Source organism: Pseudozobellia thermophila, assembly GCF_900141855.1.
Lineage (GTDB): Bacteria > Bacteroidota > Bacteroidia > Flavobacteriales > Flavobacteriaceae > Pseudozobellia > Pseudozobellia thermophila.
Map to the genome: position 1 here is coordinate 57672 of NZ_FQYU01000009.1, position 90483 is coordinate 148154.

Consider the following 90483-nt stretch of genomic DNA (forward strand, 5'->3'; position numbering starts at 1 on the left):
GGTTTCCTCGGCTACTTCCTTAATGGCCTTGATCGCATCGCCAGTGGTGTAACCCGCAGCGGGGAGACCGTTGATGGCCGCCGAATTGTACAGGTTATAGCGCGTAAGCTCGTTGGGTCCCAAGCGTTTCTCCATGGACATAAAGGCCGAATACGGTACCATTTCACCTTCCTCGTTCTTAACGAACAGCTTATCGAGGTCCGTTGGCAAGGCCCGATATTCGGGAGCGGCCTGGGTATACACCTTAAAAAAGCGTCCGAATTTGATAAAGCCCTGTTCGTAGGTACTACCGATCAAAATGTTGAGGTTCTCCATCGCCTTGCCGATACTGACCCCTTTCTGCATGGCTATCTTGTTATTGATCTTTAGCCTGTACTGTGGATAATTGGCCGAATAGAACGTGAAGAGGCCGGTCAGTTCCTTTCGTTCGCCCAAGGCCTTCATAAAATCGTTGTTTATCTTCTCGAAAGCATGGTAGTCGGTACTGTTCGTCTTGTCCAACAAACGCATGGCAAAACCACCGGAAGACCCAAAGCCCGGAACCGCTGGTGGTTCAAAATATTCGATTACGGCCCCCAGGTCTTTGGTTTCCTCTTCCAGTTCCTCCATGATCTCGTGTACCGAATGATGCCGTTCCGACCAGGGTTTCAGGTTAATTAGGCAGGTACCGGCATTTGAGCCCCGCCCTTCGGTCATGATCTCATATCCCGCCAAGGACGAAACCGACTCCACCCCGTCCATCTCCTCACAAATCCGCTGCAGTTTGCGGGCCACTTCATCGGTTCGCTCCAAGGTCGCTCCCGGGGGCGTTTGGATAACGGCATAGATCATTCCCTGGTCTTCATTGGGTATAAATCCGGCCGGGAGGGATTCGTTGGTCAAGAAGATCCCGACACAAAAGGCGATCAAGGTTCCAAAAGTCACTATTCGCCGCGCCGCTATTTTGTTCAGCACCCCAACGTAATGCCCCGTCAAACGCTCGAACCCCTTGTTGAACCAATCGATAAATCGGTCTATGGGCGTCTTTCGCTTGGGTTTTCCGTGATTGTTTTTGAGCATCATGGCACAAAGCACGGGGGTAAGTGTAAGGGCGACCACCGCCGAAATTACGATCGAACCGGCCATGGTAATGGAAAACTGGCGGTAGAAAACGCCAACGGGCCCCGACATAAAGGAAATAGGTATGAATACCGATACCATGACCAGGGTGATGGCCACGATGGCTCCCCCGATCTCGCCCAATACCTCCGATGAGGCCTTGTACGGGGTCAAGTTTTCCTCTTCCATCTTAACGTGCACCGCCTCGACCACCACTATGGCATTATCAACCACAATACCAATGGCCAAGACCAAGGCAAAGAGGGTTATCAAATTGATCGACAGGCCGAACAGCTGCATGATAAAGAACGACCCGATCAAGGAAACCGGTACGGCAATTATCGGGATCAGGGTAGAGCGCCAATCGCCCAAGAACAGGAAGACCACTATGGCCACGAGTATAAACGCATCCCTGAGCGTATGCAGTACCTGTTCGATGGATGCATCCAAAAAATTGGAAACATCGTAACTCACCTTGTAGTCCATTCCCGGCGGCAAATCGACCTTGAGCTCCTTAAGCTTCGACTTAACGGCATCGATAACATCCTTACCGTTGCTACCGACCGTCTGCTTTAGAACGATGGATGCGGAAGGATGCCCGTCCAAATTGGAATAAATATCGAAGAATTCGCTACCCAACTCCACATCGGCCACATCCTGCAGTTTAAGCAGCTCACCCTCATCATTGGCCCTAATGACAATGTCTTTGTACTGTTCAGGCTCGTTATACCTGCCTTCGTAGGTAAGTACGTACTCCAAGGCCTGGGCCTTCTTGCCCGAGCTGCGCCCGAGCCTACCGGGCCGGGCTATGATACTCTGGTCTTCCATTGCCTCGAGTACCTCTTCGGCAGAAACATTGTAGGCCCGCATACGGTCGGGCTTCAACCAGACCCGCATGGCAAATTTTCGGCTTCCCAAAATCTTGGCACTGGCAATACCGTTGATACGCTGTATTTCAGGGACAATTTTGGTATAGGCATAGTTGTACAGGAACAATTCGTCGTCTTCCGGTCTATCGCTATACAGGTTGACGTACATGAGCATACTGGGCTGGATCGGGGTGATCACGACCCCCTCGCGCTGTACCAGTTCCGGTAGCAAGGGCATCACCTGGTCTACCCGGGTCTTTACCCTGACCACGGCCTGGTTCGGGTCGGTGCCCGGTTCAAAGATCACGCGGATGGTTCCCTCCCCCGCACTTGTGGCATCCGAAGCCACATAGCGCATGCCCTGGACACCGTTGATGGCGGTCTCCAATGGAATCAATGTTGAATTTACCAACACGTCCGAACTGGCCCCGGGGTAGGCTATAAAAATATTTACGGTCGTAGGCGCTATTTCCGGAAACTGGGAAACGGGCAGTTGTTTGATGGCCAATAAGCCTGTAAACACGATAATGACCGATATTACAATAGCCAATACGGGTCGATGTATAAATTTCTTAAACATAGTCTAGGTATTTGGTTATTGTTAATCTGCGTATAGGTTCAGCTCTGAAAACACCTTGGTCGGCGCTACGAATTCGGTCGCTACCTCTTGGCCGTCCTTGACCATTCGAATACCTTCTAGAATGATCTTGTCGCCTTCGTCAAGGCCTTTGCCGACCATGAACAATTGGGGCATCTCGCCCGTGACCGTGATTTCCTTTTGGTGCACTACGTTGTCGGAGCCTACGACAAAGACATATTTCTTGTCCAAGACCTCGAACGTGGCTTTTTGGGGTATGAGCAAGGCGTCCTTAAAGGGCACCTTCATCAGGATACTGCCCGTTTCGCCGTGGCGCAGAATGCCATCGGGATTGGGGAAGGTTGCCCTAAAGGCGATATTACCGGTCTCATTGTTGAATTCGGCCTCGATAATCTCGATCACCCCGGACTGGTCAAATACCTTGTTATTGGCCAACAGCAGGTTCACCTCCTTGTTGTCCCCCTTATCGGAACTGGTGATATAATCGAGATACTCGGCCTCGGGCACGTTGAAATACACCCACATCTTGCTGTTGTCGGACAAGGTGGTCAGAAGTTCCCCCTCGTCCAAAAGGCTTCCCTCCCTGGCGTGCAGGTGGTTCATGATTCCATCGAACGGGGCCCTAATGTCGGTAAAGCCCAAATGGGTCTTGGCCAGTGATACCTCGGCCATGGCCTTTTCAAGGTTGGCCTTGGCCAAGGCCAGTTCGTTCTGCGAAACGACGTTCCCATCGGCCAGTAATTTGGTATTCCGCAACTCTATATCGGCTATTTTGGCCTCGGCCTCGGCCTTCTCCAAATCGGCGCGGTATACATTGGGCATAATGGCGAACATGCGCTGCCCCTTTTTAAGGGACTGACCCTCATCGACGTATATTTCCTTTAAATACCCCTTTTCCAAGGCCCGGATCTCTATATGCCTTATCGAGTGTATCTGGGCGACGTAATCCTTCGTTACGGAAGTGTCCTTTATTATCGGACTGGTGACTAAAAATTTGCTTGTTTCCTTCTCTTTACCGGTTTTGGGTTCACAGCCCGTAAGTGCCAACAGCACATACAAGCCTATGAACATAGAAAATGTCCTCATGGGCTAAATGGTTTAAAATGTTTGGTGTGTAAAAATTATTTATAGCTAGGTCAAGCCAATCGCGAGCCGATTGCCTTGCATAATGAAATTCCTAGAAACTACGTGTGGTACGAATCGACCTGGACGGGGAAACAGGCCGCAAAAAACAAGAATCAGATCCGAAACACCTCGAACCTGATGTACCGCCTAAAGGGCGGATAAAAGGAAAAAATATCTTGGTGGGAAAAGTGCTTTAATTTGCCATGCAGCATGGCCGACAAACGGGCATAAAAAAAGACGGCCAAAAAGCCGCCCGAAGAATATTTCTGTAAAGGGGAATCGTCTGAAACTTCGCCGCTTTCCTCCTTTTTTTGAGGATTGTTGATTTCAGCTATGATATTGTGAAAGATTCGGTCGCATATACCTTCGGAAATCTCTGCATTATGCCCCCTACTCAGATGACCGTGTTCTTGAAATCGGTCTAAGGTAAAAGCGGTGGGCCCGTTTGCTTGGTCAGCGCCAAATGTATTCGGATGCCCTAGGCCTCCCAAATTGAATAAGACGACGAAAAGTAGAACCAGGTATTTTCCGAAGATAGTCCTCATTTGGAGGCCGAAATTATAATATGTTCCCATAGTCCGCAAATGGCATACTGTTAAAAACAGTTAAATAAATGAAGGGAAAACATTCCGGCTGTTCACTTTTTGTGTTCGTCCTACCCCCAATAGCTAAGCCCCTTATTCATAACTTGGATAAACGGTGTCGCGCCTTGCTCCTACGGCCTTCCCGTTGCGACCGCCCAACCCAAAGCCTGCGGTTCCATCCTTTCGCGGCTTTGTTCCCCGTCGAGGTCTTGGGCGCATTCAACAAAAATGCGCGCCCTATCGATCCAGGACAGCCCGAATTTCCATTTACAGTCAAGCTATTCTTCGATTGAGCAAAAACCGATGGTGGCCGGTCCTTACATTTGTCGACATAGATGAAAAGTAGTTTGGTTTGGATGTAAGATGGTCCCGGTTCAACGCCGGGGCCATTTTATCCCTGATCGTATCAAATTCACCAAAAACCAAGGACCATGAACATTTTCGAAGCACTTAGACAAGATCACGATATCCAACGCAAGTTGCTCGATAAACTCGTTGATACGTCGGGCGACACGGCGCAAAGGGATTCCATTTTCAAAGAACTGAAAAAGGAGCTTGAATCCCATGCCGATGCCGAAGAGCGCTATTTCTACAAACCCCTTATAGACAGCGACAAAACACAGGAAAAAGCAAGGCACAGCATAGCCGAGCATCACGAAATCGATGAGCTCATCGAACGCTTGGAAGAAACGGAGTATTCGTCTTCGGCGTGGTTAAAGATCGCCAAGGAATTACAAGAGAAGGTAGAACACCATTTGGACGAGGAAGAGCACGAGGTTTTCCAGATAGCGGGAAAGGTGCTTTCCGAAACAAACAAGGAAAGTTTGGCCAAAGCCTATGAAAGGCACATGGAAAAAGAACGATAGTTCTTACCACGGTGCGATGCCCTAGCCTAGGGCAAAGCAATACATCCTCTGAATATCGGACCAACCCATCAATTTCTTAGTGCCGCTTTTGAACCCGGCACAGACACAGGACCGCACGCGGTACAGGTCCTCAAAAAAAACGTACCGTTAACTTTAAATAAATAGAAACATGAATACGTATACTGAAAAAATCGGAAGTAAACTCAATGACCTTTTGGAAAAGACATACGATGCCGAAAAAGGGTTTAAAAAAGCAGCGGAAAACGTTGAAAGCATAACCCTGAAGGGGTATTTTCAAAGAAAGGCCCAAGAACGCTATGATTTCGGACATGAACTGAAGGCCGAGATCAAACAGTTCGGTCAAGAAATAGACAAGGGCGACAGTTTTACCAGCAAGGTGCACAGGTCGTGGATGGACCTCAAGAATTTCTTCGCCGCCGATTCGGAAGAAGCCATGCTCGAAGAGGCCATTAAGGGAGAAAAGGCCGCTATCAGCGAATATGAAGAGGTCATGCAAGACACGAGCCTACCGAACAGCACCAAAGTTCTACTCGCCCGCCAAAAGCATAAAATCGAAAACGGGCTCGACACCATCGAAAAATTGGAAGATCTCTCGTAAAACAAACGATACCCAAGGTTACGGGCACCGAAATTCCGGTGCCTTTTTCTTTGCGCAATAGCCAGGCTCCCCCTTCTACTTCCCTTCATATCAAGGGTTTGCCCCCAATCGGTTCCTTGCGGCCGAAAAATCACAAGCCCCCTTTAGATGGGTCAATTTTGAATTTGATACGGTCAAGCCGGGGAGGATGCTTTTCGCATCTTTACATCATAGCAATAGCTTGGTCCGCCTCTGGCAAGACCAGGTTTTTATTAACCCAAAAACAGAAAAATTATGTTACGTTGGACAGTTATCTTTGTCATTTTGGCCATTGTGGCCGCAATTTTTGGTTTCGGTGGTATAGCCGCAGGCGCCGCCAGTATAGCCAAAATCTTGTTCTTTATATTTCTTGTATTGTTCGTTATCTCCCTATTTATGGGAAGAAAAAGAATATGAGATGTATCAGGAAACACAAGCAACATCCTTTAATCCCTAACCCTAAAATTGAACAGTATGAAAAAATCAGCCTTTTACCTATTAACCCTATGTGCCCTACTATTTTCCCTAAGCGCTTTTAACAGTTGTAGGGAAGAAAAATCGACCGGTGAAAAAATCGAGGACACCATGGATGAAGTCGGTGACGATATCGAAGAGGGCGCCGAAGACGTTAAGGACGAAGTCGAAGACGCAGTTGACGACAACTAAGATCAAGTCCTTTTTATTACAAGAAGTACGCAAACGGATTTTTTCTAAGAGGAAATCCGTTTTTTCAACCCCTATAAATTAGAAATCATGGAAAATTACGCAAAACACGAAAAAGACCTTATACACCAGTACGAGGCCGAGGGCTTCACCCATCAATTCCGGTACGGTTCGGGAAGCCTTATCGACACGGAGACCAAGAAAAAATACGCGCCCACTGACCTGCGTATCGTCGAAGAACACCGCTATGAAGGTATGAGCAACCCCTCCGACCTTTCCATACTTTACGTACTGCGGACAAACGACGGTATCAAAGGTCTTTTTTTAATGGCCTATGGACCCCATGCGGATACGGATACCGCCGATTTTTTTAAGGAAGTGCCCCAGGTCGACGCGCAATAATGCCAACCTACAGCAAAGGTCCATTGTCATTGGCTTTAAAGGATTCCCCTTGCCCTTCGTTTCTACTTTTCCGATCATTGGTCCATCGCCGTGCCTCGGTCTTCCCAAGACGAGGTATACCTACCTTTCTTTTTATCCGTCCCTTAGATCGGGCAGGGCCATGTCTATTTTCCAAGGCCCATAACCGCCATAATTGTGCCCCCATCGTTATTTGAACAAGTAATCTTTCTATATTTGGGCACAGGGCTCCTACCCGTACCATATGCCATGAAATTTCGTCTCGACTACATTCCCAAGCAAGTATGCCAAAAGGTAGTATCCGAACGGCTTAAGGAAATGCGTATCGCATTTTCATTTAATGCCTTGGGCCATCTCGTGGTCGAAACAGAGGTTTCCCCGGCATTGCTTACGGAAATAAACAAGGCTTTGGCCCCCTATGGCATTAGCCTATCGGAAACAGGCAAGAACGATATAGTCAACGATATAAAAAAGGCGGTCGAAGAGCTCGTTTACTCGGGAGACATGCGCAAGTTTACCACATCGGTTTACCTATCCAAAAAGTTAGGCTATTCCTATTCGTATCTGTCGAACCTATTTTCAGAAGAAACTTATACCTCGATCGAGAATTTCATTATATTGCGTAAAATCGAATATGCCAAACGGCTAATTATCGCTGGGGACATGAGCCTCACCGAGATTGCCTTTAAATTGGATTACAGCAGTGTGGCCCATTTGTCCGGTCAGTTTAAGAAGGTTACCGGATTAACGCCTACCGCCTTTTTGCGCATACTGGAAAAAAGAAACCTCAAAACCAAAAACCTATGAGTACTAAACCCATGAAGGTAGTGCTTGTTGACGACGATGAAGACGATCGAATGTTTTTTTCCGATGCGTTGCAGGAAATCGAACTCGATACCGACTTACAGGAGTTTAACAACGGACAGGAACTGTTGAATTTTTTAAACCGTCCGGAAGCGGAATTGCCCCAATTGATCTTTCTCGATCTGAACATGCCCGTCATGGACGGATTCGAATGCCTAAAAAACATTAGAAGCAATCCGGAACTTGAAAACTTGGTGGTCGCCATTTACTCGACCTCGTCATCGGAAAGGGATATCGAAGAAACCTTTGTGAACGGTGCCAATATCTATATCAACAAGCCCAACAAATTCGAGGAGCTCAAAAAAACCATTGCCCAGGTGGTAAAACGAAATTGGCAGTACGAAGAAAATGAAATGGACAAAGCCAACTTTTTGTTCCGAATTTAACCCCAGCACATGGCTAATTTAGGCAATGTCGGTAAGACCAAGACGGGTATCCTGCCCTACGTTTTGCTTTTATTGGTTGCCGTTATCGTACTATTCTATATTTCCTATGCCTCCTTTCAGCAGAACTCGGCCCTGCGAAAATCGACCGAACTGGTATCCCGTACCCAAAACACGATCAGTGAAATAAACTTATTGTTTGCCAACTACACCAGTACGCAGGCGGCGGGCGTGCAGTATCTGATCACCGGTGACAGCACCTACCTGGCCCCCATAAAAGACTATATATCCGAAAGCAACCTCAACCTGAACAAGCTCAAATTGCTGATGGGCGACAACAAAGAGCAGTTGTCGCGCCTTAAAAAGGTGCCCTTGTTCAGCGAACAGCTTTTTGAACAACTTCAATCGATCGAAGAGGAAACCGCCAGGAACATACTTCAATCAAAGGCGCTCAGCGAAAAAATACACCGGATCGAAAGGGTAAGGGATAGTTTGGAGGCCATACAAAAGGCCATGATCGGAGCGGAGCGGGCCATGCTCAAGACCAGAAGAAGCCAATACGAATCGCACGTTGTACTTACCCCCACCCATATCCTGTACTCCGCCCTCTTCGCCCTGGGGATCCTTATGTTCGCCTTCACCAAAATAAATAGCGACCGCAAACAAATGGATACCACCGGCGGTTTTCTTCGCAACATCCTCGACAACACCGATAACATTATCAATTTCTACGAGCCCATTAGGGATAAGGCACAAAGGATCGTAGACTTCAAAATCGGATATACCAATGCCAAAGATCGGCAAGACCTAAAGGTGGCCCACAAGGAAGCCATAGGCAAGAAATTCTCCGACGTTTTTCCGTTTTTGGCCAAAAAGGAACATGTTGACCTGTTGAGGACCGCCATTGAAGAAAAGCGGACCCTTACCTTGGAAACGGACTACTTCGTAGAGGGTGAAAGAATATGGTTGCATACCACGGCCTCACCCTTAAACAATGGCGTGGCGACCACGGTACGCAATACCACAACCGAAAGAATCGCCGAGCGCAAGCTCTTGGACCTCAACACCCAGCTCGAGGCCCAAAACAAGGAACTCGCCCAGACATCGGGCTTTTTGACCAATCTTGTCTCTTCCTTTCAATACATCATCAGCTATTTTGAGGCGGTAAGAAACGACCAGGGCCAGATCATCGATTTTAAGATTGCCTATACCAATGAGAAAATTATTGAATTGATGGGGCGCCCCTCTACCGAACTTCAAGGAAAACTAATTTCGGAAGTATATCCCTTCTTACTGAAAAACGGCGATTGGGACGTGTACAATAAAGTTATCGAGACCGGGGAACCCATCGAGGTAGAACGGGAATACCATTTGCCCAAAGGCCATTTTATTTTCTGCAACGAAATTGTAAAGTTGGATGATGGCGTTACCATCCTATCGCAAGACATTACACTTCGAAAAGAGGCCGAAAAGGAGTTACAGCGCTCCAAGGATGCCTTGAAGGTACAGAACACCATCCTTAACAATGCCGAAAGAATTGCGGGGATCGGTAGTTTCAATTTAGACATCGACAGTGGTGAAATGGAGTACTCCGATAATGCCTACCGCCTGTTCGGCTACAAACCGGGCGAATTCGAACCCTCGTTCGACAGGTTCCTCTCCTTTTTAAAACCAAGCGAGGCCAAACGCTTAAAAGACATGGACGTTGAAGCCCTGAAACAAAAAAAACAGGTAAAGAGCAAATACAAAATTAAGACCAAGGAGGGCAAGATGCGATATATGGCCTCCATGGTCCATTTTATTGAAAAAGACGGACGCTCGTACATGGTCGGGGTCATTCGCGACATAACCGACAAGACCAAGAACGAGCAAAACCTGAAATTGAAGAACCGGGCCTTAAAAAGAACCAATGCCGAACTGGAATCGTTTAACCGTGTGGCCAGCCACGACCTGCAAGAACCCCTGAGAAAAATCCAAATGTTCATCAGCCGGCTCTCCGAGTTCGACCGGAACAACCTTTCCGATAAAGGACAAAGATACTTGGCCAAAATCGAGGATTCGGCGAACCGCATGCAGCTCTTGATCCGCAACCTACTCTCTTATTCGCGAATATCCGAAGAATTGAGCGCACCCATCAAGGTCAACCTGAACCATGTTTTTCAAAAGGTGCTGGACGATTATTCGGAACGTATTCAAGAGACCGGGGCCGAAATCACCGTACCGGACCTACCTGCCGTACACGGTACCGACTTTCAGCTGGAGCAGTTGTTCAGCAACTTGATATCCAATTCGCTTAAGTACAAAAAGCCAGACGTTGCACCCCAAATACAGGTGACGTACGAAATTGTGGAAGCTAAAAAAATCGACCCCGACCTCAATCTGCCCAAATCGAGGTACCTGCGTTTGAGCGTCAAGGACAATGGTATCGGGTTTGAACAGCAACAAAGCCAAAAAATATTCAAACTCTTTGAACGACTTCACGAAAAACACGCCTATACCGGTACGGGCCTAGGCCTGGCCATCTGTAAAAAAATCGTCGAAAACCACCGGGGCCATATTAGCGCCCAAAGCCACCCGGGCCAAGGTACCACTTTCGAAATATTGCTCCCCTTTAGCTAGGCCGGCCTACTCCCCATCCCACAATTATATAACAGAACCAAAAAATTCTGTAAAGGTCCGGACGGTAGAATATCCCATATTTGTCAACAACCCAAATGGGCATTGCCTTTACCCCGTTGTTAAGGGAACCGGCCGAAAAAACAAGGTTTATCCCTTTTGCACAAGAACAGCGTTTCAATGCCCCTTTGGTTCCCTATACATTCAACCACAAAATAATTGCACATGAGAACACTTACACTACATTCGCTTTCCTTGGAAAAAAATCTAAACACGATCAACCTCTACTTGGGCGGTTCGATTACCGTATCGGGCAACGAACGCGTGCTGCAATTCGATAACGATCACGGTACCGGAACCATTAAGGGCATTACCCTCGAAGGTGGTCTCTCATACCTTCAGTACGATGTGTGCTTTGCGGAAGATTTTCGCATGGCCAACGACCCCAGTCCGCTAAAACCCCTATACTTTATGTACTGCTTGAAAGGTCACCTGTACCAAAGGTTTCAAGACTATAGGGACAAATTGTTCCTAGACGAGTTTCAGACGGCCATAATGGGCGCTACCCAACACACCAACGAACTCATTTTTCCGAGCAATCAAAAGGTAAAACTATGTATTATCAGGGCGGTAGACAGTACTTCGGATATTGAGGGCACACTACCCAAAAGCTTAAAAGAAAGTATGTTCCAACTCTTCTCCCACGGAAAGGAACAAGACACGCCGATCCGATATTTCGGCACCTACAACCTGCGCATCGGCGAGCAATTGGCACAGATAGAAAAAATCAGGCAGGAAGGGCTGGTAAAGAAACTTCTGATAGAAGGCATCTTGAACTTGACCCTGGCCATGGAGATCGAACATATCAAATCTGACCTTGAAAACGAAAAGACTCCCACGGGTTCCCTTACCCAATACGAGCTCAAATGCATCAAGGAAGTCTCCAGAAAAATCGAACAATACCCGGAAATCCAATATTCGATCAAATCGATTTGCACCGAATGCGGACTTTCGGCCAGCAAGCTTCAAGAAGGCTTTAAGCTGTTGCACGGCAAAACGGTTTCCGATTTTATACGCAACGAAAGATTGAACACGGCAGAGCGCCTGATCTCGACCACCGACATGAACATTTCGGAAATTGTGTATACCGTTGGACTATCGAGCAGAAGTTACTTTTCAAAAATTTTTAAAAGAAGGTACAACTGCAGCCCCAAGACCTATCAAGACAGTAAAAAGGCATTGGTCGCCAGCGCCTAGCGGTACCCCCTGCCCGAAAACGAACAGGCCGAGTTAAATCGGCCTTTTTTTTTAGGGGGTCTTTTCTATTTCCGGCCGCCGGGGCTACTCCCTTTCCGAACTGCCATCCGAAAACAGTTCGATAGGGTAAGGTACAACCTCTCCGGTCGTCTTTAAAATGGGCATCTGTGCATCCACGTCCTTTAAATAATCGGAAAGGTTACGTGCCAATTCCTTGGCTTTTATGGTATCGGTTTCCACCAGGTTCTTGGTCTCACCGATATCTTCCTTAAGGTTAAAGAGTTCCATATGTTGATCTAAGTGGTAATAGATCAATTTATAATCGCCCTTGCGTATGGCACTTGTTGCACCAATACCCGGCCCCGAGGGTCCCCATTCATTGGGGTAATGCCATACCAAGGTGCGCATACCATCGTATTCCTTCTCCCCTTTCAGTACGGGAACAAAGCTTTGTCCGTCTATTTTTTGCACCGTATCGAGACTGTCGATTCCGGCCATTTCCAAAATAGTAGGGTAAAAATCCTCGATGATTACCTGATAATCGGATACGCTGGCCGGCTCTACCTTACCGGGCCATTTGACCAGCATGGGTTCCCGAATACCGCCTTCGCGTACGGAACCCTTGCCACTGGATAGGGGGAGGTTATGGGTATGGGGCTCCCCGCCACGGGCGTGGGCACTGAGCCCGCCATTGTCGGACATAAAAAGGATCACCGTATTCCCCGCAATATCCTTCCTTTCCAAGTACTTCATTATATCGCCCAGGCTTTTATCCATGCCCTCGATCATTGAGGCATACTTGGCCTCGGTACTGTCGAGGCCCTTTTCCAAATATTTTTGCACGAAACGCGCATCGCCCATAATGGGCGTGTGTACGGCATAGTGGGCCATGTACAGAAAAAAGGGCTGTTGGGTGGCAACGACCGAATCCAAGGCCTTAAGGGCCTCTTGGGTAAGGGCCTCGGTAAGAAAGACCTCTTTGCCGTGGTAGTCTTCCAACCCGGGTACCGCCCATATTTCCCTATCGGGTTTGCCGTTCCCGAAGTTTTCGGTCCCCAGATAACTTCCCGGAGCCCCGGCCGCATGGCCGGCAATATTGACATCGAACCCCAGGTTCAAGGGATCCTCGCCCGGCGTACCTATGGCCCCAAAATGGGCCTTTCCCGCATGAACGGTATAGTAGCCCATATCGTTCAAGGCCTGGGGCAAGGGCATGGCCTGTACACTTTTCGGGTCCCCTGCCACCGGACTCACCCCATTAACGTTCCACTCCGGAAATTGAAGGGAGTCGTGGTTCTTTTCCATGGGCTGTATCGAGTCTTTTCGAAGTGTCCAATTCGTCACGCGGTGCCGGGCGGCGTTCATACCCGTAATCAAACTCACGCGTGTCGGCGAACATACCGGAGTGGCATAGGCCTGTGTAAATTTCATGCCTTGGGCGGCCAGCTTCTCCATATTCGGGGTATGATAGCGCTCGTTAAGGGCCGTCCGTTCGGAGTAAAAGGGCACCGAGGTGTCTTGCCATCCCATATCATCGACCAAAAACAATACAATATTGGGCGGAAGCTCTTCGACTTCTTCCGATTCGCAGGAGAAAAGCACCAAGGCCAACAACATAAGATACAGGGTTATACACTTGTTCATACCGATGATTATAGCTTAATTAGTGAGTATTGTGTTGGCAAGATGCCAACTTTGCCCCTTAACGTCGAAAGGGAATTTTGCCGCTGTGACCGGACTTACCCCCTACCGCCCCACCGTAAAAAGGGACGGGCATTGGCAAAAAACCCCGGCACGAACGGTAAATGTCTAAAAATACACAAACACCCGTATTTCTCCGATATACATCAACTATTTTTGTAGCGAAAAAACTTTAACCTAACTTTAAACACCGAGTTCAAAAAGCCGCTATTGTACTGTATTGTCGACATAGAAACTACCGGAAACGGCATCAAGGGAAACAAGATTACGGAAATTTCCATTTTCAAGTACGACGGTCATAAGATCGTGGACGAGTTTACCACCTTGGTCGACCCCGGATGTGAAATACCCTACTTTATCACTCGATTAACGGGTATCGATAACGATATGGTTCGAAATGCCCCGACTATCGGCGAGATTGCCCCCGATATTATGCGCATAACCGAAGGGAGTATCTTCGTGGCCCACAGTGTCAATTTCGATTATAACATCATAAAGAACGAGCTTAAGGGAGTCGGGCTGGAGTTTGTAAGGAAAAAGCTGTGCACCGTCCGCCTATCGCGCAAGCTATTGCCCGGTTACCATTCCTATAGCTTGGGCAAACTTTGCTCGGCCCTGAACATTCCGCTTACCGACAGGCACAGGGCACGGGGCGACGCCCATGCCACTACCCTGTTGTTTGAAAAACTATTGCGTACCGAGGGGGCCGAACAGGTATTCAAGGTTTTCTTGAACGCGCGTTCACAAGAAGCTACCTTGCCGGCCGCGTTGCCCCGCGATGCCTTTGAGCGCTTACCCGAAAAGCCCGGGGTTTATTATTTCAAGGACGCCAAAGGGAAGATCATTTATGTGGGCAAGGCCATAAATATCAAAAAAAGGGTGCTTGGCCATTTCTATGACAAATCGGGCAAGGAGGTTCGTTTGTGCGCCGAAACGGCCGATATCGATTTTGAACTTTCGGGCAGCGAGCTCTTGGCCCTTTTGATCGAGTCATCGGCCATCAAACAATACTATCCCATATACAACCGAGCCCAAAAAAGAAAAATACAGGCCTATGGCATCTTTTGCTATGAAGACCGAAAGGGCATAAGGCATTTGGCCTACAATAAGCTTAAGATGGCCCCAAATGCCTTTACCGTTCTCTATAGCCCGACTACTTGTAGGCTGTTCTTGGAGGAAATCTGCAAAAAGTTCCGCTTGTGCCCCAAATACTGCCATCTTCAAGAAAACGTAGCCACCTGTTCGCACTACAGGATCGATGGTTGCGACGGAATTTGCGATGGTTCGGAAAACATCGAATTATACAATGGGAAGGTTTTGGACGCCATTGCACATATGAAAGCGCAAAGGGAAAATTTTATCATCAAGGAAAAAGGAAGAACCTATGGCGAAGAGGCCTTTGTCGTTGTTCGCAACAGTTTGTATATCGGCTATGGGTTTATCGAAAAGGATGCCAGCATACGTAGCCACGAAGACCTCGATGCTTTTTTGGTGCCCCAGGAAAGCACCCTTGAGGCCGAAAGCATTATCAAGTCGTATATGGTAAAAAATTCCCGAAATATGGTGAACTCGGAAGCCGAGCCTTACCACTTCCCTTCTTAGGCCGGCATTTTGGGCAGAAGGCATCCTTCCTTTTACTTTTTCATCTTTTTGTACATCCGGATGACAAGGAACATCCACACCACAAAAATGATGCCTACAAAAATAGAGTATAAAATGATGAAGTCCACTTCGCCTACTATTAGAACATACATTAAACCAAACGTTTCGAACGCCCACAATACGGCCCCGTAGTTTTCGCCAAGAATAAGGGGGGCGTAGAAGCCATAGTATAAAAACCCCTCAACATTCTATTGCCGATTAACGTACTACTTGCAAAGCAAGCGTACCGCGTATTACTTTTCCTACTAAATATAAGTAAAAATAATCTTAAAAAAACCAATTCCATTAAGTTTTCGTTAACATTGATAAAATTGGCAATAAATCGGCTTTTTTACTGGTTTATTCACAAAAAAACGGCCTGTAAAACCATTTACAGACCGTTTAAGCCTTTTAAAACTAATCAGTTACGGCACAAGAAGCTCAATTTCACCTTTGTCCCTAGCCCTTAAAAAACCCTCGTTTACAAGGTGGTCGGGCAAACATAATCGGTTACCTCGACGCCCGAGGCCTTCAGGGCCTCAAAGCCTCCGCCGATATCGAACAAGTTATGAATGCCCCTACTTTTTAGGATGGAAGCCGCAATTACGGATCGATACCCCCCGGCACAATGAACGTAAAAATCCTTGTCTTCGGGAAATTCATCCATGTGGTCGTTAAGGAAATCCAACGGGGTGTTATTGGCGTCCAATACATGTTCCGATCGGTACTCGTTTTCTTTACGCACGTCGAAAACGGGGATTTTTTCGTGTTCCATTCTCTTTTTTACTTCCTCGGCAGAAAGTGAGGTGATCGTATCAAAATCCTTTCCGGCCTTCTTCCACGCTTCAAATCCCCCTTTCAAATAGCCGATGGTACCATCGAAACCTACACGGGAAAGGCGGGTTACGGCCTCTTCCTCCTTACCTTCGGGGCATACCAACAGAAGGGGTTGTTGGGTATCGGCGATAAGGGCGCCCACCCATGGGGCGAAATCGCCGTTAAGGCCGATAAAGATAGACCGTGGCACGTGGCCCGCCACAAAATCATTTTGATGCCTTACGTCCAAGACAATGGCCCCTGTCTCATTGGCCGCTTCCTCGAAGTCCTCGGGATCCAAAGCCGTGGTTCCCCGGCTCAGTACATCGCCAATATCCTCGTATCCCTCTTTGTTCATTTTTACGTTAAGGGGAAAATATTTGGGAGGGGGCATCAGGCCTTCGGTAACCTCGGCGACGAACTCTTCCTTGGTCATATCGGCACGCAAGGCGTAGTTTACTTTTTTCTGATTGCCGAGGGTATCCACCGTTTCCTTCATCATATTCTTACCACAGGCCGACCCGGCCCCGTGCGCCGGATATACAATGACATCGTCGGCCAAGGGCATTATTTTCGTGCGTAGGCTGTCGTATAGTGTGCCCGCAAGCTCCTCTTGGGTCATGTCGGCTGCCTTTTGTGCCAGATCGGGGCGGCCCACATCGCCCAAGAACAAGGTGTCGCCCGAGAAAATCGCATAGTCTTTGCCCTCGGCATCACGTAAAAGGTAGGTGGTACTTTCCATGGTATGTCCCGGGGTATGCAATACCTTGATCGATACGTCGCCAAGTTGAAAAACCTGGCCGTCTTCGGCAATAATCGCATCGAATGCCGGATTGGCATTGGGCCCGTAAACGATGGGAGCCCCCGTTTTCTTTGACAGTGTTACATGGCCGCTTACAAAATCGGCATGGAAATGGGTCTCAAAAATATATTTGATCTTGGCATTGTCCTCCGCTGCCCTTTTCAAATACGGTTGTACTTCGCGCAAGGGATCGATTATGGCCACTTCCCCTTGGCTTTCGACATAATAGGCACCCTGTGCCAAACATCCGGTATATATCTGTTCTATTTTCATGAGTTTTCCTTTTACTGTTTTTTGCCAAGATCGATCCTATCGACCCTAGATCTTCCTACAAAAGTACTTTTTCATATTGAAACCCTCTGTAACAATGGTTACGGCCTTCGCAGGTTCTGATAAGCCACCCTTTCGCCTATGGGCGAAGGTGTTGCCGTATGATCGAAATAATCAACGGCCTCCTTGGTGCTTACGAACAGGTGCTCTTTCGAAAGTACATCGATAATGCGGCTGCTAAAGATCACATCGCGGGCCGGGCCTATGGCGCCGGCGATATAAAACTGCAAATTCCGATCCTGAAGGTCTTCAATTACCCTGACCAACATCTGGGCGGCGCTCGAATCGATGTAATGGATGGCTTCGGCATTTAAAATGATAGCGCTCAGCCCCTCTCCCTTGGAATCGATACAGTCATAGAGCATCTTCTTAAAGTAATTCTTGTTGCCGAAGTACAATTGGGAGTCGAACCTGACGATAAGCAGGTCGTCACGAACCTCAATGGCGTCGCCGAACCTATCGACGTTCCTGTAGTAATCGGAGCCCTTGATCTTGCCCAAAACGGCGAAATGGGGTTTCGAACTTTTATAGACCATTAAAAGTAGCGACAACAGCACCCCTACAAGTATGCCCTCGGTAATGCCCACAAAAAGGGTTATTCCAAAGGTAATCAACAATATGGCCAGCTCATCCTTGCGGTAGGCCCATAAGGCCTTCGGATAAGCGATATCGATCAGCCCCACTACCGAGACCATTATAATACTGGCCAATACGGCATTGGGGAGGTAATAGAACAAGGGGGTCAAAAAGAGAAGCGTCAATACGACCATGACCACGCTGAACAATAGGGCTATCGTAGTTTTGGCGCCTGCCTCCCCGTTAATGGCCGAGCGCGAAAAACTTCCGGTTACCGTATGGGATTGGAACAAGGAACCCAGTAAATTCGATGCGCCGATCGCTATCAGTTCCTGATTGGGATCTATGGTTTCCTCCCCGCTCTTTTCCTCCAGTGATTTTCCTATGGAAATGGCCTCGAGATAACCGATCAAGGCCAGGGTTACGGCAATGGGGGCCATTTCAACGATTTTTTCCAAGGATATTTCAGGCGCCCGAAAATGTGGTAACCCGGTAGGTATTTCACCGACCACCTTGATGCCGTAGGCCTGCAAGTCGAACAGGTAAACGGCCATAATCCCCAAAACGACCACCGCAAGCACCCCGGGAATTTTAGGGATCCATTTTCTCGTGACCAGTATTAGGGCTATCCCGACCAGGCCTATGGCCAGATCCACCCAATTGGTTTCCGACAAGCTGACCGAGGCGTTGTACAACAATTCGTGAAAACGGTTGCTCCCCGCTATAGGGGTACCCAACAGATGTTTCAACTGACTCAGAATAATGATCAGTGCCGCCGCCGAGGTAAATCCGCTGATTACCGGTCTTGAAAGAAAGTTGACCAAGAACCCCATACGGAAAACGCCCAATACCAATTGAATGCTACCCACCATAAAGGCCAATAGCAAGGCCATGGCCACGTAGGCTTCCTCTTCGGCGGCAAGGTATGCCCCAAGACCGGCCGCCACCAAAAGCGAATCCATGGCAACCGGTCCAATGGCCAACTGCCTCGAAGTGCCCAAAAAGGAATAAACCACTATGGGGACCAATGAAGCATAAAGGCCGTATACCGGGGGCAAGCCCGCTATCATGGCATAGGCCATCCCCTGTGGGACCAAGATGATACCCACCGTCAGGCCTGCCATTACATCTTTTGTAAACCAGCGCTTGTTATAGGTGGGCAACCATTGCAAAAACGGGAAAAAGTTTCGCATTTGACAAAGGTACGCTATTTCCAAAACCCTTGTGTGACCAAGGTTACACCCCCGGAAGATTCCGACTGCAACGGTCTATACACTACAAATCGACCACCTTGATATGGCTTCGGTGCATTTCGACCTTGCCTTCCTTCTCCAATTTTTTCAACAGCCTGGAGATTACCACCCTAGAGGTGTTCAGGTCGTAGGCAATCTCTTGGTGGGTGGTAACGATACAATCGTCGTGGTTCACTTTCGCCTTGTCTTGCAGGTGTTTGAGCAGCCGTTCCTCCATGCGCATAAAGGCAAGGGTATCAACGGTTTCGAGCAGCTCGGTCATTCGGGTATGGTAACTGTCGAGAATAAACTGGCGCCAAGATCGGTATTTGCCCATCCACACTTCCATTTGGCCCACAGGCACCATCAACAGTTCCGTGTCCCTTTCGGCCACTGCCCTGATCTCACTTTTCTGATGCCCCATGCAGCATGAAAAGGTCATCGCACAGGTATCGCCCTTTTCCAAAAAGTACAACAACAGCTCGTCGCCCTGGTCGTCTTCTCTCAGAATTTTGATGGCTCCTTCCAACAATAGGGGCATATATGAAATCGGGTCGCCGATATTCATTATAACGCTTCCTTGGGACGCCTTTTTTTGAATCCCGACCTGGGCGATTTCATCCAATAGGGGTCCCTCGAAAATATAGCCGTAGTGTTGTTGTAGTTTATCCCTCATACCAGCGCTGTTATACCTTGTTTATATGCACTTTGAACGTCTTTTCCGAATCTTTTAAAAACTGAAAGCCTTCGTGAAGCCGGTGCTGGTCCACCGCATAGGGATAAAAGGTGATCGGTTCGATACAGACCATGTTCCTCACCTCCGTCCACAGCATAAAATTACCGAAGCCCTCGGTTCGGATCCGAAGTTGTTCCCGATCTTTTAAGACGATTTCCTCGCAATCGGGTACATGAAGGGCCCTACTCCCCACGTCAAGTACTTCTTGTAAAGTAAGACTCTTGTCCTTGACGATGATTTCCGGAGTATCGGTATACAGTTTAAAGGCCGGATGGTAGCCCAGCATAAAGGGCGTATCGCGTTCCCCCTTAACGGTAAAGGCAATGCTTAGCCCCTCCCCACTTAGGTCGAACCTCTTCTCAAAACCGAAATCATAGGTCCAGAACAGATATTTTTTGTTTGATTTTTCGGGATACTTGGAATTCAGTACAGGCGTCCGGGCCTTGTACTCCTTCCTAAAAAGAGCCGTATTCCCGTTCTGTTCGACCAACTCATAGTCCATTTCGCGAAGCAGGCCGTGTTGGTCCTGAACGGCAATATCGCGCGGGGTCTGTACCTGAAACCTGGCTTCGGCGGTCGGCCCTATAATGGGAAACATTTCGGTATCGGCATTTCGCCATCCGGGCTCCCCCTTCTGGTGTATGAACTCAAGGCCATCGACCTGGTACCCTACCAGTTCGCCCGCATCGACCTTAACTTCCTGATTTTCGAATTTTAGTGTTACCATGGTCAAAAAATTATATAAATCCTTGCGCTTTCATCCATTCGTCGTTGAACATTTTGGCTACGTACCGACTACCGTGGTCGTGAAAAAGTACGACAACCACATCGTCTTCGTCAAAATGTTCCTTCAGCTGTAAGACCCCCTTGATGGCGGCACCGGCCGAGTTGCCCAAGAACATGGCCTCTTCCTTGGCCAATCTTTGGGTATACACCGCTGCATCCTTGTCGGTCACTTTGGTAAAGCCGTCGATAACGTCAAAGTCGACATTTTTGGGCAGAATATCCTCGCCAATGCCCTCGGTGATATAGGGGTATATCTCGTTCTGGTCAAAAATTCCGGTTTCGTGGTACTTCTTGAAGACGGAACCGTAGGTATCTACGCCCCAAACCTTGATGTCCGGATTCTTCGATTTTAGATAGGAGCCTACCCCCGAAATGGTTCCACCGGTACCCACCCCCACTACAAAATGGGTCACCTTGCCCTCGGTCTGTTCCCATATTTCGGGACCCGTACTTAAAAAATGGGCCTTCGTGTTCGATGGGTTGTCGTATTGGTTGACGTACCAGGCACCCGGTATTTCTTCGGCCAGTCTTTTAGCGGTCGAATAATAACTTCTGGGGTCTTCGGGAGCGACATCCGTGGGGCATACATGTACCTCACTGCCCATGGCCTTTAGTATATCTACCTTTTCCTTCGATTGCTTGTCGTTCATCACGCAGATCAACCGGTAGCCCTTGATGGTGGCGGCCAGGGCCAGGCCCATACCGGTATTGCCCGAAGTGCCCTCGACAATGGTGCCGCCCGGTTTGAGTATCCCGGCCTCCTCGGCATCCTCGATCATCTGTAGGGCCATACGGTCCTTTACCGAGTTACCGGGGTTGAAGGTTTCGTACTTCGCCAAAACCAAGCAAGGCAGGTCCGCCGTAAGCTTGTTGATCTTGACCAAGGGCGTATTTCCTATGGTCTCAAGTATGTTTTTCGCGTATTTCATTCCAATCGTTCTACTCTGTTTTACATCCTTTTCCAGATCAAAACCAAATGTCCCCTACTCAAATTGAATGGCCTTGACCGGGGTGATCTTGGTAATAATATACGAGGGGACCAACAGCATTAAGAGGCAAAGCACCAGCACCCCTACGTTAAGCAGCAATACAGTGGGCACATCAATGTACACCGGAATATAATCAATATAATATTCCTGTGGATTGGGGAACTTCAGTATCCTGAACCTTTGTTGGAGCAGAATGGCCCCCAAACCGATCAAATTGCCCCAAAAAAGACCGATTCCGATAAGATAGGCCGCATTGTACAAAAACACCTTTCTTATACTCCAGTTCGCCGATCCCAAGGCCTTCAAAACCCCTATCATTTGGGTACGCTCCAAAATTAGCACCAGCAAGGCGGTAATCATATTGAAGCCGCTTACGATAATTACAATACCTATGATCAGAAGAATATTGAAATCGAAAAGATTGATCCATTCGAATATCTTGTAATACTTGTCAACTATGGTTTGGGTATCGAGGGTAGAAAGGGTTTTCCCGTAGATTTCCTTGCTTTTTTCCTGGATGTCGTCAAAGCTGTCCAAGAAAACCTCAAAATTACCGACTTGGTCCTCGTCCCACTTGTTCATGCGCTGTATGTGGCGAATATCGACAAAGAGGTAGACCCCGTCGAATTCCTCAAAACCGCTATCGTACAGACCGGTTATGGTAAAGCGCCTTTGGTTGGGCATTTTTGACACATCGTCGTCCTTGAGAAAAAAGGCGTAGAAGCTGTCCCCCGTTTTCAGGTTCAGCCGGTTGGCCATAAGGCGCGACATCAATACCTGCTCATTGAGTTCGCCACTGTAGTCGGGCAAGGTACCGTCGACGATATACTCTTCAAAAACGTCCCAATTATAGTCTTTGCCCACCCCCTTGGCCAAAATTCCCTCAAAGGTCTCCTCGGTACGGATAATGCCCCCTTTACTGGCTACGGCCTGAACGTGCGAGATGCCGTCTACCCCCTTAAACTCGGGATAGAAATCCTGGTTCAGGGAAACCGGTACCACCGAAACGTCGGAGGCATTGTTATCGTAGTTCGATATTTGGATGTGCCCGTTAAAGGCAGCTACTTTCTCACGTATTTTGTATTTAAGGCCAACACCCGTCCCTACGGCAATAAGCATCATAACAAGCCCCAATGCAATAGCCGTGATCGCTATTTTTATTATCGGGGCGGAAATACTAATTTTATGCGCTGCACCTTTGATGAGCCGCTTGGCCAAAAAATATTCAAAATTCAATCTATGGCGTTTTTATCCTCTTTCAAAAGTACATTTTTCATTTGGTTTTTGCTGTTTTCAACGTGTACAAACCACGGGAAGGACCAGAAAACAAATGCCGAAACCGGTGTAAGGGCGCAGGACTCCGCCATGGTACGGCCGGTAATCGTCGGGGCCGACCGAACCGAACTTTACCTGAACCGGCTGAAAAACAAAAAAGTGGGGGTAGTCGCCAACCAGACCAGCGTAATTTTCAAAAAGCCCCAAACCGATGGTCCGGAGAACTTAGGCCATGTTGCCCATGTGCATTTGGTAGACTCCCTCCTTGCACACCAAGTGAACATAAAGGCTGTTTTTGCGCCCGAACACGGTTTTCGGGGGGCGGCCGATGCCGGCGAAAAGGTCAAGGACGGGGTAGACCCCGAAACGGGCATCCCCTTGATCTCCCTTTACGGCAAAAACCGGAAGCCATCCGCCGAGCAGTTAAAGGACCTTGATATCGTCGTATTCGACATACAGGATGTGGGCGTGCGCTTCTACACCTATATCGCCACCCTTCAATTGGTAATGGAGGCCTGTGCCGAAAACGGAAAGCCCCTTATCGTGCTCGACCGCCCCAACCCCAATGCGCATTATGTAGATGGCCCAACCATGGAGAAAGCCCATACCGGTTTTCTGGGCATGACCGAAATACCCTTGGTCTACGGAATGACCATAGGCGAATACGCCATGATGCTCAATGGCGAAGGCTGGCTGGAGGGTGGAAAAAAGGCCGACCTCGAGGTAATAAAGCTGAAAAACTGGAGCTACGACACCCCGTATTCGCTCCCCATAAGGCCCTCCCCCAACCTGCCCAACGACAAGGCCATCAACCTCTACCCAAGCCTGGGACTCTTCGAAGGCACCAACATCAATGCCGGCCGAGGCACCGAATACCAATTCCAACGGTACGGGGCTTCCTTTTTAGACAGCACAAAATATAGCTTCAGCTATATACCCCAGCCCAATTTTGGCGCCAAAAACCCCAAAGAGAAGGGCAAGAAATGCTTTGGAAAAGACCTGTCGCAAATTCCCGACCAAAATGAAGTATCGCTACGTTGGCTGATTGACGCCTATACCAATGCGTCGGACAAGGGCCGGGTTTTTAATACGAGCGGGTTCACCAAGCACGCCGGGACCGAAAAACTGCAACAACAGATCGAGGCGGGTATCACGGAGGAAGAGATCAAGGCCGGTTGGAAGCCCCAATTGGAACGCTTTAAAAAGATCAGGCAAAAATACTTGATGTACTAAACGATCTTAAGATTGAGTATGGCCTTTCGCACGTTGAACCAAAACAGGTTTACGGTAGCCGAAAGTTTATCTGAAAAATCGGAAAGCATCAACAGGTTTCTCTCAAAGTTCTGTAGATCGGAGGTGTCGATACCCTGCATCGTTGGGTCGAAATAGGCCATGTTCCAATCTGAAAAACTTCGCTTGTCATCGACCTCCTCGCAGACCAAACGCACGTTCGAATGCCTAGTGTCTTGTGCTATACGTTTAAAAACCTTGGTTACATGACTCCGGTCGCCCTCTAGGATCTGCACGAAACAACCGTTGTGGTAGACCAAACAACCTGTTATGTCCATGGCCTTGTTTCGGGTTCGCGCGGCGGACAGAATCTGTTCTACCCCCAATTGATCAAAGGGGGCACTGGCATTCGACTCATAGGTAAGCTTATAGATCATTGAACGTAATTTTGGCCAAGGTACGAAACTATAGCACGGCAAGCCCATAGCCGCCATGGACAAAAATCAGTCTACCGAGAGTGACTCGACTTTTTCGTACCCTGTAGGTTTTCTATACTTGTGAAAAGGTTGCCTGAGCAAGCCCTTGATACTTGCGTTCTCGACCTCATCGGGAAAGGTATCGACACCATAGACGATCTGCTGCCGATCCAACTTCATGTAGGTTCCAAAAAGACGGTCCCATACCGAAAAGATATTTCCGTAGTTCGAGTCGGTATAAGGTAATTTATAATGGTGGTGCACCTTGTGCATATCAGGTGAAACGATTACCCAACTGAGGAGGTCGTCCACTTTTTTGGGCAATTTGATGTTCGCGTGTCCGAATTGCGTAGCGACCAAGGAAAGGGACTGGTACAGCATCACGATACCAATGGGCGTACCGATGACAAATACCCCCGTCAAGGTAAATACAAAACGGATCATACTTTCCAAGGGGTGGTGCCTATTGGCGGTGGTGGTATCGACGTTGTGGTCGGTATGGTGCACCAAGTGGACCATCCAAAGTGGTTTGACCTTATGTTCTACCCAATGTGCAAAATAAGCCCCGACCAAATCCAACAACATTACCCCCAGAACGACATAGGCCCAAAGGGGCATTTCGGGCAACCAATTGATAATACCGAAATCGTGGGCAACGGTCCAATCGGCCGTACCCAGCAACAAAAAGGCGAGGGCGAAATTCACGATGACGGTGGTAAGCGTAAAGAAAAAATTGGGCAAGGCATGCCTCCATTTTCCGTACTTGAAACGAAACAACGGTATAGCTCCTTCGAGCACCCAAAAAAAAGTGATGCCCCCAACTAAAATGAGGGACCGATGCAAGGAAGGTATACGCTCAAAATAAGCAATAAGAGTGTCCATAAAACTGGGTTGAGGCTACGACAAATGCCCGTGGTTCTAAACCAGGCCTTTAGAAATATACAAAATTTGGCAGAATTGCACCTGTTTTTTTTCCGTATCCCCGCTTCAGATTTTTAAGCCGAACAAGTCGCTAGACCCGATACCGTCCAACCTCGTCGGGCAAGGAAGCCGGCAGGCTCTATTTTTTCTTGACCGGCACCCAGACCTCTTCTTCCGAATCGGGGTCGTTGTTCCTGTATTTTTCGCCCAGAAGCTCAAAATGCGGCCTATCGTCCAATTCGTAGGCCGAACTGGGCAGCCATTCCTGAAAAATGAACTCCATGGTTCGGGGAAACCGGTCAGCTCTCCCCTTATGCACAAAGACGGCGTACAATCCGCCGCAAAGGGTCATGGTTTCGAAATCCGCTTCACGGTCCGTAAAATCGGAAACCTCAACGGCGGCCCATTTCGTAAATTCGGTTGTGGGACCGAATTGCGGCATATCGGCATCGGCATAGACCTGTACGGAATACAGATCGGTCCCCACTTTTTTCCCGACCTTTTTCTTGTTCGCCATAAAACCGTTCCACAATTCAAAGGTTCGATCATTGGCCAAGGTCATCCTTAACGAGCGGCCCACCAACTTCTTCGGGGGCAATTCTACCATTCTTGGGCCGAGGGCCATTTGTCCATCTTCCATGGGCGTCATTTAAGCTTTATACGTTCTTTCATCGCCTCTACGATATGGAAGGCAGCGGGACAAATAGCGACATTTTTAAGGGTAAGGTTGCCTATCTGTTGGAATTTTTTCCTATCGGTGTGCGGAAACTCCCGGCAGGCCTTGGGCCGAACATTGTAGATCGAGCAATAATTATCGGCTCCTAAAAAGGCACAGGGTACTTCTTGCAGTACATAATCGTTGTCTTCATCTATCCTCAGATAAGCCGCTATGAACGCCCGGGGCTTCAGGCGCAAATGCTTGGCGATCCGTTCAATATCGGCGTTGGTGAACAGGGGTCCCGTCGTTTTGCAGCAGTTGGCGCACTCCAGGCAATCGGTACGTTCGAACTCTTGGTCGTGCAGGTCTTGCATGACGTAATCGAGGTTTTTCGGCGGGCGTCTTCTGAGTTTCGCAAAGAACTTCTTGTTTTCGGCGTGTTTTTCACCTGCCTTCTGTGGAAGTTGTTCCAATATTTTATCCATCCTCCTAAAAATCTCGTCAAAACTAAGCAAGAAATGTCTAAATAGTCCATTTTTGTAGAACAAACGCATCCACCATGAAAGATATCTTTGGTATGGCCCTGCAAGATTACCAAGGGGGCCGGTATTCGGAAGACATCACCACTTCGTCATCCTTGGACGAAGAAGACTGTATTCCCCTGCCCTACCTGTTCCGGAGCTATGGGGATATGCCGAAACTGGAACAAAGGGCGCTCGAACTTTGTCGGGGGGAAGTCCTCGATATCGGTGCGGGCGCGGGCAGCCATAGCCTCTACCTACAAGGGAAAGGCCTAAAGGTTACCGCCTTGGACACCTCGGCCGGTGCCATAGCAACCTGTTCGAAAAGAGGGGTCGAAGAAACCGTACACAGTGCCCTACTTGATTATAGGGGGCGTACCTTCGATACCTTGCTCATGCTTATGAACGGTATCGGCATTGTGGGCCGCTTAAGCCATATGCACGATTACCTTCTTCATTTTAAGACCTTGCTCAAGCCCGGGGGTCAAATTTTACTGGACTCCAGTGATATTATCTATATGTTCGAAGAAGACGACGACGGAGGGGTTTGGGTACCCAACACCGGGGCTTATTATGGGGAGGTCGAGTTTACCATGGCCTACAAGGGACAAAAAAGTGATTCTTTTTTTTGGCTATATGTAGATTATCGTACCTTGTCGAATGCCGCTATGGCTGTAGGACTACAGTGTGAGCTGGTACAGGAAGGGAAGCATTACGATTATTTGGCACGGTTATGGTGCGCCTAATCCAAATTCTTACTTTCTTTTTACATTATATAAACTAAAAGGCATTTCAATGAAAAAGACAACTAAAGCCTTGCTCGTGCTTTTTTTGGCCTGGTTTTGGGGCTGTTCGAGCGATTCGACCGACACCGATGCGTCCAATGCATCGGGAACCGTGGACAAAACGGCCAACTTGCAAGGGACCGGCGATTCGGCCAGGGACCTGTTGTCGAACGAGAACTTTACCAAACTCAAAATAGAAATTGCCTATGTCGACGGGTATGCGCCCACTGAAGAAGCCATAGACGGTTTTGTAAACTACCTCAAGGAGCGCACCTTTAAGGAAGAAATCGAAATTGTCTACAATACCTTGCCGTCACCCGACGAAGAGAGCCTCACCCTGGATGAAATTGCAGATTTGGAAAGCAAGAACAGAACGGTATACAACGAAGGGAGCACGCTGGCCATTTACATCTATTTTGCCGATGCACCGGCCGATGGCGATGATTTGGAGGAGGGTCTTGTAACCTTGGGGGCGGTCTACCGAAATACCTCGATGATCATTCATGAGGCCACTGTTCGCAAACTGGCCGCCCAAAGTTTCTTTATTTCCGATGCCGATGTCGAAAACACTACATTGAACCATGAATTCGGACACCTCTTCGGGCTCGTGAACCTAGGAACGCCCTCGATCCACAACCACGAAGACACCGAGGCCAACGACGGGGACGACCCGGCGGGCAATAACCACTGTTCGGTCGCGGGCTGTCTGATGCGGGCCGAACTACAGTTTGGCGGAGGCCTGAACAAAGGGCAGTCGCTATTCTCAAAGAATTCAAACGGACTGATAGCCCCTTGTCGGTTAAGCGGGGCCAGCGTAATCAAAATGTTGGAAAACCGGACCGCCAAAGGGGTATTGCCCACCCCGCCCGACCTTGATGCCGAGTGCTTGCTGGATTTGGCATCGAACGGGGGGCGCTAAGGCCACGGTGTCCGTTTAAGGAATGTTCAGGTATTTATGGGTCTGTAAGGAAACCTTCCATTTGGGGTGCTGCATCACATAGTCGACGATTAGGGGCGTAACCTTATCGCGAACGCTCCATTCGGGCTGTAAGTACAGTATACAGTCATCGTTGACCTTTGCCGCTTCCTGCTCTGCAAAAATCAAATCGTGCCTGTTGTAGACAATGACCTTCAACTCATGCGCACGGTCATAGACTTCCTTATGGGGCAGCTTGTTTTTTTTCGGGGATAGGCAGATCCAATCCCAGGTCCCGGTCAAGGGGTAGGCCCCGGAGGTTTCGATATGGATCTGAAGGTTTTTGGCCTTTAAGGCATCGGTCAGGGGCTTCATGTTCCAAGTCAGGGGCTCACCGCCGGTCACCACGATCGTATTCGAATACTTCGCCGCATTTTCGACAATGGCCTCCACAGGTGTCGGCGGATGGGTTGCGGCGTTCCAACTTTCCTTTACATCGCACCAGTGACACCCGACATCGCAACCTCCCACCCGAATAAAATAAGCGGCCGTACCCTTGTGAAAGCCCTCTCCCTGAATGGTATAAAACTCTTCCATTAAGGGCAAAAGCCTGCCCTTATCGACCTCTCTTAAAACTTCATCTTCCAACATTCGGCAAAGATAGGTGTTGCAAGTTCCAAAACCCAAAAAACCGAAACCCAAATTGTCCCCACAAACCACGGGGCAACGCCATCAAAAGGTAAATTGTAGCCTCCATCCCTTCAAAACAGGCAAAATTGCCTTATTTTTACCAAAAATTTGACCATATGGCCAGCAAAGAGGAATTTTTCGAGCATATAGAAAAAGGGTATACCACCAAAGGCGACTACTTGGTAATGGGCGCCGCCATGTTCGAAGGCAAGGCCGTGACCAATGCCCATGTAAAAGTTCCGCTGAAGACCATGAACCGTCACGGACTGATCGCCGGGGCAACGGGAACCGGTAAGACCAAAACCCTTCAGGTTCTGGCCGAAAATCTTTCCGACAAGGGGGTACCGGTACTCTTAATGGACCTCAAGGGCGATTTGAGCGGTATAGCACAACCCAGTCCGGGCCATCCGAAAATCGATGAGCGCCACGCCCAAATAGGCCTACCCTTTGAACCCAAGTCGTTTCCCGTAGAGATACTCTCCCTCTCGGAACAGGACGGGGTAAAATTAAGGGCCACGGTATCGGAATTCGGACCCGTTCTTCTTTCAAGGATACTGGACCTTAGCGTAACCCAAGAGGGCATTGTCGCCGTGGTTTTCAAATATTGCGACGACAACAAGCTTCCACTGCTCGACCTCAAGGATTTCAAGAAGGTACTGCAATATGCCACGGGAGAGGGCAAGGCGGAGTTTACCAAACATTACGGCCGTATATCGACAAGTTCTACGGGCACCATATTGAGAAAGATCATCGAGCTCGAACAACAGGGAGCCGAACGTTTCTTCGGGGAAAAATCGTTCGAGGTCGAAGACCTTACCCGCATCGACGAAAACGGCAGGGGCTACATCAACATTATCCGGTTGACCGACATCCAAGATCGGCCCAAACTGTTTTCGACCTTTATGTTGAGCCTGTTGGCCGAAATATACAGTACCTTCCCGGAGCAGGGCGACAGCGATAGGCCCGAGCTCGTCCTTTTTATCGACGAGGCCCATCTTATTTTCAACGAAGCCTCAAAAGCCTTGTTGGACCAAATCGAAAGCATTGTCAAACTGATCCGCTCGAAGGGTATAGGCCTCTATTTTGTGACACAGAACCCGACCGATGTACCCGATGCGGTACTTTCCCAATTGGGACTGAAGGTACAGCACGCCCTGCGCGCCTTTACCGCCAAAGACCGAAAGGCCATAAAACTGACCGCCGAAAACTACCCCGATTCGGAATTCTACGACACCAAGGAGGTACTGACCTCGTTGGGTATCGGCGAGGCCCTTATCTCCGCCCTTGATGAAAAAGGACGCCCCACACCATTGGCGGCAACCTTGCTCAGGGCCCCGATGAGCCGTATGGACGTACTGACGGAATCCGAACTCAAAACCTTGGTCACAAGATCGGACTTGGTCAAAAAATATAGCGAAGAAATCGATAGGGAGAGCGCCTATGAGATCCTAAACGAAAAAATAGAAAAGGCCGAGGCCGAGGCCGCCAAGGAAAAGGCCAGACCAAAAACCACTGCACGCAAAAGAACCAGTACAAGACAAAACCCGGTCATCAAGGTTTTGACCAGCGCCACCTTTATTCGCGGGGTACTGGGTGTTTTAAAAAAGGTAATTCGATAGCTTATATTTTATTACAAAATTTTATAGCCTAACACATGAGATTTACACTACTATTCAGCTGTTTATTGCTGTGCCTTGCCAGCTGCAAACAAGAAAAGGACACCACCTTTCTCATTACGAAGGACGCCGTGGGCAAATTGGAACGCATAAGCCTGGCCCGCGACATAGAGGTCATCTACGCCAACGATTCGATCGTCAAGGATTCCTCCATCGTCAACAGTGCCAACAACAGTAAAAAGTTCAAGATTTTCGAGCCGGGCGGAAAACACTTGCTGACACTTACCCCCAGTTCGGACAGCATCCCCACCATAGAGAACATCAGGATCGAAGACGAGCGTTTTGTTACCGAAAAAGGGGTCGGCCTTGCCAGTACCTTTAAGGATATAAAGGACAATTACACGATCAGAAAGATAATCACCTCCATGAACAACGTGGTTATCCTCCTGAAAGACAGCGACGTTTATTTTACCATAAGCAAAGAAGAACTACCGTCAAGCCTTAGATACGCCTCAAGCGTTAACATCGAAGCGGTTCAGATACCCGACGACGCCAAGATCAAATACATGATGGTGGCATGGGAATAAAAATGGCAAAAAACATTGTCGGCACATCATCCCGGCATCCTTTTCCATCGGTACCATTTCCCATGTGCCAAGCTTAAAAAAACTCGTTTTTTCACTTTAGCCCCGAAACACAAACCGTGAATAAAATCACCCCAAAACTATATGGGAAGTACTTTAACCTATTGGCCCTTTTCTCCAAAAAAAAGGCGGCACAAAAGGCGTTTGAAGTATTTAGCACTGTACGAAAAGGTCGTGTTTTACCACAGCAACAAGAATACCTGAACCGGGCCAAGGATCAGGTTCTCGAAATCGCAGGACACCGGCTGCAGACCTACCGATGGCCCGGGACCAAGGAAACGGTCTTACTGGTGCACGGCTGGGAAAGCAACAGCTTTCGATGGAGAAATTTAATCGGCTTTCTACAAGAGGCCAATTATGATATCGTCGCCTTCGATGCCCCCGGCCACGGATATTCTTCGGGTAAAAATTTACACCTGCCCCTTTATGGCCAATGCATTCGGAAGGTAATCGAAACGTACGACCCCAAGTATTTGGTAGGCCACTCCCTAGGGGGGATGGCCATACTCTATACCGAATACAATTGGCCCAACAAAAACGTAGAGAAGATAGTGACCATAGGTTCCCCTTCGGAGTTTCATGAAATACTCGACCATTACCAAGAACTGCTCGGGTTCAACGACCGGGTCTTAAAAGCCTTTGAAGCATACGGCCTTGAGCGCTTTGGTTTCGATATTCGCCATTTTTCATCGTCGAAGTTTGTGGCCGACAATCATAAAAAAGGGCTGTTGTTTCACGACGAATTGGATGTACTTGCGCCGTTTCACGCTTCGGAAAAAGTGCACGCCCGTTGGAAAGGAAGTCGATTTGTTCGTACCAAGGGACTGGGCCACTCCATGCATCAACCCGAGATCAACGAACAAATAGTCGCCTTTTTGGAAGAATAAGGCCCGATGTCCCTTTTACAGGCGTCAGGTAACGATCAAGGCCTCCGGTAGATGAGCCCAAAATGATGCCTGCCCCGGTACAACACGGAGGTCCTTTCCCTTGTTCCTGTTTTTTTATTTGCCATTTTTAACTTCCTTTGCCAAGTATGAAATATCGCTTAGCGCTTTATCTTATGTTATGGCTTTGGATCGGCATGGACGCCCAAATCCTAAAAAAGCCCCTTCCCGACAAACTGGTAGTATTGACCTTCGATGATGCTCCGGCCAGCCAGTATTCGATTGTTGCGCCCCTGTTGCGCCAATACGGTTTCGGGGCCACCTTCTTTGTCTGTGAATTTCCCCCCAACTATAGCGATAGTACCCTATACATGACCTGGCGACAGATAAAACAGCTAGACCAAATGGGCTTCGAAATTGCCAACCACACCCGAACCCACCCCAATGTGACCAAATTGAACAAGACCGGGTTTGAAAAAGAATTGTCCTATATTGAAAACACCTGTGATTCTTTGGGCATTACGACACCGAGAAATTTTGCCTATCCGGGTTATGGACTTAATTCGGGGGTATTGGTTTTTTTGGAGGACAAAGGCTATGTTTTTGCCCGTGCGGGCGGAAGCAGGCCCTACGATCCCCAGGTCGACCACCCCTTCCTCATCCCCAGTTGGGCAAGTGATGCAACGAATGAAAAGGAAATTTTAAAAGCCCTTGGGCAGGCCAAAGACGGAAAAATTACGGTCTTGACCTTTCATGGGGTCCCCGATATCGAGCATCCTTGGGTAACCACGCCCCCTGAACTGTTCGAGAACTATCTAAAATACCTCGACCAAAATGGGTATACGGTAATCGCCCTCCGCGATCTGGAGCGGTACATAGATGTAAGGGAGGCCAAGAAAAGAATCGCCCCCGACCTGAACCGACCGCTTAAAAACTAAGTCAACAACGCTATCGAACTAAAACAACAGACCATGCAGAACGTAAGTCCCTTTCATATTGCCATACCCGTTCACAACCTTGACGAATGCCGAAACTTTTATCGCGAAATACTGAATTGTGAAGAGGGCCGCAGCAGTGACCATTGGGTAGATTTTAACCTTTTCGGCCATCAGTTGGTAATTCATTACAAACCCAAAACGGAAACGGACAGCTTGCACTACAACCCCGTTGATGGCCATGACGTACCCGTGCCCCATTACGGGGTGGTCTTGCCTTGGGATATTTTTTGGAGCTTTGCCGAGGAACTTAAGAACAAAAAGGTCCGATTTAAAATCGAACCCTATATCCGTTTTAAGGGCCTGGCCGGCGAACAGGCTACCATGTTCTTTTTAGATCCTGCCGGAAACGCCCTCGAATTCAAGGCCTTTAAAGACCTCTCCCAGCTTTTCGCCAAATAGGCTCATTGCGACCACGAGGTCGGGGTTCTGTCCCACCGATGTTTTTTCAGCTCCCTTAGCAAATCGGCCGGCAGCCCTTTACCGTCGCTGGTGGCGGTATTGGCCAGTACGTTTCGCTGCTTTCGCATACCGGGTATGGTCGTACTTACGGTTTTGTTTTCCAAAATAAAGCGCAGGGCCATTTCGGCCATGGTCATCCCCTCCGGAATCAGGGGCCGCAATGCATCGGCATGCTCAACACTTGCGTTCAGGTTCTCGGGCACAAAATAAGTAGCACGCCAGTCCCCTTCGGGAAAAACGGTTTCCTTGGTAAGGTTGCCGGTCAAGGTTCCCTCGTCGAAGGGCACCCGGGCTATCACGGCAATGTCCCTTTCTTCGCAAAGCGGAAAAAGCCGGTCTTCGGGATTTTGGTCAAAGATATTATAGATGACCTGTACCGCATCGATAAGTCCCGTTTCAAGTGCCTTGATACCGTTTTCAGGTTCCCAGCGATTGACGCTGATACCCATTGCCCTTATCTTTCCGTCCTTTTTCAAGTCTTCTACCGCCCTTTGCCATTCTTCGCGGTGCGACCAAGAATCGTCCCAGGTATGAAACTGCATTAGGTCGATACGTTCCATTCCCAGATTGACCAAGGTCTTCTCGGTGTATTCGACAATGTGGCTGGTCGGATAGGAATCCTCAAAACCATATTCCGGTTTTGCCGGCCATTGAAAGTTCTTGGGCGGTATCTTACTGGCGGTATACAGTTTTTCCCTGGGATGCCGGCGCACGAGTTCGCCCAAGAGCTCTTCGCTATGGCCTTCGCCATAGCCCCAGGCCGTATCAAAAAAATTAACCCCGTTCTCAACGGCCAGGTCCAAGGATTTTGCCGATTGTATATCGTCCGATTCCGTCCATCCGGCCATACCCCACATGCCATAGCCGATCTCACTTACTTGCCAATCGGTTCTTCCGAATCTTCTGTACTTCATTTAAAATAAGGTTTTTGTTAATGGTCGTGTGCCGAGGGCCACATCCCTTCCTGAATCGCCAAAAGGCCGCACAAGGGCATAAAAATAGGCCCGGACTACGTTTCCCAGCTAGGTAATTTACGACTTTTGTACGGGAACACTGCCCATCGGCAACATCCTTTTTATCCCTACAAGAAGCAACCACCGGTTAGTTTGGTTATGGCAAACGCGTTTCGGGCCCAATTTTAATTTTCCCCGATCAAAAATCGCGGTAATCGCCGCCTAGGTACTGATTGGCTTCCTCTTCGGCAAACTTGGCCGCCTCGGCATCCCAATGTAAGGTCCTGTTCGGAAAACGACCGGCAATGACGCCCAAGAGAATGGTCTCGGTCAAACGTGCCGAATAAGAGAAGGGCGCGGTGGTCTTGCCCTTGCCCAAACAGGCATCTACAAATTGATGGTAATGTTTAGGGCCCTCCGATTGATAGTTGCGAACGGGTTGGCCCAAATTATTCGCCTTGGAAACCTCTTCAATTTCCTTTGATATATCTACATATTTACCCTTTACTATTTTCTTGGGCAACTGCATAAAATGGGGCAATAGCAAACGGCCTTTTTTGCCGATGAACATAGCGCCTTGATCCGGAAGTTCACCTTCTCCGGCCGCCTTGGCATCAAGGGACATTTTCTCTTCCATGGTAGCCTCCTTTGCCTGTTTTTTACTCAAAGAGGCCTTACTGCCCGGCAAGATAAGGTCTTCGTGCTCAGGTGGCATTCCAGGTCCGTCGTACCAGACCCATTTTAATGTTTTTGTGGTATATTCCGTACCGGGAAATTCGTAGGTAACCGTGTTGTTTTCAGGATACCCGAATCCGTTAGGTTCCCTGCATTCGTTCTTAATGGTCAACGGAACGTCCAAATTAAGGGCGTTGTAGGGAGTATCGAAGATATGTACGCCCATATCGCCCAAGGTACCGCAGCCATAATCCAAGAGCTTCCGCCAATTACCGGGATGGTAATATCCCTCTTTGTAGGGGCGCTCCTTAGAGGTGCCCAACCACAGGTTCCAGTCCAAATGTGCGGGTACGGGGTCTTCCCCTGCGGGCTCTTCCCCGTTATAGCCCCACGATTTGGGCGACCAGGCCCTTACGGTATGCACCTTGCCAATTATACCCGATTGTATCAAAAGGGTGGCCAAACGGTAATCGTAGAACGAATGTACCTGTATCCCCATTTGCGTGACCAAGTTCTTTTCTTCGGCCATCTTCATCATTTTTCGCGACTCATCGACGTAGTGGGTCAGGGGCTTTTGGCAATATACGGGCTTGTTCATTTCCATGGCCATCAGGGATGCCGGCGCATGGGTATGGTCGGGGGTCGATACGACGACGGCGTCGATTTCATCCCCCATTTCATTGAGCATAACCCGGTAATCGAAAAAGACCCTGGCCCCTGGGTGCAGTTTATGGGCCTTCGCCAAGTTGATCGAATCGACATCGCAAAGTGCCACCACATCGACCGATGGGTGCGATGAAATGGCCTTTAGGTCTTCACCCCCCATGTTACCCACACCAATATGTGCCGTTCGAAGTCGTTTTCCTTGTTGAAAGGCCCATGTAGCATTGGGCAATAGTGCAAACGATGATAGGGCTGCCGCACTTTTTAAAAATTCCCTTTTGTTCATTTTTGAGTAGTTTGGATTTATAGTTTCTTAATTTTCACATTTCTTAGCCATAACGGACTGTCGTGGTCTTGAAAGCCGATATAACCGCTTTTAAAGGTACCGTATTTGGGCGAATTTTTCCATTTCCCCTCGCTCTTGCGCTTTTCCCAGTCTTCGCTCCACGGTACAAAGGACAACAGCTTTTTGCCATTGAGCCAGTGCTCGACCTTTTCCGGGGTAAAAATGACCCTCGAAGTATTCCACTCCCCGGCCGGTTTCACTATTTTTTGCGACTCGTCGGGCACGTGCATGGCATAATCGGCACCCGTCTTCTGCCAATCCTCCAATTTGGCCTTGTTTATTTCTTCCCATTTAAGGTCGTCGAGCATCTGGTATTCGGGAGAGACTTCAGGCATGCCCCAGTCCCCTTCCTTGATATGGTAGAGCATTCCGCTATTGCCTCCTTCGGGTATTTTCCATTCCCAGTACAATTCGAAATTATCGAACTCCTCGGCGGCATAGATAATATCGTGCCCCCCTTTACGGTTCGCCTCCGTCCTTATTTCCGTATCAAAGGTCAATACACCATCCTTTACGACCCATTGCGGCGGAAGGTCTTCCCCGTTGTAGGCCCGCCACCCCTCCGTGGTCGAACCGTCGAACAGGTAGATCCATTCATCGGTATCGGCGGTAACGATCTCTTCTTTGGGACTCTCTTGTTGTGCGTTGTCCTTTTTCTCCGACTTACAGGAAAAAAGAAGGGCAAAAAGGCAAAAAATGGCAACTGTTTTTTTCATTGGGTTTGTTTATTTGGGTTCTAAGGATATTACAATTTACAAAACCTACTGCGATAACTTGACCGGGCATTGGGGGCATGGCCTTTCGCATTTGATCAAACCACGGACACTGGAAAGCGCCCCGTCATTGGTTTTCGGCCTTCCTTACCCATGAAATTCATCGGCCTGTTTCCGATTATACCCCTAAACCGGTAAAACAACCCGGCAAGCCGTGTTTTGGAATTGTGAAAGTTACTCCCACTTTGCGACAGAACCAACACTTTTCTTGGCAATTAGTAGGCTTATTTTTGCCCAAGGACAAAAAAATGGCCCAAATAGGTGATTTTAATCCTAGAAACGGGCTTGAAACACCTACTGTATTTATCCCAAATTTAACGATTACTGGGGATTATCGGCCTTGATGGACGCCAAGGAAAGGAACAATAAAAAGGCCAGTCCCAAATACCCCATTAAGCGATAGGAGCCAAAGGTCGAAAAGCACAAACTGAAGACCGAGGGGGCCAAGGCGCTGGCCAATATCAAAAAAGACATGACCTTGCCCGTAATGGCCCCCAGATGCGTACGGCCGTAGAAACGGGGCCATACGATGGCGTTGAGTACGGCAAAGAAGCCCCCTAGAATACCGAATCCGGCGATCAAAAAGGGAATGCCTATGGCCGTTGACAAGAACAAAAAGCCTACCGAGGCCAGAATACCCCCAAAAATCATCAAATAGAGATAAAGCTTTAATTTGAGGTAATCGCTCAGAAAGTTAAATACGGTAGAGACCGTAACGGCAACGACCGAGGCGGGCAAAAATATGGATATGGCCTCTTCTTTCGGAAAACCTTCACTGGCAAAGACCGAAACCACATGAAAGGTAAGCCCCGTAATAAAGAAACTATTAAAGGCGAGCATGAGCGCATACATCCAAAACGCGCGCGTTGCCTGTGCCTCCTTTGCCGTGTATTGCCTGGCGACGGGAACGGGTTTCCCCTCATCCTTCGGCCCGGGCACCTTGCCGTCAGGGACAAGTCCGTGTTCCTCGGGCTTGTTCTTATAAAACAAGAGGATGATCAGGCTAAATACCAAAAGACCGACCGCCAAGAACTGCCATGCCATTTGCCAGCTATAACCCTCGATCAGGGCATTGACCCACAAAGGCGAGGAAGAAAAGCCAAAGGAAATGGCCACACTACTGATGGCATTTACCTTGCCCCGGTTCTTATCGAACCATATCATGATCATGTTTCTGGAGGCCATGGTCAGAACCCCTTGCCCCGAAAACCTCAGTACAAAGAACAGAAGCGTCATCAAGGTGAAGGGAACCATCCAAGTACGTACATCCAGCAGCCCCTTTACGGCCTCGCTCATCCGCACCGACCACGAACAAAGCATCAGGGCAAAGGCCAAGGTAAGTGCGGCAAAAAAGGCGACCTGTCTCGCCCCGTACCGATCGAACCAGATTCCGGCCCTACCAATAACCAAAGAGCTACAGATCGTACCGATCATATAGGCATTACTGAATTGGTTTCGCGATAGCCCCAAGGCATCTTTTACGGGATCGGTAAATACCGAAACGCCGATGGTCTGCCCCGGAATACTGCAATAAATACCCACGGTACCGATTACCAAGATCATATAGCCGTAAAAAACCGGACTTTTGGCGGGATCGATGAAAGAAAATCGTTTGGTCGCTGACATTTGTGCAAAGAAAGCGCAAAAGTAAAGTTTTTGTGGGAGGTACCTGGTCTTTGGGCACCTTATGAACAAAAAAAGATACGGAATCCGTTTTTTGAACGTTACTAAAAGACCTATATCCTTTAATCCATTACAATGAAAAAGTTCATTCTTGCCTTTGCTATCCTGTGTACCATAGCGGCTATGGGAAGTTGCAGCACCGACGACAGCAACGACATCGACCTGATCAAGCCCGGGGATACGGTAATTGTCGGAAAGGTCGGATACAGTCCGGACCTAAGGACGAATCAAGCCCTTTGACCGAAGTAACTGCTTCGGGCCGCCAAATTTGAACTGGGCCGACCATCGGGCCGCCCCCTAAGGGATTGGCCCGTGTTATGCTTTCAAACGGGGAATTTTATGGTAAACGTAGTACCTTCGTTCACTGCGCTCTCTACACTGATGCTACCCCCTAGACTCGTTACGTGGTTGTGTACCAAATAAAGCCCTACGCCCTTGCTATCCTTATTCGGATTGGTTTTTTGCTTGAGCGTAAAAATCTGGTGTCCTACTTCATCCATATCGAACCCTATGCCGTTATCGCTATACGTCAATACGATTTCGTCCGTACCCTTGGTGGTTTTAATGGTTATGATCGGCGGAATCCCCGGTTTGGCATACTTGATCGAATTGGTAAAGAGGTTGAGGAATATACTTTCCAGATAAGCGGTATTGTAGTTTACGAAGGCCGCCTCTTCAAAGTCCAGATAAAATGTGGCCCTCGACTTTTTGATCAGCGACCTTACCGATAGGCTGACCCGATCGAATATTTCGGCAAAATAGACCTTCTCCAACTTCTTGTCGGGAACCTCCTTTTGCTTTAGCAGATCCACAAAGGCGTTTAGGGAATTCTTTAAAGTCTGTGCCGAGATTTTGATATAGTTGATGACCTGTAGCGTGTCTTCGTCATTGATCTTGGTCGGGTCGATGAGTTCCGTCATCGATATCAGGTTGTTGACCGGCGACCTCAAATCGTGGGAAGTGAGATAGCTTAGTTTTTTGAGTTCCTCATTGACCTTTGCCAGCTGGCTCAGATGGGAAACCCGCTCGTTTTCCAATCCCTTGTAATAGCTTATATCCCTGGCAATGGCGTAGACCAGTTGTTCTTCGGGCACCGGAATAGAGGTCCAATGCAACCAAACTATTTCACCCGATTTGCTCACGTACCTATTTTCAAAATTGACCAAAGGTACATCTTTGGTCAACTGGTCTCTCATACTAGCCGTGCGCTCCTTATCGTCCTCGTAGATAAACTCATAAATCTTTTTGGATTTCAACTCTTCTTCGGAATAGCCCAATAGCTCCACAAAGGCCGGATTGATTTTCTTGAAGTAACCGTTAAAGTCTGCGATACACAGACAATCCATTGACAAATTGAAAAAAGGATCCAAGGTTATACCCATATATTCTAATATGTATAGCTACGTTAAACCTAATCATTACAATATGGGGGGATCATGTGTTTTTCAAGTCAATACAAACACCTAATAATGATATTGTTACGAAATAACGTAAAATTGCATGTATTTATTCTCGAAACATAATAAAAAAATCGCAATAATACATTAGAATGATGGTCAAAGGCCCCATATTCGCAGAAACGGAAAGAGGAAATACATAGAGGGATACCCCCCTAACGAAACCGGGGGTATGCTGGATCATGGAACAATCCCACCACTATTCCGAAGTACGGATTTATTTTCGAGCCCTGTGCCTTTCCCGCGCCAACAGGGTGTTTTTCAACAGCATGGCTATGGTCATGGGCCCCACCCCACCGGGGACCGGTGTAATATAGGAAGCTTTTTTACTCACGTTTTCGAAATCGACATCTCCGGTAATGTAGTACCCTTTTTCCTTTGACCCATCTTTAACCCGGGTAATGCCCACGTCTATGATTACGGCCCCTTCCTTGACCATGTCGGCCTTCAAAAAACCAGGCACCCCAAGTGCGGAAACGACGATATCGGCCTGAAGGGTAAGGTCTTTGATGTTCTTGGTGCGGCTATGGGTCAAGGTAACCGTACAATTGGCCGTTTTGCCCTTTTGGCTCATCAATATGCTAATGGGCCTGCCAACAATATGGCTTCTCCCGATCACGACCACATGTTTGCCCTCGGTCTCGACCTCGTATCTTTTTAAAAGCTCCATAATTCCAAAGGGAGTTGCAGAGATAAACGCCTCCATATCAAGGGCCATCTTGCCAAAGTTAACGGGGTGAAACCCATCTACATCCTTATCGGGGTCGACGGCCATCAATACTTTTTGCTCATCGATATGTCGGGGCAGGGGAAGTTGTACAATGTATCCGTCGATCTCTTGATCCGCATTGAGCTCACGCACCTTTTCCAACAAGGTTTCCTCGCTTGTCTCCTCGGGAAGCTGGATCAAGGTAGACTCGAAGCCCACTTTTTTACAAGAACGCACCTTACTGCCCACATAGGTCAAACTGGCACCATCGTTGCCAACGAGTACCGCTGCCAAGTGGGGCACCTTTTCTCCGCGTTCCTTCATTTGTGCCACTTCGGCCGCAATTTCATCCTTTATATCGTTGGATACTTTTTTACCGTCTAGAATTTTCATGGTAATCGATTGGTCGTTGTAATTTTGTTAGGTCGTTCCTTAGGTTTTATCGGGCTTCAAGGTCGCGTGCTATCCGCGTCCCAGGGCACCGCCCATCATTTGCATCATTTTTTTGCCTCCGCCCCCTTGCATCATTTTCATCATCTTGCTCATTTGGTCGAACTGTTTTAAGAGCTGGTTCACCTCTTGCACCTGACGCCCGCTTCCCTTGGCGATACGTTTCTTTCTGCTGTGGTTCAATTTTGACGGATTCGCCCTTTCATCGGGGGTCATTGAATAGATGATGGCCTCGATATGCTTAAAGGCGTCGTCGTCTATATCAATTCCCTTAAGCGCCTTTCCCATACCGGGTATCATGCCCATCAGGTCTTTCATATTGCCCATTTTCTTGATCTGTTGGATCTGGGAGAGAAAGTCGTCGAAGCCAAACTTGTTCTTGGCGATCTTCTTTTGGATTTTCCGGGCCTCTTCTTCGTCGAATTGCTCTTGGGCCCGTTCGACAAGCGATACCACATCGCCCATACCCAAAATTCGGTCGGCCATACGCGAAGGGTGAAAAACATCTATGGCTTCCATCTTTTCTCCCGTACCGATAAACTTTATGGGTTTATTTACTACGGACTTAATGGATATGGCCGCACCACCGCGGGTATCACCATCGAGCTTGGTCAGTATAACCCCGTCAAAATTCAGGACATCGTTAAAGGCCTTGGCCGTGTTTACCGCATCTTGACCCGTCATCGCATCGACCACGAACAGGGTTTCCTGGGGCTGAATGGCCGCATGGATGTTCGATATTTCCTTCATCATCATTTCGTCGACGGCCAAACGGCCGGCGGTATCTATGATCACCACATTGAAGCCTTCGGCCTTGGCCTTGGCGATACCGGCTTGGGCTATGGCGACGGGATCGTTGTTCCCCCTATCGGAATATACCTCTACCCCGATCTGTTCGCCCACCACGTGAAGCTGATCGATCGCAGCAGGTCGGTACACGTCACAGGCCACCAATAAAGGCTTCTTTGTCTTTTTGGTCTTTAGGTAATTGGCCAACTTGCCGGAAAAGGTAGTTTTACCCGAACCTTGAAGGCCCGACATCAAAATGACCGATGGCGCACCCGAAAGGTTGATTCCCTCACTTTCGCCCCCCATTAATTGGGTCAACTCGTCCTTTACGATCTTTACCATCAACTGCCCGGGCTGTAGGGTGGTCAACACATCTTGTCCCAAGGCCTTTTCCTTTACCCTATTGGTAAATTCCTTGGCTATCTTGAAGTTGACGTCGGCATCCAAAAGGGCCCGGCGGACTTCCTTGGTGGTCTCGGCAACATTTATTTCAGTAATCTGGCCATGCCCACGCAGGGTATGTAGGGCCTTATCGAGTTTTTCACTTAAATTATCGAACATCGCTCAAGTACTTTTTGAAGGAAGGCAAATTTAATAATAACTAGGGGAAAGACAGGGGTATTCGCCGAAAAAGTTGTCTTTCGTGGCCGGTTGGATAATTATCGGACATCCCCGATTACAAAAGTCCATGAACTTTAGGAACACCCCCCTTATACCGGGGCCCGCCAGGTCAAAAAACAAAAAGCACCCATGCTTGACCATGGGCGCTTTTCTCTCTGTGGGGTAGAAAAATCGGTTAAAGATCCGATAGGTTTTATTTTTCACACTTTATTTTGAACACAATGGTCTCTTCCCTTCTGTCGAGCTCGAACTTGTCGTCGCCACATGCCATTACCTTCCAATCCCCGACATAATTGGCCAAGGTTTCGCTCAATTTCGACAACGTGACCACATTGCCCGAAATTGACCAACTGCCTTCGTCGACCAAGGTTGCATCCGAATTGTATACGTGAAGGGACATTTCTGCGGAAAAATCGAGGTACAGTTCCTCGAAAAAAGAACCGTCTTCGTTCAGTATTTCCCATTTGCACTCCTTTAGGGATTCGATGATATGCTCCTCTGAGCATAAATTGGGCTCGTAATCGCAGGCCATCTCCAAGAGCATACGGTCGCCTTCTTCGTCGGTGAACAATGCGATTTTGCCCTCGCCTAGCCCATATACCCACCAAGACCCGTTAAAATCGGGAGCCTCGGCAAACTCCACCTTGAGGATGACCCGGTAATCGGAAACCCCGGTGCCCCATGTTCCTTCGGTGGCGTACCCATATTCGTCGCCCGCGATGACTTTTCCGCCTTCCTCAAAGGTCAGGAAATAGTAAGGATATTGTTCGGTGTTGTCTTGCTCCGATTTCTTCAATGGCCTGATCGACCATGGGCATTTGCCCAATAGCTTGTCCAACCCATCCTGTGTAAAATCGTCATCGTTATAATCGGCATCATCGTCTTCGTCACAGGTCGTCTTTGCCTCTTCTATAGCCTCGACAAGCTCGCTATTGTTATTGGCCGTAACCTTCTCGCCATTGCCATACCCGAAGGATACCGGAAATTCAAAGCTTATCAGGTCGCTTTCGCCAAGGCCTGCCAAAAACCTTCTGAACTGCATATCGCCGTCCAGTTTCAGGGTATTGAGCAATTGAAAGTCCGGATTGTACGTAAAAACCGTAAGCGGATAGATGACATCGATGCATTCGATGTCGTCGTCATTACCGCCCTCGATGCAAGACTGCGTTATCTCATAAAGCTCGTCCTCGTCGTTAACCGTCAGCTCGCTATAATCCGACAAGGTTACCGTAATGGGATAGACAATCGCCATATTACAGATTTCTTGTGCCAATTCGAGCGCATCCAACTTGGCTTCGACCAACTCGAGGTCTCCCATGGAATCGACCTTGATTTCCAGCCCATTGACCACAACCGTATAAGGGAATTGGATACCCACACAACTGGCACCATCGACAATATTGTCGTACGAACCGTCGTTGTCGACCACCCTTTTTAGCAGCTCCAATTCATCGCCATGTGCGACAAGGGTCTTCTCGCTATCGACATCTTCCTCGAAAGGCTCCTCTTCCTGGCAAGAGACCAAAGCCATCGCAGCACCCAGTAGGAAAGTGCAAAACGAGAGTTTAAAACAGTTTTTCATGCGATTTGGAATTTTGCGTCGTTTCGAAATTAAAACAACGGCCAATTAAAATACCCTACTTGTCCCATTTCGGATTTTTAAAATATCTTTGAACAAAACCGAGCCCATTTGAAAACCGAAGACACAGACAATGTTTGCGAAGAGCAGGTCTTTAGCACCATCTTCAACGCTAATTCCAAAACGGTTTTTAATTATATATATTATAAATTCGGCAATGAGGAAAAAGCTTACGACGCCGTTCAGGAGGCTTTTGTAAAATTATGGGAGAACTGCGGCAAGGTTTCTCCGGCCAAGGCCAAGTCTTTTGTCTATACCGTAGCGAATAATCTGTACCTCAATGTGATAAAAGCCGAAAAAGTACGTTTAAAATATGCCGACCACCGTTTAAAGGCCACCAACGAATCTCCCGAATTTTTGATGGAGGAAAGTGAATTTAAGCAAAAACTGGACCGGGCGCTCAACGGTTTGCCCGAAAACCAACGGACCACATTTTTGCTGAACAGGATCGACGGAAAGAAATATGCCGAGATCGCCGAAATGGAAGGGGTAAGTATCAAGGCCATCGAAAAACGGATGCACTTGGCCCTCAAATCGCTACGCGAACAAATAGACGGTATTTAGTACGGGTAGGGTTTTTACATACATGATTGTTATAGAGCATATAAGCTGAAGGAATGCAAGAGAATTATTTGGCAAAATGGTTGAACGACGAACTTACGGAGTCGGAGCTCTCAGAATTCAAAAAAACTGACGAGTATGCCTCCTATGTTCGGATCTTAAGGGCTTCCGATCAATTGGAAGCTCCGGGTTTCGATGCCGAAAAAGCGCTTATGGCCCTAAAAAACCGTCGTACCTTAAACGAGACCAAGGTGGTTCGCCTGCATCCGTTCAAGAAATTTTTAAGCGTAGCCGCCGCGGTTGCCGTGGTCATGTTGGGCGCCTATTTCTATTCAAACACCCTTGACGAAAATATAGTTACGGGATTTGCCGAGAACAAAGAGATCGTATTGCCCGACAGTTCGGAGGTTATTCTCAATGCCGGATCGCAACTTACCTTCAACGAACACAGCTGGGAAGACAACAGAAATGTCAGGTTGGATGGCGAGGCCTTTTTTAAGGTCGCCAAGGGTGAGCGATTTACCGTGGCCACCGACGCGGGGACCATTACCGTTTTGGGAACCCAATTTAACATCACCCAACGGCAAGGTATTTTTCAGGTCGTCTGCTTTGAAGGCTTGGTCGGCGTCACCTACCAAGGCAAGGAGACCCAACTGCCCGCCGGAAACATTTTTAAGGTTATCGACGGAAAGATAATACCCACCGGGGCACCGACCGGTTCCGAGCCTTCTTGGTTGCACAAAGAGAGTTCCTTCAAAAGTGTGCCCCTTAAGTACGTTCTGGCCGAATTCGAAAGACAACACAACCTTGAGGTCGAGACCCAAAACATCAACGGCGACCAACTGTTCACGGGTACATTTAGCAATACCGATAAGGAACTGGCGTTGAAAAGCATTTGTACGCCTTCGCAAATAAAGTTTAAATTTGAGGGCACCAAAGTGCTCTTCTATGGCGAATAAAATCTACCGTTTTTTTATTGTTTGCCTAGGCCTCGCTTTCTTGACCCTACCTTCCAAAACAAAGGCCCAAGAAGTTTCCGATTACATTCTGTTGACCGAGCTGCTCGGCGACCTCGAACAGGAACACGATATCAAGTTCTCTTATGTGGACCAAAACATCGAACGGTTAAAAATAAAAAAACCGGCTTCGAAGGCCTTGGAATCCATTCTCGCTGAAATAGAGGCACAGACCCAACTGCGCTTCGAAAAGCTAAGCGCACGCTACTATGCCCTTACCCTAAACGAGGCCTTGGATATTTGCGCGACGGTCTTGGACAATTTTAGGCAAAACACGGTAAGTGGCGCCACGGTTGAAGTCTTGAGTAGCGACATAGCCATAGTTACCGATGGCAACGGCCATTTTGCATTACAGGACATCCCCAAGGATGCGGTGTTGCGCATCGCCCATATGGGCTTTAAAAACCTCATCGTCAAGGCCTCCGACCTAACCGGACAATCCCCCTGTAAAACCTTGCTGTTGGCCCAATTCTACCATCAACTGGAAGAAGTCGTGGTCTACGATTACCTGACCAAGGGACTTGTAAAGCAACCCGATGGAAGCATCGAAATGAGCAATGGGGAAATGGGTATCCTTCCGGGTTTGACCGAGCCCGATGTACTCCAGGGAATACAGGCCCTGCCAGGTATAAAAAGCATCGACGAAACCGTATCGGACATCAACATTAGAGGAGGCAGCAACGACCAGAACCTCATTCTTTGGGACGGTATAAAAATGTACCAATCCGGGCATTTTTTCGGACTCATTTCTGCCTTTAACCCCTATTTGACGGAAAAGGTTTCCCTGATCAAAAACGGCACCAGCAGCCAATACGGCGATGGGGTGAGCGGTATTATCGACATGCATACCAAAAACGAAGTGGCCGATCGGTATTACGGCGGCGCCGGTTTTAACCTCATCGGTGGCGATGCCTTTGGCCACATCCCCATAAAGGACAACCTTGCGGTGCAGTTTTCGGCGAGGCGATCCCTTACCGACCTGGTCGACACCCCTACCTACAAAAAATTCTTTACCCGGGCATTCGACGAAAACGAAATGGCACAGGATGGCAATTTCTACTTTTACGATTTTACCGGAAAGGTACTTTACGACATCAACGAAGTACAAAAAATACGCTTGAGCTTTATCAATATCAACAATCTCTTGGATTATTCAGAGCATGGAATGGATGGCGGAACCCCGACCCAGAGTGCACTTGACCAAACCAACCTTTCGTTCGGCACAAGCCTGATAAGCGAATGGGGCGAAAAATTCTCGACCCAAGTCAACGCCTATTACACCCGGTACGACCTCAAGGCCGAAAATAGGGGCTCCAACGCCCAACAAGTTCTCTTCCAGAACAACAGGGTCGAAGAGACCTCGGCCAAACTGAACACCATCTACCGGCCCAATACGAAGCTGAGCTGGCTGAACGGATATCAGTTTAGCGAGACGGGCATTGCGAACGGAACCAATGTCACCCAACCCCCTTTTCAAAGTAACGTACGCGATATAGTACGCAGCCATGCCCTATTTACGGAATTTACCTATACCGCCGACAAACAAAGATTATTCTTGCAAGGAGGCCTGCGGTTCAATATCTTAACGAACCCCGGGTCTTATGAAGAGTTCATTGTCGAACCCCGACTCAGCCTCAACTATAGGTTGACCTCCCAGTTGAAATTAGTGGCCTTAGGAGAATTTAAAAGCCAGGCCACCAATCAAATTTTGGATTTGGAACAAAATTTTTTGGGCATAGAAAAAAGGAGGTGGATCGTTTCAGATGGCGAAACCCTGCCCATCACCAAAAGTAAGCAGGGTTCCCTGGGACTAAACTACGACACCCGGCACCTCTACATCGGGGCCGAGGCATTTTACAAGGAAGTAAACGGCATAAGCACGCTTACCCAAGGCTTTCAGAACCAAGACCAGTTCAATGGGGAGATCGGCAGCTACGAGGTTAAGGGCATTGAATTTCTCATTAACCGCAAAACGGATCATTATAGTATTTGGGCCAGCTATACCTTTAATGTCAACAATTACCATTTTCCCGACCTCATGCCACCCAAATTTCCCAACAACCTGGATATCAAGCACGCTGTCACCTTGGCCGGAACGTATACCTTGGACCATTTCAAAGTGGGGGTCGGACTTAATTACCACACCGGAAGGCCTTTTACCGAGCCAACCGACGACGCTCCCATCGACACTACCTTTTTTCCCTACCGCATCAATTACAAGGAGGCCAACAGTAGTCGGCTTCCCGAATATTTACGCGCCGACTTTTCGGCCACCTACAACTTCGATCTAAGCGAAACCCTTAAGGCCTCGGCCGGCATATCGGTACTGAACCTTACCAACCGAAAGAACACCCTGAACACCTACTATCAACTTAACGAACAAAACGAAATGGAGTCGGTTACCACAACCTCCTTGGGCCTAACACCGAATGTCAGCTTTAGGATCAGGTTCTAAGACAAACACGGTGTAAACCACCCCGCCCTTCGGTCGGAAACGTTTTTTGCACCGGCCCAAGAAAGTGTATTTTTTAGTTTCCGGAATGGCAAGCAAGACCAAAGAAGTCCGGTAGCTCCCGGCCATCCTGCCCTTGGCACATGCCCCACATCAGCTGGTATCGGCCTGTTGACCAAAGCATTCCCATATACAAAACAGTTAGGCCACCATGGCCTGCTTGCCTTTCGCTACCATTCACCTTATCTTATGCCTAAAAGAATGCAAAAAACTATCTCCCAATGAAAAAACAAAGACCCAAAGTTCTATTTTTTGATGTAAACGAAACCTTACTGGACCTCGCCCCCATGAAAAAAAAGATGGCCCATGTATTGGGAGGGAATGGCAATTTATTGTCGTTGTGGTTTACCACGCTGCTCCAATATACCTTGGTTACATCGGCCAGTGGGCGTTATAAGGATTTTGTGGACATCGGGGCGGCTACCCTACAAATGGTCGCTGCCAACCACGGAATGGCACTGACGAAGAAAGAGGCCAGGCAAAGCGTAAGTTCGTCCCTGCTATCCCTGCCCGCGCACCCCGAAGTAAAAGGGGCGTTGACAGCCTTGAAAAAGGCAGGTTACAGGCTCGCGGCCTTTACCAACGGTTCGAACGAAGGGGTCAAGGCCCAATTCGAATTTGCCGGTCTTACCGACCATTTCGAAGAAAGGCTAAGTGTCGAGGACGCGGGAAAGTCCAAGCCCTTCGGTGAAGCCTACGAATGGGCGGCCCGTACGATGAATGTCGATCCGGAAGACTGCATGATGATCGCCGCCCATGGCTGGGACGTTGCCGGAGCCCAATGGGCCGGCTGGCGCGCCGCATTTATCGAACGCCCGGGGCAACAATTGTTTCCACTGGCGCCCCGAGCGGAAATTGTGGAAACGGATCTAATGAAGGTTGCCGACATCCTTATCGAATACCGATAGCAAGCCAACAAGAAAATGGCCTACATGCGCTCGGGCACCCCGATTCCCAATAATTTAAAGGCCGAGGCGATCACCTCGCCCACCTTTTTGGCCAATTTGACCCGAAACGCCTTTTTGGTCCGGTCGGCTTCCCCCAAAATGGAAACCTGCTGATAGAACGAGTTAAACTCCTTCACCAGGTCGTAGGTGTAGTTGGCAATCAGGGCCGGACTGTAATTTTCGGCGGCCAACTGAATGGTTTCGGGATATAACTGCAGTTGCTTGATCAGTTCCTTCTCCTTCGGATGAAGTTCGGTTACACTTGCCGGACCTTCGTCAAAGGCACCGGTTTCTTCCGCCTTTCTTAATATCGACTGGATCCTTGCGTAGGTGTACTGGATAAACGGCCCCGTATTCCCTTGAAAATCCACCGACTCTTCCGGGTCGAACAGGATTCGTTTTTTGGGATCGACTTTCAAAATGTAATATTTTAAGGCCCCGAGCCCGATCATCTTATAAAGTTCTCGCTTCTGCGCTTCGGAGTAATCTTCCAATTTGCCCAGCTCAGCCGCAATATCGGCCGCGGTCTGGGCCATTTCCTGCATCAGGTCGTCGGCGTCGACAACCGTCCCCTCCCTACTCTTCATCTTTCCGCTCGGCAAATCGACCATACCGTAGCTCAAATGGTGTAGTTTTTCCGACCAGGAAAAGCCCAATTTTTTAAGTATCAGGAACAGCACCTTAAAATGATAGTCTTGTTCGTTGCCAACGGTATATACCATACCGTTGACATCGGGGTGGTCCTTTACCCGTTGAATGGCCGTACCGATGTCTTGGGTCATGTACACCGCCGTACCATCGGAACGCAATACGATCTTCTCGTCGAGGCCTTCGTCCGTCAGGTCGATCCAGACACTTCCGTCCTCCTTCCTGTAAAATACCCCTTTCTCAAGGCCTTGGGCCACTACGTCCTTACCCAACAGATAGGTATCGCTTTCGTAGTAGAGCGTGTCAAAATCGACTCCCAGGTTTTTATAGGTTTCTTCGAACCCCTCGTATACCCACCCGTTCATTTTTTTCCACAAGGCTACGACCTCATCGTCTCCGGCTTCCCACTTTCGCAGCATTTCCTGGGCTTCCAAAAGGATCGGGGCCTCCTTTTCGGCCACTTCCTTGTCGACACCTTGGGCCACCATCGCGGCAATTTCCTCCTTATAGGCCTTATCGAAGGCCACGTAATAGTTGCCCACCAATTTATCGCCCTTGAGTCCGGTACTTTCAGGCGTTTCACCGTTCCCGAAGCGCTTCCAGGCCAACATACTCTTACATATATGGATGCCCCGGTCGTTGATGATCTGTGTTTTGTACACCTTATTACCGGAAGCCTTTAGGATCTCGGATACGGAATAGCCCAAAAGATTGTTTCTTATATGCCCCAGGTGCAGGGGTTTGTTGGTATTCGGCGAAGAATACTCCACCATGACGGCACCGCTGTCGTTGCTGGCGGCATATCCGTAGTCGGCCACATCTTGGATCTGTCCGAAAAAATCGATGTAAAACGAATCGTCAATAACGATATTCAAAAAGCCCTTGATCACGTTATAACCCGAAACGGCCTGGACCTGATCTTTCAGATAGGCCCCGATCTGCTCCCCGATCTGGGCCGGATTTCCCTTTACATAACGCAGCATGGGAAAAACCACTACCGTGATGTCCCCTTCAAAATCCTTTCGTGTCGGCTGAAATTCTACTTGAGGTAATTCTACCGAAAACAGTTCGGCCACCGCTTCCTTTACCTTTGCTTCCAAAATCGTCTCAATACCCATGGGTTCTTCTCGTATATAAGGTTGCAAAACTAATCATTTTTGTGCTTTTCCATTGCTGTTGCGTCCAGATTCGTTCGGAAAGGGTCCGAAGGACTTCACGGTTTTCAGTATCTTTATTGAAATAGCGGTCCATCCGATTTTTTCATAAGTCAAGATAGGCCATAAGCCAAGTCATTATGCTGCTCAACGTATCGTATTCCAACAAGGAACTTACCCGAAAAATAGACCGTGCCGTAGGCAAGCCCTTTACACTCAGACAACGTTGGGCCATGGGCGGTATCGGTTCGCCCAGGTTGTTCATCACCGAAACGAGTACCGAAATCAGAAACCTGCTCATTCTCGACAACCATCGGGATCAGTGCAACATTGAAATGCGCCCAAAGGGCATTGTGGTAAGGTTTAGGTCTTTGCTTGAAACTTTTGCCCTGGTGATCCCCTACTACAAATTGGCCGTATACAAAGGCAATTCGGCGACATATACCCTTCACCGCGACCATCATTTTATAAGGATAACGGGCGACACCAAGGCCGTCCAACAGTTTTTCAAAAAGCTTTTGGGTTACAAGGCGGACAATGCCCCAACCCCAATCGAAGACCTATAGGGCCGAACCCCGTAAAACATCCCCATGAAAATTCTACTTACAGGAGCCAATGGATACATAGGAATGCGATTGTTGCCCCAATTGCTGAAAGAAGGCCACAAGGTGGTCTGTGCGGTACGCGACGAAACCCGTTTTTCGATAAGCGGGGAGATGCGCGACCAAATCGAGGTTGTAGAAATCGACTTCTTAAAAAATGTAGAATCGGGTAAGCTTCCCCAAGACATCGAAGCGGCCTACTTCCTCATCCATTCGATGAGCGCCTCTACCGACACCTTCGATAAAATGGAGGCCCAAACCGCCAAGAACTTCAATTCGTACATGGCCAAAACCGGTGTAAAACAGGTTGTTTACCTCAGTGGCATCGTAAACGACGAACAACTATCAAAACACCTTCAATCGCGTAAAAACGTCGAACAGATCTTATACCAGGGCCCCTTCGAGCTTACCGTGCTTCGCGCCGGCATTATAGTCGGATCGGGCAGTTCGAGCTTTGAAATAATTCGCGACCTATGCGAGAAGCTCCCCGTAATGATAACCCCCAAATGGGTCTTGACCAAAACGCAACCGATTGCCATACGCGACGTCATCGCATTTTTGACGGGGGTTCTGGGGCGGCCGGAAACCTATAATGCCTCCTTTGACATTGCAGGTCCGGATGTGTTGAGCTACAAAGAAATGTTGGTTCAATACGCCAAGGCCCGGGGATTTAAAAATTGGATCCTCACGGTTCCCGTAATGACCCCGAAACTATCGAGTTATTGGCTGTATTTTGTTACCTCCACCTCCTACAAGCTGGCCATGAACCTAGTGGACAGCATGAAAATAGAAGTGGTTGCCAAAGACCGGCGGCTTCAGGAAATACTGAACATCGAGCCCCATACCTACCGCGAGGCCATTGACTTGGCCTTTAAAAAAATCGAACAGAACCAGGTTATCAGCAGCTGGAAGGACAGCATGGTCAGCGGCCGTTTTAAAAAAGACCTCGGCCAATTCATCCAGGTACCCAAGTACGGGGTACTGACCGACAAGAAAGCCATCAAAGTAGACCATCCCGAGCAGGTTTTGTCGAACATTTGGAAGATCGGGGGCGAAAACGGATGGTACTACGGCAACCGGCTTTGGAAGATCAGGGGTTTCCTTGACAAACTGTTCGGTGGGGTCGGACTCAGAAGGGGGCGTACCCATGCCCACAAAATCTACGCAGGCGACTCGCTCGACTTTTGGAGGGTACTCTTGGCCGACAGGGAGGGAAAACGCCTATTGCTCTTTGCCGAAATGAAACTCCCCGGCGAAGCGTGGTTGGAATTTAAAATAGACAAAGACCAGGTACTGCACCAAACGGCCACCTTTAGGCCGAGGGGACTTAAGGGAAGATTGTACTGGTACAGCTTGGTTCCCTTTCATTATTTTATATTTGGGGGTATGGTCCGCAACATTGCCAAAACACCCTAAGGGCATCCGGCCTTGGCCAGCGCGGTACGGAAAGCCTTAATACAAGACAATGAACACCTTAAAAAACCCTTTGCTATCGCTTTCCATAGGCCTGATCTTTCTCTTTACCCTGGTGGTGTTCCTTGCCACCGAAGCCAGTTACGAGGGCATCGAACGGGCTTCCTTATGGGTGCGCAACTACTTTGGCCATTTTTACCTCTACCTGGGGCTGGCCTGCGTACTCCTCTTGCTGGGCATCGCCTTTTCGCCCTTGGGAAAAATAAGACTCGGCAAGAAGGGCACCCGACCCGAACATAGCCTTTGGGCCTGGACGGCCATGCTCTACAGCGCCGGTATGGGCGCGGGCATTTTGCTACGTGCCGTTCAGGAACCCGTTTTTATGCAGCAACACCCGCCCTATCTTTCCGACCTTCCCCCAGAAACACTGGCCCTCGAGTTCACTTTTTACCAATGGGGCTTTACCGCCTGGGCCTTTTATGGCCTTTTTGCCATGGTCGTAGGCTACGCCCTCTTCGTACGAAAAAAAAAGGTACGCGTAAGCGCCACGATAGAGGACACCATCAAAAACCCCATGGCTCGAACCGGTATCGATGTAATGACCATAATTACCACGGTATTCGGACTGATTGCCGCGGTGGGCCTGGGCACTACCCAGATCAATGGGGGGCTCAACCACATATTTCAATCCCAATTCGGATTGACCACAACCCTCTCATTGACATTTTTGGTATCGGCAATCGCATTTTACTCGGCATGGCAAGGGGTGGACAAGGGTATAAAGGTGATTTCAAAACTGAACATCCTGGTGACCATGGCTATTTTGCTTTTCGTATTTTTTGCAAGCGATATCGGTGCCATCCTACGCTCCTTTGCCACGGCCACGGGGCATTACCTCATCGACTTTGTTCCGATGAGCCTTGCCTGGGGCGACTACGACCCCGGCATTGCCTTTCTGACGGACTGGACTTTCTATTACTGGGCCTTTTGGCTGGCCTGGGCCCCGTTCACGGGCATATTCATCGCACGGATATCCAAGGGACGAACCTTAAGGCAATTGCTCTTGGGCGTGTTGGTCTTACCTTCGTTGGGTACCTTTTTCTGGTTTTCGGTTTTTGGTACTTCCTCATTTGACATCATTGATTCTTGGGGAAGTTACAGCGGCGAATTCGGTAATGTCTTCTCTTCCATTTTCGTGTTCTTTGAAAATTACCCCATGGCCTCGCTACTAAATTTCACTACGCTTTTTTTGTTGATCAGTTTTTTGGTCACCTCGGTAGATTCGGCGGTTTTTGTACTCAGTATGTTCAGCGACCACGGCAAAAAATCACCGGGCAAACGGCACCGCCTGATCTGGTCGGTCTTTATCTTATTGGCCACAATGGCCATGATCCTATTGGGCCATGCCAAACCTGACATCGACGTGCTCACGGCAGTCCAAAAACTCTTGATCGTAACTTCGCTTCCCTTTGCCCTGTTTATGGTGGTAATGGCCGGGGTATTCTTAGCGGAGGTAGTGAAACGCCCTTAAACCTGCCACCATCCAATGCATTGGCATATAGCTGTTTCGGGCATGCCGCAAGCTTGGCTTAAGGAAGATATGGCGTTGACTTTACATCAAATTGCCGAGTTGGGCCATTCCGCTATCATCGTTGATAAATGCTAATAACTACTGCCTTCCGCTTTTGACCTTGTTAGGGTAAACTTTTATTTTTACCCCTGCGATGAAACAATACCACGATTTACTCAAACATGTACTCGAAAACGGCAACCAAAAAGGCGACCGTACGGGTACCGGTACCAAAAGCGTTTTTGGTTACCAGATGCGTTTTGACCTTAGTGAGGGCTTTCCCATGGTCACTACCAAAAAGCTACATTTAAAATCCATCATTTACGAACTGCTGTGGTTTTTGAAGGGGGATACGAACATCGGTTACCTTCAGGAGCACGGGGTCCGCATCTGGAACGAATGGGCCGATGCGAACGGTGACCTAGGTCCGGTTTACGGCCACCAGTGGCGAAACTGGAACGACGATGAAATCGACCAGATCAAAGAGGTGGTCCATGCCCTGAAGAACAATCCGAACAGCCGGCGCATGCTGGTATCGGCCTGGAACCCCAGTGTACTTCCCGACACCTCCAAATCGTTTGCCGAAAACGTTGCGAACGGTAAGGCGGCCCTGCCCCCCTGTCACGCCTTCTTCCAATTTTACGTGGCCGACGGCAAACTGTCCTGTCAATTGTACCAACGTAGCGCCGATATCTTTTTGGGGGTTCCCTTCAACATCGCTTCCTATGCCCTTTTCACCATGATGATGGCCCAGGTATGCGGTTATCAAGCCGGTGAGTTTATCCACACTTTCGGCGATGCCCATATCTATAACAACCATATGGAACAGGTCAACCTACAGTTGAGCAGGGAGCCCAGGCCCTTGCCCAAAATGATACTGAACCCCGAAATAAAGGATATTTTCGAGTTTAAATTCGAGGACTTCACATTGGTAGACTACGATCCGCATCCGCATATCAAAGGAGTAGTCGCGGTATAACCCAAGGTATAGATCACTAAAAAAAAACCGGATGCAGCAATAATGGCTATGCGGCATCCGGATTGTCTTTTACTGGGCCGAGAAGGCTTCGAACATGGCATTCAGGTCTTGTGGGGCCAATTCGCCATTGGCCACTACAATCCTGTGCTTAAAGGTCGTGCTCTCTCCCTTTTTCAGCTGAAAGTTCAACTCTTCCTTACCGTCGCTGAACACCGCTTGCCCCAAGGGATTGGCGGCAAACAATCCGTAACCGCGGGAGTGCCAGTACGTAGGGTAGCCTACGTTCGATTTATGATCGAGTATGGCCAGTGCTATTTTCTCGTCCCCGATATGCGAGTACAGGTTTACCCAATTGGAGCGCTTGCCCCAGGTATCCAAACCTTCAACACCTTCGGCATTGATGTAGTTTCCGTTGACCCCTTCGTTATCAAGTACGGCCACGGGGGTAGGGTTGCCATTGGCATCGGTAAAAATCGTGGGTTTGTCCGAAGGAAGCTCCAAGGCCCTTGTTACCCGTATACCCAACATGCCTTCTTTATTGTCCTTAAAAAGTACGTCTTCGGCAATTGCGGTCAAGGTGGTCATACGGTCGATGGAATAAACCGAACCCTCTCCCTTAAATACGAAGGTGGTCTTTTCTTCGATCAAGGTCGTACCCCCGGGGGTGTTCCAATCCATTTTTACCCTCAAGACCCCTTGTTCGTCGCCATCTTCAACCGCCTCAATGGTTTTATGTACTATGGTGCCATATTTATCGCGGTCCTCCACTATGATCGAATCGGAATTATTCCAAAAATCAAGTCCGTTCACGTCGCCGTAATTGAACCAGACCCCCACATGGTGCGGGTGGTCTACACGTTCACCGGTAGAAGGTTCCAATGGAAACTTACGGGTGATCTTCGTGCCCGCGGGTGTCACCAAGGGGTAAAGGACCGGCTTTTTAATGTTATCGGGATACCGGTACGATGTAAACAGTTTACCGTCGATCATCACCTCGACCATTTTATCCGCTTCGTTCGATACCAGTTGAATTCTTTTTTCGGTTTCCTGTGGCATGGCTGTAGTTTCTTGCTTTTTGGTCTCACCTTTGCACGAGAAAAATAAGGCTATCAGGCCCATGGCTCCAATTTGCTTCATTGCGGGAAGCCTTAAAATTGTTTTGTTCATTATAATAGGGTTTGGATTTTGAGATTGTAAAGAGATGCGATAACCCGAGCCATTCAGTCGAGTTCCCCAATTCTAATATTTCTAAAGCTGGTGGTCATATCCCTACCCGGATGCAACTGCAATCCGATGGGGCCTTCTTCCGGTACATCGTCGGACGTATAGGTCACGACCTTATGACCGTTCAACCAAACCGTGTACACATTGTCGACGGCCTTTATCTTTATGGTGTTCCATTCGTTGGGCCTGAGAATATCGGCTACCCCTTCGGCCTCTACCGGATACCCTTTACCAACGATGTACGGCGAACCCGTCATATCGCGTTTGAGCGATCCCGATATCCCCATTTGTATCTGCTCCTTTTCCGTGCGGAGAAAAATTCCCGTATCGACGGTACCCTCCCCATATAAAAACTCGGTTTCGATTACGAAATCGTTGTAATTCTTCTTTGTCCATAAGATGGAGCCCGTTTTTTCAGGGTCGCTTTTGGCAAAAAGCACACCCTCCTTAACTGACCACCAAATGTTGTTTTCGGGTACGACCCATCCTTTTAGGTTCTTACCGTTGAAGGCCTTTTTAAGCTTGGCCTGCTGGGCCTGGGCCAATTGGGACACGCCCAAAAAAAGCAGCAGCACAAAACAAGTTTTACGCATCATTTCTAGTAGTTTTGGTTTGAATATCATCGAAAAATAGACAATTATTTATAATAATTAAGCCAACGACCCTATTATTTGCATTAATTTAAAAATTTTACGGGATACTTTTGAAAAATCTATAATCCGTATCTTTATAAACAACAAAAGTTGAGCATGATACTTACCGATTCCCTTCTTGATTTCTTTCTTGAGACCCGTCGATATACCGAAACCCTTTGCCAACCTCTTGAAATCGAAGACTACGTGGTTCAGCCCGTGGTAGATGTGTCTCCCCCAAAATGGCACTTGGGGCATACCACTTGGTTTTTTGAGGAGTTTATATTGAAACCGCATGCCCGCGACTATCGCATTTTTGACGAGGATTTTTCCTTTGTTTTCAACAGTTATTACGAAACCGTAGGAAGGCGGGTCGTACGTTCTGACCGGGGCAATCTTTCACGACCTTCGGTCGAAAGGGTATACGAATACCGGTCGTATGTCACCGCGGCCATTGAGCATTTGTTTTCCACGCCAAAAGACCAACAATTGAACGACTTGTTGGAAATTGGGATACACCATGAAAAACAGCATCAAGAACTGCTGCTTACCGACATCAAGTATATTTTGGGCAACAACCCCTTGCTCCCCGCCTATTCAAAAAACTTCCTCGGACACCCCTTGGAAGACCACACCCAAGAGTGGATTTCCGTTGACGAAGGCATTTACGAAATCGGACATGACTCCGATGGATTTTGCTATGACAATGAGCTCGGAAGGCATAAGGTGTATCTACATCCCTTCGAAATCTCGAACAAACTGGTGACCAACCAAGAGTTCGAGGAGTTCATCAAGGCGGGCGGCTACAAAAACTTTGAACTATGGCATGCCGAAGGTTGGGACTGGGTCAACCAAAACAAGGTAAGATCGCCCCAGTATTGGCATTCTATCGAAGGGGCATGGCACTGTTATACCCTGGGCGGATTGCGAAAAATAGATCCCCTGGCGCCCGTAACCCATATATCGTACTACGAGGCTTTCGCCTATGCGCAATGGAAAGGCTGCCGACTGCCTACCGAATTCGAATGGGAAGCGGCACAGTCATCCTTTCGTTGGGGGCGCCGCTGGGAATGGACGGAAAGCGCCTACCTTCCCTATCCCTACTACAAAAAGGCCGAAGGCGCATTGGGCGAATACAACGGTAAGTTTATGGTCAATCAAAAAGTACTTCGGGGCGGTTCGGTGGCCACACCTGCCAAACACACCAGGCCTACCTATCGCAATTTTTTCCAACCCTACTTAAGATGGCAGTTTACCGGCCTACGACTGGCCCGATGAGCCGTATGTTTTAGTAAACCATTTCGACTATTAGGCTATGCAAGAAACAATAGTACATACCAACATACAAGCCCAATTTGAAAGAGACGTAAGGCAAGGGCTTACCGATTTTCCCAAGCACTTGTCGTCAAAATATTTTTACGACAAAAAGGGCGACTCGCTTTTTAAGAAGATCATGCATATGCCCGAATACTACCTGACCGATTGCGAGTTCGACATCCTGAGTCGCTACAAAAGCGAAATCGGTGCCCTTTTTGCCTCGGACAAGCAGGCCTTTAAACTGATCGAACTAGGTGCCGGCGATGGAAAAAAGACAAAAATCTTGTTGAAACACTTTACCGAACAAGGCCTCCCATTCAAGTACCAGCCTATCGACATCAGCCAAAACATACTGAACGAACTGGAAAAATCGCTCGCAAAGGAACTACCCAAACTTAAGGTGGTTCCCAAACAGGGCACTTATTTTGAGGCCTTAAAGGAAATTAGCGATGAGAACGGCACCCGAAAGGTAATCCTGTTCCTAGGGTCGAACATCGGCAACCTCCTGCACGACCAGGCCATTGAATTCTTGAAAAGCGTCAACGAACTCATGAAGGGGGACGATTTGTTCTTCTTAGGATGCGACCTCAAAAAAAACCCGCAGACCATTCTCGATGCCTACAACGATCCCGCCGGCATAACCGAGGCCTTTAACAAAAACATACTCGCCCGGATCAATGCGGAGCTGGGAGGCAACTTTGATCTTGACAACTTTTTGCATTGGGAGGTTTATGATCCGGAAAGCGGTACCGCCAAAAGCTTTTTGGTTTCAAAAAAGGCCCAGACCGTCACCATAGCAAAGCTTGACCTCGAGGTATCGTTTTCCCCATGGGAAACCATACATACCGAAATCTCACAAAAGTACGACGACGCCACGGTTAAATGGCTGGCCGAACAGTCGGGCATGGAGGTTTGCGAAGAATTTACCGACAAGAACTCCTTCTACAAAAATTATGTGCTCCGCACCTTAGGGTAAGTTACCCGCTTCATTTACGACCAAAAGGAGTATACACCATTAATCCATACACCTATGAAAGCTATCTGGAACGGTACCGTCATCGCCGAAAGCGACGACACCTTGGTAATCGAGAACAATCATTACTTTCCCCCGGAAAGTGTCAAAAAGGAATTTTTTGAAGAAAGCAAGACGCATAGCACCTGCCCTTGGAAGGGTGTAGCATCGTACTACAACCTTTCGGTCAAAGGCCAGGTCAACAAGGATGCCGCCTGGTACTACCCCGAGGTGAGCGAACTGGCAAAAGGCATCAAAGGGCGCATCGCCTTTTGGAAGGGCGTAAAAATCGAACCCTAAGGCCCTATAAAGCCCCTAAAACGTGTTCCACTTCGATAAAGAAGCCGATTCCTAATAAAGATTCGGCTTCCCCAACATGGTTTACGGTTTCAGCCGATTAAAGTACCAGAAGGGCGTTTTCGCCACCGGCATAGTCGTTCCATTTAAATCCATCCGCTTCGGCCTCGTTGACATAGTTGCCATCGATAATGTATTTAAACTCGAAAGTCGACTCTTTGGGCAACTCCAAGGTTCCCTTGAAGCTTCCGTTCTTAAGTTTTTTCAAGGAGCTCGCCTTATTCGCCTTCCAATTGTTGAAATCACCGACTACGGCCACTTTTTCCGCTTCCTTGGCAGGTACGGTAAAGGTTACCTTGCATACGGGCCTTGTCTTTAAATATTGTTTTGAAATTGCCATGATAATGAGTTTTTTATTGTTTGTCCTGTACTAAGGGTTTCTTCTAAACACATGTCAAAACTAACACTTTAATAAACTCATAACCAAGCCTTAAGACATTTTTATCATTTTCGCAATTATTACCTAACATTTAAATGCCCCATGTAAAAATTACGCTCGGTATTTCTAGTTTAGACAAGATTTAAGTCATTGATCCTAAAATTTTTACCAATTCGTCAATATCCGTTTCGGTGTTGTAAAAATGAAAGCTAAAACGAATGCCGTTTCCCCGCTGCGAACACACGATCCCCCTTTCGGTAAGGGTTTCAAAAAGGGCACGATCGCCCTTGATATTGAAAATGGTACCGGACTCCTTTCTTTGAAGGGCAGTATCGTCCAAAAGTCCCAAATCGGAAAATTCCCTTTTAGCCTTTTTCGACAGCTTGTCCAAGTGTTCTTCTATTTTGGACATGCCCAAACCTTCGAGATACTCCAGTGAAAATTTGAGGCTTCCGAAATTGAGCGTATCCAAATGGCCCGGCTCAAAATGCCTTGTAAAGGATACCGTATCCCTTCCCCCGAGATCGTGGTCAGAGGCATTGAACCCGATGGTATGGAGGTCGAATACCTTATCCATTCCATCCTTGAAGAGCATAAACCCGTTGCCGTATCCGGAAAGCAGCCATTTATAGGCACTGGCGCCCAGAACATCCAATGGGGAATCCTCGAAATTAAAATCGGTAGTCCCGCAAAACTGGGTACCATCGGCAATCAGGATCAATTCGGGAAACTCCTCCTTTATCGCCTTGAGAAAATCCATATCGATCTTCACGCCACTGGCCCATTGCACCAAGCTTAGGGCCAAAATTGAAATCGTTCCGGTTCCCAGCCTTTCGCGAATATTGTTTTCCAGATTCCCGTCAAGGGCGGCATAAAGAATCGTATGCCCCCGATATTCAAAGGGCCAATTGACCGAGGGGTAATCGTTCTCGACCAAGAGGATGTTTGTTCTTTCTTTCAGCCCCTCCAACAAAATATTGAGCCCTAGGGTAAAATTCTGCACCAAGGCTGTATTTTCTACCTTGCTCCCAAAGAAACGGGCCACCGTTTTTCGGGTTTGCGGAATAAGCTCCATCATGGCCTCGTTCTTCATGGTACTGCCCCCTATAAGGTAATCGAGGTCGTGCTCTTGGCGCCAGGTCATCAACTGTTCGCTCAAAAGTCCGGCAGATGCCGTATTGGCATAAATGTATTGGCTCAAGACGGGGAAATGTTTTCTGGTGTATTCCATAGTTGTTATCTAATAAGGGGCAATTACCGTATCTTTGTACAAGTACCTTTTCAAAGATAGCCAATACATGTTTGGAAAACACAAAAACAAATCGGAGGTCGAATTGGAACAACATGTTCTTTTAGAGAACGCACAGGCCCGCATTAAACAGAAAAAGCGGCTATACACCCATTTTGTCATTTTTTTGATCGGCAGTGTCTTTTTGGTGTTCATCAACAAGATATTGAACTACTGGGAAACCTACGATTGGTTTATTTGGGCCATAACCTTTTGGGGTTTTTTGTTCGCCATACACGTATTCAATGTCTTTGTAACACAAAAGTTCATGGGCCCCGAATGGGAGCGCAGCCAACGTGAAAAGCTGGTAGCCAAACAAAAAAAGCGGATTGCCGAGCTACAAAAGGAAATTGAGACCGATTTTCCCCTTTCCAAGGTCAACAAGAAAGAAACCGAACCGTGATCGGACCGGTTTCCGTTCGTTGGCTTTATCAAGTTTAATAAAAGGATTGGCCGAATTGTTTTCGGAACCAAAAGCAAAAAAGACCTTAAGTGAATACCATTTGCCTAATCGCCGCAGCGGCAGAAGACAATGCCCTAGGAAAAGACAACGATTTGTTGTGGCATTTGCCCGATGATTTTAAACGGTTTAAAAAACTGACAACGGGCCACCCCATGATCATGGGCCGAAAGACCTTTGAAAGTTTCCCCAAACCTTTGCCCAACAGAAGGCATATAGTAATCACACGCGATACCTCCTATACCATCGAACACGAGAACTGTATCGTGGTACATTCTATGGAAGCCGCACTGGAAGCGACAAAGGAAAGCCCCCTTACCTTTATCATCGGCGGGGGAGAAATATACAGGCTCGGCGAACCTTTATCGAATAGTATGGAGCTCACCCGGGTGCATGCCACTTTCGAGGACGCCGACACCTTTTTTCCGGAGATCGACGAATCGGTCTGGACACTTACCAACGACGAATTCCACCCCAAGGACGAGCGGCACGAATACGCCTTCACGTATTTGACCTATGAAAGAAAACCTGACCGTTAAAAATCGCCCTTTTCCACCGAATAGTGGAGGCCATCATTTCGAACAAAGCCCTCCAGCACCTTGAGGTCGCCATTGCTATAAAATTCGTGGTGACCCGAGGATCTCGTGGTTCTCAAGGTGCCTTTTTCCCCAAGGATCGATTTGGTCTGCCGTGCCACGGCCTCACCCGAATCGATGATCTGTACCGTGCCGGGCAGCATATCCTTTAAAAGTGGGATCAGATAGGGATAATGCGTACACCCAAGGACCAAATAATCGATGCCCTTTTCCAGCATGGGCCTTATATAGCCCTCCAATAGTTCCTTTATTTCCTTGGAATCGACCTTGCCCTGCTCGATCAGGGGCACCAAGCCCGTTCCTTCACGCTCTATCACGGTTATACCCCGGGCGTGGTTCCCGGAAGTACTATGAAAGAGGCTGCTGGCCAAGGTTCCCTTTGTGGCGAGTACACCGACGATCTTTGACCGCGATTGCAGGGCCGCAGGCTTAATGGCAGGTTCGATGCCGACAAAGGGCACATCGTAGTTTTGGCGCAAGTAACCGATGGCGTTGGTGGTTGCCGTATTACAGGCCACCACGATCAACTTACAGCCTTTCCTTAGAAGCACCTCGGTGTTCTTGATACTCAGCTGCAGGATCTCGTGTTCGCTTTTTTCACCGTACGGGGCATTTTTGCTATCGGCCAGGTAAACGGTATTTTCGTAGGGAAGAAGTTTGTGGATTTCCCTCCAAACGGAAGTACCGCCCACTCCCGAATCAAAAATACCTACTGGGCTATCGCTCATACCGTAATGATTTATTCAATCGCTTCCGACACTGGCGTACCCGTGGCCCCGCTAGGGAAGGATATGCCCAACAACGCCGCAATGGTGGGCGCTATATCGTCTATTTCCGTTCTTTTGACCGTACTTCCCTTTTTAATACCCTTGCCGTACAGCAAGAAAGGCACATGGGTATCGTAGATTTGTGGCGATCCGTGGGTAGAACCCGTTCTGGAATAGCCGATGGTACCGGGGTTCAAAACGACCAGCACGTCTCCCGAACGTTTTAGGTTGTATCCGTTCTGCAAAATATAGGGTATACCGTGGGTATAATCGTTTTGCCACATTTGATAAGCGGTATAGGTTCGGTCTACACCCTCATAGTTCAGTAGTTCCCTGGCCATCGTTTCCTGTACCTCACGCAGATCGAGCCCCAGGTTTTTGATTACCTTGTGATCCAAGAAATATTGGTAATTGGAGAAGTTTTTGATAATATCCCCAGTTCCGTAGGTGAATTCCAAGAACTGGTCGAGCTCCTTTTCGATCTTCTCCCAATCGATGTACCTGGCGGGTATTTTTTGATCGATCAGATAGGCGGGCACCTCAATGGCGGCATGGTCGGCGGTCAAAAAGACGGTGTATTCGTCCTTGCCCACTTTACTGTCGAGTTCCTTGAACAATCGGGCCAGGTCCGCATCCAATCGGATATAGGTGTCCTGTACTTCCTTGGAACTTACCCCGAACCTGTGCCCCACGTAATCGGTGCTCGAGTAACTTACGGCCAAGAAATCGGGTATGGCATCGGTTCCCAGTCCTTCGGCCTCGATGGCCTCGATGGCGAAATCGGTAGTAAGGCTATTTCCAAAGGGCGTCGACTTTAGCAGGTTGTACCCCCCGTTATCATCCCATAGCTTGGGCAGGTCGTGGGGAAAAACGGGAGCCGCCTCCCCTTCGAAGGGCCCTTCATACGCGTTGTTATCGGAAGTACTTTCGACATAATCGTCGATTTTTTTCAATGTCTTCCAGGGCTTTCTATACTTCTCCAATTTATTGGAAGCGTTTAAATCTTGCACCCATTTGGGCAGTTGGTCCATATAATATGAACTTGTTATCCATTTACCGTCATCGAACCAATACGCCGCATTGGCCGTATGGCCACCTGGCAATACCGCCCCCCTATCCTTTAGGGCCACCGCAATGGTCTTGCCCCGCATTTGGGTATGTAGCCGAAGTTCGTCGGTAAGGGTTGTCACCTGCATTCGATGGGGCGACATTCGGCCCGCATCGGAAGAAGTGCCTACCGAATTGTACGAGTCGTCGGAAGCGCAATAAACGCTGGCGTCGAGCTCCTTGTCATACCAATTGTTACCGATTATACCGTGTGTGGCGGGCGTTGTTCCCGTATAGACCGAGGCATGGCCCGGCCCCGTGCTTGTAGGCGCATAATTGTAGTGGTTGTTTTTGCAATTAAAGCCATCCTCTACAAAACGCTTAAAACCGTCGTCGCCGTAGTGGTCCCAAAACCGCGTCAGATAGTCGTACCTCATCTGGTCAACGACAATGCCGACTACGAGTTTCGGATTGGTCTTTAATTGGCCCGATTCTTCCTTGTCCTTTCGTTGCGCATACCCGTCGAATGACAAAAAAGTGGCCGAGAGGCCCCATAACAAAATGGCGAAATACCTTCTTTTCATAGTTTAGTTTTGGTATCGACAAAAGTAAATAAATTCCCCCTTTAAACTTTAAATGCAGGTTAAATCAATTCCTTATTGTTATTTTTACCTTCAGAAACCATTTTACGTCTATGAACTACGTAGCATCGATTGGCAGCTATGCCATTATGATAAAGGAGGTCTTTAAAAAACCTACCAAATGGCGTATCATGAAATCGTTGATCTTAAAGGAAATAGACGAGTTGATCTTCGGTTCTTTGGGCATCTTGGTCTTCATCTCCTTTTTTATCGGAGGTGTCGTGGCCATACAGACCGCCTTGAACATCACCAGTGAGCTGATTCCGAAGAACCTTGTCGGCTTTGCCACCAGGCAATCGATCATTCTTGAATTTGCACCCACTTTCTGTTCGATAATAATGGCCGGAAAAGTGGGCTCGTACATTACCTCAAGCATTGGCACCATGAGGGTTACCGAACAAATCGACGCGCTCGAGGTCATGGGGGTCAATGCCCTGAATTATTTGGTATTCCCTAAAATAGTGGCCCTTATGCTCTATCCGTTTATCATCGTGGTTTCCATGTTCGTGGGTATTCTTGGCGGATGGGTCGCCGCTACGTTTGGCGGTCACAGTACCAGTGCGGACTTCATTCAAGGGATCACGCTCGATTTTATTCCCTTTCACGTAACCTATGCCTTTGTTAAAACCCTGGTCTTTGCATTTATTTTGGCCACCATACCTTCGTTTCACGGCTTTTACATGAAAGGCGGGGCCTTGGACGTGGGCAAGGCCAGTACCACCTCTTTTGTATGGACCAGTATTGTAATCGTGATTCTTAACGGAATTCTCACCCAACTCCTATTAGGCTAATGATAGAGGTAGAAAACATACAAAAATCGTTCGACGGCACCCGTGTTCTAAAGGGTATATCGACTACGTTCAACACAGGACAGACCAATTTGATCATCGGCCAGAGCGGATCGGGAAAAACGGTCTTTTTAAAATGCCTGTTAGGACTCTTTACCCCCGATGAGGGTACGATCTGTTACGACGGAAAGACCTATTCGGATCTGACGGATGACGAAAAACGCAACCTACGGCAGGAAATGGGCATGGTATTTCAGGGCAGTGCGCTCTTTGATTCGATGACCGTTGAAGGGAACGTAAGGTTTCCGCTGGAAATGTTTACCAAACAAAGTGCCTCCGAGATGCAGGACCGTGTCGATTTTGTGCTGAACCGGGTAAACCTGGTAGATGCGCACCACAAGTTTCCCTCGGAAATTTCCGGGGGCATGCAAAAGCGCGTTGCCATTGCCCGGGCCATCGTAATGAACCCCAAGTATCTTTTCTGCGACGAGCCCAATTCGGGCCTCGACCCCAAGACGGCCATCCTGATCGACAATCTGATCCAAGAAATTACGGAAGAGTACGATATTACGACGGTAATCAACACCCACGACATGAACTCGGTCATGGAAATCGGCCAAAAGATTATTTTCTTAAAGAACGGGGTAAAGGAATGGGAGGGCTCCAACAAAGAAATCTTCAAGACCGACAACGAAGCCGTAACCAATTTTGTTTATTCTTCCGACCTCTTCAAAAAGGTGCGCCAAATGTATATCGAGGAAAGAAATTAGGCAATAAAGGCCCCGAAACGGCAAACTCCTTACTCATCCAAAACACGAAGGACCACAGTGGTATCCTTTAACCTCACTCTTAACCATTGTAGCATTTTTTGGTTTTCTTCGGCAATTTTTCTGGAAGAGAGCCCGTCCTTCCATTTTACCTCAAAGACAGAAAGGGTATCCACCTTTTTAAAATCGGTTCTCACCGCATTTCCGTACTCCAAGGCCTCGAGGTTCGCGTAGTTCGCCTTGGCCTCGGCACTGATGTCCAAAAAGGGAATCTTCTTCGACTCGTTAACTTTCAATCGGTTGATCTCGGCCTCCAGAATGGCGATCTGCTCGTCTTTGTTGGTGATCTGGTTCTTTTGTGTTTCGTACAACTCGTTGATATAGCGCAACTGGTCGACCTGATCGTTCTGCCCCCCTTGAATAACATGCAATTCGGTATTTCTCAACCGATAGTAATCCTCGTCTTGTTTCAACATCGCATTCCACGAAGCGATGACATTGTCGGGGATGGTTTCATTTCCCATACACACGACTTCGATCAAGGGCACCTCCCCTTCGTTATATTCGATATTCGTAAAATTTTCAAGAAACCTACCTCCTCCGGAAAACTGGTATTTTGCGATGGTCGCACTGACAAAATCGTTGGCCTGCTTTTTAAACATAGATTCTTGAAACACCTGATAAAAGGTATACCCCGCGGGTATCATGACCAACAGGGCCACTATCGACGCAATTCGGGCGATACGCCTTCTTTTGGCCGAATTGGCGTAACGCACCATCGGGAACTTGAGCAACTTGATGGTCAAGAAGGTGGCCAAGGCAATAAAAATGGTGTTTATGATAAAGAGGTACATGGCCCCAAAGGCATAGCCCAGGTTGCCAATGGCCAATCCGAAACCTACGGTACACAAGGGGGGCATCAAGGCCGTGGCGATGGCGACCCCGAATATGACACTGGCGATCGTCCCTTTCTTCGCCCGGGCGATCACCAGGGCCAGACCACCGAAAAATGCAATAAGTACGTCCCTAATGTCCGGGGCCGTTCGGGCCAGTAGCTCCGACGACTCATCCTGAATGGGGAAAAACTCAAAAAACAGGTAGGCCGTAAGCACGCTCAAGACCACCATGACCCCAAAGTTCTTCAAGGAGCGTTTTAGCGTATCGACATCGTTAATGGCCAGCGACATGCCCAAGCCGAGAATCGGCCCCATTAAGGGAGAAATCAACATCGCTCCGATGACCACGGCGGTCGAGTTGGCGTTGAGTCCGATGGAGGCGATGAATATGGAACATATCAAAATCCACGAAGTATGGCCTTTAAAGGGAATATCGGCAATAATCGCCTCCTTGGTCGCCTCTTGGTCCGTATTGGCCCGAATATCCAAGAGTTCGCGAAGAAACTTGCGTACGCTTTGCCATAGGCCCATGGCGTCCTTTTTTATAGCTTCCGCCGTTTCTTGGGGCTCCTCGGGAGGTACGTTATTACCATGCAGATTTTCACTCATATTACGCGTATGTGTCGCCGAATTTGTCCTTTACCTTGCCCAAGACTTTCTTAATGTCCTGTTCCTTTGATTTGGGGTAGATAAGCAATACCTCTTCCTTATCCACAATAATATAATCATTTAATCCGTCGATTACCACTACCTTGCCTTTGGGCGAACGGATCATATTGCCCGAGGCCTCCTCGGCGATAACCCGGCTATTGACCACGGCATTTTGGTTACCGTCCTTATCCAATTTATCGTAAAGGGAGCCCCAGGTTCCCAAATCGTTCCAGTCAAAAGTGGCCGGAAGCACATAAATCGACTTGGAGTTTTCCAAAATGGCATAATCGATCGATATATTTTCGGCCTTGGGATAGTTCTCGCGGATAAAATCGGCCTCACCGGGAGTATTATAGTGCGACATACCGGCCCCAAACAACCCGTACTGCCCCGGTTGGTATTTTTTAAAAGCGTTGACAATGGTTTTTACGCCCCACATGAAGATTCCGGCATTCCACAAAAAATTTCCTTGCGCCAAGAATTCCTTGGCCGTTTCATAATCGGGCTTTTCCCTGAATTGGTTTACTTTTTTGATCCCCTCCCCACTGTTCTTGTCAAATTCTATATAGCCAAAACCGGTATTGGGAAATGAGGGTTTTATCCCCAAGGTACAAAGTACCTCCTCTTGCGCGCATTTTTCAAAACACGTCGTCACATCGGCGGCAAAGGCCTCTTCATCCTCGATCCAATGGTCACTGGGAGCCACGATCATCACGCCTTCGGGATTCATCTTCTGGATTTTCAGCGCGGCATACAAAATGCACGGGGCGGTATTCCTCATGGCCGGTTCCAAGACGACTTGCTCCTGACCCACCATGGGCAATTGCTCCAATACCAGATCATTGTAACGCTCGTTGGTAAGGATCAATATATTTTCCGTTGGAACGAATTTGTTCAATCGTTTAAAGGTCTTTTGGATCAGTGTATCGCCCGTTCCCAACATGTCGTGAAACTGTTTGGGATACGAAGACGTACTGATGGGCCAAAATCGGGAACCAACCCCTCCGGCCATTAAAACGGCATAGTAGTTCTTGTTCATTTTTCAAATTTGAAGGGAACCGCAAGACTATTGTCCCGTCTCCCCATTACTATTCATTTTCCATACAGCCTCCCAAAACGGACCGTTTGCCGCTCGTCCTCCCTATATCGGACCCTCGGCAATTCGCTAAGGCTCTATCAATTCGACCTCGGCATTGGGTTGAAAAAGGTACATTCTCCCCGTCGACACCTCAACGCACTCGTAACGCTTGACACGTTTGTTTCCCTTTTTAAACAACTTTCCATTATACAGCCGAAAGACACTGCCCAAAGGTAATTCAAAAACGTAGGTTTTATCTGATTGTTGCACATCAAACTGCTGTAGGGCAATCGACAAGCGGGCATCCGTACTACTGCTCGCCCTGGGGTTCTTAAAATGTTCCGCCAGCAAGGGCAACAATTGCGAAGGAAATACCTCGGGCCTGATAAAGGGCAACATCAAATATTGGAAGGTCCGCTTCCACTCCGTTCCATGGGGCTTGATACCCCGCCCATATTTTTCAAAGGCCACCAAATGCGCTATTTCATGCACCAAGGTAATCAAGAACCGGTACTTGTTCAACGAGGCATTGACCGTTATCCGGTGTCGCCCATCAGGCATTCTACGGTAATCGCCGTGCCGGGTTACCCGTTCATTGACAATCTTAAGGTGCACCCCATTTTGCTGAATCAGGTCAAAACAGGGGGCAACCGCCCTTTCTGGCAAGTATTTTGTTAATATCCGACGCACTGATAGCAAAAATACACGAAGTACTTTAATAAATGGTTATTACAGGTAAAGCCTTGGCAAAAAAATTAATAACTTGTAGGTTCAAGGCACTTAGGTAACAATTTTAGGTATGGATAGGATGAGCAGAAAAGACTTTTTAGGCAAAATGGGACTCCTAAGTGCTTCTACGGTCTTATGGCCACAGAACGGCTTGGCGAATGTGGTACAAAGCCCCGAACCCCAAAAGGGGATAGTTATTGGCCCGATAGCGGAAAACGAGACCCTGTTCTCGTACATAGAACGCTCAAAGGGCCATTTTGACCTGACCCTTTACCGACAGATCATCGGTGCCGCCAATGATTTTAAGGAAGGGGACCTGAGCTTAGGTGTCGCCGCCCAAGACGACACCACGCGCTCAAGGGCGCGAAAGCTCTTGTCGAACACCAAAATCGGCGATCTCGACCGCCAATCGGTCTTTACCGACGCCATTGATGAACTTATCAGAAAAACTACCTTCGACAGTGCCAAGGTCAAGAACTGGACCATGGGCGAACTCAAAAATTTTGTATTGGACGAACCCGAGGCTTCGATCAAGAAGATAATGCCTGCCTTGACCAGCGACTGTATCGGCTGTTTGGTCAAGCTGATGTCGAACGACGAACTGATCGCCGTCGGCCAAAAAGTGTTCAACCCATTGGCGGGAAGCAACATTGGAAGCAAAGGATACCTCAGTGCTCGGGTACAGCCCAATTCGCCCACCGACAATACCGAGGATATCGTTTGGCAGGTATTCGATGCCTGGTCGTATGCCGTCGGCGATTTGGTCTTAGGTACGAATCCCGTCTCCAGTGAGGTCGAATCGGTGGCCAAGATCGAGAAGGCCCTCTTCGAGATCCTTACCGTCTTCGGCCTTGAGAAGACCTTGCCCAACTGTGTCCTTTCACATATAGACGTACAGGCCCAGGTAGAACAAATACAGCCCGGCACCACCGGAATTTGGTTTCAGAGCTTGGCAGGTACCGTAGGCGCCAATCAAACCTTCGACCTGAGCATTGAAAAAATGCAGGACCATTTGTCCGGCCGGACAGGCCCGTATGCCCTATATGCAGAAACGGGACAAGGAGCCGACTTCACCAATGGCCATGGGGCCGGTTTTGACATGGTCTTGCACGAAGCGCGCAAATACGGTTTTCTAAGGGCGCTTAATATGGATATCGTAAGCAAGAATGCGGGAAGTGCCCCTTGGGTGCATGTGAACGACGTAGCCGGTTTTATCGGTCCGGAGGTATTCAAGACCAAGGAACAGCTTGTTCGTTGCTGCCTGGAAGATACCGTTATGGGCAAATTACACGGCCTTACCATTGGCCTGGACGTTTGCTCTACCTTGCACATGGATGTAAGCCTCGACGACCTCACTTGGTGCATAGACCAGATCATGCCGGCCAACCCGGCCTATCTCATGGCGCTGCCCACCAAGAACGATCCGATGCTGAGCTACCTCACCACATCGTTCAGCGACCACGTACGCATTCGCGAGAAGTTCGGCTACAAGGTCAACGATGCCATGTGGGACTTCTTCAAAAAGTTGGAGGTTATCGACGGCACTGGGAGACCGACCGATCATTTTGGAGACCCTATCTGGGTTTATTATAAATACTGCCTGGCCAAGGGCGACCAAAGAAGTGAAAAAGAGATCTATGCGGAAGGGAAGAAGGCCATGGCCCGCATTCGCGAAAGGGGCGTTCCCCTTGCCGAAAAGTACGGCGAACACATTTACGACCTTGAACCCCAACTGGAAAAAGAGGTCAAATGGCTTTACGAAGATGCCAAAGTAAGCCTATGGACCGAAATGACGGACGATTTTGTCATGACAATTCCCACGGCCCTGCCGATCATTACCAATTCGACCGACCGAAAAGACTATGTCTACCATCCCGAATCGGGAGAATCCCTATCGAAAAATGCCATTGCCCGTTTGCAGGAACTTCGCAACACCTGGTCGGGAAGGCTACCGGACATCCAATTTGTAATCTCGGACGGACTCAACCCAAGGGCCCTCATGGACGAGGGACACCTAATGCCCTATTTGATGCAGCTAAAGGATAGGCTGACCCAAAAAGGATACACCGTTGGCCAAGAGAACATAGTAATCAAACACGGTAGGGTACGTGCCGGCTATGCCTGTGGAGAACTTTTATTCGGCAAACACAACGACAGCTCGGAGAACAAGGCCATTGTTCACCTTATTGGGGAACGCCCCGGTTCGGGTCATCATAATTTTTCGGCCTACCTTACGGCCGCCCCTGTCAAATACTGGTCGCAGACCGCCTTTATCGACCACAACATCACCAAAGTCGTTTCCGGTATTTCCGATACATCGTTGACCCCCGATCGTGCTTCGCAACAGACCCTGACCATTTTAGACCGCTTGTTCACGGTCATCTGACAAAAGGGTGTTTTAAGGGGTACTGTTGCTTACCTGCAACATTTTTCCATTGTAGAACCTATGGCCCGTTAAGGCGAATTCCTTAATATACCCGGCCATTTCGCGGGCAGTGGTCGGAGCTTGGTATCCGGGAAAAGCTTCTTCCAGCATCTCGGTCTGGACGGCACCCAAGGCCAATACGTTGAACGAAGGACCGGTTTCCTTAAATTCTTCCGCCCAAAGTTCCGTTAGGGTAATTACCGCCCCCTTGCTCGAACTGTAGGCCGAAAGGCCCGGAAACTTCACACTGCCCTGTACCCCGCCCATGGAGCTTATCGTTACGACATGGCCTGTTTTGGGCATAAAGGGCAGAACGGTCTTGGTAATCTCGGCCACCCCGAAAACATTTACCCGGTAAACCCGTTCAAATTCCTCGGCCGAAGTTTCCAAAAAAGGTTTGTTGACCAAACTACCTGCATTGTTGACCAGCACATCGACCTTTTTCCAGTTGTTTTTCAAAAAATTTCCCAACGTTTGAAAATCGTCCGGAACGCCTAGATCAAAAGGAAAGCCGGCGATGTTTTTATGGGCCAGTTTTTCGATGGGCCCGTTATTTCTAGACAAGGCCAAAACCCTGTGGCCTTCATGGGCCAGCAATTGCACCAGTTCATATCCGATACCCCTACTCGCCCCGGTAACTATAATATTTGCCATCAATTGTACTTTATCTCTTTGTAAGCGGCATTGGAAATGCCTTCGACAACGGGAATGCTTTTGTTTACCAAGGCCGCCATATGCCCAAAATCCATCTCAGATACCTCATCGCCCACTTTGTGGTAATGGTCGAAGTTCGTAAAATCAAAGGTACTAAAGGTCTGCGAGGGCACTCCAAAATGTTGGTGAAAGGGATAATTGTCAGAACGTTTGAACAAATTGAACTCCTTGGCCTTGGGCAAAAAACCCGTGAATTTGCCCGAGGCATACCTATTTGCCACCTCTGCCAAATTAGACTCGCCATAGCCCGTCAAATAGGTTAGGTAATCCTTTCCTTGAAGGGGCACCCCGACCATTTCGAAATTCAACATGACATAAAGGTCCAAATTCCCTTCCTTTAGTTTCTTCGCCAAATGCTTCGAGCCCAAGAGCCCTTTTTCCTCGGCACTAAAGAGGGCAAAAAGCAAACTTCGCTTATTGGTCCTGTTTTTTCCGAAGTAGCGCGCAAGCTCCAAAACCGTGGTTGTGCCCGTAGCATTGTCATTGGCGCCGTTGGCAATGGCATCGCCATTTTCTTCCTTGATGATGCCTATATGATCGTAATGCGCACCGATGATGACAAATTCATTTTTTAGGTCGGGGTCGGTTCCTTCCAAGTATCCTACCATATTGTAGGCGGGCTTATCAAAATTGGAAAGGGTATCGCGATAGGATGAGAAGTAGGGGCTTATCCCGTTCCTTTTAAAAACCGTTTCGATAAAGTCGGCCGCCTTGGCGATTCCCTCACTACCACTATCCCTTCCCTCAAGCTCGTCGGAGGCCAGGAAGTTCATGATCGCCGCTATTTCGGGTGCACTGGTAAATGGGTCCTGTGGCGAACCTATGCCTGCTTCTATTCCGTCAAGGTCGCTCGGTTTTTTGGGAACCTCCATCAAACTACGGTCGAACTTGACCGCGTCCTCGCTTTTCAAGGTTACCGATTCGTCTATTTGGGTCGAGCCACATGCCATGACCAGAAGGCCCAGTGACAAGAAGATGCTATTTCTCATAAGTGTTTGTTTGGGTACAATTTAGAAATAAAAAAAGGCATCCCGAAATAAACGGGATGCCTGTATACATATTTCCAAAAAAAATCTAGGCCAACATGGTCACCGGATTTTCCAGGAAGGCCCTAAGGGTAAGCAAGAACTGCGCCCCTGTAGCACCATCCACCGTTCTGTGGTCACAGGCCAAGGTTACCTTCATGGTATTGCCCACCACGATCTGACCGTCTTTGACGACCGGTTTCTGGACAATGGCACCCACTGAAAGTATAGCCGAGTTCGGTTGATTGATAATTGAGGTAAACTCGACTATGCCGAACATTCCCAAATTGGAAACGGTAAAGGTACTGCCCTCCATTTCGGCCGGGGTCAGCTTTTTGTTACGCGCCCTTCCGGCCAGATCCTTGACCGAAGCCCCTATCTGGGATAGGCTCATTTGATCGGTAAACTTAAGTACCGGAACCACCAGGCCTTCATCGACCGCAACCGCCACACCTATATGCACGTGGTGGTTATACCGGGTCGTGTCCCCGTTCCAGGTAGTGTTGACCTGGGGATGTTTTTTCAGGGCCATGGCACAAGCCTTTACGACCATATCGTTAAACGACACCTTGGTTTCGGGAAGCTCGTTGATCTGCTTTCTAGAGGCCATGGCATTGTCCATATCCACCTCAATGGTAAGATAGTAGTGCGGTGCGGTAAACTTCGATTCCGACAGGCGTTTGGCAATTACCTTGCGCATCTGCGAATTCTTTACCTCCTCGATTCGTTCTTCGCCCACCGGCAGAATAACGGGAGCCGCTACCTTGGCAGAAGCCGGGTCGGCCGCTGTCTTGGGCGCTTCGGCCGCTGCCGCAGGCTTGTAATTCTCTATATCTTTTTTGACAATTCTTCCGTTATCGCCTGAACCGGAGACCAAAGACAGGTCGATTCCCTTGTCCGCAGCCATCTTTCTGGCCAGCGGGGAGGCGAAAATTCGACGTCCTTCATTGGCAGCCGGGGCACTTTCCGACTTTTCGGTCTTGGTATCGTCCGAAGCTTCCTTTTTCGGGGCCTCGGCAGAAGTTTTCTTTGCAGCTCCACCGGAGTTGCCCTTAAGTACGGCATCGACATCGGTTCCTTCAGGTCCGATTACGGCAAGTACGGCATCTACTGGTGACGATTCCCCTTCTTGGATACCGATGTGGAGCAAGGTTCCCGAATAAAAGGACTCGAACTCCATGGTGGCCTTGTCGGTTTCGATTTCCGCAAGGATATCGCCTTCCTCGACCTTGTCGCCGACCTTTTTCAGCCAAGACGCTACCGTTCCCTCTTCCATGGTATCGCTAAGGCGGGGCATACGTATTATTTCCACTCCCTCGGGAATATCGGCGGTCTCTCCCCCTTCAAGGGATTCCCCTTGGTCCTCGGTTGTCGTTTCCTCTTTTTCATCGGAACCGGCACCTTCCTCCTTTTGGCCGCCCTTTCCGTCCAACAGGCCCGAAATATCCTCACCTTCCTCACCGATAATGGCCAACAGGGAATCTACAGGAGCACCATCGCCCTCTGCGATACCGATATGGAGCAATGTTCCCTCGTAAAAGGATTCAAACTCCATGGTCGCCTTATCCGTTTCTATTTCCGCAAGTATATCGCCCTCTTCGACCTTGTCTCCAACACTTTTCAACCATTTGGCCACGGTACCTTCTTCCATGGTATCGCTCAACCGGGGCATCTTTATTATCTCAGCCATTTACCTAATTATTTATGTTGTACAAACGGAAAATCTTCTTGCTCATAGACCATATCGTACAATTGCTGTACCGGTGGATAGTCCGATTCGTCCGCAAATTTTTCGCATTCCGCTACCCGTCGTTTCACGTCGTCATCAATCTTTTTGATCTCCTCTTCGGTTGCGTAATTGTTTTCCTTGATGACATCGAGCACCTGGGTTATAGGGTCTATCTTCTGATATTCCTGCACTTCCTCCTTGGTTCGATAGTGTTGGGCGTCGGACATGGAGTGACCGCGATAGCGATAGGTTTTCATCTCCAAGAAAGTAGGTCCGCCACCACTACGGGCACGTTCGATGGCCTTGCTCACCTCTTGCGCCACCGTTTCGGGGTTCATGCCATCGACAGGCCCACAAGGCATTTCATAACCAAGGCCCAATTTCCAGATTTCTGTAGAATGCGATGTTCTCGCCACGGAAGTACCCATGGCGTAACCGTTGTTTTCACAAATAAAGACCACGGGCAATTGCCACAGCATGGCCAGGTTCATCGATTCGTGGAAGGAACCTTGCCTAACCGCACCATCCCCCATATAACAAAGGGTAACATTGTCCCTGCCGAAGTACTTATCACCAAAGGCCATACCTGCGCCCAAAGGAATTTGTCCGCCTACGATACCGTGTCCGCCGTGAAAGCGGTGTTCTTTTGAAAAGATATGCATAGACCCACCCATACCTTTTGAGGTACCGGTCACCTTTCCGTAAAGCTCGGCCATAACCTTTTTGGGATCAACGCCCATACCGATAGGTTGAACGTGGTTTCGATAGGCCGTGATCATACGGTCCTTCGTAAGATCCATGGCATGTAAAGACCCTGCCAGAACGGCTTCTTGACCGTTATACAAGTGCAAAAAACCTCTAACTTTTTGTTGAATGTATACTTGGGCCAGTTTGTCTTCGAACTTGCGCCAAAACAACATATCCTCATACCACTTGAGATATACTTCTTTGGTGATTTTTTTCATTGATTCAATTTAATTAGGATTTCGATACATCTTGTTAGTTCGGCCATCTACCGGAACGGACAAGAGGAGCAAAAATACATATTAAATTATTAGTTAAAAAAAATTGAGGTAAAAGGTTGCCCAGAATTTAAAGACCCGTCCCAACGGCCCTTATTGAACGCCGTCGATCATTGATTCCCCCGATACGATAACGCAGTCGGAATCCATCGAAAAATCCATCGAAAGATTTTAAAAACCGACCTTGTTCCTTCGGGTTTGATCAAACCCATGCTAGCTTTCCACTGATAGGAGGTTGGGGCCCATAGGGCCAAAAGGCAAGAAATCAGGTTGGGTTTTATTACAAATAGGAGCTATCAAAACCCAAGGGGAGTATATCGGCGATAGATCCGCATTCAAAAACCTCGCCGCGCTCTCCCATGAGCAACACCCTTATAGGTGATTTTTGCCTTACCTCATACTCGGACAAGGCTTGCCTACAGTTGCCGCAAGGCGCTGCAGGGGTTTCTACCCGGTACTTTTTTGAAGTCGCCGTAATGGCGACCGATGTAATGGCCACCCCCGGATATTCGGCGCCTGCATAAAAAACGGCCACCCTTTCGGCACACAGTCCCGATGGGTAGGATGCATTTTCTTGGTTATTGCCCGTTACTATTTTGCCGTTCTCCAAGCGTACCGCGGCACCGACCTGAAAATGGGAGTAAGGGGCATATGCCCTTGCCCGGGCCGCTACGGCGTGTTCCATAAGCTGCCTATCGGCTTCGCAAAGTTCGCCCATGGAATCGTAAACCGCCAACTCGAACTCGATCTTTCTTTTTTTCATGGCATCGGATATAGGGGTCAAAATACAAAAACCTGCTTTACGCAGGTCTTTGTACCCATTATCAATCAAATGGTTTAATCGTTGTAATACTCGTCCCCTAAATTGAACGTCAGGGAAAAGCGCAAGGTATTTTCGACCGGATTGGTTATTTGGGAGGTCGAGAACAGGTACGACAAATCGATTTGTGCCGACCTGTACTTGAAACCTGCGCCTAGGGTAAAATACTTTCTATATCCCTTTACATCGCTCTCGTTGAAATACCCGGTCCTGAACATAAATGCATCCTGATAGACGTATTCTGCACCGAGTGCCCAGGTCATTTCCTTTAACTCCTCACTAAAACCATCGGGCGCGTCGCCAAATGATTTAAAAACCCCACTGAGAAAGCCTATGTCTTGATATTCATCGTTATCCGTGGCATCCAGGTCCCCGTCACCATCAAAGTCCTGTGGCGTTGGCACCAAAAGCTTATTGAACTCGGTGGTCAGCCCTATTACGTTGTCTTGGTCGATTATAAAGTCGAAACCGAGGCCCAATCTCAAATTAGTGGGAATAAAGTTTTTCTGGCCGTTCTCGTCGTAGGCTATCTTCCCCCCTAAATTGGAGATATTGAAGCCACCCCTCCAGCGACCGTCAAAACTGTTGTACGCTATTTCGTTGGACCTATAGAAGCCCGATACATCGACCGCAAAGGTACTGCCCGGTTTGGAGTCTACGTTGGCGTCGGGTTGAAACTTGAGATTGGACCTGATATAGCGTCCTCCGACGGACATCGAAAAGGTCGGGCTCAACTTCAAGGAATAGGAACCGTCGATGGCAAACTCATTGGGCTTTACTATGGTACCGACGTCATCGAAAGATTGCCGAAGCTCGATTTCACCCAGGGTAAAATACCTCAGACCCACGGCAAAGGCACTCTGCTCGTTAATTTTATTGAAGAAACTGGCGTTCAACAACCCGATTCCGGAAACGGTATTGCTCAAGTAGGGCGTATAGCCTAGTCCCACGCCCATTTGCCGCTCGGCAAATGCATACTTGGCCGGGTTCCATTGCTGGGAAAAGGCATCGGTAGAAGTAGCCACACCCATATCGCCCATACCGGCCGCCCTCGCATCCGCTGCAATATTGAGAAAAGGTACTGCCGTAGTAATCACCCGATCACTCGCCTCTTGGGCGGACAGCCCGTAAGTAAATGCCAATAAAACAAGAATTGATATCTTTTTCATTTCAAAATGTCTAAAATTTAGTCGGTCAAATATTGCAAATCGAGGGTAAATGCAAAAATATATTAGTTGTACTACATGTAAACGGTCATTTAACGATAATCTTATACGGAAATTTGATTTTTTTAAAATATTCATAGGGGGCTGCCCTAAAAATCGCACAAAAAAGCATATTGTTGCGTATTTTCGTTTTTTTTAAAAACATCTCCCCGAATTGAACGGGAAACCTTAAAAGAAATAATATTCGCAATACTATAACCCTTTTTGCACCGTTATCATCTTGAGAGGCACTGTTTGATTGTGGGCGAGGAGCCCGACGAAGGAGGTAAAATATTTTTTTGGCTATAAAATATTATGCATAAATCATCGTTTTATATGCCGAAAGCGAGGCTAATAATTAATCAAAATACAAATTTCCAACTACATTTTATAAGTAGGCGGACCATTTGAACTCAAGTCCTAATTATGAAAAAACAGTTTATCAAAGTTGTACTTTCTTGTGCAGTGGTTGCAGGGGGTTTTACGGTCACTAGCTGTAAAAACTCCGGATCTTCCAAAAACGTGTCGCGAGCCACAGGATGGAAAATAAACGCCAAAGAAGGTGGTTTTCAATACAATACCGATTTTAAAGAGCAGGAAACGGCTCCCGGATTGGTGTTTATTGAAGGAGGAACTTTTACAAAGGGTAAGGTACAGGACGATGTTATGCACGATTGGAACAACACCCCTACCTCACAACACGTACAGTCTTTTTATATGGACGAAACCGAGGTAACCAATGTGATGTACTTGGAATACCTCGATTATTTAAAAAGCGTCTACCCTCCCGAAAACCCAAAATACACCAACATCTATACAGGTGCCCTACCGGATACCTTGGTATGGAGGAACAGATTGGGTTTCAATGAGACCATGACCAACAACTACTTAAGGCACCCTGCCTATGCAGAGTATCCCGTAGTAGGTGTTAACTGGGTACAGGCCACACAATTTGCGGAATGGCGTACAGACCGTGTCAACGAGATTATGTTGGAACGCGAGGGCTATTTGGCAAAAGATGCCAAGTATCAGGCCGCCACTGGTGAAGTGCCCGGTACTTTCAGCACCGAAGCGTATTTGAACAGACCCGAATCCGTGTACAACGGACAAATCGACTCGTTACAAGGCAAGCAGAAAAAAGACAGTGTAAACGTATATGCCAAAAGAAGTAGCGGGGTTATTATGCCAGAATACCGCCTTCCTACGGAAACCGAGTGGGAATACGCGGCCCAGGCGAATCAAGGTAACCGCGAGTACAACAACTACAGAGGTAGAAAAAAATATCCATGGGACGGCGATTACACCAGAAACGGACAACGTGTAGGTAGAGGTGACCAATTGGCCAACTTTAAGCAAGGCAAAGGCGATTACGGCGGAATAGCCGGATGGTCGGACGACGGCGCCGATATTACCGCCCAGGTAATGTCGTACAAGCCCAACGACCTTGGTCTTTACGACATGGCCGGTAACGTTGCCGAATGGGTCGCCGATGTATACCGCCCCATAGTTGATGACGAAGTGAGCGATTTCAACTACTACCGTGGCAACATCTATATGAAGACGGCCATTGGCGAAGACGGTAAGGTGAACGTACTTAGAGACTCGATTGTCTACGATACCCTGCCCAATGGAAAAATCGTGGCGGTCAACCTTCCCGGTGAGATAGCCATGGTGCCGATCGGCGAAGAAGAGACCTATCTCAGGACCAACTTCTCTTCGAGCGACAACAGGGGATACAGGGACGGTGACCCAGGTTCCTCAAGGTTCTACGACAGATTTAACGACGAGGACGAAGATACCGAGATCAAAATGTACGACGCCCCAAAACACAAGGTTGAGCGCGACTCCACTGGAAAACTGATACGTCAGTACGACAAATCGAACAGCAGGACAAGCTTGATCAACGATGAGGTTCGCGTGTACAAAGGAGGTTCTTGGAGGGACAGGGCCTATTGGCTAGACCCCGCCCAAAGAAGATACTTGCCCCAATATATGGCCACCGACTATATCGGTTTCCGATGTGCCATGTCGAGGGTAGGTTCCAAATCAAAGACCAAGAACAAGACCCCAAGAGGTAAAAAGGTCAGATAAGACCCAACTATAAATTGCAGAAAGTCCCGGTCAACATGCCGGGACTTTTTTTATACTTTTACCGCTATGGAAATAGCACAACTACATCAGCTTTTTTTAGAACACCCTACGGTCTGCACGGACACCCGAAAAATTGAGAAGGACTGTATTTTTTTTGCCCTGAAAGGCGAAAATTTCAATGGCAATTCGTACGCGGCCGAAGCCTTGAAAAAAGGAGCCGCCTTGGCCGTAATAGACGAGCCCGAATATGCAACATCAGACCGATGCCTATTGGTCGAAAATACACTTGAAACACTTCAAAAGCTGGCTACCTTCCACAGGAAGCATTCCCAAGCAAAGGTAATTGCACTTACCGGAAGCAACGGAAAGACCACTACGAAAGAGCTCATAAACGCCGTACTCTCCAAAAAGTACCGCACCATTGCCACCAAAGGCAACCTGAACAACCATATCGGGGTACCCTTGACCCTCCTATCGATCCAACACGACACGGAACTGGCGGTAGTTGAAATGGGCGCCAACCACCTAAAGGAAATAGACTTCCTTTGCCGTTTGGCCCAACCCGATTTCGGCTATGTCACCAATTTTGGAAAGGCCCACCTCGAAGGCTTTGGAAGCAAGGAAGGCATCATAAGGGGAAAAAGTGAACTGTACGATTATTTGACCGCCCACGACAAATCGGTATTTATCAACGCAGATGACGGCGTCCAAATCGAAAAGCTAAAAAGCTATATCAAAAAGTACGGATTCAGCTCAAAAAACCACGAATACTATCCGATAACCCTTGTCGACGCCGACCCCTTCGTAAAACTTAAGGCCGAGGAAACGGTCATTGCATCGCAATTGATAGGAAGCTACAACTTCACCAATTGCGCGGCGGCGGTGCTTATCGGAAAATACTTTAACGTAGCCCTTTCCGATATCAAATCGGCCATTGAAAACTACGTACCGAGCAACAACCGTTCACAGATTATCGAAAAAAACGGACATCGCATCATCTTGGATGCCTACAACGCCAACCCGACAAGCATGAAAGCGGCATTGGACAACTTTGACCAAATGAAGGGCACGAATAAGACCGCCTTTTTGGGCGACATGTTCGAATTGGGCCCAACCGCGGACGAAGAACATCAAAAAATCGCCGACCTCGTTTCGAGCCTCGGCCTGAAACAGGTTTTTCTCATCGGGGAAAATTTCAAGGGTACGGATACATCCATCGAAAAATTCAAAACTTTTGATCTACTACGGGAACACCTGAAAGAAAACCCCTTGAAGGAAGATAGCCTCGTATTGGTCAAGGGCTCAAGAGGTATGGCCCTAGAACGTATTCTTGATCTGCTCTAGGATATTTAGTGGGTTATACTGGATTCGAACCAGTGACCTCTGCCCTGTCAAGGCAGCGCTCTAAACCAACTGAGCTAATAACCCATAAAAGCTGGGCAAAGGTAAAACATATTTCCGATTTGAAAAACTTAAAACCATCAATAAATCGCAATAAAATACCATTACCTTCTACCCCACGGCGTTAAGGCAAGGACAGATAGCCAATTAAAGCGCCCATAAAAAGGGATCTTCCCCTAAAATAGTTTATTTTTAAAACCGCTTATGGTTCGTAGGACCAAGCCCTATACCCGCCGCGAATTACCCTTTCTAGGTAGGGCGGCTACCACATAAGCCATTGCAGTCTAAACCAAAACAACCGCCATGTGCACAAAACAGAATAAACGAAGAGACTTTTTAAAAAAATCGGCCTTGGTGTCCGGCGCCAGCTTAATTGCCCCGGTCGACACCTTTGGCATCATCCACCGAAGGAACAAACAGCGGATCGTGGGCCACGGAAATTTTAAGTATGCCGTTGACCCGGACTGGGGCGTTCAAGACCCATCTAAAATTCCGGTAAACGATTGCCACGAAATGGTAATGGACAGCAAGGGACGTATCTTGATGACCACCACGGGTGCCAACAACAATAATATCATCGTCTACGACAAATCGGGCAAGGTGCTGGAATCATGGGGTACCGCGTTCCCAGGGGCCCACGGCCTTTCGATCATGGGCGAGCACAGCGACCAATGTTTGTTTATTACCGATCCCGATACCCACAAGGTAACCAAAACAACGATTGACGGTAAAATAATCATGACGCTGGAACGCCCCAAAGAAGTTGAGGGGTACACCAGTAACGACCAGTTCAAGCCCACTGAAACGGCCATTATGCCCAATGGCGATTTTTATGTGGCGGACGGATATGGCGAGAACTATATCATTCACTACGACGCCAATGGAAACTACCTTAACCATTTTGGGGGCAAAGGAGAGGGCGACGCCCAGTTCAACTGTTGCCACGGCATTACCCTGGACACAAGAAATCCAGACAACCCGACCCTTCTGATCACCTCACGGGCCAGTCAAGAGTTCAAAAGGTTTACCTTAGACGGAAAACACCTCGAAACCATCCCCCTACCCGGCTGCTCGATTTGCAGGCCGGTCATTGATGGCGAGAACATCTATTTTGCCGTTATCGTCACGAAAACCTGGGACAGCTACGACGGAATGCTCGCCGTGCTCGACAAGAGCAATACCATTGTATCCCTGCCTGGTGGAAGTGCGCCCGATTACAGCAGCGGCACCTTGAGCGAACCTAAATACGACGGCAAAACTTTTAGAAACCCGCACGACGTGCTTGTAGACAACGACGGCAATCTTTATGTTCCCCAATGGAACTCGGGCAAGACTTACCCGATTAAATTAAACAGGGTATAAGCTAAAGTTTTTAAGCCCCCCCTAGGCAGTATCCTGGATGGAACCGACATAGTATCGGTCAAGGGTTGCCGAGTATAGGATGTAGGTAAAAAAGGCCATAAAAAGAAAAATCCCCGAACATCTTAATGCTTGGGGATTCCTGTGGACAATGAGGGATTCGAACCCCCGATGCCCTGAACTAACCGAGCTAGTTCGTTATCAGTTTTTCTATCATCTTGCGGCTCTTCCATTTCTTGATCTGACCTTCTCGCCGCAAGGCCTCCGAACGCGTGGGATGGCTTTCGGTATACTTTACCTCCCAGTCCTTGGCCTTGGAGGTAAAGCCCCTGTGGTTTTTCAAATGCTCCTCCAACCGTACGGACATATCCTGGGTGGAACCGACATAGTATCGGTCCAAGGATTCGGAGTAAAGGATGTAGGTGAAAAAGGCCATAAAAAGAAAAATCCCCGAACATCTTAATGCTTGGGGATTCCTGTGGGCAATGAGGGATTCGAACCCCCGACCCTCCCGAAGTGAATTCGGGATGCCCTGAACTAACCGGGCTAATCCCCAATCAGTCGCTCTATCATCTTGCGGCTCTTCCATTTCTTGATCTGACCTTCCCGCCGCAAGGCCTCCGAACGCGTGGGATGGCTTTCGGTATACTTTACCTCCCAGTCCTTGGCCTTTGAGGTAAAGCCCCTGTGGTTTTTCAAATGCTCCTCCAACCGTACGGACATATCCTGGGTGGAACCGACATAGTATCGGTCAAGGGTTGCCGAGTATAGGATGTAGGCAAAAAAGGCCATAAAAAGAAAAATCCCCGAACATCTTAATGCTTGGGGATTCCTGTGGGCAATGAGGGATTCGAACCCCCGACCCCCTCGGTGTAAACGAGGTGCTCTGAACCAACTGAGCTAATTGCCCGAAAAGGTGTGCAAATATAGAATTCTTTTATTTACTCCCAAAGAAAAAAAAGAATAAAAATTTAAAGGATTTCGGCCACTGTAAACGTGCTTCCACCAACAAACACAAAATCAGTGGGTTTTGCAGCATGGAAGGCAGAACGGTAAGCTTCCGAAACCGTGGAAAAACAATCTCCATTTAACCCAAACGCCCGGGCTTCATCGGCCAATATCCCAACATGTAATCCCCTTTCGATCTTCGGGCTGCAAAAGTAATACGTGGCGTTGGCCGGGAACAGGGGCAATATCCCCTTCAGGTCCTTCCCCTTCACAAAGCCCAAGACGATGTGCAATTTCCTATATTTTTGCCGAAGCAACTGCCCTACTACCAACTCCAGACCCTCTTTGTTATGGGCCGTATCGCAGATTACGGTAGGTTTGGTGTTCAGTTGCTGCCACCTCCCCATCAATCCGGTATTTTCAACGACCTTCTGCAAACCGGAGCGGATATGTGCATCCCCTACATCAAAATTCCCCAAGGCCCTAATGGCGGCTACGACACCTTTTACGTTTTTGAATTGATATAGGCCCAAGAGCGATGTGGTATGCCCATCGGTGGTTTCCCGGTCGGCAAATACCAATGGGGCGCTCTTTTCCTCGGCCACGGACTCAAAAACCCCGGCCGCGCCTTCTTGGTATTCACTGATCACTACGGGAACCTTTGTTTTGATGATTCCTGCCTTTTCAAAAGCGATCTTTTCTATGGTATCGCCTAGCATATCGGTGTGGTCCATGCCAATATTGGTGATCAGGCAAACTTCGGGCTCGATGATATTGGTCGAATCCAATCGGCCTCCCAGTCCCACCTCAACAACGGCGATATCTACCTTTTCCTCGGCAAAACAATCAAAGGCCATACCTACGGTCATTTCAAAAAACGACAGCTGGTTGCGTTCGAAAAACGACCTGTTCTTCGCTATGAAGTCGACCACATGTCTTTTGGAAACCGGCTTGCCATCGATTTTAATTCGTTCCCTAAAGTCCTTTAGATGGGGTGACGTGTAGAGTCCGACCCTATACCCCGCTTCCTGAAGTATGGAAGCCAGCATATGGCTGCTCGAACCCTTTCCGTTGGTACCGGCCACGTGGATGCTTTTAAACCGTTTATGCGGATTACCGAGATGCCCAACGAATTTTAAGATACCGTTCAACTTGGCATTATAGGCCTTTGAACCTTGTTGCTGATACATTGGAAGTTGCCCGAACATCCAATCCAAAGTCTCTTGATAGGTCACTCGCCCAACTTGAAGTTCACCACTACGAAGCCCACTTGCTGACTGGGCGCATTGGAATCCAGGTTCCATTTGTGCTTAAAGGCGGTTTTTTTGGCAGGTTCCAAAAGGCAAGGGTGATTATTGGTCGTTCCCTTGACCCCGGGCGTGGCCGAAACCACGTTGCCATTTCTATCTACAACGATTTTTACGACTACCCGTCCCTCTTCGTTACACTCCTGCTTTACCTTTCCCTTGCTTACCAAAGAGCGGCCGTTAAGTCCATACCCTCCTGTGCCGCTGCCCGAACCGGGACTACCGTAGTAGCTGGTCGCATAGGGATCTCCGCCAGGTTGGCCCTTGTCGCCGGCCCTATTGTCGTCGCCTTCACTTCCCGAGGCATTGCCTTCGGATTTACTTATTCCGCCAATCAGCTCGTCGAGTTTTTTCTTTTTGGCCTCCTGCTCCTTTCGGGCCTTTTCTTCGGCCAATTTCTTTTCACGGGCGATCCTTTCGGCCTCGGCCCTCTTTTTTTCCTCTGCCTCACGCGCCTTTTTCTGGGCGATTCTTTCGGCTTCCTCCGCCTTGCGCTTGGCCTCTTGTGCCTTCTTTATTTTTATTGCTTCTTCGTTCTCTTGGGTAAGCACCTTTTCGGCCGGGGCCTCCTCGGCCACTACCTCTTCGGGCACTTCCTCGGCAACCTCCTCCACGACTTCCTCTTCGACCACCTCTTCTTGTTTGGACGGTTCGACCGGCGGTGTATCCAAAGGCTCCGAACGAATTTGCTCCTTGGGCTGCACGTTGCCACTACCGAAATCCATAGTGCCAAAATTCACCGATATGCCGTTTTCCTCAGGCGGGTCCATATAGGTAAGCCCAATGTAGAACATGACAAGGAGGAGCACACTTAACAGAAGTGTGGTAAGTGTAAATGACTTTTTCTTGTGTCTCGTATCTAGGAATGACATTAATTCGGTCGCACGGCCAAGATAACCTTATAATTATTTCTGTTGGCAATATCCATAACGTTGACCGCCTCTTTGATGGCCACGCTTTCTTCCGCCCTCAAAATAATCGTGGGTTTATCTTGTCCCTCTAGTGCCTTTTTTAGTTCAATTTCTATATATTCTCCGTTGATTCGCTCGTTATTGACGTAGTACTGTAAATTCTTGTCGATGCTCACCGATACGTTCTGCGTATTGGTAGACTTTCCTTTGGCCTTCGGGAGCAACAGGTCCAAGGCATTGGGCGAGTTGGCCGTAAGCATGAAGAAAATCAATAACAAGAACACGATATCCGTCATTGAGGACATGCTAAAATCGGGACTGACCTTGTTTCTGCCTTTTAATTTCATTTGACCAAATTATAGGGGTTCGTTCAACAAGTCTAAAAATTCCACGGCATTGGCCTCCATTTTGTGTACGACCTTGTCCGTACGGTTTACCAAGTGGTTGTAACCGATATAGGCAATGATACCTACTATAAGTCCGGCCACGGTCGTTGTCATCGCGGTATAGATACCCGAGGCCAAAGATCCCATTTCGGCCTGTCCGCCACTGGTAGCCATTTCATGGAAGGCAAGAATCATACCAATTACCGTTCCCAAAAACCCGATCATGGGAGCTGCCCCGGCCACCGTGGCCAAGACACTTACGTTTTTCTCTAGTTTATAGACCTCCAACGTACCTGCATTTTCGATGGCCGTATTGATATCGTCCAAGGGTTTGCCGATTCGCGAAACCCCTTTTTCGGTCAAGCGCGCCACTGGCGAATCGGTTTGGGCACAGAGCAATTTGGCCGCTTCCAATTTACCGTTCGTAACGTGGTCCCGAATCTGATTCATAAAGTTGCTATCGATCTTTGAGGCCGCCTTAATGGCGAATATGCGTTCAAAGTATATATAGAGCGCTACGAACAGCATAATAAAGAGTACCGTTATGATGAGTACACTACCTGTGCCCCCATTAAATATCAAATCGATAACGGAAAGGGTCTTCTCTTCCGACATAACATCCGCAGCTGCAGGATCTTGCGCCATATCTTGAAATAACATCATATGAATTCTTAGGTATTAGAGTTGCCTCTATAACGGCATTTTATCGATAAAATTATGCATCCAACACTAAATTTCTCAACAAGCCAAACACGACGGCCCCACTCATAAACCCGACAAAGGCCAACCATGCTATTTTCTTAAGGTACCAAAAGAAATCGATCTTTTCCATACCCATGGCTACCACACCGGCCGCGGAACCAATGATCAACATACTACCACCTGTTCCCGCCGAATAGGCGATGAAGTGCCAAACGGGGTCATCGATAGGCACGGAAAACATTCCCATACTGGCCGCGACCAACGGAACGTTGTCGATAACCGCAGACCCAACCCCCAAAATAAGGACCACCAAGTCGGAAACAAGCTCCCCTTCGGATTCGGTACCCAACATAGGCAGGTTACTTTCAAGGCTTTCCGCGAAGTGGAAGAGCATTCCCAACGACTCCAGGGCGGCCACCGCCAAGAGGATCCCCAGGAAGAAGAGGATACTGGGCAATTCTATCTTTGACAGCGAGGCATGTACCGGACTGTGATGCCCAACGGTATCATGGTCGTCGCCATCTACAGCCGACAGACTGAACTTTGAACTACTATAGATTTCAGCAAAAGTAGCTACCACGGCCAACGACAGCATCATACCGACGTACGGAGGCAAATGGGTAATGGTCTTGAAAAACGGAACAAAGACTATGGCTCCAAGGCCCAAGTACAACATTATAGACCCGAACTTCGACTTGGAATCCTCTTCGGAGTCCAGTTCATCTGAAATATTTCCACTGAAGGCCTTAAAGCGACTGGCCAGCAATACGGGAACCACCATACAGACTATAGAGGGTATAAGCACGTGCTCTACAAGCAGCGGGGCAGTTACCTTGTTGCCGATCCACAACATGGTCGTGGTGACGTCACCGATAGGAGACCATGCCCCACCGGCATTCGCCGCGATAATGATAAGGCCGGCAAACCATAACCGGACCTCCCGGTCCCTGATCACTTTTTGCAAGATAGTGACCAACACGATGGTCGCGGTCAGGTTATCGATAATGGCCGAAAGCACAAAGGCCAATATTGAAAACAGCCACAAAAGCTTGCGTTTGCTCCTTGTCTTTATGTACCCTTTGATCGTGGCGAAGCCATCGAAATAATCGATGATCTCAACAATGGTCATCGCCCCTAACAAAAAGACCAATATTTCAGCCGTCTTGCCCAGATGGTGCAACAAAATTTCATCGATATGCGTGGGCTCCAATTCCTTTAGGGCCGTATTCACCTCGAACACATCCATATGGGTCAAGGCGATTATTGCCCAAAGAATGGCCATCATTGCCAATGCAGGTATTAGTTTGTCGATTTTCAGGTTGTGCTCCATGGTTATCGCCAGATAACCCACAATAAATACAATGATGATAATTGTCTCCATTCTCTTATTTGGTTTTATTAATTATATTAGTTGTTTTAGTGCAATTTCAAATGCCGTTCTACTGATATTGTTGGGCGACGGATTTTGGTTAAAGATATTTAAAATAGCCTTCTTAATGGTACGGCTGGTATCATTAAATATCATTTCATCGTCTATAGGCACTCTTTTTTCCATAAAATAGGCGAACACACGTGCCATACCGCAATTGGAAATAAAATCGGGGATCAATCCCACTTTTCCATCGGCATATTCCATGATCGGCCCAAAGAATATTTCCTTATCGGCAAAGGGCACGTTCGCCCCGCAGGAAATAACCTCGAGCCCGGCCTCGATCATACTGCCGACCTGCTCCTTTTCAACCAAACGCGACGCGGCACAAGGCACAAATACCTCGGTGGGCAAATGCCAAATCCGTTCATTGATTTCATCAAAGGGGAGCATATCGCTTCCCCCGACCAAGGCATTTCCCTTTTTACCGAGAAAGAGGGCCTTTATTTCATCGAAGCCATACCCATCCTCATTGATCAAACCGCCCGACCTATCGATAATGCCCACAATCTTTGCACCCATCTGGGCCAAGTAGTAGGCTGCCGCGGCACCCACGTT

Annotated in this window: 84 protein-coding genes, 2 tRNA genes and 1 pseudogene (1 of these 87 cut by a window edge); 38 read left to right on the forward strand and 49 right to left on the reverse strand. The window is 48.3% G+C overall.

Annotated elements, in window-relative coordinates; genetic code table 11:
- The 3 genes from BUB37_RS17380 to BUB37_RS17390 form a co-directional block, all read right to left on the reverse strand.
- Window positions 1-2547: the 5' portion of an efflux RND transporter permease subunit gene (locus BUB37_RS17380; protein ID WP_072995105.1), read on the reverse strand. Its footprint begins 699 nt before the window's first position; 2547 of the gene's 3246 nt are visible here — the first part of the coding sequence; it begins with the start codon at window positions 2545-2547; its stop codon lies off the left edge, out of view.
- A gap of 21 nt (window positions 2548-2568) precedes the next feature.
- Window positions 2569-3651 (reverse strand): efflux RND transporter periplasmic adaptor subunit, encoded by a 1083-nt coding sequence (locus tag BUB37_RS17385; protein WP_072995106.1) that lies wholly within the window; start codon window positions 3649-3651, stop codon window positions 2569-2571.
- A 152-nt stretch (window positions 3652-3803) separates the two neighbouring features.
- Window positions 3804-4235, reverse strand: coding sequence for a hypothetical protein (locus BUB37_RS17390; RefSeq protein WP_139278134.1), 432 nt, complete (start codon window positions 4233-4235; stop codon window positions 3804-3806).
- 470 nt (window positions 4236-4705) lie between these two features.
- On the opposite strand from BUB37_RS17390, the gene BUB37_RS17395 reads away from it, so the two are divergent.
- The 9 genes from BUB37_RS17395 (at window position 4706) to BUB37_RS17445 (ending at window position 11980) form a co-directional block, all read left to right on the forward strand.
- Entirely contained in the window at window positions 4706-5140 is a 435-nt protein-coding gene (locus tag BUB37_RS17395) for a hemerythrin domain-containing protein (protein WP_072995108.1), read from the forward strand.
- Between the two features lie 169 nt (window positions 5141-5309).
- Window positions 5310-5759 carry a ferritin-like domain-containing protein gene (locus BUB37_RS17400; RefSeq protein WP_072995109.1) on the forward strand — a complete coding sequence of 150 codons (450 nt, stop codon included), beginning with the start codon at window positions 5310-5312 and terminating at the stop codon, window positions 5757-5759.
- Window positions 5760-6032: 273 nt separating this feature from the next.
- Complete coding sequence (locus tag BUB37_RS17405) at window positions 6033-6194, forward strand: DUF1328 family protein (protein ID WP_072995110.1); 162 nt, start codon at window positions 6033-6035, stop codon at window positions 6192-6194.
- 57 nt (window positions 6195-6251) lie between these two features.
- Complete coding sequence (locus BUB37_RS17410) at window positions 6252-6443, forward strand: hypothetical protein (RefSeq protein WP_072995111.1); 192 nt, start codon at window positions 6252-6254, stop codon at window positions 6441-6443.
- A gap of 87 nt (window positions 6444-6530) precedes the next feature.
- Entirely contained in the window at window positions 6531-6842 is a 312-nt protein-coding gene (locus BUB37_RS17415) for a hypothetical protein (protein WP_072995112.1), read from the forward strand.
- 267 nt (window positions 6843-7109) lie between these two features.
- Window positions 7110-7667 carry a helix-turn-helix domain-containing protein gene (locus tag BUB37_RS17425; RefSeq protein ID WP_072995114.1) on the forward strand — a complete coding sequence of 186 codons (558 nt, stop codon included), beginning with the start codon at window positions 7110-7112 and terminating at the stop codon, window positions 7665-7667.
- Window positions 7664-8110: a response regulator gene (locus BUB37_RS17430; RefSeq protein ID WP_072995115.1), complete on the forward strand. Its 447-nt coding sequence runs from the start codon at window positions 7664-7666 to the stop codon at window positions 8108-8110. Before BUB37_RS17425 ends, BUB37_RS17430 begins: the two co-directional genes overlap by 4 nt.
- Before the next feature lie 9 nt (window positions 8111-8119).
- Window positions 8120-10726: an ATP-binding protein gene (locus tag BUB37_RS17435; RefSeq protein ID WP_072995116.1), complete on the forward strand. Its 2607-nt coding sequence runs from the start codon at window positions 8120-8122 to the stop codon at window positions 10724-10726.
- Window positions 10727-10948: 222 nt separating this feature from the next.
- Entirely contained in the window at window positions 10949-11980 is a 1032-nt protein-coding gene (locus BUB37_RS17445) for a helix-turn-helix domain-containing protein (protein WP_072995118.1), read from the forward strand.
- A gap of 84 nt (window positions 11981-12064) precedes the next feature.
- Here BUB37_RS17445 and BUB37_RS17450 read toward each other — a convergent pair whose 3' ends face one another.
- Window positions 12065-13624 carry a sulfatase gene (locus tag BUB37_RS17450; RefSeq protein ID WP_072995119.1) on the reverse strand — a complete coding sequence of 520 codons (1560 nt, stop codon included), beginning with the start codon at window positions 13622-13624 and terminating at the stop codon, window positions 12065-12067.
- 267 nt (window positions 13625-13891) lie between these two features.
- Between BUB37_RS17450 and BUB37_RS17455 the strand changes: the two genes are divergently transcribed.
- Window positions 13892-15283 carry an exonuclease domain-containing protein gene (locus tag BUB37_RS17455; RefSeq protein ID WP_072995120.1) on the forward strand — a complete coding sequence of 464 codons (1392 nt, stop codon included), beginning with the start codon at window positions 13892-13894 and terminating at the stop codon, window positions 15281-15283.
- Between the two features lie 520 nt (window positions 15284-15803).
- Here the strand turns inward: BUB37_RS17455 and BUB37_RS17460 are convergent.
- From BUB37_RS17460 to BUB37_RS17485, 6 genes are all read right to left on the reverse strand, one after another.
- The gene (locus BUB37_RS17460; protein ID WP_072995121.1) at window positions 15804-17213 is read right to left on the reverse strand and encodes an MBL fold metallo-hydrolase; all 1410 of its coding nucleotides are present in this window, start codon (window positions 17211-17213) and stop codon (window positions 15804-15806) included.
- A 98-nt stretch (window positions 17214-17311) separates the two neighbouring features.
- Window positions 17312-19039 carry a SulP family inorganic anion transporter gene (locus BUB37_RS17465; protein WP_072995122.1) on the reverse strand — a complete coding sequence of 576 codons (1728 nt, stop codon included), beginning with the start codon at window positions 19037-19039 and terminating at the stop codon, window positions 17312-17314.
- An 82-nt stretch (window positions 19040-19121) separates the two neighbouring features.
- On the reverse strand, window positions 19122-19754 hold the full coding sequence (locus tag BUB37_RS17470; RefSeq protein ID WP_072995123.1) for a Crp/Fnr family transcriptional regulator: 633 nt from the start codon (window positions 19752-19754) through the stop codon (window positions 19122-19124).
- A gap of 10 nt (window positions 19755-19764) precedes the next feature.
- Window positions 19765-20541: an aldose 1-epimerase gene (locus BUB37_RS17475; RefSeq protein ID WP_072995124.1), complete on the reverse strand. Its 777-nt coding sequence runs from the start codon at window positions 20539-20541 to the stop codon at window positions 19765-19767.
- A gap of 10 nt (window positions 20542-20551) precedes the next feature.
- Entirely contained in the window at window positions 20552-21529 is a 978-nt protein-coding gene (locus tag BUB37_RS17480; protein ID WP_072995125.1) for a PLP-dependent cysteine synthase family protein, read from the reverse strand.
- Window positions 21530-21583: 54 nt separating this feature from the next.
- Window positions 21584-22825 carry an ABC transporter permease gene (locus BUB37_RS17485; protein WP_072995126.1) on the reverse strand — a complete coding sequence of 414 codons (1242 nt, stop codon included), beginning with the start codon at window positions 22823-22825 and terminating at the stop codon, window positions 21584-21586.
- Between the two features lie 3 nt (window positions 22826-22828).
- On the opposite strand from BUB37_RS17485, the gene BUB37_RS17490 reads away from it, so the two are divergent.
- The gene (locus BUB37_RS17490; RefSeq protein ID WP_072995187.1) at window positions 22829-24097 is read left to right on the forward strand and encodes an exo-beta-N-acetylmuramidase NamZ family protein; all 1269 of its coding nucleotides are present in this window, start codon (window positions 22829-22831) and stop codon (window positions 24095-24097) included.
- Here BUB37_RS17490 and BUB37_RS17495 read toward each other — a convergent pair.
- The 4 genes from BUB37_RS17495 to BUB37_RS17510 form a co-directional block, all read right to left on the reverse strand.
- Window positions 24094-24531: a BLUF domain-containing protein gene (locus BUB37_RS17495; protein WP_072995127.1), complete on the reverse strand. Its 438-nt coding sequence runs from the start codon at window positions 24529-24531 to the stop codon at window positions 24094-24096. The genes BUB37_RS17490 and BUB37_RS17495 overlap by 4 nt on opposite strands.
- Before the next feature lie 66 nt (window positions 24532-24597).
- Window positions 24598-25452: a sterol desaturase family protein gene (locus BUB37_RS17500; protein ID WP_072995128.1), complete on the reverse strand. Its 855-nt coding sequence runs from the start codon at window positions 25450-25452 to the stop codon at window positions 24598-24600.
- 178 nt (window positions 25453-25630) lie between these two features.
- Entirely contained in the window at window positions 25631-26131 is a 501-nt protein-coding gene (locus BUB37_RS17505; RefSeq protein WP_244526882.1) for a GyrI-like domain-containing protein, read from the reverse strand.
- Window positions 26132-26136: 5 nt separating this feature from the next.
- Window positions 26137-26634, reverse strand: coding sequence for a YkgJ family cysteine cluster protein (locus BUB37_RS17510; RefSeq protein WP_072995129.1), 498 nt, complete (start codon window positions 26632-26634; stop codon window positions 26137-26139).
- A 74-nt stretch (window positions 26635-26708) separates the two neighbouring features.
- On the opposite strand from BUB37_RS17510, the gene BUB37_RS17515 reads away from it, so the two are divergent.
- A complete protein-coding gene (locus tag BUB37_RS17515) occupies window positions 26709-27416 on the forward strand; it encodes a class I SAM-dependent methyltransferase (protein ID WP_072995130.1) in 708 nt (235 codons plus the stop codon).
- A 49-nt stretch (window positions 27417-27465) separates the two neighbouring features.
- Window positions 27466-28374: a hypothetical protein gene (locus BUB37_RS17520; RefSeq protein ID WP_072995131.1), complete on the forward strand. Its 909-nt coding sequence runs from the start codon at window positions 27466-27468 to the stop codon at window positions 28372-28374.
- A gap of 15 nt (window positions 28375-28389) precedes the next feature.
- On the opposite strand, the gene BUB37_RS17525 is transcribed toward BUB37_RS17520, so the two are convergent.
- Window positions 28390-29022 carry a 7-carboxy-7-deazaguanine synthase QueE gene (locus BUB37_RS17525; protein ID WP_072995132.1) on the reverse strand — a complete coding sequence of 211 codons (633 nt, stop codon included), beginning with the start codon at window positions 29020-29022 and terminating at the stop codon, window positions 28390-28392.
- Between the two features lie 155 nt (window positions 29023-29177).
- On the opposite strand from BUB37_RS17525, the gene BUB37_RS17530 reads away from it, so the two are divergent.
- From BUB37_RS17530 to BUB37_RS17550, 5 genes are all read left to right on the forward strand, one after another.
- Window positions 29178-30680 (forward strand): helicase HerA-like domain-containing protein, encoded by a 1503-nt coding sequence (locus BUB37_RS17530; RefSeq protein WP_072995189.1) that lies wholly within the window; start codon window positions 29178-29180, stop codon window positions 30678-30680.
- A gap of 35 nt (window positions 30681-30715) precedes the next feature.
- Window positions 30716-31264: a hypothetical protein gene (locus tag BUB37_RS17535; RefSeq protein ID WP_072995133.1), complete on the forward strand. Its 549-nt coding sequence runs from the start codon at window positions 30716-30718 to the stop codon at window positions 31262-31264.
- Between the two features lie 116 nt (window positions 31265-31380).
- Window positions 31381-32208 carry an alpha/beta fold hydrolase gene (locus tag BUB37_RS17540; RefSeq protein ID WP_072995134.1) on the forward strand — a complete coding sequence of 276 codons (828 nt, stop codon included), beginning with the start codon at window positions 31381-31383 and terminating at the stop codon, window positions 32206-32208.
- 146 nt (window positions 32209-32354) lie between these two features.
- Window positions 32355-33143: a polysaccharide deacetylase family protein gene (locus tag BUB37_RS17545; protein WP_072995135.1), complete on the forward strand. Its 789-nt coding sequence runs from the start codon at window positions 32355-32357 to the stop codon at window positions 33141-33143.
- Window positions 33144-33176: 33 nt separating this feature from the next.
- Window positions 33177-33602, forward strand: coding sequence for a VOC family protein (locus tag BUB37_RS17550; protein ID WP_072995136.1), 426 nt, complete (start codon window positions 33177-33179; stop codon window positions 33600-33602).
- 2 nt (window positions 33603-33604) lie between these two features.
- On the opposite strand, the gene BUB37_RS17555 is transcribed toward BUB37_RS17550, so the two are convergent.
- From BUB37_RS17555 to BUB37_RS17570, 4 genes are all read right to left on the reverse strand, one after another.
- Window positions 33605-34576, reverse strand: a complete 972-nt coding sequence (locus BUB37_RS17555) for an aldo/keto reductase (RefSeq protein ID WP_072995137.1) — start codon at window positions 34574-34576, stop codon at window positions 33605-33607.
- A 238-nt stretch (window positions 34577-34814) separates the two neighbouring features.
- A complete protein-coding gene (locus BUB37_RS17560; RefSeq protein ID WP_072995138.1) occupies window positions 34815-36239 on the reverse strand; it encodes a Gfo/Idh/MocA family protein in 1425 nt (474 codons plus the stop codon).
- 17 nt (window positions 36240-36256) lie between these two features.
- Complete coding sequence (locus BUB37_RS17565; RefSeq protein ID WP_072995139.1) at window positions 36257-37015, reverse strand: 3-keto-disaccharide hydrolase; 759 nt, start codon at window positions 37013-37015, stop codon at window positions 36257-36259.
- A gap of 378 nt (window positions 37016-37393) precedes the next feature.
- Window positions 37394-38698 (reverse strand): MFS transporter, encoded by a 1305-nt coding sequence (locus BUB37_RS17570; RefSeq protein WP_072995140.1) that lies wholly within the window; start codon window positions 38696-38698, stop codon window positions 37394-37396.
- A 132-nt stretch (window positions 38699-38830) separates the two neighbouring features.
- Here BUB37_RS17570 and BUB37_RS21680 point away from each other — a divergent pair, with 132 nt between their 5' ends.
- Entirely contained in the window at window positions 38831-38995 is a 165-nt protein-coding gene (locus BUB37_RS21680; RefSeq protein ID WP_170863187.1) for a hypothetical protein, read from the forward strand.
- A gap of 83 nt (window positions 38996-39078) precedes the next feature.
- Here BUB37_RS21680 and BUB37_RS17575 read toward each other — a convergent pair whose 3' ends face one another.
- The 4 genes from BUB37_RS17575 to BUB37_RS17590 all read right to left on the reverse strand — a co-directional run bounded on the left by BUB37_RS17575 (window position 39079) and on the right by BUB37_RS17590 (window position 44363).
- Window positions 39079-40101, reverse strand: a complete 1023-nt coding sequence (locus tag BUB37_RS17575; RefSeq protein ID WP_244526883.1) for a PAS domain-containing sensor histidine kinase — start codon at window positions 40099-40101, stop codon at window positions 39079-39081.
- A gap of 328 nt (window positions 40102-40429) precedes the next feature.
- Window positions 40430-41314 (reverse strand): bifunctional methylenetetrahydrofolate dehydrogenase/methenyltetrahydrofolate cyclohydrolase FolD, encoded by an 885-nt coding sequence (gene folD / locus BUB37_RS17580; protein ID WP_072995142.1) that lies wholly within the window; start codon window positions 41312-41314, stop codon window positions 40430-40432.
- Between the two features lie 69 nt (window positions 41315-41383).
- Window positions 41384-42721: a signal recognition particle protein gene (gene ffh / locus BUB37_RS17585; RefSeq protein WP_072995143.1), complete on the reverse strand. Its 1338-nt coding sequence runs from the start codon at window positions 42719-42721 to the stop codon at window positions 41384-41386.
- 253 nt (window positions 42722-42974) lie between these two features.
- On the reverse strand, window positions 42975-44363 hold the full coding sequence (locus tag BUB37_RS17590) for a hypothetical protein (protein ID WP_139278135.1): 1389 nt from the start codon (window positions 44361-44363) through the stop codon (window positions 42975-42977).
- A gap of 108 nt (window positions 44364-44471) precedes the next feature.
- Between BUB37_RS17590 and BUB37_RS17595 the strand changes: the two genes are divergently transcribed.
- The 4 genes from BUB37_RS17595 (at window position 44472) to BUB37_RS17610 (ending at window position 49417) form a co-directional block, all read left to right on the forward strand.
- Window positions 44472-44984, forward strand: a complete 513-nt coding sequence (locus BUB37_RS17595) for an RNA polymerase sigma factor (protein ID WP_072995145.1) — start codon at window positions 44472-44474, stop codon at window positions 44982-44984.
- 53 nt (window positions 44985-45037) lie between these two features.
- Complete coding sequence (locus BUB37_RS17600) at window positions 45038-45940, forward strand: FecR family protein (RefSeq protein WP_072995146.1); 903 nt, start codon at window positions 45038-45040, stop codon at window positions 45938-45940.
- The gene (locus tag BUB37_RS17605) at window positions 45930-48452 is read left to right on the forward strand and encodes a TonB-dependent receptor (RefSeq protein ID WP_072995147.1); all 2523 of its coding nucleotides are present in this window, start codon (window positions 45930-45932) and stop codon (window positions 48450-48452) included. The genes BUB37_RS17600 and BUB37_RS17605 overlap by 11 nt, the downstream gene beginning before the upstream one ends.
- A 278-nt stretch (window positions 48453-48730) precedes the next feature.
- The gene (locus BUB37_RS17610) at window positions 48731-49417 is read left to right on the forward strand and encodes a haloacid dehalogenase type II (RefSeq protein ID WP_072995148.1); all 687 of its coding nucleotides are present in this window, start codon (window positions 48731-48733) and stop codon (window positions 49415-49417) included.
- A gap of 20 nt (window positions 49418-49437) precedes the next feature.
- On the opposite strand, the gene argS is transcribed toward BUB37_RS17610, so the two are convergent.
- Window positions 49438-51222: an arginine--tRNA ligase gene (argS, locus tag BUB37_RS17615; protein ID WP_072995149.1), complete on the reverse strand. Its 1785-nt coding sequence runs from the start codon at window positions 51220-51222 to the stop codon at window positions 49438-49440.
- A gap of 176 nt (window positions 51223-51398) precedes the next feature.
- On the opposite strand from argS, the gene BUB37_RS17620 reads away from it, so the two are divergent.
- The 4 genes from BUB37_RS17620 to BUB37_RS17635 all read left to right on the forward strand — a co-directional run bounded on the left by BUB37_RS17620 (window position 51399) and on the right by BUB37_RS17635 (window position 55822).
- Window positions 51399-51824: a hypothetical protein gene (locus tag BUB37_RS17620; protein ID WP_072995150.1), complete on the forward strand. Its 426-nt coding sequence runs from the start codon at window positions 51399-51401 to the stop codon at window positions 51822-51824.
- A 24-nt stretch (window positions 51825-51848) separates the two neighbouring features.
- Entirely contained in the window at window positions 51849-53276 is a 1428-nt protein-coding gene (locus BUB37_RS17625) for an SDR family oxidoreductase (RefSeq protein WP_072995151.1), read from the forward strand.
- A gap of 49 nt (window positions 53277-53325) precedes the next feature.
- On the forward strand, window positions 53326-54804 hold the full coding sequence (locus tag BUB37_RS17630; protein WP_072995152.1) for a BCCT family transporter: 1479 nt from the start codon (window positions 53326-53328) through the stop codon (window positions 54802-54804).
- A 193-nt stretch (window positions 54805-54997) separates the two neighbouring features.
- Window positions 54998-55822, forward strand: coding sequence for a thymidylate synthase (locus tag BUB37_RS17635; RefSeq protein WP_072995153.1), 825 nt, complete (start codon window positions 54998-55000; stop codon window positions 55820-55822).
- 69 nt (window positions 55823-55891) lie between these two features.
- On the opposite strand, the gene BUB37_RS17640 is transcribed toward BUB37_RS17635, so the two are convergent.
- Together BUB37_RS17640 and BUB37_RS17645 are read right to left on the reverse strand one after the other, a co-directional pair.
- Window positions 55892-56989 carry a DUF6807 domain-containing protein gene (locus tag BUB37_RS17640; protein ID WP_212635317.1) on the reverse strand — a complete coding sequence of 366 codons (1098 nt, stop codon included), beginning with the start codon at window positions 56987-56989 and terminating at the stop codon, window positions 55892-55894.
- Window positions 56990-57042: 53 nt separating this feature from the next.
- On the reverse strand, window positions 57043-57642 hold the full coding sequence (locus tag BUB37_RS17645) for a 3-keto-disaccharide hydrolase (protein ID WP_212635318.1): 600 nt from the start codon (window positions 57640-57642) through the stop codon (window positions 57043-57045).
- Window positions 57643-57795: 153 nt separating this feature from the next.
- Here BUB37_RS17645 and egtB point away from each other — a divergent pair, with 153 nt between their 5' ends.
- Genes egtB through BUB37_RS17660 form a run of 3 tightly spaced genes read left to right on the forward strand, consistent with a single transcriptional unit; the run spans window position 57796 to window position 60307 of the window.
- Window positions 57796-58956, forward strand: a complete 1161-nt coding sequence (gene egtB, locus BUB37_RS17650) for an ergothioneine biosynthesis protein EgtB (RefSeq protein WP_072995154.1) — start codon at window positions 57796-57798, stop codon at window positions 58954-58956.
- Window positions 58957-58993: 37 nt separating this feature from the next.
- Complete coding sequence (egtD, locus tag BUB37_RS17655; RefSeq protein WP_072995155.1) at window positions 58994-59971, forward strand: L-histidine N(alpha)-methyltransferase; 978 nt, start codon at window positions 58994-58996, stop codon at window positions 59969-59971.
- Between the two features lie 54 nt (window positions 59972-60025).
- Complete coding sequence (locus BUB37_RS17660; protein ID WP_072995156.1) at window positions 60026-60307, forward strand: DUF427 domain-containing protein; 282 nt, start codon at window positions 60026-60028, stop codon at window positions 60305-60307.
- 97 nt (window positions 60308-60404) lie between these two features.
- On the opposite strand, the gene BUB37_RS17665 is transcribed toward BUB37_RS17660, so the two are convergent.
- Both BUB37_RS17665 and BUB37_RS17670 read right to left on the reverse strand, forming a co-directional pair.
- Window positions 60405-60704, reverse strand: coding sequence for an isoamylase early set domain-containing protein (locus BUB37_RS17665; protein ID WP_072995157.1), 300 nt, complete (start codon window positions 60702-60704; stop codon window positions 60405-60407).
- Between the two features lie 181 nt (window positions 60705-60885).
- Window positions 60886-61974 carry an aminotransferase class V-fold PLP-dependent enzyme gene (locus tag BUB37_RS17670; RefSeq protein ID WP_072995158.1) on the reverse strand — a complete coding sequence of 363 codons (1089 nt, stop codon included), beginning with the start codon at window positions 61972-61974 and terminating at the stop codon, window positions 60886-60888.
- A 67-nt stretch (window positions 61975-62041) separates the two neighbouring features.
- Here BUB37_RS17670 and BUB37_RS17675 point away from each other — a divergent pair, with 67 nt between their 5' ends.
- Window positions 62042-62434, forward strand: a complete 393-nt coding sequence (locus BUB37_RS17675; RefSeq protein WP_072995159.1) for a 2TM domain-containing protein — start codon at window positions 62042-62044, stop codon at window positions 62432-62434.
- A gap of 89 nt (window positions 62435-62523) precedes the next feature.
- Window positions 62524-63030, forward strand: coding sequence for a dihydrofolate reductase (locus tag BUB37_RS17680; protein ID WP_072995160.1), 507 nt, complete (start codon window positions 62524-62526; stop codon window positions 63028-63030).
- On the opposite strand, the gene murI is transcribed toward BUB37_RS17680, so the two are convergent.
- Both murI and pafA read right to left on the reverse strand, forming a co-directional pair.
- Window positions 63027-63815, reverse strand: coding sequence for a glutamate racemase (murI, locus tag BUB37_RS17685; RefSeq protein ID WP_072995161.1), 789 nt, complete (start codon window positions 63813-63815; stop codon window positions 63027-63029). The two genes, BUB37_RS17680 and murI, sit on opposite strands and share 4 nt — an antisense overlap.
- 11 nt (window positions 63816-63826) lie before the next feature.
- Window positions 63827-65485, reverse strand: coding sequence for an alkaline phosphatase PafA (pafA, locus tag BUB37_RS17690; RefSeq protein ID WP_072995162.1), 1659 nt, complete (start codon window positions 65483-65485; stop codon window positions 63827-63829).
- A gap of 110 nt (window positions 65486-65595) precedes the next feature.
- On the opposite strand from pafA, the gene BUB37_RS17695 reads away from it, so the two are divergent.
- Together BUB37_RS17695 and BUB37_RS17700 are read left to right on the forward strand one after the other, a co-directional pair.
- Window positions 65596-66333: an MlaE family ABC transporter permease gene (locus BUB37_RS17695; RefSeq protein WP_072995163.1), complete on the forward strand. Its 738-nt coding sequence runs from the start codon at window positions 65596-65598 to the stop codon at window positions 66331-66333.
- Window positions 66333-67100 carry an ABC transporter ATP-binding protein gene (locus BUB37_RS17700; protein ID WP_072995164.1) on the forward strand — a complete coding sequence of 256 codons (768 nt, stop codon included), beginning with the start codon at window positions 66333-66335 and terminating at the stop codon, window positions 67098-67100. The genes BUB37_RS17695 and BUB37_RS17700 overlap by 1 nt, the downstream gene beginning before the upstream one ends.
- A 29-nt stretch (window positions 67101-67129) precedes the next feature.
- Here BUB37_RS17700 and BUB37_RS17705 read toward each other — a convergent pair whose 3' ends face one another.
- The 3 genes from BUB37_RS17705 to BUB37_RS17715 form a co-directional block, all read right to left on the reverse strand.
- Complete coding sequence (locus BUB37_RS17705; protein ID WP_072995165.1) at window positions 67130-68602, reverse strand: DUF389 domain-containing protein; 1473 nt, start codon at window positions 68600-68602, stop codon at window positions 67130-67132.
- Window position 68603: 1 nt separating this feature from the next.
- Window positions 68604-69683 (reverse strand): mannose-1-phosphate guanylyltransferase, encoded by a 1080-nt coding sequence (locus tag BUB37_RS17710; protein ID WP_072995166.1) that lies wholly within the window; start codon window positions 69681-69683, stop codon window positions 68604-68606.
- A gap of 126 nt (window positions 69684-69809) precedes the next feature.
- On the reverse strand, window positions 69810-70412 hold the full coding sequence (locus tag BUB37_RS17715) for a SprT-like domain-containing protein (protein ID WP_072995167.1): 603 nt from the start codon (window positions 70410-70412) through the stop codon (window positions 69810-69812).
- 109 nt (window positions 70413-70521) lie between these two features.
- On the opposite strand from BUB37_RS17715, the gene eutB reads away from it, so the two are divergent.
- Window positions 70522-72837, forward strand: a complete 2316-nt coding sequence (gene eutB, locus BUB37_RS17720; RefSeq protein WP_072995168.1) for an ethanolamine ammonia-lyase subunit EutB — start codon at window positions 70522-70524, stop codon at window positions 72835-72837.
- Between the two features lie 12 nt (window positions 72838-72849).
- Here the strand turns inward: eutB and BUB37_RS17725 are convergent, their stop codons facing one another.
- The 6 genes from BUB37_RS17725 to porV form a co-directional block, all read right to left on the reverse strand.
- Window positions 72850-73530, reverse strand: a complete 681-nt coding sequence (locus BUB37_RS17725) for an SDR family NAD(P)-dependent oxidoreductase (RefSeq protein WP_072995169.1) — start codon at window positions 73528-73530, stop codon at window positions 72850-72852.
- Window positions 73530-74579 (reverse strand): M28 family metallopeptidase, encoded by a 1050-nt coding sequence (locus tag BUB37_RS17730; protein ID WP_072995170.1) that lies wholly within the window; start codon window positions 74577-74579, stop codon window positions 73530-73532. The genes BUB37_RS17725 and BUB37_RS17730 overlap by 1 nt, the downstream gene beginning before the upstream one ends.
- Before the next feature lie 85 nt (window positions 74580-74664).
- Window positions 74665-76305, reverse strand: coding sequence for a pyruvate dehydrogenase complex dihydrolipoamide acetyltransferase (locus tag BUB37_RS17735; protein ID WP_072995171.1), 1641 nt, complete (start codon window positions 76303-76305; stop codon window positions 74665-74667).
- Window positions 76306-76313: 8 nt separating this feature from the next.
- Window positions 76314-77309 carry a pyruvate dehydrogenase (acetyl-transferring) E1 component subunit alpha gene (gene pdhA / locus BUB37_RS17740; protein ID WP_072995172.1) on the reverse strand — a complete coding sequence of 332 codons (996 nt, stop codon included), beginning with the start codon at window positions 77307-77309 and terminating at the stop codon, window positions 76314-76316.
- A 337-nt stretch (window positions 77310-77646) separates the two neighbouring features.
- Window positions 77647-78129 carry a cytidine deaminase gene (gene cdd, locus BUB37_RS17745; RefSeq protein WP_072995192.1) on the reverse strand — a complete coding sequence of 161 codons (483 nt, stop codon included), beginning with the start codon at window positions 78127-78129 and terminating at the stop codon, window positions 77647-77649.
- A gap of 74 nt (window positions 78130-78203) precedes the next feature.
- Entirely contained in the window at window positions 78204-79355 is a 1152-nt protein-coding gene (gene porV / locus BUB37_RS17750) for a type IX secretion system outer membrane channel protein PorV (RefSeq protein WP_072995173.1), read from the reverse strand.
- 462 nt (window positions 79356-79817) lie between these two features.
- Here porV and gldJ point away from each other — a divergent pair, with 462 nt between their 5' ends.
- Together gldJ and BUB37_RS17760 are read left to right on the forward strand one after the other, a co-directional pair.
- Window positions 79818-81482, forward strand: coding sequence for a gliding motility lipoprotein GldJ (gene gldJ / locus BUB37_RS17755; protein WP_072995174.1), 1665 nt, complete (start codon window positions 79818-79820; stop codon window positions 81480-81482).
- 66 nt (window positions 81483-81548) lie between these two features.
- Window positions 81549-82826, forward strand: a complete 1278-nt coding sequence (locus BUB37_RS17760; RefSeq protein ID WP_072995175.1) for a UDP-N-acetylmuramoyl-tripeptide--D-alanyl-D-alanine ligase — start codon at window positions 81549-81551, stop codon at window positions 82824-82826.
- Window positions 82827-82835: 9 nt separating this feature from the next.
- Here the strand turns inward: BUB37_RS17760 and BUB37_RS17765 are convergent.
- Window positions 82836-82910 (reverse strand) — tRNA-Val (locus BUB37_RS17765).
- Between the two features lie 276 nt (window positions 82911-83186).
- Between BUB37_RS17765 and BUB37_RS17770 the strand changes: the two genes are divergently transcribed.
- The gene (locus BUB37_RS17770; RefSeq protein ID WP_072995176.1) at window positions 83187-84245 is read left to right on the forward strand and encodes an NHL repeat-containing protein; all 1059 of its coding nucleotides are present in this window, start codon (window positions 83187-83189) and stop codon (window positions 84243-84245) included.
- A gap of 187 nt (window positions 84246-84432) precedes the next feature.
- Here BUB37_RS17770 and BUB37_RS17775 read toward each other — a convergent pair whose 3' ends face one another.
- From BUB37_RS17775 to BUB37_RS17820, 9 genes and pseudogenes are all read right to left on the reverse strand, one after another.
- Window positions 84433-84678 carry a GIY-YIG nuclease family protein gene (locus BUB37_RS17775; RefSeq protein ID WP_072995177.1) on the reverse strand — a complete coding sequence of 82 codons (246 nt, stop codon included), beginning with the start codon at window positions 84676-84678 and terminating at the stop codon, window positions 84433-84435.
- A gap of 110 nt (window positions 84679-84788) precedes the next feature.
- Complete coding sequence (locus BUB37_RS17785; protein WP_072995178.1) at window positions 84789-85034, reverse strand: GIY-YIG nuclease family protein; 246 nt, start codon at window positions 85032-85034, stop codon at window positions 84789-84791.
- 43 nt (window positions 85035-85077) lie between these two features.
- A tRNA-Val gene (locus tag BUB37_RS17790) sits at window positions 85078-85152 on the reverse strand.
- Window positions 85153-85213: 61 nt separating this feature from the next.
- The gene (locus BUB37_RS17795; RefSeq protein WP_072995179.1) at window positions 85214-86425 is read right to left on the reverse strand and encodes a bifunctional folylpolyglutamate synthase/dihydrofolate synthase; all 1212 of its coding nucleotides are present in this window, start codon (window positions 86423-86425) and stop codon (window positions 85214-85216) included.
- The gene (locus BUB37_RS17800; protein ID WP_072995180.1) at window positions 86422-87369 is read right to left on the reverse strand and encodes an energy transducer TonB; all 948 of its coding nucleotides are present in this window, start codon (window positions 87367-87369) and stop codon (window positions 86422-86424) included. The genes BUB37_RS17795 and BUB37_RS17800 overlap by 4 nt, the downstream gene beginning before the upstream one ends.
- Window positions 87369-87755 (reverse strand): ExbD/TolR family protein, encoded by a 387-nt coding sequence (locus tag BUB37_RS17805; RefSeq protein WP_072995181.1) that lies wholly within the window; start codon window positions 87753-87755, stop codon window positions 87369-87371. The genes BUB37_RS17800 and BUB37_RS17805 overlap by 1 nt, the downstream gene beginning before the upstream one ends.
- Window positions 87756-87764: 9 nt before the next feature.
- A complete protein-coding gene (locus BUB37_RS17810) occupies window positions 87765-88457 on the reverse strand; it encodes a MotA/TolQ/ExbB proton channel family protein (RefSeq protein ID WP_072995182.1) in 693 nt (230 codons plus the stop codon).
- A 52-nt stretch (window positions 88458-88509) separates the two neighbouring features.
- Window positions 88510-89877, reverse strand: coding sequence for a sodium:proton antiporter NhaD (gene nhaD / locus BUB37_RS17815; RefSeq protein ID WP_072995183.1), 1368 nt, complete (start codon window positions 89875-89877; stop codon window positions 88510-88512).
- A gap of 21 nt (window positions 89878-89898) precedes the next feature.
- Window positions 89899-90483 (reverse strand): annotated as a pseudogene (locus BUB37_RS17820) (amino acid dehydrogenase); the annotation flags it as partial.

Bases quoted from the DNA above. Each gene is read 5' to 3' on its own strand.
- BUB37_RS17385 (WP_072995106.1), bottom strand. From the start codon at position 3,651: ATGAGGACATTTTCTATGTTCATAGGCTTGTATGTGCTGTTGGCACTT.
- BUB37_RS17390 (WP_139278134.1), bottom strand. From the start codon at position 4,235: ATGAGGACTATCTTCGGAAAATACCTGGTTCTACTTTTCGTCGTCTTA.
- BUB37_RS17395 (WP_072995108.1), top strand. From the start codon at position 4,706: ATGAACATTTTCGAAGCACTTAGACAAGATCACGATATCCAACGCAAG.
- BUB37_RS17400 (WP_072995109.1), top strand. From the start codon at position 5,310: ATGAATACGTATACTGAAAAAATCGGAAGTAAACTCAATGACCTTTTG.
- BUB37_RS17405 (WP_072995110.1), top strand. From the start codon at position 6,033: ATGTTACGTTGGACAGTTATCTTTGTCATTTTGGCCATTGTGGCCGCA.
- BUB37_RS17410 (WP_072995111.1), top strand. From the start codon at position 6,252: ATGAAAAAATCAGCCTTTTACCTATTAACCCTATGTGCCCTACTATTT.
- BUB37_RS17415 (WP_072995112.1), top strand. From the start codon at position 6,531: ATGGAAAATTACGCAAAACACGAAAAAGACCTTATACACCAGTACGAG.
- BUB37_RS17425 (WP_072995114.1), top strand. From the start codon at position 7,110: ATGAAATTTCGTCTCGACTACATTCCCAAGCAAGTATGCCAAAAGGTA.
- BUB37_RS17430 (WP_072995115.1), top strand. From the start codon at position 7,664: ATGAGTACTAAACCCATGAAGGTAGTGCTTGTTGACGACGATGAAGAC.
- BUB37_RS17435 (WP_072995116.1), top strand. From the start codon at position 8,120: ATGGCTAATTTAGGCAATGTCGGTAAGACCAAGACGGGTATCCTGCCC.
- BUB37_RS17445 (WP_072995118.1), top strand. From the start codon at position 10,949: ATGAGAACACTTACACTACATTCGCTTTCCTTGGAAAAAAATCTAAAC.
- BUB37_RS17450 (WP_072995119.1), bottom strand. From the start codon at position 13,624: ATGAACAAGTGTATAACCCTGTATCTTATGTTGTTGGCCTTGGTGCTT.
- BUB37_RS17460 (WP_072995121.1), bottom strand. From the start codon at position 17,213: ATGAAAATAGAACAGATATATACCGGATGTTTGGCACAGGGTGCCTAT.
- BUB37_RS17465 (WP_072995122.1), bottom strand. From the start codon at position 19,039: ATGCGAAACTTTTTCCCGTTTTTGCAATGGTTGCCCACCTATAACAAG.
- BUB37_RS17470 (WP_072995123.1), bottom strand. From the start codon at position 19,754: ATGAGGGATAAACTACAACAACACTACGGCTATATTTTCGAGGGACCC.
- BUB37_RS17475 (WP_072995124.1), bottom strand. From the start codon at position 20,541: ATGGTAACACTAAAATTCGAAAATCAGGAAGTTAAGGTCGATGCGGGC.
- BUB37_RS17480 (WP_072995125.1), bottom strand. From the start codon at position 21,529: ATGAAATACGCGAAAAACATACTTGAGACCATAGGAAATACGCCCTTG.
- BUB37_RS17490 (WP_072995187.1), top strand. From the start codon at position 22,829: ATGGCGTTTTTATCCTCTTTCAAAAGTACATTTTTCATTTGGTTTTTG.
- BUB37_RS17495 (WP_072995127.1), bottom strand. From the start codon at position 24,531: ATGATCTATAAGCTTACCTATGAGTCGAATGCCAGTGCCCCCTTTGAT.
- BUB37_RS17500 (WP_072995128.1), bottom strand. From the start codon at position 25,452: ATGGACACTCTTATTGCTTATTTTGAGCGTATACCTTCCTTGCATCGG.
- BUB37_RS17505 (WP_244526882.1), bottom strand. From the start codon at position 26,131: ATGGAAGATGGACAAATGGCCCTCGGCCCAAGAATGGTAGAATTGCCC.
- BUB37_RS17510 (WP_072995129.1), bottom strand. From the start codon at position 26,634: ATGGATAAAATATTGGAACAACTTCCACAGAAGGCAGGTGAAAAACAC.
- BUB37_RS17515 (WP_072995130.1), top strand. From the start codon at position 26,709: ATGAAAGATATCTTTGGTATGGCCCTGCAAGATTACCAAGGGGGCCGG.
- BUB37_RS17520 (WP_072995131.1), top strand. From the start codon at position 27,466: ATGAAAAAGACAACTAAAGCCTTGCTCGTGCTTTTTTTGGCCTGGTTT.
- BUB37_RS17525 (WP_072995132.1), bottom strand. From the start codon at position 29,022: ATGTTGGAAGATGAAGTTTTAAGAGAGGTCGATAAGGGCAGGCTTTTG.
- BUB37_RS17530 (WP_072995189.1), top strand. From the start codon at position 29,178: ATGGCCAGCAAAGAGGAATTTTTCGAGCATATAGAAAAAGGGTATACC.
- BUB37_RS17535 (WP_072995133.1), top strand. From the start codon at position 30,716: ATGAGATTTACACTACTATTCAGCTGTTTATTGCTGTGCCTTGCCAGC.
- BUB37_RS17545 (WP_072995135.1), top strand. From the start codon at position 32,355: ATGAAATATCGCTTAGCGCTTTATCTTATGTTATGGCTTTGGATCGGC.
- BUB37_RS17550 (WP_072995136.1), top strand. From the start codon at position 33,177: ATGCAGAACGTAAGTCCCTTTCATATTGCCATACCCGTTCACAACCTT.
- BUB37_RS17555 (WP_072995137.1), bottom strand. From the start codon at position 34,576: ATGAAGTACAGAAGATTCGGAAGAACCGATTGGCAAGTAAGTGAGATC.
- BUB37_RS17560 (WP_072995138.1), bottom strand. From the start codon at position 36,239: ATGAACAAAAGGGAATTTTTAAAAAGTGCGGCAGCCCTATCATCGTTT.
- BUB37_RS17565 (WP_072995139.1), bottom strand. From the start codon at position 37,015: ATGAAAAAAACAGTTGCCATTTTTTGCCTTTTTGCCCTTCTTTTTTCC.
- BUB37_RS17570 (WP_072995140.1), bottom strand. From the start codon at position 38,698: ATGTCAGCGACCAAACGATTTTCTTTCATCGATCCCGCCAAAAGTCCG.
- BUB37_RS21680 (WP_170863187.1), top strand. From the start codon at position 38,831: ATGAAAAAGTTCATTCTTGCCTTTGCTATCCTGTGTACCATAGCGGCT.
- BUB37_RS17575 (WP_244526883.1), bottom strand. From the start codon at position 40,101: ATGGATTGTCTGTGTATCGCAGACTTTAACGGTTACTTCAAGAAAATC.
- folD (WP_072995142.1), bottom strand. From the start codon at position 41,314: ATGAAAATTCTAGACGGTAAAAAAGTATCCAACGATATAAAGGATGAA.
- ffh (WP_072995143.1), bottom strand. From the start codon at position 42,721: ATGTTCGATAATTTAAGTGAAAAACTCGATAAGGCCCTACATACCCTG.
- BUB37_RS17590 (WP_139278135.1), bottom strand. From the start codon at position 44,363: ATGAAAAACTGTTTTAAACTCTCGTTTTGCACTTTCCTACTGGGTGCT.
- BUB37_RS17600 (WP_072995146.1), top strand. From the start codon at position 45,038: ATGCAAGAGAATTATTTGGCAAAATGGTTGAACGACGAACTTACGGAG.
- BUB37_RS17605 (WP_072995147.1), top strand. From the start codon at position 45,930: ATGGCGAATAAAATCTACCGTTTTTTTATTGTTTGCCTAGGCCTCGCT.
- BUB37_RS17610 (WP_072995148.1), top strand. From the start codon at position 48,731: ATGAAAAAACAAAGACCCAAAGTTCTATTTTTTGATGTAAACGAAACC.
- argS (WP_072995149.1), bottom strand. From the start codon at position 51,222: ATGGGTATTGAGACGATTTTGGAAGCAAAGGTAAAGGAAGCGGTGGCC.
- BUB37_RS17620 (WP_072995150.1), top strand. From the start codon at position 51,399: ATGCTGCTCAACGTATCGTATTCCAACAAGGAACTTACCCGAAAAATA.
- BUB37_RS17625 (WP_072995151.1), top strand. From the start codon at position 51,849: ATGAAAATTCTACTTACAGGAGCCAATGGATACATAGGAATGCGATTG.
- BUB37_RS17630 (WP_072995152.1), top strand. From the start codon at position 53,326: ATGAACACCTTAAAAAACCCTTTGCTATCGCTTTCCATAGGCCTGATC.
- BUB37_RS17635 (WP_072995153.1), top strand. From the start codon at position 54,998: ATGAAACAATACCACGATTTACTCAAACATGTACTCGAAAACGGCAAC.
- BUB37_RS17640 (WP_212635317.1), bottom strand. From the start codon at position 56,989: ATGAACAAAACAATTTTAAGGCTTCCCGCAATGAAGCAAATTGGAGCC.
- BUB37_RS17645 (WP_212635318.1), bottom strand. From the start codon at position 57,642: ATGATGCGTAAAACTTGTTTTGTGCTGCTGCTTTTTTTGGGCGTGTCC.
- egtB (WP_072995154.1), top strand. From the start codon at position 57,796: ATGATACTTACCGATTCCCTTCTTGATTTCTTTCTTGAGACCCGTCGA.
- egtD (WP_072995155.1), top strand. From the start codon at position 58,994: ATGCAAGAAACAATAGTACATACCAACATACAAGCCCAATTTGAAAGA.
- BUB37_RS17660 (WP_072995156.1), top strand. From the start codon at position 60,026: ATGAAAGCTATCTGGAACGGTACCGTCATCGCCGAAAGCGACGACACC.
- BUB37_RS17665 (WP_072995157.1), bottom strand. From the start codon at position 60,704: ATGGCAATTTCAAAACAATATTTAAAGACAAGGCCCGTATGCAAGGTA.
- BUB37_RS17670 (WP_072995158.1), bottom strand. From the start codon at position 61,974: ATGGAATACACCAGAAAACATTTCCCCGTCTTGAGCCAATACATTTAT.
- BUB37_RS17675 (WP_072995159.1), top strand. From the start codon at position 62,042: ATGTTTGGAAAACACAAAAACAAATCGGAGGTCGAATTGGAACAACAT.
- murI (WP_072995161.1), bottom strand. From the start codon at position 63,815: ATGAGCGATAGCCCAGTAGGTATTTTTGATTCGGGAGTGGGCGGTACT.
- pafA (WP_072995162.1), bottom strand. From the start codon at position 65,485: ATGAAAAGAAGGTATTTCGCCATTTTGTTATGGGGCCTCTCGGCCACT.
- BUB37_RS17695 (WP_072995163.1), top strand. From the start codon at position 65,596: ATGAACTACGTAGCATCGATTGGCAGCTATGCCATTATGATAAAGGAG.
- BUB37_RS17700 (WP_072995164.1), top strand. From the start codon at position 66,333: ATGATAGAGGTAGAAAACATACAAAAATCGTTCGACGGCACCCGTGTT.
- BUB37_RS17705 (WP_072995165.1), bottom strand. From the start codon at position 68,602: ATGAGTGAAAATCTGCATGGTAATAACGTACCTCCCGAGGAGCCCCAA.
- BUB37_RS17710 (WP_072995166.1), bottom strand. From the start codon at position 69,683: ATGAACAAGAACTACTATGCCGTTTTAATGGCCGGAGGGGTTGGTTCC.
- eutB (WP_072995168.1), top strand. From the start codon at position 70,522: ATGGATAGGATGAGCAGAAAAGACTTTTTAGGCAAAATGGGACTCCTA.
- BUB37_RS17725 (WP_072995169.1), bottom strand. From the start codon at position 73,530: ATGGCAAATATTATAGTTACCGGGGCGAGTAGGGGTATCGGATATGAA.
- BUB37_RS17730 (WP_072995170.1), bottom strand. From the start codon at position 74,579: ATGAGAAATAGCATCTTCTTGTCACTGGGCCTTCTGGTCATGGCATGT.
- BUB37_RS17735 (WP_072995171.1), bottom strand. From the start codon at position 76,305: ATGGCTGAGATAATAAAGATGCCCCGGTTGAGCGATACCATGGAAGAA.
- pdhA (WP_072995172.1), bottom strand. From the start codon at position 77,309: ATGAAAAAAATCACCAAAGAAGTATATCTCAAGTGGTATGAGGATATG.
- cdd (WP_072995192.1), bottom strand. From the start codon at position 78,129: ATGAAAAAAAGAAAGATCGAGTTCGAGTTGGCGGTTTACGATTCCATG.
- porV (WP_072995173.1), bottom strand. From the start codon at position 79,355: ATGAAAAAGATATCAATTCTTGTTTTATTGGCATTTACTTACGGGCTG.
- gldJ (WP_072995174.1), top strand. From the start codon at position 79,818: ATGAAAAAACAGTTTATCAAAGTTGTACTTTCTTGTGCAGTGGTTGCA.
- BUB37_RS17760 (WP_072995175.1), top strand. From the start codon at position 81,549: ATGGAAATAGCACAACTACATCAGCTTTTTTTAGAACACCCTACGGTC.
- BUB37_RS17770 (WP_072995176.1), top strand. From the start codon at position 83,187: ATGTGCACAAAACAGAATAAACGAAGAGACTTTTTAAAAAAATCGGCC.
- BUB37_RS17775 (WP_072995177.1), bottom strand. From the start codon at position 84,678: ATGGCCTTTTTCACCTACATCCTTTACTCCGAATCCTTGGACCGATAC.
- BUB37_RS17785 (WP_072995178.1), bottom strand. From the start codon at position 85,034: ATGGCCTTTTTTGCCTACATCCTATACTCGGCAACCCTTGACCGATAC.
- BUB37_RS17800 (WP_072995180.1), bottom strand. From the start codon at position 87,369: ATGTCATTCCTAGATACGAGACACAAGAAAAAGTCATTTACACTTACC.
- BUB37_RS17805 (WP_072995181.1), bottom strand. From the start codon at position 87,755: ATGAAATTAAAAGGCAGAAACAAGGTCAGTCCCGATTTTAGCATGTCC.
- BUB37_RS17810 (WP_072995182.1), bottom strand. From the start codon at position 88,457: ATGATGTTATTTCAAGATATGGCGCAAGATCCTGCAGCTGCGGATGTT.
- nhaD (WP_072995183.1), bottom strand. From the start codon at position 89,877: ATGGAGACAATTATCATCATTGTATTTATTGTGGGTTATCTGGCGATA.